The organism is Candidatus Hydrogenedentota bacterium (assembly GCA_019637335.1).
Taxonomy (GTDB): Bacteria; Hydrogenedentota; Hydrogenedentia; order Hydrogenedentales; family JAEUWI01; genus JAEUWI01.
Genome location: JAHBVV010000028.1, coordinates 1 through 96,979 on the forward strand (window position 1 = coordinate 1; position 96,979 = coordinate 96,979).

General features: G+C 64.8%; 75 protein-coding genes and 3 tRNA genes. 46 read left to right on the forward strand and 32 right to left on the reverse strand.

Annotation, left to right across the window (positions count from 1 at the left end):
* Window positions 1–269: 269 nt before the first annotated feature.
* The 16 genes from KF886_22010 to KF886_22085 all read right to left on the reverse strand — a co-directional run bounded on the left by KF886_22010 (window position 270) and on the right by KF886_22085 (window position 22,157).
* Window positions 270–677: a VOC family protein gene (locus KF886_22010; GenBank protein ID MBX3180034.1), complete on the reverse strand. Its 408-nt coding sequence runs from the start codon at window positions 675–677 to the stop codon at window positions 270–272.
* 358 nt (window positions 678–1,035) lie between these two features.
* Complete coding sequence (locus KF886_22015; GenBank protein ID MBX3180035.1) at window positions 1,036–3,285, reverse strand: hypothetical protein; 2,250 nt, start codon at window positions 3,283–3,285, stop codon at window positions 1,036–1,038.
* 428 nt (window positions 3,286–3,713) lie between these two features.
* Window positions 3,714–5,006, reverse strand: coding sequence for a hypothetical protein (locus KF886_22020; protein MBX3180036.1), 1,293 nt, complete (start codon window positions 5,004–5,006; stop codon window positions 3,714–3,716).
* Between the two features lie 198 nt (window positions 5,007–5,204).
* Window positions 5,205–6,629 carry an arylsulfatase gene (locus KF886_22025; GenBank protein MBX3180037.1) on the reverse strand — a complete coding sequence of 475 codons (1,425 nt, stop codon included), beginning with the start codon at window positions 6,627–6,629 and terminating at the stop codon, window positions 5,205–5,207.
* A gap of 526 nt (window positions 6,630–7,155) precedes the next feature.
* A complete protein-coding gene (locus tag KF886_22030; protein MBX3180038.1) occupies window positions 7,156–7,701 on the reverse strand; it encodes a hypothetical protein in 546 nt (181 codons plus the stop codon).
* Window positions 7,702–7,773: 72 nt separating this feature from the next.
* A complete protein-coding gene (locus KF886_22035; GenBank protein ID MBX3180039.1) occupies window positions 7,774–8,619 on the reverse strand; it encodes a hypothetical protein in 846 nt (281 codons plus the stop codon).
* 63 nt (window positions 8,620–8,682) lie between these two features.
* On the reverse strand, window positions 8,683–9,969 hold the full coding sequence (locus KF886_22040) for a Gfo/Idh/MocA family oxidoreductase (GenBank protein MBX3180040.1): 1,287 nt from the start codon (window positions 9,967–9,969) through the stop codon (window positions 8,683–8,685).
* Between the two features lie 416 nt (window positions 9,970–10,385).
* A complete protein-coding gene (locus KF886_22045) occupies window positions 10,386–12,056 on the reverse strand; it encodes a sulfite exporter TauE/SafE family protein (GenBank protein ID MBX3180041.1) in 1,671 nt (556 codons plus the stop codon).
* Window positions 12,057–12,129: 73 nt separating this feature from the next.
* Window positions 12,130–13,182 carry an exo-alpha-sialidase gene (locus tag KF886_22050; GenBank protein ID MBX3180042.1) on the reverse strand — a complete coding sequence of 351 codons (1,053 nt, stop codon included), beginning with the start codon at window positions 13,180–13,182 and terminating at the stop codon, window positions 12,130–12,132.
* Window positions 13,183–13,917: 735 nt separating this feature from the next.
* Window positions 13,918–14,823 carry a homocysteine S-methyltransferase family protein gene (locus KF886_22055; GenBank protein ID MBX3180043.1) on the reverse strand — a complete coding sequence of 302 codons (906 nt, stop codon included), beginning with the start codon at window positions 14,821–14,823 and terminating at the stop codon, window positions 13,918–13,920.
* Window positions 14,824–14,857: 34 nt separating this feature from the next.
* Window positions 14,858–15,613, reverse strand: a complete 756-nt coding sequence (kdsB, locus tag KF886_22060; protein MBX3180044.1) for a 3-deoxy-manno-octulosonate cytidylyltransferase — start codon at window positions 15,611–15,613, stop codon at window positions 14,858–14,860.
* A gap of 53 nt (window positions 15,614–15,666) precedes the next feature.
* Window positions 15,667–16,872, reverse strand: coding sequence for a hypothetical protein (locus tag KF886_22065; GenBank protein ID MBX3180045.1), 1,206 nt, complete (start codon window positions 16,870–16,872; stop codon window positions 15,667–15,669).
* A gap of 322 nt (window positions 16,873–17,194) precedes the next feature.
* Window positions 17,195–17,560 (reverse strand): hypothetical protein, encoded by a 366-nt coding sequence (locus KF886_22070; protein MBX3180046.1) that lies wholly within the window; start codon window positions 17,558–17,560, stop codon window positions 17,195–17,197.
* Window positions 17,557–19,809: an FdhF/YdeP family oxidoreductase gene (locus KF886_22075; protein ID MBX3180047.1), complete on the reverse strand. Its 2,253-nt coding sequence runs from the start codon at window positions 19,807–19,809 to the stop codon at window positions 17,557–17,559. The genes KF886_22070 and KF886_22075 overlap by 4 nt, the downstream gene beginning before the upstream one ends.
* 627 nt (window positions 19,810–20,436) lie before the next feature.
* A complete protein-coding gene (locus tag KF886_22080) occupies window positions 20,437–21,036 on the reverse strand; it encodes a hypothetical protein (GenBank protein ID MBX3180048.1) in 600 nt (199 codons plus the stop codon).
* 89 nt (window positions 21,037–21,125) lie between these two features.
* Window positions 21,126–22,157, reverse strand: a complete 1,032-nt coding sequence (locus KF886_22085) for a hypothetical protein (GenBank protein MBX3180049.1) — start codon at window positions 22,155–22,157, stop codon at window positions 21,126–21,128.
* 438 nt (window positions 22,158–22,595) lie between these two features.
* On the opposite strand from KF886_22085, the gene KF886_22090 reads away from it, so the two are divergent.
* The 3 genes from KF886_22090 to KF886_22100 all read left to right on the forward strand — a co-directional run bounded on the left by KF886_22090 (window position 22,596) and on the right by KF886_22100 (window position 26,902).
* Window positions 22,596–23,477 (forward strand): sulfate adenylyltransferase subunit 2, encoded by an 882-nt coding sequence (locus KF886_22090; protein MBX3180050.1) that lies wholly within the window; start codon window positions 22,596–22,598, stop codon window positions 23,475–23,477.
* A 107-nt stretch (window positions 23,478–23,584) separates the two neighbouring features.
* Window positions 23,585–25,393, forward strand: coding sequence for an adenylyl-sulfate kinase (locus KF886_22095; GenBank protein MBX3180051.1), 1,809 nt, complete (start codon window positions 23,585–23,587; stop codon window positions 25,391–25,393).
* A 186-nt stretch (window positions 25,394–25,579) separates the two neighbouring features.
* Entirely contained in the window at window positions 25,580–26,902 is a 1,323-nt protein-coding gene (locus KF886_22100) for a Gfo/Idh/MocA family oxidoreductase (protein MBX3180052.1), read from the forward strand.
* A gap of 22 nt (window positions 26,903–26,924) precedes the next feature.
* Here KF886_22100 and KF886_22105 read toward each other — a convergent pair whose 3' ends face one another.
* Window positions 26,925–27,518, reverse strand: coding sequence for a DedA family protein (locus KF886_22105; GenBank protein ID MBX3180053.1), 594 nt, complete (start codon window positions 27,516–27,518; stop codon window positions 26,925–26,927).
* A gap of 35 nt (window positions 27,519–27,553) precedes the next feature.
* Window positions 27,554–28,309: a 5'/3'-nucleotidase SurE gene (gene surE, locus KF886_22110; GenBank protein ID MBX3180054.1), complete on the reverse strand. Its 756-nt coding sequence runs from the start codon at window positions 28,307–28,309 to the stop codon at window positions 27,554–27,556.
* A 351-nt stretch (window positions 28,310–28,660) separates the two neighbouring features.
* Here surE and KF886_22115 point away from each other — a divergent pair, with 351 nt between their 5' ends.
* The 14 genes from KF886_22115 to KF886_22180 all read left to right on the forward strand — a co-directional run bounded on the left by KF886_22115 (window position 28,661) and on the right by KF886_22180 (window position 44,449).
* Entirely contained in the window at window positions 28,661–29,032 is a 372-nt protein-coding gene (locus KF886_22115; GenBank protein ID MBX3180055.1) for a response regulator, read from the forward strand.
* A gap of 386 nt (window positions 29,033–29,418) precedes the next feature.
* Window positions 29,419–30,639 (forward strand): hypothetical protein, encoded by a 1,221-nt coding sequence (locus KF886_22120; protein ID MBX3180056.1) that lies wholly within the window; start codon window positions 29,419–29,421, stop codon window positions 30,637–30,639.
* Window positions 30,640–30,730: 91 nt separating this feature from the next.
* Entirely contained in the window at window positions 30,731–31,462 is a 732-nt protein-coding gene (locus tag KF886_22125; protein MBX3180057.1) for an ABC transporter ATP-binding protein, read from the forward strand.
* Entirely contained in the window at window positions 31,456–33,834 is a 2,379-nt protein-coding gene (locus KF886_22130; protein MBX3180058.1) for an FtsX-like permease family protein, read from the forward strand. Before KF886_22125 ends, KF886_22130 begins: the two co-directional genes overlap by 7 nt.
* Before the next feature lie 3 nt (window positions 33,835–33,837).
* Window positions 33,838–35,154 carry an efflux RND transporter periplasmic adaptor subunit gene (locus KF886_22135; protein ID MBX3180059.1) on the forward strand — a complete coding sequence of 439 codons (1,317 nt, stop codon included), beginning with the start codon at window positions 33,838–33,840 and terminating at the stop codon, window positions 35,152–35,154.
* Window positions 35,155–35,254: 100 nt separating this feature from the next.
* Window positions 35,255–35,734: a hypothetical protein gene (locus KF886_22140; protein ID MBX3180060.1), complete on the forward strand. Its 480-nt coding sequence runs from the start codon at window positions 35,255–35,257 to the stop codon at window positions 35,732–35,734.
* A gap of 685 nt (window positions 35,735–36,419) precedes the next feature.
* A complete protein-coding gene (locus tag KF886_22145; GenBank protein ID MBX3180061.1) occupies window positions 36,420–36,650 on the forward strand; it encodes a DUF433 domain-containing protein in 231 nt (76 codons plus the stop codon).
* A 226-nt stretch (window positions 36,651–36,876) separates the two neighbouring features.
* The gene (locus KF886_22150; GenBank protein ID MBX3180062.1) at window positions 36,877–37,539 is read left to right on the forward strand and encodes a hypothetical protein; all 663 of its coding nucleotides are present in this window, start codon (window positions 36,877–36,879) and stop codon (window positions 37,537–37,539) included.
* 259 nt (window positions 37,540–37,798) lie between these two features.
* Complete coding sequence (locus tag KF886_22155) at window positions 37,799–37,990, forward strand: type II toxin-antitoxin system HicB family antitoxin (protein MBX3180063.1); 192 nt, start codon at window positions 37,799–37,801, stop codon at window positions 37,988–37,990.
* Between the two features lie 569 nt (window positions 37,991–38,559).
* On the forward strand, window positions 38,560–39,924 hold the full coding sequence (locus tag KF886_22160; GenBank protein ID MBX3180064.1) for an exodeoxyribonuclease VII large subunit: 1,365 nt from the start codon (window positions 38,560–38,562) through the stop codon (window positions 39,922–39,924).
* Window positions 39,905–40,300: an exodeoxyribonuclease VII small subunit gene (locus tag KF886_22165; GenBank protein ID MBX3180065.1), complete on the forward strand. Its 396-nt coding sequence runs from the start codon at window positions 39,905–39,907 to the stop codon at window positions 40,298–40,300. Before KF886_22160 ends, KF886_22165 begins: the two co-directional genes overlap by 20 nt.
* Window positions 40,300–41,163 carry a polyprenyl synthetase family protein gene (locus KF886_22170; protein ID MBX3180066.1) on the forward strand — a complete coding sequence of 288 codons (864 nt, stop codon included), beginning with the start codon at window positions 40,300–40,302 and terminating at the stop codon, window positions 41,161–41,163. Before KF886_22165 ends, KF886_22170 begins: the two co-directional genes overlap by 1 nt.
* A gap of 52 nt (window positions 41,164–41,215) precedes the next feature.
* Window positions 41,216–44,116: a hypothetical protein gene (locus tag KF886_22175; GenBank protein ID MBX3180067.1), complete on the forward strand. Its 2,901-nt coding sequence runs from the start codon at window positions 41,216–41,218 to the stop codon at window positions 44,114–44,116.
* Between the two features lie 12 nt (window positions 44,117–44,128).
* Complete coding sequence (locus KF886_22180) at window positions 44,129–44,449, forward strand: hypothetical protein (GenBank protein MBX3180068.1); 321 nt, start codon at window positions 44,129–44,131, stop codon at window positions 44,447–44,449.
* A 12-nt stretch (window positions 44,450–44,461) separates the two neighbouring features.
* Here the strand turns inward: KF886_22180 and KF886_22185 are convergent, their stop codons facing one another.
* Entirely contained in the window at window positions 44,462–45,049 is a 588-nt protein-coding gene (locus KF886_22185) for a four helix bundle suffix domain-containing protein (protein ID MBX3180069.1), read from the reverse strand.
* 99 nt (window positions 45,050–45,148) lie between these two features.
* Between KF886_22185 and KF886_22190 the strand changes: the two genes are divergently transcribed.
* Window positions 45,149–45,346, forward strand: coding sequence for a hypothetical protein (locus KF886_22190; GenBank protein MBX3180070.1), 198 nt, complete (start codon window positions 45,149–45,151; stop codon window positions 45,344–45,346).
* 39 nt (window positions 45,347–45,385) lie between these two features.
* On the opposite strand, the gene KF886_22195 is transcribed toward KF886_22190, so the two are convergent.
* Both KF886_22195 and KF886_22200 read right to left on the reverse strand, forming a co-directional pair.
* Entirely contained in the window at window positions 45,386–46,804 is a 1,419-nt protein-coding gene (locus KF886_22195; protein ID MBX3180071.1) for a hypothetical protein, read from the reverse strand.
* Window positions 46,805–46,807: 3 nt separating this feature from the next.
* Entirely contained in the window at window positions 46,808–48,163 is a 1,356-nt protein-coding gene (locus tag KF886_22200) for a neutral/alkaline non-lysosomal ceramidase N-terminal domain-containing protein (GenBank protein MBX3180072.1), read from the reverse strand.
* A 349-nt stretch (window positions 48,164–48,512) separates the two neighbouring features.
* On the opposite strand from KF886_22200, the gene KF886_22205 reads away from it, so the two are divergent.
* Window positions 48,513–49,364 (forward strand): sterol desaturase family protein, encoded by an 852-nt coding sequence (locus KF886_22205; protein ID MBX3180073.1) that lies wholly within the window; start codon window positions 48,513–48,515, stop codon window positions 49,362–49,364.
* 165 nt (window positions 49,365–49,529) lie between these two features.
* Complete coding sequence (locus tag KF886_22210) at window positions 49,530–51,974, forward strand: hypothetical protein (protein ID MBX3180074.1); 2,445 nt, start codon at window positions 49,530–49,532, stop codon at window positions 51,972–51,974.
* 239 nt (window positions 51,975–52,213) lie between these two features.
* Here the strand turns inward: KF886_22210 and KF886_22215 are convergent, their stop codons facing one another.
* Both KF886_22215 and KF886_22220 read right to left on the reverse strand, forming a co-directional pair.
* Window positions 52,214–52,576, reverse strand: coding sequence for a type II toxin-antitoxin system PemK/MazF family toxin (locus tag KF886_22215; GenBank protein ID MBX3180075.1), 363 nt, complete (start codon window positions 52,574–52,576; stop codon window positions 52,214–52,216).
* Complete coding sequence (locus KF886_22220; protein MBX3180076.1) at window positions 52,566–52,796, reverse strand: AbrB/MazE/SpoVT family DNA-binding domain-containing protein; 231 nt, start codon at window positions 52,794–52,796, stop codon at window positions 52,566–52,568. The genes KF886_22215 and KF886_22220 overlap by 11 nt, the downstream gene beginning before the upstream one ends.
* A 466-nt stretch (window positions 52,797–53,262) precedes the next feature.
* Between KF886_22220 and KF886_22225 the strand changes: the two genes are divergently transcribed.
* On the forward strand, window positions 53,263–53,841 hold the full coding sequence (locus KF886_22225) for a transposase (protein MBX3180077.1): 579 nt from the start codon (window positions 53,263–53,265) through the stop codon (window positions 53,839–53,841).
* 992 nt (window positions 53,842–54,833) lie between these two features.
* On the opposite strand, the gene KF886_22230 is transcribed toward KF886_22225, so the two are convergent.
* Complete coding sequence (locus KF886_22230) at window positions 54,834–56,126, reverse strand: nucleoside permease (GenBank protein MBX3180078.1); 1,293 nt, start codon at window positions 56,124–56,126, stop codon at window positions 54,834–54,836.
* A gap of 433 nt (window positions 56,127–56,559) precedes the next feature.
* On the opposite strand from KF886_22230, the gene KF886_22235 reads away from it, so the two are divergent.
* The 3 genes from KF886_22235 (at window position 56,560) to KF886_22245 (ending at window position 60,952) form a co-directional block, all read left to right on the forward strand.
* Window positions 56,560–59,226 carry a hypothetical protein gene (locus KF886_22235; protein ID MBX3180079.1) on the forward strand — a complete coding sequence of 889 codons (2,667 nt, stop codon included), beginning with the start codon at window positions 56,560–56,562 and terminating at the stop codon, window positions 59,224–59,226.
* Between the two features lie 61 nt (window positions 59,227–59,287).
* Window positions 59,288–60,214 carry a hypothetical protein gene (locus tag KF886_22240; GenBank protein MBX3180080.1) on the forward strand — a complete coding sequence of 309 codons (927 nt, stop codon included), beginning with the start codon at window positions 59,288–59,290 and terminating at the stop codon, window positions 60,212–60,214.
* A gap of 159 nt (window positions 60,215–60,373) precedes the next feature.
* The gene (locus KF886_22245) at window positions 60,374–60,952 is read left to right on the forward strand and encodes a thioredoxin family protein (GenBank protein ID MBX3180081.1); all 579 of its coding nucleotides are present in this window, start codon (window positions 60,374–60,376) and stop codon (window positions 60,950–60,952) included.
* A 17-nt stretch (window positions 60,953–60,969) separates the two neighbouring features.
* Here the strand turns inward: KF886_22245 and KF886_22250 are convergent, their stop codons facing one another.
* Entirely contained in the window at window positions 60,970–62,373 is a 1,404-nt protein-coding gene (locus KF886_22250) for a PQQ-binding-like beta-propeller repeat protein (protein MBX3180082.1), read from the reverse strand.
* A gap of 707 nt (window positions 62,374–63,080) precedes the next feature.
* On the opposite strand from KF886_22250, the gene KF886_22255 reads away from it, so the two are divergent.
* From KF886_22255 to KF886_22270, 4 genes are all read left to right on the forward strand, one after another.
* Window positions 63,081–64,319 carry a Gfo/Idh/MocA family oxidoreductase gene (locus KF886_22255; GenBank protein MBX3180083.1) on the forward strand — a complete coding sequence of 413 codons (1,239 nt, stop codon included), beginning with the start codon at window positions 63,081–63,083 and terminating at the stop codon, window positions 64,317–64,319.
* 310 nt (window positions 64,320–64,629) lie between these two features.
* A complete protein-coding gene (locus KF886_22260) occupies window positions 64,630–66,087 on the forward strand; it encodes a hypothetical protein (protein ID MBX3180084.1) in 1,458 nt (485 codons plus the stop codon).
* A 117-nt stretch (window positions 66,088–66,204) separates the two neighbouring features.
* The gene (locus KF886_22265; GenBank protein ID MBX3180085.1) at window positions 66,205–67,725 is read left to right on the forward strand and encodes a DUF2271 domain-containing protein; all 1,521 of its coding nucleotides are present in this window, start codon (window positions 66,205–66,207) and stop codon (window positions 67,723–67,725) included.
* On the forward strand, window positions 67,670–68,392 hold the full coding sequence (locus tag KF886_22270) for a PepSY-associated TM helix domain-containing protein (protein MBX3180086.1): 723 nt from the start codon (window positions 67,670–67,672) through the stop codon (window positions 68,390–68,392). The genes KF886_22265 and KF886_22270 overlap by 56 nt, the downstream gene beginning before the upstream one ends.
* A 1,598-nt stretch (window positions 68,393–69,990) precedes the next feature.
* On the opposite strand, the gene KF886_22275 is transcribed toward KF886_22270, so the two are convergent.
* The gene (locus tag KF886_22275) at window positions 69,991–70,650 is read right to left on the reverse strand and encodes a hypothetical protein (GenBank protein ID MBX3180087.1); all 660 of its coding nucleotides are present in this window, start codon (window positions 70,648–70,650) and stop codon (window positions 69,991–69,993) included.
* A gap of 179 nt (window positions 70,651–70,829) precedes the next feature.
* Between KF886_22275 and KF886_22280 the strand changes: the two genes are divergently transcribed.
* The gene (locus KF886_22280) at window positions 70,830–71,822 is read left to right on the forward strand and encodes a DUF1559 domain-containing protein (protein ID MBX3180088.1); all 993 of its coding nucleotides are present in this window, start codon (window positions 70,830–70,832) and stop codon (window positions 71,820–71,822) included.
* Between the two features lie 178 nt (window positions 71,823–72,000).
* On the opposite strand, the gene KF886_22285 is transcribed toward KF886_22280, so the two are convergent.
* From KF886_22285 to KF886_22310, 6 genes are all read right to left on the reverse strand, one after another.
* Entirely contained in the window at window positions 72,001–72,648 is a 648-nt protein-coding gene (locus KF886_22285) for a hypothetical protein (protein ID MBX3180089.1), read from the reverse strand.
* Between the two features lie 59 nt (window positions 72,649–72,707).
* Window positions 72,708–74,474, reverse strand: a complete 1,767-nt coding sequence (locus KF886_22290; protein MBX3180090.1) for a hypothetical protein — start codon at window positions 74,472–74,474, stop codon at window positions 72,708–72,710.
* Window positions 74,471–76,678: a hypothetical protein gene (locus tag KF886_22295; protein MBX3180091.1), complete on the reverse strand. Its 2,208-nt coding sequence runs from the start codon at window positions 76,676–76,678 to the stop codon at window positions 74,471–74,473. The genes KF886_22290 and KF886_22295 overlap by 4 nt, the downstream gene beginning before the upstream one ends.
* A gap of 133 nt (window positions 76,679–76,811) precedes the next feature.
* Window positions 76,812–77,543, reverse strand: coding sequence for an intradiol ring-cleavage dioxygenase (locus tag KF886_22300; protein ID MBX3180092.1), 732 nt, complete (start codon window positions 77,541–77,543; stop codon window positions 76,812–76,814).
* A gap of 150 nt (window positions 77,544–77,693) precedes the next feature.
* Window positions 77,694–78,668 (reverse strand): thiamine-phosphate kinase, encoded by a 975-nt coding sequence (thiL, locus tag KF886_22305; GenBank protein ID MBX3180093.1) that lies wholly within the window; start codon window positions 78,666–78,668, stop codon window positions 77,694–77,696.
* A complete protein-coding gene (locus KF886_22310; GenBank protein ID MBX3180094.1) occupies window positions 78,665–79,549 on the reverse strand; it encodes an NAD(P)H-hydrate dehydratase in 885 nt (294 codons plus the stop codon). The genes thiL and KF886_22310 overlap by 4 nt, the downstream gene beginning before the upstream one ends.
* A gap of 138 nt (window positions 79,550–79,687) precedes the next feature.
* On the opposite strand from KF886_22310, the gene dtd reads away from it, so the two are divergent.
* The 17 genes from dtd (at window position 79,688) to KF886_22395 (ending at window position 96,671) form a co-directional block, all read left to right on the forward strand.
* Window positions 79,688–80,137 carry a D-tyrosyl-tRNA(Tyr) deacylase gene (gene dtd, locus KF886_22315; GenBank protein ID MBX3180095.1) on the forward strand — a complete coding sequence of 150 codons (450 nt, stop codon included), beginning with the start codon at window positions 79,688–79,690 and terminating at the stop codon, window positions 80,135–80,137.
* Complete coding sequence (locus KF886_22320) at window positions 80,137–81,096, forward strand: methionyl-tRNA formyltransferase (protein MBX3180096.1); 960 nt, start codon at window positions 80,137–80,139, stop codon at window positions 81,094–81,096. Before dtd ends, KF886_22320 begins: the two co-directional genes overlap by 1 nt.
* Before the next feature lie 742 nt (window positions 81,097–81,838).
* Window positions 81,839–82,192, forward strand: coding sequence for a hypothetical protein (locus tag KF886_22325; GenBank protein MBX3180097.1), 354 nt, complete (start codon window positions 81,839–81,841; stop codon window positions 82,190–82,192).
* 25 nt (window positions 82,193–82,217) lie between these two features.
* Window positions 82,218–82,487 (forward strand): transposase, encoded by a 270-nt coding sequence (locus KF886_22330; protein MBX3180098.1) that lies wholly within the window; start codon window positions 82,218–82,220, stop codon window positions 82,485–82,487.
* A 746-nt stretch (window positions 82,488–83,233) separates the two neighbouring features.
* Entirely contained in the window at window positions 83,234–84,280 is a 1,047-nt protein-coding gene (locus KF886_22335) for a glycosyltransferase (protein ID MBX3180099.1), read from the forward strand.
* A gap of 36 nt (window positions 84,281–84,316) precedes the next feature.
* Window positions 84,317–84,922, forward strand: coding sequence for a GNAT family N-acetyltransferase (locus tag KF886_22340; GenBank protein ID MBX3180100.1), 606 nt, complete (start codon window positions 84,317–84,319; stop codon window positions 84,920–84,922).
* A gap of 76 nt (window positions 84,923–84,998) precedes the next feature.
* Window positions 84,999–85,074: transfer RNA gene (locus KF886_22345), tRNA-Gly, on the forward strand.
* 14 nt (window positions 85,075–85,088) lie between these two features.
* A tRNA-Lys gene (locus KF886_22350) sits at window positions 85,089–85,164 on the forward strand.
* A gap of 107 nt (window positions 85,165–85,271) precedes the next feature.
* Window positions 85,272–85,356, forward strand: a tRNA-Leu gene (locus KF886_22355).
* Between the two features lie 29 nt (window positions 85,357–85,385).
* On the forward strand, window positions 85,386–86,801 hold the full coding sequence (gene tig, locus KF886_22360) for a trigger factor (protein ID MBX3180101.1): 1,416 nt from the start codon (window positions 85,386–85,388) through the stop codon (window positions 86,799–86,801).
* On the forward strand, window positions 86,794–87,432 hold the full coding sequence (locus tag KF886_22365; GenBank protein MBX3180102.1) for an ATP-dependent Clp protease proteolytic subunit: 639 nt from the start codon (window positions 86,794–86,796) through the stop codon (window positions 87,430–87,432). The genes tig and KF886_22365 overlap by 8 nt, the downstream gene beginning before the upstream one ends.
* A 296-nt stretch (window positions 87,433–87,728) precedes the next feature.
* A complete protein-coding gene (clpX, locus tag KF886_22370) occupies window positions 87,729–89,012 on the forward strand; it encodes an ATP-dependent Clp protease ATP-binding subunit ClpX (GenBank protein MBX3180103.1) in 1,284 nt (427 codons plus the stop codon).
* 245 nt (window positions 89,013–89,257) lie between these two features.
* On the forward strand, window positions 89,258–91,597 hold the full coding sequence (gene lon / locus KF886_22375) for an endopeptidase La (protein MBX3180104.1): 2,340 nt from the start codon (window positions 89,258–89,260) through the stop codon (window positions 91,595–91,597).
* 3 nt (window positions 91,598–91,600) lie between these two features.
* Window positions 91,601–92,182, forward strand: coding sequence for a ribosome biogenesis GTP-binding protein YihA/YsxC (gene yihA, locus KF886_22380; GenBank protein ID MBX3180105.1), 582 nt, complete (start codon window positions 91,601–91,603; stop codon window positions 92,180–92,182).
* A 407-nt stretch (window positions 92,183–92,589) separates the two neighbouring features.
* On the forward strand, window positions 92,590–92,928 hold the full coding sequence (locus tag KF886_22385) for a hypothetical protein (GenBank protein MBX3180106.1): 339 nt from the start codon (window positions 92,590–92,592) through the stop codon (window positions 92,926–92,928).
* A 744-nt stretch (window positions 92,929–93,672) separates the two neighbouring features.
* Window positions 93,673–96,087, forward strand: coding sequence for an ATP-dependent Clp protease ATP-binding subunit (locus tag KF886_22390; protein MBX3180107.1), 2,415 nt, complete (start codon window positions 93,673–93,675; stop codon window positions 96,085–96,087).
* Window positions 96,084–96,671 (forward strand): hypothetical protein, encoded by a 588-nt coding sequence (locus KF886_22395; GenBank protein ID MBX3180108.1) that lies wholly within the window; start codon window positions 96,084–96,086, stop codon window positions 96,669–96,671. Before KF886_22390 ends, KF886_22395 begins: the two co-directional genes overlap by 4 nt.
* Window positions 96,672–96,979: the final 308 nt, after the last annotated feature.

Below are 96,979 nucleotides of genomic sequence, written 5' to 3' on the forward strand. Positions count from 1 at the left end.
TGGGATGGGGCGTTGCAGTTTTTTCGGGCTTTAGGCTTTAGGCTTTAGGCTGGAGGGTTCAGGGCACGGTCAAGCTACCGCGCGGCTGGGGCCGCGCCGCTTGGCCGTGGCACACCTGGAGGGGGGCGGGGGTACAGTTGACAGTTGACAGTTGACAGTTGACAGTTGACAGCAGGGACGGCAGGGACGGCAGGGACGGCAGGGACGGCAGGGACGGCAGGGGCCGTGGCTTGAGGGGGCGGTGCTTTGCCGGGCTTCGGAGGCGCGGGTCAGTTTTGCTTATTCAGCCACTGGACGTACTCGATGATGTTGCCGTCGGGGTCGCTGAAGTAGAGCCAGCGGACGGTGTCGGGGATGAGGAGGGGGCCGTCGATGAGGGGCACGTTGCTGGACGCCAGGTCGGCGAGGGCGGTGTCGAGGTCGTCCACGCCGAGGGCCACGTGGGGGCAGTAGGGCTTTTCCACGGGGCGCGGCGTGTACGGGAGGGGCTGGCCGCTGGCGTCGATGCGGGCGAGCAGTTCGAGGTTGCCGCCTTCGAGTTCGAGGTAGGCGAACACTTCGCCGTGATCGCGGTCCTCCTTCTTGAAGAGGAAGGGCAGATCGAGGACGTCGCGGTAAAATGCGATCGCGCGGTCGATATCGCTGACCTGGAGCGCGACATGGTCGAGGCGGGGCATATTTCTTCTCCTTGGCGACACCTCAGGCGTCTGAGGTGCTCACCCTCGGTATTGGCTTTGGATCTTCGGACACCGTCATCCTCGCGAACGCGGGGATCCAGCGACGCGAACGCACAAACCTCCGAACTCCACTGGATTCCCGCTTTCGCGGGAATGACGCTGTAGGGCGTTAGCACAAAATTGTAGGAAATGCGCTCACCTTTCACGTTAAACCGACAGCCCCATTCGCGGGAATGACGAATGCTCGCAGCGCATAAGGGTATCACGGCCCTACGAATGCATTGCGTCAAACGGCCGAAGTGTTCCTCTCCTTCTTGTTTCTCTGATCGCGAGGCGCCGCCTTACCTGGCGCGGCCCGCTAAACCCCGGGGAGCCACTCTTCGAGGAGATAGCGGCAGTTGATCACCTTCTCCACGAGATCGGCGGGGATGTAGAAGTAGTGGTTCGAGGCCTCGAAGCCGAGGCGGGAATCGATGGATTGAAGGGCGTGCATCTGTTCCGCGCTTTCGATTTCGGCGCGAAGCAGGCGCTCAAGCTCCTGTTTCAATGCGGCTTTCGCATCACCCTCGGCGGTTGACAGGGCGTCCCGCGCCACGATGAAGGCGGCCTGATCCGCCACGCTCTGGAAATGCAGGGCGCAGGCGCGGGTAATCCGGAGTTCCTGTTCGAGGTTCGCCCGCTGCGCCGGGTTCAGCGCGCCCGCGTTCTCGTCCGCCAGCGCATCCGCGGCGGCGTTGAAGCCCGCGGCCATTTTGGCGAACTGCTGGATGAAAACCTCGCGCGGGAATTGCACGCGCCAGGTGTCGAGGGCGTCGTAGGGGAAGCAGACCATGGTGGAGCGGTAACCGGTGGGGTTGCCCCAGAGCAGGTTCGACGGGCCGACCTGCTGCGGTCCGTTGTACATCGTGCCAATGTGGTAGGGGAATTCGGAGTAGGCCAGGCTGACCTCGTTCCAGAAGCGCACGGCGGCTGGTGCGAAGTCCGCGCCGAAGCGATCCTCCGCCACCTCGCGCAGCGCCTCGTTCACCGTGATATTCGGATTCGAGCCGATCGCGGAGAAGACTTCCAGGTTCGGCGAGGGGTGCCCGCCGAGCGTCCAGCCGAGCATAATGCCTTCGACACCGGCCTCGCGCAGGCGCCGCGCATGCTCGGCGGCATTGGCGACCGCCGGGACATACGGCACGGCGGCGATTTCCCAGGTGATGTTCGCCTGCACCTTGGCGACGGTTTTCATGCCGCGATCCCGGGCGACTTTCCAGTGCGCGGTGGCGCGCGGGCCGGGTCCGACGGCGGAGAGGGAGTATTCGCCGACGCTCGTCTCCACGTCGCCGCGCACGACCGGGAGGTCCCACTCGCTGACGCTCATGAGCGCGACTTCCTTCGGGAGCCGCCCGATCAGCTCCGGGGCCCAGGCATTGTTCCAGCCCCAGTCCCACACGAGGAATTCCTTGCCGCCGCCGCCCTGCTCGATGCCTTCCCAGATCAGGGTGTTGACTTCGGCGATGACTTCCGGCGCGGTGCGGTCCTTACAACGCGGGCACTGCGGTCCGAGCCCGTGCGACCAGCAGCTGGTCAGGTTTTCGGAGGCGGAGATGGTGAAGAATCCGCCCAGATTCGGGACGGATTGGCTCACGAGGGCCACGGAATCGCGCAGCCAGTTGCGCACTTCGGGCAGCGAGGTGCACATCGACGAAACTTCGCCATGCGAGACGCCCTTCAGATCCGGGTGATCCTCAAAGAAGACGTGGGGCAGGCTTCGCGGCTCGTTCAGGTAGAGGTAGATGTCCACGCCGGCCTCCTTCACCCGATTCACGAGATCGTTGAGGTAGGCGAGGCGATCTTCGTAGCCCTCGCTCTTCGATGCGTCCCAGGGGAAGGGGGCGAGCTGGTAGAGCAGGGCGGGGATCCAGATTCCGCTCACGCCGGAGGCCTTGACCCGCTCCAGGTAGGCCGGGGGGAAGGGGTCGATATCGCTGTGTTCCAGCGGATCGCCGTAGAGCCCGAAGTAGGGCGCGCAGAAGCGCGGGTTGAAGATCTGATCAGCGGGTTCGGCGGCGCCGCCTTCAAACGGCGCGCTGAGGTGATCCACGAAGGCGAAAAGCGGCTCCTTTGGCGCCACGCCGTTCGGGAAATGCTCCTTGACCCACGAAGCGATGCGTCCGGCGGCGGCCCGGGCCTCTTCGGAAGGCGGGGCATAGGCGATCGGCGTGGAATTCGGCTTCAGGCTGCCGAACTTGATGAAGAGGAAGTCGTCCTCGCGCAGGACGAAATCGAGCTTCTCCGCGTCCCAGTCAAGCAGCTGGAGAAGTTGCTCATAGGGGAGAAGATGCCAGTTTCGCCGGATTACCGTGATGTAGGAGCGGGCTTCCTGTTCCGTGCCGATGGCGGGCGGGCCCTCGAGGCCGAGGCTGTGGCCGATGGCCGCGATCTGCTCGGGGGTGGCCTGGACCGCCGACGCGAGGCGATCAGCGGGAACCAGCGACCAGTTGCGCCATACGTAGGCGTGGAGCGCATCCGGGAAGTGGGGGAGGGCCAGGGGCTCGGGGGCGGAGCCCACGGGCAGGTTTACGCCGAGCAGGGCGATAAAAGCAAAAAGCTGGACGGACATCAACGGGACCTTTCGAGGAGGGTTGCCGACAATTGGTATTTGAGTAACAAATTAGCCGTCTGAAGTAGCGAGCATGTATAGTCCCAGGCACTCCGGCAATTTGAGAGGAAGCACAGTAAAAGGATCGCGGGCATTCCTGCCTGCGGCAACGCCCGCTTCGGCATTCGACGGGCATGGCTGGCCTGGAAAAGATTCCCCGCGTCCCCAAAACCGGAATGCAATGGGGAGCGGGGCCATTTCACAAGCGCAATGATCACATGAGGTCTTGCGCTCCTCCTGCCGCGGACATGAATGTCCGCGATCCTTCGATTCACGCTCTCTTGACCGAGACATGCTTTCACACCGGACATACCTCATTCCGCTAAAGTGTTACGTATGGGATAGCGTAGCCGCCGGCGGGCGAAAGTTCAACCCGCCGGGCGCCCGGATCAGCCCTCGCCGGCTGGCGTCGGCGCGTTCAGGGCTTGCACGTCCCGCAGGACGACATTGCGCACGTAGTCTTTCCCGGACTGGTAGGTGATCGGTTCCCCCTCGGCCTCGTACTTGACCACATTCGAGATGACGGACTCCGAGAGGGAGCCCCCGATCAGGATGGTGTGCTGCGCGCGGCTGATGACGTTGTTGATCATGATCCGGTACGTGTCGCCCAGCGGCGTCACACCGCCCCAGACGGGGTTGGCGTCGCCGATCTTGATGCCGGCCTTCGCGGGTTGTCCGGTGGAGGTGTCGATCAGGCCGTCGATGAGGACGTCGTGGATCTTGAGGCCACCGGCGTTGAGCAGGCGGACGATGTGGTGGCCGCCCGAGGTATGCCCGCGCACGTTGCGGATGAATACGTTCCGGATGTCGTCGAGCCCGTCGCCCCGGTTTTTGGCGGCGGTGACCATCATGCTCTCCGTGCTCCCGGCCACGGGGTCCTTTCCGAGGATGTTCGTCAGCGCGATGAGGTCGTCCCCGCTGTGGCCGGTGATGTTTTCGATGGTGATGTCGTGGCAGCCCTGGCGCAGGTCGATGCCATCCTGATTCAGGATGGTCTTGCGCTCGCCATCGATCAGCTTGAATTCCGCCGCCGAAAAATCCAGATCGCGCAGTGAACCGTAGGCGCAACGCTCCAGCGAGATCGCCCAGCCATGCGGATCCTTCATGTGGAGGTTCTGGATGCTGAAGTTTTCCACGTGGGCGAGCAGGATGCCGATATTACGCCAGTCGCCGGTCGGGCTTTCGCCTGCTTTGCCGGCGTCCGTGCCGAAGGTGCGTTCGCCCAGGGTCTTCGCGCTGTCACCCGTTGCGCGGGGCCGGTCCGCGCCTTCCAGCACGACGCGGCCGACACCCCGGATGTGGATGTTCTCCAGCGGCTTGATTTCCGTGATGCCGAGGCCGCAGTTCGCGCTGCGGATGAAGTTGTCGCGCGCCTGATCCGACAGCTTCAGGTGGCAGTTTTCGAGATCGAGAATCGTGCCGCTTTGGACGAGGATGGCGGTGTCCAGCAGCCACACGTCCCGCGCGCCGTCCGCCGCCAGGTTCCGCCGCGGAACCACGACGCGCGCACCGGTCTGCGCCGCCACCGCAATGGCCTTGTTAATGCGCTCGCTGTCGGATCCGGTGAAGTCGTTTGGCGTGACAGGCGCCGCGCCCGCGAGGGGCGCGAGCAGGCAGAGCAATGCGGCGGCGGTTGAGATCAGGTTTCGTCGGATGGCCGGGCGAATGGACGGGAAGGTCAAGGTGACGTTCCTTTCTGTTGGGTTTGCGGAGTGGGGAGGCCGGTTCGCGGGAAAGCGACGCCAGCCATCCATGGTTTGGTCGAGTGAAATTCAGTCGTATCGTCTTCGAAAGAAGACGGGGTCACAACGGTAGCGCGGACCAATGGGAGCGCAGGCGGCCCGCCTGCATCGCGCCGGAGGTGCTTCTGATCGGGTTGGCTATTCCGCCGGGCCTGCTTTCACACGGGCGAGTTCCGCGCTTAACCGCGCAACGATGTCCGGGTGCTCCAGGTAGAGGTTCGTGGTCTCGGCGGGGTCGTTTGCCAGGTTGTAGAGCTGGCCGGTGGGGCCGCCGGGCACGGGGTCTTCCCTGCGCGGCTGGGAGAACCCGCCCGAGCCGAGCGCGTCGATCAGTTTCCAGTCGCCCGCGCGGTAGAGCATGGCGCCGCTGCCGGCCTGCATCGCCCACGCTTCGCGCACGGGCGTGTCCTCGGGCTGATCGCCCAGCAGGACGGGCAGGAAGTTGACGCTGTCGGAGGCCTCGCCCGCCGGGACTTTGGCGGCGGTGAGCGCGGCGAAGGTCGCGAGCAGGTCGGTGAATCCGATGAGCTGGCCACTCGTGGTTCCGGGGGCGACCTTGCCGGGCCAGCGGACGATGAAGGGCACGCGGTGGCCGGCTTCCCAGGCGTCGCCTTTCATGCCGCGAAAACCGCCGGCGGAATCGTGGCCGAAGCGATCTACGTCCTCGTTGCGCCAGTAGGGGCCATTGTCCGAGGTGAAGATGAGCAGCGTGTCTTCCAGCAGTTCTCGCGATTCCAGCGCGGCGATTACCCGGCCCACCATGGCGTCGACCATCATCATGAAATCGCCGTACATGCCCGCGCCACTTTGGCCCTCGAAGGCTTTCGAGGGGAGCCAGGGCGTGTGGGGCGCGGGGTAGGCGAGGTAGAGGAAGAAGGGCTGATCCGTTTTCGCGCCGTGGATGACCTCGAAGGCCTCCTCCGTGAAGCGCGGGAGGACATCGGCGAGGTCGAGGTGGGGCGCGATGCCCCCGGCGCGCCAGAAGGCGCCCTGCACGGGGGCCCAGCCTTCGCTATGGTTTTCTTCGATGTGGTCCGTGGGCGGTTCCACGGCGCGATCGCCGTAGATGTAGAAATACGGTGAAATGTCCGTGGACGCGCGGATGCCGAAGAAGGTGTCGAAGCCACGATCCACCGGGCCGCCCGGCAGCGGCTTGTCGTAGCCCTGCTCGTGGAAGCCGAGGTGCCACTTGCCGACCATGTGCGTGCGGTAGCCCTGTTCTCGCAGGATGGAGGCGATCGTCGTGCGCCCTTCGGCGATCAGGGCGCGCTCGCGCCAGTCATCCACCCGCACGCGAAACGGGTACTCGCCGGTCAAAAGCCCATAGCGCGACATGTGGCACAGCGGTCCGGCGGCGTGGGCGTCGGTAAAGCGCATGCCCTCGGCGGCGAGCCGGTCGATATGGGGCGTCGGGATTTTCGCGTCCGGGTTGTATGCGCCGGCATCGCCGTAGCCCATGTCGTCCACCATGATGAGGACGATATTCGGATGATCGGCGCGAACGTCGAACGCCGCGGCGGACAGGAGTAGCAGGCTGAGGGCGAAATGCGCGCGAATACCCATGGAGGCTCCTTTCAACGGGGTGGATTACGAGACTCCGGGACAGTATGGCACGATTCTTCGCGCGAGGCCAGTTCAGGCGGGGCAATCGCATTGGTAAAACTTCAGCGGTCTGACGTGCGGAACAGTTTGTGTTCTTGCTAATGGAGCCGGTTGGTATGGAGCGCCGGCGGCCCGCCGGCCTTGCACCGAAGGTGCAAGAACACGTTGCAGGAGTCCACCGACAACACGCGGCTTCTGATGCAACGGTAGCATTTCCAGAACGCTGTCTTGCGCCGGCGGCGCAATCTGCCGGCGGGCCGCCAGCGCTCCATAGTTGAGTCTGCCGGCGGGCCGCCAGCGCTCCATAGTTGAGTCTGCCGGCGGGCCGCCAGCGCTCCATAGTTGAGTCTGCCGGCGGGCCGCCAGCGCTCCATAGTTGTATCTGCCGGCGCTCCAAAACGCTCACTTTCGTTGATTCAAGGTTTCGAATCGACTCAAGTCTATGCCCATATACCGAGATCGAGTTTAAATGCGATTGCCCCGCCGCTCAGGCGAGCAGCGCGATGGCGGCGGCCAGGGCGCGCGGCGCGGCATCCGGGGCGTCCTTTCCGGCATTCACAAAGATCGCCTGCCGCCAGGGGTGAGCGGGCGCGGGGGAAGGATCCCCGGCGAGGATGACGCGGGATGTGCGGAGGCCCGCCGGGACTTCACCGGAAACCGCCGCGCCGCCGCCGATGAGCACGAGGCTTTCGACGCGCCCGGGCCGGCGATTGGCCGCGCGCGCGAGCATATCGATCGGAATACCAAGCCCGGCAAGCAGCACGGGGGAGCTCGGCAGGGCATCGATCGCCCGGACGATGGCTTCGGTCGAATCCGCGCCGGTCAGCGCCAGCGGCGTTGCGGCGTAGCCCCGGTTGGCGAGTTCGGCGATGACCGCCTCCCAGCGTGTTCCGCCCGAGGCGGCGTCGCTGATCAGGACAATGTGCGCGCGGGTCGTTCGGGTGCGCGCTGATTTGCTCGCCGAGGTGGTTGGCGATATCCGTGATCGGGCGGAACCCTCTTCCGGTTCCGCGAGGCGCTGCAGGTGTTCCATGGGGTGCTCCTCCCGGGCCGTTTGCTGCGGGCGGCCCTATAAGGCAGGAGAAGCATGCACACCGATTCGCGGCTAGACTTGAACTTCCAGCATCGCCATGACCGCGGCCTTCGCGTCGTCGGGCAGATCGCCATTATCAAGCGCCTTCCGCCATTTGCGGGCCGCGCGGGCGTCCATGAGCTCGGCGGCGTGAAGCAGCGCGGCCTTCCGTACGCGCGGGGCTTCGTGGCCCGCCGCATCGATGAGGTCGGGGTGTGCGCCCGCGCCCGCCACCGAAGCGAGCAGGGAAAGCAGGTGGACCGTTTCGTTGGCGTCCGCACCCGCTTCCAATCGATTCCGGATGGCGCGTGCGGCGCGTCGGTGTTTGCCGTCGCCCGCGAGCGCGGCGATCACCCGCAGTTGCGTGTCGCCACTGGTCCGCGACAGCTGTGCGGCCAGCGCGCGCCGGGCTTTCGCGGTTCCGATGGCCTCCAGCGCGAGGATGGCGTCCGAGGCGAGTTGTTCGTGCGCGACGAAATCGCGCAGCGCGGAGACCGAGCGGTTCGTGCCGCACTGCTGCAGCTGGCGGATAAGGAACGACTGGATATCGGGATGCTTCGCGCGATCGAGGCCGTTGAGGAGCGCATCTTCCACGACGTCGCGGTCCCGGCCGGCGTCCGGGCGGCTGGCATAGCGGGCGAGCCCGGTGAGGGCGTATCGCGGCGCGTTGTCGTCGGTCGCGCCGAGGGGAACGAGCCGGTCGCACAGCGACGCGATGGTATCCTCGCCGGCGTCGATGAGGGCGTCGAAAAGTCCGTTGGCCTGGGCCGGGCCCGGTGCGGGAAACTGCGCCATGATGGCGTCCACATCCGCCGCGGGCGCGGCGGCGGCCAGGGGCAGCGCCAGCAGCCAGGGCAGGGTTTTCAGTGCAATAGACATGTCGTATATCCTCTTCCGCGTGGTGGCGACGTGCTTCGGGTGATTGGGGGCGATGCCGGGGCGTCAGACGCGCCAGGGGCCGCGCATGGGCGGGTTCAGCAGGCGGTTGGCGCCCTCGTCGTCGATGAAGCGAAGCGCGTCCGGGTCGAACTTGAGGTTTCGGCCGAGCCGGACCGCGATGACGCCGAGGTTGACCAGCGTGCAGGAGCGGTGGCCGTTGGCCTCGTTCAGCGCGAACTTCTGGCGCGTGCGCACGGCTTCGGAGAAGTCGGTGATCTGCGGGGCGGGATCGGGCAGGCTGTCGACCTTCTCCTTCAGGCCCGTGATGTCGGATTCAAACTTCGGGAAGAGCTTTCCCTCCGGGCCCTCGATGTAGGCCGCGCCTTCGTCCTTGCCCTCGCCGTCCAGGATCACCTCGCAGCCGTCGGCGTAACGGTAGGTGATGCGGCGCCACGAGCCCACGGCGTCGTCGTGCTGCTGCGGGGCGTCCACCTCAATTTCGACGGGGCTGGTATCGTCCTTTTCGAGGAAGTACTGCACGGGATCGAGGTAGTGCTGGCCCATGTCGCCGAGGCCGCCGCCGTCGTAGTCCCAATAGCCGCGGAAGGTGCCATGGGTGCGGTGGGCGTTGTAGGGCTTCCACGGGGCGGGTCCGAGCCACATGTCGTAGTCGAGGACGTCCGGAATGGGCTCGGGTGTGAGGTCGGTGCGCCCGCTCCACTGGAACTTCCAGTTGAAGCCGGTGGTGGCGCCGACGGTGACCTTCAGGGGCCACCCGAAGAGCCGGTTTTCCACGGCCTTCTTGATCGGCTTCACCTCCGTGTCCATGCCGTAGAAGCCGCTCTGGAATCGGAACCAGGTGTTCAGCCGGAAGATGCGCTCGTGTTTCTGGACGGCCTCGACCACCTTCTGGCTCTCGTAGACCGTGCGCGCCATCGGCTTTTCGCACCAGATGTCCTTGCCCGCTTCCGCGGCGGCGATGGAGATCAGGGCGTGCCAGTGCGGCGGCGTCGGGATGTGCACAATATCGATGTCGTCGCGGTCGAGCACGTCGCGGAAGTCGGCGTAGCCCTTGACCTCGTCGCCGGTGATGTCGCGGCCGATTTCCATGGCCTTTTCGAGCCGGGCGCGATCGACATCGCATACGGCGAGCAGCCGCGAACCGGGGTAGTTCAGGTGGCCGCGTCCCATGCCGCCCACGCCGAACACGGCCTTGGTGAATTCTTCGCTTGGGGCGACGTGGCCGGGGCCGCCGAGGGCCCTGCGGGGTACGATGGTGAATAGCCCGGCCGCAGCGGCGGATCCGAGGAACTGGCGTCGGGTAAACGCAGGTTTAATGCTTTTTTTCACGGGATTCCCTCTCCATTCCGGCCGCGCGCGTTGGGGCGCGGTGGTGGGTTATGGTAGTGGAGCGCGGCGGCGGAGGGCAAGTTGGGGTGGTCTGCGGTCCCCTGTCCTGCCAATGACTATGGTCGCTCAACTGAAGTCCCGCACCCACAAGCCTTCGCGGCAGAGCCGCGGAGCTTGAGGGTGGCGCCCGTGGCTCATGTTGAAATTTCGGTCTGCGGGTACAGCCACCGGCTGGTTTGGGGCCTTTGCTCCGGCTTTGGGCGGATTGGCCAGCCGGATGCAGGGCGCTGGTTTTTCTGCGGGTACAGCCACCGGCTGGTTTGGGGCCTTTGCTCCGGCTTTGGGCGGATTGGCCAGCCGGATGCAGTCCCCTGGTTGATTTGGGCGCGTGGGCCAGCCGGATGCAGTCCCCTGGTTCAGCTGAAGCGGAGGATGTCGAACTGGAGGAGGGTCCAGACCATGACCCAGCCGCCGAGGAGTGTAATGAGGGCGGCGGAACCGAGGGGTAGCAACTGGAAGAGGGGGTGGGCGGCGATCTGGCGTTGGCGCATGGATTGCGAGGCGCGGACGACGAGGAGTCCGATGATCACGAGGACGAGTGCGAGGCCGAGGCTGAAGGCGAGGATGAGCGCGAGGCCGTAGGCCAGGCGGCCCACCTTCAGGGCGAGGAGGAGGACGATCAGGGCGGCGGGGCAGGGGACCACGCCGCCGGAAACGCCGAGCCACACCACGTTCCAGAAGGAGGGCGCGGCCGCCAGTTCCGGGCCGGGGGCGCCGGATTCCAGTGCGTGGTCATGGCCGTGGTCGAGGCGCCAGGCGGCCCCGGCGCCCTGCGCGCTGGCGAGGAACTGCTGGTAGCGGCGGCGGAACAGGACCAGGCCGATCGCCACGATGATGCCGCCGGAGATGATTCCGGTCCAGAAATTGACCTGATCCTCGCTGAGCCAGCCTTCGAAATAGAGCGTGACGAGCCCGAGCAGGATCACGCTCCAGGTGTGCGTCAGTGTCACCACGATTCCGAGCGCGATCGCGTGCCAGGCGGTGCCCCGCTCGCCGATGAGGTACGCCGCCATGACGGTCTTGCCGTGCCCGGGCGAGAGGGCGTGGCCCATGCCGAGCGCCGCCGCGATGAGGAGGCCGAGGGCGAAGAGCAGGGGCGGAAGATCCCGCGTTCGTACAATGGCCGACATCCGGTTCATAAGCCGGGCCGCGAGTGTGTCCGGCGCCTGGCGCGTTCCGGAGGCCACCGTATTGGCGTCCACGCCATCCGCGACCTGAAGCAGCGGCTTCGCGGCGCCGGGGTCCGCCTCGCGGAAGCCGGAATCGATCAGGGCGGCGGCGATTCCGGCGCCCATGCCAGGTTCGCCCATTTCGGCGGCCAGCCGGGCGGTGGAGGTCCAGGCGAATTCCAGGGCCTCTTCGGGCGTTGCGCCGGGCGCGCCCGCGCCCTGGGCGGGGCGAAGTTGCAGGGTGAATGCCGCGCCGCGATTTCCGTATACCGGCGCCGCGATGGCCTCCTGGGGCACGGGCGCCTGGTTGCCCAATTCGCTTGCGGGGAGATCCGCGGTGGCGTCCTGGTAATTCGGCCCGGCCAGCACGAGGCATTCCCGCGTGCCCTGTTCATCGGGATAGTTGCGTGACGCCAGGGAGAGCTTGATCGCCTCGCCGTCGGGCCATCCGGCTTCCGACTCCAGGGTCAGGAGGATATTGAACACCACCATCCCCGCGTTGCCCTCAAGGAGGATGAGCTTGTAGCGATCGGCGGCGAGGGGCGCGGGTTCGCCGTTGATTTGCAACTCGATTTGTCCCGCCAATTGTGGAATACGCTGCGCGAGGTAGGTATTCACCTCGTCCTGGCTCACTTCGCTGTCGAAATCCCGGTCGAGGAGGTCCAGCTCCGTGAAGGAGGGGATTTCGGCGACGTCCAGCAGGTAGTGCACAGCCGGGCGCGGCCCCGTGGCGTCGAGGATGAAATACTGGTTGATGGAAAAGTCGCCCAGCGGGTGCGCAAAGGCCGCGGGCGCCCCCAACAGGCAGCACGCGGCGATCAGGGCGCCGGGGAAAAGGCGTTTTCGGATGGTTTTCATTAAACAGGCCACGCGGCGGGCTCCAGCTTCGGGTTGCAGGCCGCCCATGGTAGCGCGAAGGCGGCCCGCCGCGCTACTGCCGGTCGGCGGCGATGCGCACCTCGCCCACATACACACCCGCGCCGTGCCCCGCTTCCCTTTCGCCCGTCGCCACATCCACCTGTGAATACCAGCTGATGTAAAAGCGCGGCGCGTCCTCCTCCAGCGATTCCGGAATGGTCAACAGGCCCGGATAGCCGGTGTCGCCGCCACTGGGCAGGACGAGCAACTCGACGAGGTCGTTGTCGCGCAGTTCCCAGAGTTTCGTCACGCTTTTGCCGTCCCGCTGGCCGCGCCCGGCCACGAAGGCGCGGTCTTTCCAGAACGCCATGGCGGGCGAATGCACCATTTCGGAGAGTTCCGCGTCGTTCCAGGTGGCGTGCGCGGCGTCGCTGGTAAAAAGGCGCGCGGGGTTGCTGCCGCCAGTGCGCGATAGCATGGCGAGGGATCCGTCGGGACGCTTCCAGAAGTCGGCCTCGCCGCACATGTGGCTGCGGGTCACGGTGGAGACGAGCTCCCAGTTCAGGCCATCCTCCGAGCGCAGGAGCCGCGTCTCCCGGGCGTCCGGCACGGGGCGCAGCGCGGTGTAGGCGGCGGAGTAGAAGGCGTCGCCCAGGTGGCGGACGCGCCACAGCCACCAGCCCGGTTCATAGAGCCCGGCGACATCGGACCAGGTTTCGCCATCCTCGGTCCAGACCGCGTGGGATCGGACCTTGTTGCGCTGCGGTGGTTTGGCGCCCTCGCCGTGGATGGTGTCCCAGACGCCGAAGTAGACGTAAAGGCGATCGCCCGCCAGCGCGAAATGCGGATCCCGGTCGTCGCCCAGGGTCTTGATCGTTTTCTGGTGGGCCCACGTGCGCATGTCCGGGCTGCGGAGGATGGTCACCGCGCCGTCCATGGAGTTGTGGCTTTGGCCGGTGCGGAAGCAGAGGTAGTAGTGGTCCCGATAGTGGACGAGATCCGTGAAGGCGTGGTGATCCGTTCCGGCGGTGACCTTGCTCCACCACGCGAGCGTGGCGCTGGGGGATTGTGCGTGGAGCGGTTGCGCCAGGAGGGTCATGGCGAGGGTAAGCAGAACGGAGCGCACGTTGGAATTCCTTCTAACGGGGATGGCGGCCGCAGCCCGACCGCGATTCAGGCTGGACAAAGGTACCCTATCGAATCCTTCCGAAGGGGTGCAAGAGCGCGCCGGGTCAGCCGGGGTTACGCCGGTCGAGGAGATTGCCATGAACATCGCGAACGTGGCTCTTGACTATCTTCAGCCCGAAAAGACGGTTTGCCAACTGACTGTCCAGCAACCATCTTGACTACTATTGGCTGGAAGACTCCGCCGGATACTGCCAGGCAGACTCACGCTTGTAGTACCATGACTCTTCTTTGCCCGGAAGGCTCACGTATAGGCGGGAGCACTTCGGGCAGAGCAGAACAGAGCCTGTCAACCGTGCGGAATCCGCTATCAGCGCAAGTCGCGTCTCTCCATCGTCGTTGCAATTCACAACGCGCATTTCTCTCCGGAGAAACTCTTGGTACTCAGGGTTAGCTACTACTAGGTAGGAATCATAGTTCGCTTCGAAGTTCGGTGGCTTGGATACAAACGAAAACCCGCAGGGACAGTACATTTCTAAACCTCCAATTGGTTTGTTGTATCACCGTGGACGCTATTGCTCGGCGAACCCGTGGCAATCCAATCCGCGCCTTCGGCGCGATGCAGGCGAGCCGCCTGCGCTCCCAATGGTCAACTCGCTTGTTGCCAAGGCCGCGCCTGGGGTCGGGAAGGGCTACCCTATCGAATCCTTCCGAAGGGGTGCAAGAGCGCGCCGGGTCAGCCGGGGTTACGCCGGTCGAGGAGGTCCCGGATCAGGGCGATGGCAGCGGGGCCTGTGCCGCAGCAGCCGCCGAAGACGCCGTGGCCGAGGGCGTCCAGGAGGGCCTCGATGTTCGCCGCTTCGAAGGGGTGGGGATAGCGGAGCGCGCCGTCGTGTTGTACGGGCTGCCCGGCGTTGGGCTTGAGCCAGATCGGGCCGGATCCGATGCATCCGCGCATGGTTTCGACCAGGTTCAGCAGCGACGGCGTTGCGGGCGCGCAATTGGCCCCCACCACGGCGGCGCCCGCGTTTATGGCCGCGCCCAGCGCGGTCTCCACGGAATCGCCGCACCAGGTTTCGTATGTGCGTCCGTCCACGGCGCGGAAGGCGAAAGAGCAGACGATTTCTAGCTTGCAGGCGGCGCGCGCGGCTTCCAGGGCGATGGCGGCGTCCCGCGCGCTCGTCATGCTCTCGACGAGGATGAAATCCGCGCCGGCCTCCGCCAGGAGGGCCGCCTGCTCGCGGTACGAAGTAAACAGCGTTGCCTCGGTCACGGACGTATTTCGCGGGTCGCGGGCCGGCCCGATCGATCCGGCAATCAGCGGGGGCGGGCCGTCGGGATTGCCCAGCGCGGCGCCCTCGCGCGCCAGCGCCACACCCCGCATGTTGATTGACTCGCACAGCGTCTCGAGACCGGATGTCGCAAGGCGGGCCCGGCTGGCGCCGAAGGTGTTGGTGGTGAGGATGTCCGCCGAGCGCGCGTAGGCGGCGGCGAGTCGTGCGACTCGACCGGGGTGTTGTACGTTCCAGAGGTCCGCGCACTCGCGCGCGGTATCGAGGCCCTGCGCGATGAAGTTGCTTCCCCAGGCGCCGTCGGCCAGTACGATCCGGGCGCCGCGGAGCCGGTCGAGCAACGCGCTCATGGCCGCCGGGTATTCCGCGCGCTCGGGGGGCGCTTCAGCATGTGATGCCGCGCTTGTTGAGCATTTCTTCGAGGCGATCCAGGTCGTCGGAGGTATCCACGCTGAAACCGCTGAGGAGGGAGTCCTTGCATTGCGTGAGCACGACGCGGATGCGGTAGCCGTGTTCGAGGACGCGGAGCTGCTCCAGTTTCTCGACCTGTTCGAGCGGCGTGGGGGGGAGCTGCGAGAAGAATTCGAGGAATTCGCGGCGGTAGAAGAACATGCCGATGTGTTCGTAGACGCTGTGGGCCTTGTAGCCGCGCGGGAAGGGGATGAGCGATCGCGAGAAGTACATGGCCTCGCTCTTGAGGTTGATGATGACCTTGACCACGTCGGGGTTGTGCAGGTCGGTGGGGCTGGAGACGGCCCGCATCATGGTGGCCATGGGCAGATCGGGATCGGCCAGCAACGGATCCACGCCTTCCTGGATCATGCACGGGTTCATGAACGGGTAATCGCCCTGGATATTGACCACGATGTCGGCATCGATGGATTTGATTGCCTCGGCGAGGCGATCCGTGCCGCTCACGTGGTACGGCGACGTCATGATGACGGATCCGCCGATCCGCTCGACCACCTCGGCGATGCGCTGGTCGTCGGTGGCGACGTAGAGCGCGTCGAGCACATCCGACTTCCGGCACGCCTCGTACACGCGCTGGACCATGGGCTTGCCCAGGATGTCTTCCAGCGCTTTTCCCGGCAGCCGCGTGGAGGCGTACCGGGATGGAATAATACCCACAACTCGTGTCATATCTTCGTCCTCGCCGCTTGCGCGGTTGCCGCGTTGTATTCCGGGGGATATCCCTACGAAGGGTTCTCCCGCTGCCACGAATCGGGAATCGTCGCAACGCAAACGTTTTCGTCACCCAACAGGTGAGACGTGAATATGACCGACTTGCCCGCCCGATCAAACCCCACGTGGGGGTGGGTTCCCGTACCGTAGGTGCGGTGGCCCAGGGTGAGCATTCTTGGACGCGTCGTTTTACCTTCAAAGAGTATAATATCACCATGCCAGTTGTCCGCAACAACCCAGCGACCATCGTCGCTGCCGTCGGCATGCCACCAGTTGTAGCGGGAAAGCTCTTCGGGGGTCGCCCCGGCCCACCAGGCGCCCGCGCCGATAATGCGAACGACGCCGGTTCTGGTGTCGAAAAGCTTCACGTGGGAGTCTTCGGTGGGCGGCGGATTGGTCCCGCCGCAGAAAATGATCTGGTCCTCCACCCACCAGGACTCGTGGGTTACGAGTTCGTCCGCCCACTCCGGATACACGGCTTTCGGGTGGCCGATCCGCGTGTCGACGACCATCAGGCGCGGTTTCCGGCCGGCGTAACTCAGGACGTGGGGGTCGGTGTGGCTCCACTGCACGTGCTGGACGACCGCGGGGGACTCGGGCGCGCGGCAGAGTTCCCGGACCGTCCCCGACGCGATGTCGATGGTGAGAATCGCGGGTACCGGCCCGACCTCGCCGTCCTGCACGCCCACGGCGAGCGTTGTGCCGGCGCAGTTCTCCCCCAGCGCGGTGAAGCGTTCGGCCTTCGGGAGGGCGGCGATGTGGCGCTCGCGGGCCCGCACGATTGACGGCGTCGCGGCGGGGTCCTCGGAGACCGTCACCTCGAAATCCAGCCGGATGATGGACGCGTCGCGCAGGGCGTAGAGGCCGTTTCCGGTCAGCGCGGCGGTGGCGCCGCCGAGACCCCCGACGGTGTCGCGGAAGGTGAAGAGTTCGCCCGTCGCGGTGAGGTAGCCCATGAGCCCGCCATTCTCGCGGCCGGAATAGAACAAGATTATCGAGCCATCCGCTGTCCACGCGTATTCGTGGAAGTACAGGTTGGTGTCGCTCCCGGGATCGGTGGTGAGGAAGGTCAGCGTCGCGCCGGTTTTGGGGTCTTCGATGACTTTGTGTTCGGCGGGGAACATCGTCAGCGTGTGTACGGGCGGATCGGCGTTTGCGGTGAGGGTGAAGAGCGCGAGTAACACGAAATGCGGAAGGAGTTGAACTGCGGGTGGCATGGGTACTTCCTTTACGCCGCCGGAAAAAGGTCGGAGGGACACGCGTCAGTTTGCGCGGATGCGCGGCGTGATTGCAAGGCGGGGAGCGATTCTTGCGGGTACAGCCACCGGCTGGTTTGTGGCCTGGGTTCCAGTGTCGGGCACACTTGCCAGCCGGAAGCGGAGCGCTGGCGTTTTTTTGCGGGTACAGCCACCGGCTGGTTTGTGGCCTGGGTTCCAGTGTCGGGCACACTTGCCAGCCGGATGCAGTCCCCTGGCGCACACTTGCCAGCCGGATGCAGTCCCCTGGCGCGCTGGCCGGAGGCAGACCTTCGCGGTTGCGCTACGCTTCGGAGCGGGGGCGTTTGGCGGGCTTGTCGAGTTCGACGTGGGCGTGGAAGCGTTGGATGCCGCCGTCGGACGTGTGGCTCTCGCGCTGGTAGCGGTAGCCGGGGCCGTCGGGGTCGCACAGATCGCCGAGGGCCTCTCGCGGCAGGATGAGCATGATATAGCCCGGCTCGATCAGGCAGCCTTCCGCGCCGCCTTCGCCGTCCACCACGATGGCGTAGATGAACTCGCCCTCGATATGGCCTCCGTCGGGGCTGAAGAGTTGGGTGGCCGCCTCCACGCGGCCGCGGTCGCGAAGGCGGTCGAGTTCTTCGGGGGTAATGCGGAAGCGGATAGCGTTATTTTCGATGCGCAGCTTCATTCGCGCGGGGCCTCTTCGGCGAGCGGGATAACGCGCACGCGGGCGTTGTAATCGGGGACGCCGGCTTCCCGCGCGGTGCGTGTGCGGTCGAGGAGCGTGTTTCCTTCGGGCCAGTGGACTTGCAGGTTGCGCGGTTGCACGGGGGCCGGGAACACGCGCCCCTCGAACGCGCCGAAGGCGTTCTCCAGGCGGACCCGATCGCCCCGGGCCAGGCCGAGCGCCGCCGCGTCGCGCGGATTCATCAGCACGGCCTCTCGTTCGGCGCCCGTGATGTAGTCCCTGTTCGCGTGGAGCATGCTGTTGAACTGCTTGCCGCGGCGGGTGGTCAGGGCGAACTCGCCTTCGGGGATTGCGGTCTCCTCCGGCGCGATCGCGAAGAAATGCGCTTTCCCGTCCGGCGTGTCGAACTTCCAGTCCGCGCACAGGTGGGGCCCGCCGTACTGGAACTGGTCCCCCTTCTTCCTGAGGTGCTGGATCCCGCCGTAAAACGGGACGATTTGCGCGATTTCGGCGCGCACCGACGCGGTATCGGGGAAAGAGAGGGCCGCGCCGTGCTCGGGGCGTACGCGCCGCGCCAGATCGGGGAAGACCTCCCATTCCGGGCGCGCCTCGCCGATACGCCGCCCGGGGATCTCCGGGCTGAAGATAATGCGCCGCTCGGTGCTGGTCTCCGTGACGCCGCCGGGTGTCTCGTAACGCGTGGCGGCGGGGAGGAGAATGGTTTCCTCGGCGGCGTCGAGCAGCATCTGCGGCGAGAGGACGATATCCATGTGCACGCGCATGGGGATCTTCTGTAGCGCCTGTTCCACGAAGGGCGGGTCCGGGAGCACTTCGAGGAAGTTCCCGCCCGCCGAAAACAGGACATCGAGATCGCCGCGATCGGCCGCCTCGATCATCTGCACGGCGCTGAGGCCGGGGGCGCCGGGGACCGGAAAGCCCCACTGCGCGGCCAGGGCGGCGGCGTTTTCCGCGTTGACAGGGAGCCCGCCGGGCAGGGCGGTGGCGTACGCGCCCATTTCGGCGCCGCCCTGCACGCCGGAATGGCCGCGAATCGGCATGAGTCCGCAGCCTTCGCGCCCGACGAAGCCCTTTGTCAGGGCCAGGTTGACGATGGCGCGCACGTTGTCGACGCCCTGCACGTGTTGCGTGATGCCCATGCTCCAGACGAAGACCGCGCGTTTCGCCTCGTTTATCATGATGGCGAAGGCCAGCATTTCTTCGCGGGTTGTGCCGCTGAGGGCTTCGAGGTCGTCCCAGGATTGGGCTTCGAGCCCGGTCCGCAGATCCGCGACGCCGTCGGTGTGGGAGGCGATGAACTCCAGGTCCACCCATTCGTTCTGGAACAGATGTTTCAGCACGCCGTTGATAAACGCCACATCCGAGCCGGCATTGACCAGGAAGAATCGGTCGGCGATCCGGGTGCCGAAGAGCGCGCTTTCGGGTACGGAGGGTATCCAGTAGCGCGCCATGCCCGGTTCTTCGTAGTTGTTCACGACGGCCACTTTGGCGCCGTTTTTCTTGGCGTAATGGATGTATTTCGTGGCCACGGGCTGGTTGTTGGCCATGTTCGACCCGAAGAACACGATCAGGTCGCTTTTCATCCAGTCCGCGTAGGAGCACGTCGTGGCGCCCGCGCCGATGGTCGACTTGAGGGCCGCCGTGCTCGGGCTGTGGCAGATGCGCGCGGCGTTGTCGATATTCGCCGAGCCCATCGCCCGCACGGATTTCTGGGCGGTGTAGTAGGTTTCATTGGGGATGCCGCGGCTGGTCAGGTAGGCGCCGAAGCGGTCCGGACTGGACTGGCGGATGCGCGCCGCGACGCGATCGAGGGCCTCGTCCCAGGTGATGCGGCGGAAGCCTGCTTCGCCCCGCGCGCGAATCATGGGGTAGGGGAGGCGCCCCAGGTCGCGGAGATCGGCGCTCTTCATGCCCTGTAGCGACGTGATATCCGCGAGGCGGCCCGTGTCCAGCGCGGGCATGGTGTTCAGGCGGAGGAGGCGCAGCCGGATATTGCAGAGATGCACGCCGTCCAGGGTCCAGTCGTGCAGCCCGCTCGTGCCGAGGGCGCACCCGTCGCACACGCCATCCCGCAGGATGCGCCAGGCGTAGGCGGCCTCGTCCTTGTTTTCCCAGGCGGCGCGGAAGACCTCGTGGAAGTTGTTCGGCCCCTGCTGGCCGAGGCCAAAGGGGACCAGGCTCGCCCAGTTTGCGGGCGTCCAGCGCTTGTTCTGGCGGAATGGATTCGACATGGGAAAGAGTGTAGCACAGTGTTCGGGCTGTGGCGCACGGCCGGAATTTAGCCGAGCGAAGTACAGTGCCCAAACCAGAGCGACTTGCTGAATATAGGCTACGTGCAACTATGGAGCGCCGGCGGCCCGCCGGCAGATTGCGCCGCCGGCGCAAGAGAGCGTTCTGGAAATGCTGCCGTTGCAGTAGTAGTCGCGTGTCTCGGGGGGACTTCGGCAACGTGTTCTTGCACCTTCGGCGCCATGCCGGCGAGCCGCCGGCGCTCCATACATTGTTCTTGCACCTTCGGCGCCATGCCGGCGGGCCGCCGGCGCTCCATACATTAGTCTTGCACCTTCGGCGCCATGCCGGCGAGCCGCCGGCGCTCCATACATTAGTCTTGCACCTTCGGCGCCATGCCGGCGAGCCGCGGGCGCTCCATATATAAGTCGATTACCTGGGCCGTTGGTCCTGGCTGTTATGGGGTGCGCCTTTCGGCGCGTTGGACAGCCGGGACGGCTATCCTACATTGACCGCGGATAGGCCAAAGGTTCTTTGTGGTGGAAATCTCTGCGCCCCTGTGGGCACCCTAAAAGAAGCGCCCCGGGCGCCGTGTGTGGCGTCCGGGGCGCGCAGGCGTGGTGTTTTGCTTACTGGAAGTTCAACTGGGTGTAAACCAGGACGTGCGCAATGACGGTGAAGCGGGTGTCCTCGGTCGGGGCGGCGTCGCTGGCCAGGCGCAGCGTGGGCACGCCGCATTCGTCCTGGTTGAGGTCGTTGAGCAGGTCGAGGGGCGTTTCCGCGACGAGCTCGAAGCCTTCACCGAGGCCGTTGGCGTCCGAGACGGCGCCCAGGTCGATCGGATCGCTGCTCGGTCCGATGACGGTCAAGTCGGCGGCGGCCATGGTGTAGGCGCTGAAATCGCCTTCGGTGGCGATGAACTCCAGCGATTCGAGTTCGACCGAAGGGATGTCCACCAGCGCGGCGATATCGGCACCGCCGAAGGTGGTAAGCAGTTCATCGAGGCGCTCCTCGCTGAAGAGGTCGCAGAACAGTGTGAGCGCGACATCGACATTGCCGCCGTCCTGCTCCGCGGCAATGATCTCGGCGTCGGTCACGATGGTGATGGCCACGGGAATGGGGGGCAGCGCCAGTCCGGTGCATCCGGAGAGTCCGGAGAAGCAAAGGGCGGCGAGTCCCAGGCTAAGGCCCAGTGCGCGCGCGGCGCGCGGAATTGCGGAATACGGCATGAGATTGGGTTCCTTGGGGTTGTTGATGGCTGGCCACAGTTACCCTACTGTACCCGAGAATTCGGCCCGCATTACAGATCGGAATCGGCTCAACCCGCCTTGAAGGTTGACAGCACCTTCCACATGGTCTTATCCCAGCGGAAGCGGGCCGCGATCTGCTGCCCGGTGTGGATGCGTTTGTTTCGGGCGTGCCCGCCCTCGGCCAGGATGCGCTTCATGGATTGGAAATAGGCGTCGAGGCTTTCGCCGTTGAAGTAGATCGGCGCGTCGCCGGCGTTTTCCATGACGCCGCGCGAACCCGCCGCCAGGACGGGCGCGCCCGCCGCGAGCCCTTCGAGCACGCGCAGGCCGCTGCCGTCGTCCGGGCCGGCGTAGAGTACGAAGTCGGCTTCCCGGTAGAGGCCGCCGAGGTGGTTGTCCGGGCATTGTTCGATGCGGACGACGCGCGGTCCCCACTGCGCGGGTTCCTCGGGCAGGGCGGGGCCGACCACCACGTGCGTCTGGGGGAATTCCTTGATGCGGGCGTCGAGCGCGGCGCGGATCTTATCGAGGAGCGGCGCGGTGAGGGGATCGTAGAGGAAGACGATATAGGGCTTTTCCACAAACGGGGTCGCGGGTTCGGACAGGGCGGTGGAGACGCCCGGCGTGGCCACGACAATCTTTTCCATGGAGGCCTCGAAGACCTCCAGGCATCGCCGCCGCACGTGTTCGGACGGCGCGATGATGTGGCGGGCCTGGGCGCAGGCCTTCTTGATGGTCTTGATGCCCGGCGCGGCGGGATTCCGGTCCCAGGGGAATAGATCGAGCGCGAGGAGCACCTGCGGGACGGCCTGGCCGGTGTAGGGGGTCTGGATCGCGGAAAGCAGGAGGTCGATCTTGTGTTCGGCGATCGCCGCGTCGAGGTTTGCGCCGCCGCGCCGCCAGAGGCCGCCGGGTTTGCATTCGAGCGGGATGGCGGGGAGCTCGGGGAGCCCGGGGGCGCGCCCTTCTTCGTGGAGGCACGAGAACTGGATCGCTTGCTTTTCCTTGCGGATGCACGCGAGCACCCGCGCCAGGTACCGATGGGCGTGGTGCGGGAAGGGGTGCGGGTCAAGCGGGAGCGTGTTTATTCCAATGTGCATAATCGGGGGTACAGCCGTTCATGACGCGTAGCGTCACCCGTTAAGGATGAAATACTGCTCCTGACTGTTGGCGATCTTCTGGAGTCTCGCACGCTCAAGCCTTCGCGGCGGAGCCGCGGAGCTTGAACGTGGCACCCATGGCTCCCTTTGAAATATCGGAGCAGGTACTCCAGGGGCCGCCGGGCGGCGCGGAAGACGCCCTGCCGGCGGGCGCCACGCGCGGTATACTACACCATCCCGCGCGCGAATTCACTGTAAGGCGCGGGTGGTTCTGGAACCGCCCGGGGGCCGCATGGTAAGATGGGGGGCCAAGTGGGCCGGGCCGCTCCCGTCGCGGCCCTCGCGCGCATCCCGGTACGTCACCCCGATCCCCACCGTGTGCGGGGTGTGCCGGTGGCGCGCGCCGGCCCGCCAATCGCCCCGAGGAATGGATTGTCCATGAACCAGCTCGACCAGCTTGAATCCAAGAGCGTTCACATTTTGCGCGAGGCCTACCGCGAGTTCAAGAGCCTGTGCATGCTGTGGTCCATCGGCAAGGACAGCACGGTTATGCTCTGGCTTGCGCGTAAGGCCTTTTTCGGTCACTGCCCGCTGCCCCTGGTGCACATTGACACCTCCTATAAGATCCCCGAGATGATCGCGTACCGCGACCGGCTTGCGCTGGAGTGGAATCTGAACATGATCGTGGGGCAGAACAAGGAGGCCCTCGCGGCGGGAATGACCTTTCCCGAGGGCAAGATCACCCGCCTGGAATGCTGCAAGGCCCTCAAGAGCGAGGCGCTCAAGCACACGCTTTCGGGCGACTGGCCCCGGATGCGCCTGAACCACAGTACGGGCCAGTACGAGGTGGACACGAACACGGAGCCCTTCACCGGGGTGATCGTGGGCGTGCGATCCGACGAGGAGGGGAGCCGTTCGAAGGAGCGCTATTTCTCCCCGCGCGATCGCCAGAACGACTGGGACGTGGACGACCAGCCGCCCGAACTCTGGAACCAGTACAAGACGGACTTTGCCCCGGGCACGCACGTGCGTATTCACCCGCTGCTCGACTGGACCGAACTGAACCTCTGGGAGTACATCGAGCGGGAGAAGATCCCGGTGGTGGATCTGTACTTTGACCGGGGCGAGGGCACCCGCTACCGCTCCCTGGGCTGCGGGCCGTGCACCGCGTGCGTCCAGTCGACGGCGAGGAACGTGCCGGAAGTGGTCGAGGAGATCCGTAGCGGCAAGTTTGCGAATATCGCGGAGCGATCCGGCCGCGCGCAGGACAAGGATGACGGCGGCGGTCTGGAAACGCTGCGCCGTGAAGGCTATATGTAGGCCGCCCGCGGCCTGGCCGCGTGGCATGGCGGCAGAAGTTTCCATCATCGAAGCCCGAAGGAGTGGCGCAGAACTCCCGCGATATCACCAGCGGTACAGGTAGACGGATGAGCACGATTACGAAGGTCGAAAAAGAGCACATGGACGTGGTGATCGTGGGCCATGTGGACCACGGCAAGAGCACGGTGATCGGCCGGCTGATGGCCGACACGGGATCCCTGCCCGAGGGCAAGCTGGAGCAGGTCAAGGCCATGTGCGCGCGCAACGCGCGCCCCTTTGAATACGCCTTCCTGCTCGACGCGCTGAAGAACGAGCAGGCCCAGGGCATTACGATCGACACCGCGCGGTGCTTCTTCAAGACCGCCAGGCGCCACTACATCATCAATGACGCGCCCGGTCACATCGAGTTCCTGAAGAACATGGTGACGGGGGCCGCGCGCGCCGAGGCCGCGCTGCTGGTCATCGACGCCCACGAAGGGGTCCAGGAAAACAGCAAGCGCCACGGTTACATGGTTTCGATGCTGGGCCTCAAGCAACTCGCCGTGCTGGTGAACAAGATGGACCTGGTGGACTACAGCGAGGCGCGCTTTGAGTCCATCAAGGCCGAATACCTCGCCTTCCTGGAGCAGCTCGGCGTGCATCCGGCGGCCTTTATTCCGGTCAGCGCGCGCGAGGGCGTCAATATCGCCGCCAGCTCGGAAAAAGAGATGCCGTGGTACGACGGGAAGACCGTCCTGGAGCAGGTGGACGCGTTCAATAAGATCCGGGGCGACGAAACCCGGCCCTTCCGGATGCCCGTGCAGGACATTTACAAGTTCACCGCCGCCGGGGATGATCGCAGGATCGTGGCGGGCACGGTGCTCACCGGGATAGTCCGCGCGGGGGACCCGGTCCGCTTTCTGCCCTCGGGCAAGGAGTCGACGGTGAAGACGGTCGAAGCCTTCAACGCGACCGAACGCACGGAGGCCGTTGCGGGCTATGCGACGGGACTGACCCTCACGACGCAGATCTACATCAAGCCCGGCGAGCTCATGGTGCGGGCCGACGAGCCACAGCCGCGGGTCAGCCGGCGCTTTCGCGTCAACATGTTCTGGATGGGCCGCCCGCCCATGGTGAAGGGCAAGCCTTACAAGCTCAAGGTGGGATCCGCCGCGGTTTCGGCCGAACTCGCCGAGATAATCCAGGTGCTGGACGCCTCGGAGCTGACTTCGGTCCAGAACAAGCAACAGGTCGAGCGCCACGATGTCGCCGAGTGCATTCTGGAAACGGTGCGCCCGATTGCCTTCGACTTGCGCAACGAGATCGAGGCGACGGGCCGCGTGGTGATCGTGGACGATTTCGAGATCGCGGGGGCCGGGGTGATTCTGGAGGCGCTTGACGAGTCGGGATCCGTTATGGCGGAGCACATCCGCGCCCGCGAATTCTCCTGGGAACGCGGGCCCGTCACACAGGAGGAGCGGTCCGCCCGGTTTCACAATGTGGGCAAGCTGATCATCCTGCACGGCGTCTACGGGTGCGGCAAGCGCCGCGTGGCGAAGCAACTCGAGCGGCGCCTCTTTGACCGCGGCCACAAGACGTACTATTTCGGTATATCCAACTACTTCGAGGAACTCGACCACGACGTGCGCACGCGCGATCGGGGCCGCGAGGAGCACCTTGAGCGCCTGGGCGATCTTGCGCGCGTGATCACCGACGAAGGCACGCTGCTTATCACCACCGTGACGGACGCCGACGACTACGATCTTGAACGGCTCAAGCTGATGACTTCGCCCAACGAGATCTTTGTCGTCAACCTGGGCGAAAACCCCTTCGACAACTACCCGATCGACGTCGCGTTGCCCTACCGGCCGGATATGGACGAGGCGCTGGACACTATCATCGGGAAGCTGCGGGACAACGGCGTCCTGCACAAGTAGGCGGCGCGCGGGGCTGGCGGGGCGCCGGCTCGTTTGGCGATTGGATGCGGGCCAGCTTTACGGCGCCGGGGGGTTCGGGCGCGGCCCTTTCTTGGTGTACACTGTGGGGTGGGGACCACGGGTTCCATCAGGCCGCGCGTCCCGTTTCGCCTTCGAACGCCGTATCGCCGGGAAGGAGTCCGCACCATGCGTCGCCGCCAATTCCTCTCCACATGCCTGGGCGCCAGTCTGACCTCGGCCTTCTCCATCAACGCCGCGGGGGCCAACGAGCGCGTCGTCGCCGCGGTCATGGGCATCCGCGACCGGGGGATGGACCTGGCGCTCGAAATTGCGGTCCGCCCGGACGCGGAAGTGCGGTATCTCATCGATCCCGACACGCGCCTCTTTGAGAAACGCGCCGATGCCATTGAAAAGCGGAGCGGGGTGCGCCCGCGCTGCATCACCGATTTCCGTCAGGCGCTGGACGACCCGGAAGTGGACGCGCTGGTCATCGCCACGCCGGATCACTGGCACGCCCTGGCCACGATCCTGGCGTGCCAGGCGGGCAAGGACGTTTATGTCGAGAAGCCCACCTCCCACAGCATCTGGGAAAGCCGCAAGATGGTGGAGGCGGCTCGGAAGTATGGCCGGATGGTCCAGGTAGGGCTACAGAACCGCAGCGCGGAGTATTGCGAAATCGCGCGGGAGCGCTTGCAGTCGGCGGACTTCGGGGATATACACTTTGTGCGCATCGTCAATTCCAAGCTCCGCGAAACCATTGGCCGCAAGCCCGATGGGACCGCCCCTGACGGCGTGGATTATGATTTGTGGCTGGGCCCAACGCCGGCGCGCGCGTTCAACGAGAACCACTTCCACTACAACTGGCACTGGTTCTGGAGGTACTCCGGCGGGGACGTCATCAACGATGGCGTTCACCAGATGGACCTTGCGCGCTGGCTGACGGGGCAGACGTTGCCGAAGGCGGTTACCTCCGCCGGGGCGCGGCACGTCTTCGACGATGATCGGGAGACGCCGGACACGCAGACCATCACCTGGGAGTTCGAGGGGATGCTGATGACCCTGGAGCAGACTCTCTGGACGCCGTATATGAAGAAGCACGCGTTCGAACTGCGCGAGAAAGACGACCTGCCCAACTGGCCCTTCGCGGGGACGCGGATCGAGATCTACGGCACGCGCCAGTTCATGTTTTTCGGGCGCATGGGCGGCGGATTCCAACTATTCGACGGCGATGGCAACACGGTGGCGATCCAGCCGGGCCGGTTTGCGCCCGCGAACACGAAACACGTGGCCAACTTCATCGACAGTATCCGATCACGCGCGATTCCGAATGGCGACATCGAAGCGGGGCACTATTCCACGCTGCTCGGCCACTATGGCAACATCGCGTTCCGCACGGGACGCCGGTTACACATCGATCCCGCCACCGAAGGGTTTATCGACGATCCGGACGCCAATTCGTACGTGCGGCGCACATACCGGGAACCGTGGGTTATCCCCGAGGTGGTTTAATCCGAATCAGGCGACCGCGCGTTCAGTGGGCGTATTTGAGAAGGGCGAAGCCGCCGATGAGCAGCACGGTAAACGCGACCACGAGCAGGTTGAACCAGCGGTCAATGAAGCCGCGAATCGGCTCGCCAAAGAAGTACAGCAACCCGGCGACGAGATAGAAGCGGGCGGCGCGCCCCACGAGTGACGCAATCATGAACATGGGGAAGTTGATCAGGAAGACGCCGGCGGCAATCGTAATAACCTTGTAGGGGATCGGCGTGAAGGCGGCGACGAATACGACCCAGAAGTTGTACTGGTCGTAGAGCGCGCCCACCTGGTTGAATTTGATTTCCGTGAAGCCGGGGACGTAGTTGTAGAAGAGCTGGTCGACGGCCGCCCAGGCGCCCCACCCGATGGAGTAGCCGATGGCTCCGCCAATTACGGAGCCGGCGGTGCAGATCGCGGCGAAGCGCAGCGCTCGCTCGCGCTTGCCGACGCAGAGCGGGAGCAGGAGCACATCCGGGGGAATGGGGAAGAAGCTGGCTTCCGCGACGGCCAATAGGAAAAGCGCGGGCGCGCCATAAGGCGTGTTGGCCCAGCTCAAGACCCAGTCATACAGATTTCGGACCCATTTCATCGGCGTTTCCTTGTTCCCCGAGGGCGTCCCCGACGCTACAGCGCTATCGGCGGTTCGTAAAAGTGGTGAAGCACCGCGTGGTGCGTGATGTCGCGCTGCAACGGCGTAATGCTGACCTTGCCCTGCTCGATGGCCTCGAAGTCGGTGCCCGACTCGCGGACATGCGAGGGCTCGTCGCCCCCGATCCAGTAGTAGACGCCTCCGCGCGGATCGTGGCGCTCCACGATCTCGTCGTGGTAGTCCCGGCGGCCCATTCGCGTGATGGCGACCCCCTTCAATTCGTCGTAGGGCGTATCCGGCACGTTGACGCTCAGCGCGGTGTCCGCCGGGAGGCCGTGCGCCAGGACATAACGGGCAACCAGGGCGCCCACCCGCGCGGCGGTGGCCATATGGGCGGGGCGATAGCTCACATCGGAGACCGCGATGGCGGGGATGCCCAGCAGCATGCCCTCAAAGGCGCCGGCAACGGTTCCAGAATAGGTCACATCGTCGCCCAGGTTGGCGCCCGGGTTCACCCCGGAGACCACCAGGTCGGGACGGCGTCCCAGGAGGTGGCGCACGGCAAGCATGACGCAGTCGGTCGGGGTGCCGTCGACCATATGCCATCCTGGCTCCAAGGCCGTGACGCGCAGGGGTTTATGGAGGGAGACGCTGTGGCCCACGGCGCTCTGCTGGCTCTCGGGCGCATACACGGCGACGGTTCCGAGTGGGGCGAGGGCCTCGGCCAACAGGCGAAGCCCCGGCGCGCGAACGCCGTCATCATTGGTTACGAGGATTAGGGGAGGGTTCATGGAGATCCTGCGTCGTGGGGATTGGCCGCCGCCAGGCGCTGCAATGCGGGCACGTTATAGCACAGCCCGACCGCGCCAGCCAAGCTGCCCGAGGGGCGGTGAACTGGACAAAATGCAAAAGCGATAAAATCTGTGTGCGGCGGGCGGGAATTTCGGGTACAATAGGGCAACGGGTTAGCTATGTACCTGCTTGGGATGGGGCGTCTCGGGTCTAGTGATCGGATTCCGGGACTTCTTCGATTGGTATGAACCGGGTCCTGCGCTCGGGGGCCACCGGGACAGGCTACGCAAGAGGTTGCGGAGCTTGAACCGGGGCCGCCGCGCCGTTGCCCGATGTGCGAGGATCGCCCAATGGGAAAAGCGTCCATTCTCGTTGTGGATGACGAAGCTGGAATCCGCAGCGCGCTGGTGCAGTGGTTTGCGCTGCTCGGCTATGAGGTCGAGTCCGCGGCCGATGGCGTGGAGGCGGTGGAATTGTGTGGGGTCCGCCGTTTTGATGTAATCACGATGGATCTCGAAATGCCGCGTATGGGGGGGATCGAAGCGATTCGCGCGATCCGCGCCCACCACGGCGCCACGCCCATCCTCGTGGTGACCGGCATGCCGCGCCGGATACACGAGGCGCTGGCCGCCGGCGCGACCAAGATCCTCATGAAGCCGTTGCACCTCAGGGAGTTGGAGAACGAGGTGCGTCTGGCGCTGGCGGGCGGCGAGACCGCGTAGCCGCATCAGAAGTCCGAGCGCCAGGAAATGGTGGGGCGAGGGGGGCCTTCGTAGAATGCTCTGGACAAATGGGGGTGTAACTGCTAAAATCGGACATAATACAGGAGCGGCGTAAGGATTTATCACTTTTCCCGGGCCGCGTGTGCGTCGTGGCGACGGCCAGGAAGCCTTGGACACCGCATGTCGGAACGTCCGGTTGTGCTGGTCGCAGCCATGGTACGGGAAAGTGCGCCAGACAGGAACATCGTGCGTTCCGTCCGCGCCGAAGTCGCCCCTGGCTGGGTCCCGGCGCCTCCGGGCTCGGCGCGATGGAAGGAGAGCCGCCGCCCGCATCCCGCTGGCGCGGCTCATGCAGGAGAAAGGCCTACAACGTATGGGGTGCGGCGATGGCACAAACTAAGACGACCTCCCGGAAAAAGGCCCCGGCGAAGCCCAAGGCCGCGACAGCAAAGCGTCCGCCCGCCGCCAAGTCGGCGTCAGAACGGCCCAAACCCAAACCCAAACCAAAGGCCAAGCCCGCGCCGGCGAAGCCGGCCACGCCCGCGGCGCCGAAGCCTGCGGCCTCGAAGCCCACAGCGTCCAAGCCCGCAGCCTCGAAGCCCGCGCCGGCCAAGCCGGGCGCGGCCAGTCCACAGGGCGTCAAGGTCCTTCCCAAGGCGTTTCTTCTGGGGCTGTGCGAGGCCATCCGGACGGTGGTGGCTCCGATGGTCCACCAGGTGAAGGGGCGGGAGGTGGTGGATCAGGCCACGAGCGGGGACGCGACGTTCGAGATTGACAAGGTGGCCGAGCGCGCGCTGCTGGCGTATCTCAAGGCCGAGCGCGCGCCCGTGGCGTATTATTCCGAGGATTCGGGGTATTCCACGTTTACCAACGATACGCCGCAGCACCTGCTGATCGTGGATCCGATCGACGGCACGCGGGCGGCCAAGAATGGGTTTGAGGGGTGCGTGGTGGCGGTGGCGAGCACGCGGGTTATAGAGCGCCCGACGATGGCGAATGTGGACACCGCGTGTGTGATGGAGATTGTGGGCGATCGCACGTTTTACGCGGAGCGCGGCAAGGGCGCGCGGATTTACGCCGACGGCAAGCTGAAAAAGATAAGGCTGTCCGAGAATGTCGATCTGGAGACGGTTTCGTGGTCGATGACGGTGCCGGCGCGCCCGGCGGGCCTGATCTTTACGGCGGCGGCGCCCCTGATCGATCTGACGAGTCTAAAGGGAGGCTTTTTTGCATGCAACAGCACGTCGTTCAGCCTGACGCGCCTGCTTACCAACCAGCTTGACGCGTGCGCGGACTTTGCGGGGCGGTATCTGCGCGAGATACCGGACCTGGTGAAGGATCAGTTCATCAACGCGGGCCGGGGCAACGTGCTGGGCATAGCGCCGTACGACATGGCGGCGTCCCTGCTCATCGCGAAGGAAGCGGGTTGCATCGTGACGGACGCCTACGGCGAGTCCTTTGACGACGTGCTCTTGCTCGACAGCTCCGAACATAATCACCAGTCGCTTATCGCGGCCGCCAACCCGACGCTGCACGAGAAGCTCATGATTTTTTTCGACACGCGGATCAAGCAGCACGTGGCGGCGATGCAGCGCGCCCGGGGCTGATCGCGCGAATAACCCGGCCTCGCGGGGGTATACTCCTGGAAACGCGCCCTTACGCCGAAGCGGCCCGCGCGCACACGGAGTCCCCAGCACGATGAGCGAAACCGCAACCGCGAGCCCCGCCGCCGGCCTTTTTTCCCTGCGCGACGTGCGCAAGGAATATCACATGGGCGAGGTGGTGGTGCAGGCCTTGCGCGGCGCGACACTGGACATCGCCCAGGGGGAATTCCTGGTAATCCTCGGGCCGAGCGGATCCGGCAAGAGCACCCTGTTGAACATCATCGGCGGGCTTGACGCGCCCACCTCGGGGGCTGTGTTGTTTCGCGGGGCGGATCTGGCCCGCTACAACGAATCCCAGCGCACGCAGTACCGCCGCCGCCACATTGGGTTCGTGTTCCAGTTCTACAACCTCATGCCCAACCTGACCGCGGAAGAGAATGTGGAGCTGGCGACGGAAATCTCGGCCGATCCGATGCCCGCTGCCGAGGCGCTGGACCTGGTCCGGCTCGGCGATCGGCGCACCCATTTCCCCTCGCAGCTCTCCGGCGGCGAGCAGCAGCGCGTGGCGATCGCGCGTGCGGTGGCGAAGCGCCCGGAGATCCTGCTGTGCGACGAGCCGACTGGCGCGCTCGATATCGCCACGGGCCAGGTGGTGCTGAACGCGCTGAACGAGATCAACCGCCGCATCGGGACGACGCTTATCGTTATCACGCACAACGCGGCGATCGCGGGACTTTCCGACCGCGTGATCCAGATGCGGGACGGGCACGTGCACAGCATCGAGGTCAACCCGCGCCGGATGGGCGTCGAGGAGCTCGCGTGGTAATAGGGGCCTTCCACAAGAAGCTGCTCCGCACGATGGTGCAGCAATGGGCGCAATCGCTCGGCGTGATCATGGTGGTCCTGTGCGGGATCGCGGCGTACATCTGCGTGTACTCGGCGTACCTGAATCTCAGCCTGACGCGGGACACGTACTACGCGCAGAACCGCTTCGCCGATTTCGAGATTCTCGTTGACCGCGCCCCCGAAACCGCCGTGTTCAAGGTGGCGTCGATCCCCGGCGTGCGCCAGGCGCGCAAGCGCATTGTGAAAGAGGTGAACGTGGATGTGGCGGGGGTGGATGAGCCCCGCATCGGGCGGCTGATCTCCATGCCGGATCGCGAAGGGCCGGTGATCAACGATGTCGTCGTGCTTGCGGGCCGCTACTTTTCGCCCGGCGCGCAGACCGAGACTATTTTGAGCCAGGATTTCGCCGACGCCAACGGACTGGAGATTGGCGACCGCGTGGCTATATCCGTGGAGAACAAGCGCTATTCGCTTCGCATCATCGGTATTGGCGCCTCCCCGGAATACGTCTATATGATCCGCAATGTGCAGGCGCTGGTGCCGAGTCCCGAGCGTTTCGGCGTGCTCTGGGTGCCGGAGGATTTCGCGGAGACCGCGCTCGACCTGAAGTCCGCGTGCAACAACATCGTCGGGCTCGTGGACGATCCGGAGCAGCTCGACGCCATTCTGGACGAGGCGGAGAAGATCCTGGATCCGTACGGGGTATTCGCGAAGGTGAAGCGGGAGGACCAGCTTTCGAACCGTTTCATTTCCGACGAGATCAAGGGGCTCTCCGTTTCGGCGAAGATCATCCCCACGCTGTTTCTGGGCATCGCCGCGCTGATCCTGCTTATCCTGCTCAACCGCATGGTCCGCACGGAGCGCACGCAGATCGGCCTTATGAAGGCGTTTGGCTATTCCGACTGGGCCGTTGGCTTCCACTATATCGAGTACGGGATCATTCTCGCGGTTATCGGCTGTATTGGCGGATTCGCGCTCGGCCAGTGGATGGCCGGGGGCATGATTGCGCTCTATGTCCAGTTCTACCAGTTCCCGATACTGGAATCGCGCGTCTACCTGGATGTGCTGGCGTGGTCCATGGGGATTACAATCTTCTTCGCGACGCTTGGGGCGCTCGCGGCGGCGGTTCAGGCGGCGCGCATTCACCCGGCGGAGTCCATGCGCGCCGAAGCGCCCCGCGCGGTGAACCAGGTCTGGCTGGAGTATTTTCCGTTTCTCTGGCGGCGGATCTCGTTCACCTGGAAGATGATCCTCCGCAACATTTCTCGCAACCGTTTTCGTTCCGGCGTGAACCTCTTCGGAACCGCCATTTCGCTGAGCCTGCTGCTCATGGGGTTCTTCATGATCGACGCGGTGGAATTCGGGATGGACTTCCAGTTCCTCGACGCGCAGCGCGAGGACGTGAAGATCAGCTTCCAGCGCGAGCAGGGCAAGGACGTCTTCTACGAGGTGAGCCGCTTCCCCCATGTCCGGCGCGCGGAGCCGCTGCTGGAGTACCCGTTTGAAATGCGTTCGGCCTGGCGCAAGAAGGACGCGGTCATCACCGGAATTCCGCGGGGCGCGGAGATGCAGAAGGTCATGAATTTCGAGCGGCGGGAGTACGACCTGGGCGATAGCGGGGTGGTGCTGGCGGAAAACCTGGCGGAGCAGCTCGGCGTCCAGCGCGGGGACACGCTGGAGATCGAGCCGCTGCTCGGGCGCATCGACCGCACCTACACCGTGACGGTGCGGGATATCGCCCAGCAGTTCCTGGGCACGGCGGCCTACATGGAGCACGGCGCGCTCAGCCGGATGCTCGACGAACCCTTCGCCATCAACAGCGCGCTGCTGCGGATCGAGGAGGGCAGCCGCGACAGCTTGAACCGGGCGCTCAAGGAGATCGGCGGTATCGGCGCCGTCACCTTCAACCAGGACGCCTACGACGCGATCAAGAACACCATCGGGCAGAGCATGTACATCACCAACACGATCCTGCTCAGCTTTGCCGGCGTGATCGCCTTTTCGATCATCTACAACATCACCGCCGTTTCGCTTTCCGAGCGCCAGCGCGAACTGGCCTCCCTGCGCGTGCTCGGCTTTACGGTGGCGGATGTCGGCCGTATCATGTATTTCGAGAACATCGTGCTGGGCCTTATCGGCATCGTGGCGGGCATTCCCCTGGGCATGGGTATCTGCGCGCTGCTGGTCACGGCCTACAGCAACGACATGTTTCACCTGCCTTTTCATATTGACCGGAGCACCTATGTGACCTCGGTCCTGCTGACCTTTGCCTTCGTGCTGCTGGCGAATCTCGCCGCGCGGCGGAAGATTGGGCGGCTGGACCTGGTGGAAGTGCTCAAGGAGCGGGAGTAGTTCATGAAACGCATCGCCTGGATCGCCGCCGCCGCCGCCGTGCTGCTGCTGATCGTCCTCTCCATGCGGCCGCAGCCGGTTCCCGCCGACATCGGTACGCCCGAAACGCGGACTGTGCGGGAGTTCATCGCCGAGGAGGCCAAGACCCGGCTGCGCGACGAGTACCTGATCGACATGCCGGTCACCGGGACGCTCAAGCGCATCGCGCTGGAGGTGGGCGACGTCGTCGAGGCCGGGGCCGCCATCGCGGAGATGGACGCGTTCGACCTGGAGCAGCGCGTTCGCGGCCTGGAGTACCTGATCCGCCAGGCGGAGGCGCAGATCGCGGGGGTGGACAGCGGCAAGCCCAAGAGCGAGGACATTGACACCGCCGCGATGCGCGCGCAGGAGATGCGGGACGCGCTTCGGATAGCGGAGAAGGAACGCGAGATCGCCGGTATTAACTTCGAGGAGGCCGAGCGGGATTTCAACCGCATCCAGCGGCTCCACGCCCAGGGGGTGGCCAGCCAGAGCATGCTCGATGACGCCGATCGCGCATTCAAAGCGGCCCGCGAACAGCGCGAGGCGGCGCGGCTCGCCGTCGCGTCGGCGCGGAAGAACGTGGAGATTTCCGACCTCGCCTCCAGCCGGGTCACGGCCTCCATCGACGACAACGAATACCTCCGCGAGGTGTACCGCGCCGAAATCAAGCGCCTCGAAGCCGATCTCGCCATCGCGCGGAGCGACCTCGAAAAAGCCGTCATCCGCGCGCCCGTCACCGGCCCGGTCCTCGAAAAGTTCATCGAGAACACGCGGTTTCTCGCCGCCGGCACGCCGATCATGACCATCGGCGACCTGTCCACCATGGAGATCGAGAGCGACGTCCTCTCCGAGGAGGTGGTCGCCGTTGAACCGGGGGACAGCGTCGAGATTGTCGGGAAAGCGCTCGGCGACGCGACCATCACCGGCAAGGTCGATCGCATCTATCCGTCCGCCTTCCAGAAGATCTCGTCGCTCGGCATCGAGCAGCAGCGCGTCAAAACGATCATCGCGTTCGACAACAGCGAACTGAACCTCCGTGCGGGCACCCGCCTCGATGTCCGAATCATTATCGATCAGGCCGAAAACACGCTTGCCGTGCCCGAGCGCGCCCTCTTCCGCCGCGACGGCGTCTGGCACGTCTTCGCCGTCGAAGGCGGCAGGGCCCAGCTTCGCACGGTGTCCGTCGGGCTGAAAAACGACACCTGGGCGCAGATCACGGGCGGGCTCGCGGCGGATGAGGAGATCGTGCTGGAGCCGAGAAACGACCTGGAGCCCGGGAGCCGGGTGGTGGCGCGGTGAGGGGAGCGGGGACTCCGATTGGTGACCTGAACTGCAATTGATCGGCCAGGATGTTGGTAAATTTGAGTATTCGAGGGCTGAAGGTATGACAGGATTATTGATGACGATAGTTGTCGGTGCTGTTGGGGTTGTAGTCGCTTGGCTTCTCAATAAGTTCTTGAGCCAATTGTGGGCTGCGAGAGAACGCAGTTCGGCCGTGCTCTTGAGACCATATATCTCGGCTGACGAGGCACAGTTGAGATCAGGAAAATTCGATATTGTAGATGGAGTGGTGAAGTCGGACCCAGTATTGACCGTTACCGCATCTATCGTCCAGGGAGATAAGAAGGTGACGATCGGATACGGCTATGCAGAGCTCCCAAACAAGCAGCAAATGGGTCTCGCAATTTGTCGAGGCACGGTTAAGACTATGGAGCCAGGTGGGCCGAAGAGTGTTTGGCAGGCTCATATGTCCTATGCGGAGATCTCGCAAATCGAACAGATAGTCTTTGTCGCAGATGGAAACCCGGAAGAAAAATGGAGCGTATCCGAAAAGGACATTGAGTCGGTAAGAAAACAGGCACGCAGTCAGTTGAGATAGGGAGTTGACGAATAAACCTGAGATGCCGGGGATGCATAGTCTTGCGATTCGGAAGCAGCCAGGAGACTACTCCACCGGAGCGCCAAACTATGGAGCGCCGGCGGCCCGCCGGCCAGACCCAGCCACAAGACCCCGCCCCCGAACAACAGCCTTGAAAGCGAAATACCACCCCAATGGAGCGCCGACATCCCTGCTGGCTCCGGCGACCACGTCGCCGAACCCGCCACTTACTGGCGGCATCCCAAAGCTCATCGCTGCACAGCACCAACAAAAAGAATTAAACCACGAATGAACACCAATAGGCACGAATAAGACCAGCACCCGAAAACGGGCTCGCGCGCATGAGCCACGTAGTGGCGGCATACCGCGGCCCAGGCGTGAGTGGAGCGAACCCAGCGTCAGCCACTTCCAACTCGGGGCGAGCGCCACATGAACCACCATCAATGTAAAAAAAAGGCGCGTGTTGGAACGTTGGCATTTCGCCTGCGGCGAATCCCTGACCTTGCCGGCACAGATGCCGGCGCTCCAAAACGCTCACTATCGTTGATTCAAGGTTCCAAATCGACTCAAGTTTACGCCCATATACCGAGATCGAGTTTAAATGCGATTGCCCTGTTCCAGCGACGTTTGATCCGCCGCTCGCGTTGAAGTAGTCTGTAGGCGCACGTATCGCGCCGGAGCAATCATGATGGATAGAATAGAAATATCCCCGCTGGTCTGCCACGGGAAGCCCGTCATCAAAGGAACCCGTGTGTTGGTCAGCACGGTGCTAAGCGCGCTTGCCGCTGGAGACACCGTGGGGACGATACTTGAAGATTATCCGAATTTGACCCCGGACGACATCCAGGCGGCCTTGGCGTTCGGCTCCGATCTTTCCCGTTTCGAAGAGCATCCCTACGATGTCGCGGCGTCGTGAAATTCCTGCTTGACGAGAACTTCCCGCGCGCGGCGATTGATTTGTTGAATCGTCCTGGTCACGTTGCGCTGGATATCCTCGGCTTGATTCGGGTGATTAAGGTGGGCAGCGGCATAAACCATGGGAGGAGACCTCGTGAGGGCCTTGGGTGGAGCAATCACCATCAGCGCTCAATTCCCGAACCATGCGCCCGTGACGCTATCGGGCCTCGGACAGGAGACATCAGATGCGTAGAGTTTTTTTCACCGTTGGCATGTTATTCGCCATTTCGTTTGCCGCCCACGCCGAAGACGCCCCCAGCCGTTGGGAGCCCGCCATAGCGGCGTTTGAGGCGGAGGACCGGGCCCAGCCGCCCGCGCCCGGCGGCGTCCTGTTTCTCGGCAGCTCCAGTATCCGCATGTGGGATCTGGAGAAGTGGTTTCCCGATCAGCATGTGCTGAACCGGGGCTTTGGCGGGTCGGAGATTTCGGATTCGATTCACTTTTTCGACCGCGCTGTGTTGCCTTACAAGCCTTCGGCGATTGTATTCTACGCGGGCGACAATGACATCGCGCGGGGGAAGGACGCGGGTCAGGTCGCCGCGGATTTTAAGGCCTTTGCGGAGAAGGTCTGGGCGGCCTTTCCGGAGGCGCGGATCCTGTTCATCGGTATCAAGCCGAGCACCGCGCGTTGGGCGCTGTACCCGGAGATGAAGAAGGCGAACGAGGCCATCCGGGCCTTTGCCGGGGAGGAGCCGCGGTTGACCTTTGTGGATATCGAGGGCGCGATGCTGGACGAGGACGGTGCGCCGCTGGAGTCGCTGTTGAAGGACGACGGGTTGCACATGACGGAGGCGGGGTATCGGATTTGGACGGATTTGGTGAAGGCGGGGCTGGAGGGTGAAGGGTGAAGGGTGAAGGGTGAAGGGTGAAGGGTGAAGGGTGAAGGGTGAAGAGTGAAGGGTGAAGAGTGAAGGGTGAAGAGTGAAGAGTGAAGAGTGAAGAGTGAAGGGGTCGTGTGGGCGTTGTTCCGCTGAGTGGAACGGAATGCATTCCCACGGAGGAGCGTGGGAACGAGTTCCAAAGCGAGCAAGGCTGGGAGCACGGCCACCCTCCCGTGCTCTCCGGGGCCTGTCATTTTTACGCGAACGCGGGTATAATGGCGTTACTATGGATAACCTGAGATTCATATATTGGGAAGACGAAGGGATGCTCATCGGGTATTTGGAAGAGTATCCCGACTACATGACCCAGGGCGTTTCGCTCGACGAGCTTAAAGATAATCTGCGGGATATCTTCGGCGAATTGACCGGTGGACACATTCCGTCGGTTAGACGGGCGGCCGTACTCGAGGTTTCGTGAAACGCCACGAACTCATCAAGCAGCTCGAGCTTTCCGGCTGCGTCTTGCTTCGCCATGGGGGCAAACATGACTGGTATCACAACCCCGTTACCCGAGTCTCCCAGCCAATTCCACGCCATCGTTAAATCAACGAGAGTCTCGCCAAGAGCATAATTAAGAAGCTATCTTGATGATTGGTAACCGCTCCACTTTCGGGGATGGAACTATTGAAGAAAGATGGCCTCCACATGGTTGACGAGGGCTACCGAATCTGGACCGTACTGGTAAAACCCGCGCTCAAAAAAGAGTGGGCCACCGGGCGTGCCGGCATTGAGCCTTCGAGCCGCTGCTTCAGGCGATCGGCGTGTGTGGCGCCAAATCAGCATGGTGGAGTGCGCGTGAATCGATCAGGCGACGCCGTTGTCGTGGCGTTGGCGGTCTGGAGTACGGGCACACGAACAGGCGTAGCCTGATCGCGTGGCACGTTCTCGGGGGGCGCACGCAGGCTTGCGCATCGCGATTGCGTGGCGCGGCCCCACTGCTGGCTCTTGTTCGCACTTTTCGGCTGTAATTGGCTACAATGCCGCCCCATGACGAACGGTAGCGACCAGATCCTTTCCATCAGCCAGTTGACACGGCGCATCAAGTCCCTGCTGGAAGGTGAGTTGGGGGCGGTGTGGATTTCGGGAGAGATTTCGAACTGGAAGCTGGCGGCGTCGGGGCACGCGTACTTCACGCTGAAGGATGAAAACAGCCAGATCGACGCGGTGATGTTCAAGGGGAAGCTCTCGCGGCTGCGTTTTGATCCGGAGAATGGGCTGGAGGTCCTGGCGCACGGGCAGATCTCGGTGTACGAGCGCCGGGGCAATTACCAGATTATCCTGAGCGACATGCAGCCGAAGGGCGTGGGCGCGCTCCAACTGGCCTTTGAGAAGCTCAAGAAGAAACTGGCGGCGGAGGGCCTCTTCGATGACCTGCACAAGCAGCCCCTGCCCATGCTCCCGCGCCGCATCGGCATCGTCACCTCGCCGACGGGCGCGGCTATCCGCGATATTCTGAATGTGCTCAACCGCCGTTTCGGCAGTGTCCATGTGATTCTCTACCCCGCGCGCGTGCAGGGTCCGGAGGCGGCCCCCGAGATTGTCGCGGGCATCCGCGCGCTGGATGCGTGGGGCGTCGACGTGATGATCGTCGGGCGCGGCGGCGGCTCGCTTGAGGATCTGTGGCCGTTTAACGAGGAAATTGTGGTGCGCGCGGTCTACGAGGCGCGCACGCCGATTATTTCCGCCGTGGGCCACGAGATCGACGTCGCGCTGACCGATTTCGCGGCGGATCTGCGCGCGCCCACGCCCTCGGCGGCGGCGGAGCTCGTGGTGAAGGAGCAGGCGGCCCTGGGCGACCAGGTGTTGCGGCTGAAAAAGCGGCTTGGCCAGGGCCTGGAACGCCAGCTTGCGGACGCGCGGCACCGCCTGGCGCTCGCGCGGAACAGCTACGCCCTCCAGCGCCCCGAAGAGATCATCCGGCAGCGGCGCCAGGAGACCGATGAACTGCGCATGCGCCTGGACGAGGCCCTGCGGCGGCAGATCCGCGATCAGCGGGTCCGCGCGGAACGTGCGGCGCGGGCGCTGGCCCTGCTTTCCCCGCGGAACCAGCTCGATCGCGCGGGCGAGCGCCTGAAACAGCTCCGGCGCCGCCTCCACGCGGCCGGCCGGGCCATTCCCGACGCCGGGCGTCACCGGCTGCGCCCGCTCCTCGCGCAGCTCGACGCCCTGAGCCCGCTGGCTATCCTGTCGCGCGGCTATGCGCTCGGGTGGAAGCTCCCGGAAAAGGAACTGATTCGCGATGCGGATACATTGAAGGAAAAGGACGAGATCTACGTCCGTTTTGGCCGCGGGGCGGTCACGGCGGCGGTAACCCATATTGAGGAACCGGTACATGGCCAAGGCCAGGGATGAAGCCACGTTTGAGAAGGATCTGGAAGCGCTGGAAGGCATTGTCGCCGCGCTGGAGGAGGGGGGGCTGTCGCTCGACGACGCCCTGAAGCAGTTTGAGAGCGGCATCACGCTTGCGCGCCGCTGCGAGAAGGCCCTGAGCAACGCGGAAAAGAAGATCGAAGTGCTCCTGAAGAACGCGGAGGGCGAACTGGAAGCGCAGCCCTTCGACGAGAGCGATCCGCCGGAGCCGCCCCGCGCGGCGCCCGAGAAGTCCGCCGCAAAAACCGCCCCCGCCAAGGCGTCCCCCGCGCCAGCCCGTGCCAGCGCGCCGGAGCCCGCGTATCACGACGAGCCGGAGCCCGAGCCCGAACCCGACGACGAGGATCTTCTTTTTTGATCGATGTCGCCGCCTACCTGAAGACCCGGGCCCAGCGCACCGAAACGGCCCTGGCGTCGTATGTCGCCGCGTGGGATGGCGCTCCCGCGACCCTGCTGGAGGCGGTGCGCTACAGCCTTTTCGCCGGGGGCAAGCGGCTGCGCCCCGCGCTCGCCCTGGGCGCGGCGGAGATTGTGTCCGGCGAGGATACGCCCGCGCTCCCGGTGGCCTGCGCGCTGGAAATGATCCATACCTACTCGCTGATTCACGACGATCTGCCGGCGATGGACAACGACGACCTGCGCCGCGGCCGCCCGACCTGCCACAAGGCCTTTGGCGAGGCGGCGGCGATCCTGGCGGGCGACGCGCTGCTGACCATGGCCTTCGATGCCCTGGCGGACACGGGTTCCGCCGCGATCGTGCGCGAAGTGGCCCGGGCGGCCGGCGCGGGCGGCATGGTGGGCGGACAGCAGGCGGATCTGGAGGGGGAGGGGAAGGCGCTGGGACTTGAAGCCCTCCAGCAGATTCACCGCGCGAAGACCGGCGCGCTGATCCGCGTATCCGCGCGGGCGGGGGCGATGGCGGCGGGCGCGGGCGAGGCGGCCATTGCGGCGCTGACGGCCTATGGAGAGAACCTGGGGCTGGCCTTCCAGATTACCGACGATATCCTGGACGTCACCGGCATTGAGGCCGATCTTGGCAAGCCCGTGGGTAGCGACGCTTCGCGGGAGAAATCGACCTACCCGGCGCTGCTCGGGCTCGACGAATCGCGCCGGCTCGCGGAAGTGGCCGTGAACGCCGCGATCGGGGCGCTACATCCCTTTGGCGCGGAGGCGGATGGATTTCGGGCGATCGCGCGGCATATCTTGAATCGCACAACCTGAAGCGCCCGGCAGGTCTCTCCCCGGGCGCGGGGCAACGACGGAGGAACCGGATATGTGGGCTTGGACTTCGGCGGTCGCCATGGCGGCCCTTTCGCTGGCGGCGGGCCCGCGCGAGATGCGCGAGCTGGAGAAGGGCAGCTTCTTTCTGCGCGCGGACACGCCAGTCATTCTGGCCGACGAACTGTACCCGGAGCGGGCGAGGCTGCTTGCGCCGCTGTCCCGCGCGGCCGGCGGGGAACTCCAGGTTATGCGCGCCTCCGAGGTGAGCCGTACGCCCGACGGGATATACATCGGCACGGCGGCGCATCCGGGGGGGCTCGACAAGCGGCGCCTGCGCAAACACCTGTACGGCGTGGCGGAGCTCGGGGAGGAGGGGTACCGCCTGGAGGTGGTGAAAAACGGCGTGATGCTGGCGGGCGGCGGGGAGCGCGGCGTGTGGCACGGCCTGCACACGCTCGCGGAGCTTCTCGCAACGCGCGGGGCCGACCTGCCCTACCTGATCATTCGCGACTGGCCGGTCCAGGGCGTGCGCGGGGTTTACCTTAGCGCGATGCCCGCCGAGGCGCACCTCCGGGACTATGCCGCGCTCCGGTGCACGCACCTTTTCTTCGATAGCCCCGACTTCCACGACCTGACCGGCGTGCGGGCGGAGGCCTGGCGCCGGGTGTTCGAGGCGGCGCGCGAAAACTACCTCGAACCCGTGCCGGTTTTCTCGACCCTCCACGGGATGGAGGCCTTTCTCCGGGCAAATCCCCGTTTGATCGAGGGGCGGGGCGTCGAGGAGGCGATCACGCTTCGCGGGGTGGAGTGGGCGGCGCTGCGTTACCCCAATATCATTGCCGAATCGCCCGAGGAGCTTGATGTATCGATCAGCGGCGTGCCGTGCGTTTACGGCAAGGACTACTGGATCGAGGCGCAGCCTATCGTCGCGCCGTTCCTTTCGAGCCGTCCGGCCTGGCGAATTCGCCGCGAGCTGGAAGGGGCCATTCCGAGCGGGGCCGAGGTTACCGTACGCTACAGCTTCGCCACCGAGGACTCCGGCACGCTGTGTTTCGCGGCCCCGGAGGCCCGGGAATGGCTTGCGGTCGCGCTGGAAAGGGTCGTCACCGTGTTGCGCCCGCGCGCCATCCACCTGGACCACGGCCGGATTGGCCGCCTCAACGCCGATCCGCGGTCGCGGGCGCTGGGTCTGGAGGACGCCGCGTATTTCGCGTGGACCCTCGAAGAGATCGAAAAGGCGGCCCGCGCGGCGGACCCGGACATCGCGCTGATGATGTGGAGCGATTTGCTGACGCCGCATCAGGGCGCGGGCCAGTACGGTTTCGAGGGGCTTGCGGAGCGGATTCCCGCTTCCATCGCCCGCCTGGGCCGCGCGCGCGCGGCGACGCCCGGCGAAGCCGTTGATCGGTTCGAGCAATTACAGCCCGTGGCGACATCGCCCGCGATAACGCTTTTTGACGGGCCCGCCGCGTCCGCCGGGGCGTTCCAGCAAGCGCTTGTGGAAGCGGAGGCGGCCGCGGGGGGCGGATTCATCGCGCCCGCGCACGATCCGGAAGCGGCGGCGCCCCTGCTCGATATGGCTTGGGGCGGGCTGGGCAACGCCTCGATCTGGACGCGGCGCCTGAACCGCTATTTCGACGCCTCGCTGGCCGAACCCGACTTCGCGGCGATACGGGGCGTGCTGACGCGCTATCTGAACCGCGCCACCCTGCGCGGGGACGACCCCCGGGCGTTGAACCGGCAATTTGAAGATTACTGCGGCAGGCACCTCGACGTGCTCTATACCGATGAGGCGGGCTATCGGCGGGTGCGATCCATGTTCGCCCTGATGACCGAGTATCTTGCGCTGGAGGACCGCTTCACCGCCTCCGGCGAGGAGGGCCACTTGCGCCGGCTCCGGGGCATTGTTACTGGCTGGCAGGCGCTCGACCCGGACGCCGCCGGCGAGCGCTACACGCGGATCCTCGAAACCATGGACGCGCAGCAGCTGTTTGTGCCCGCGACAATCCTGTTTCAGGAAGACCTGTATTACTACCGCGAGGATCGCCCGCCCTACCCGCAGTTTGAGATTCCCGTGCGTCCCGAGTTTCGGGATGCGCAATCCGAGGCCGAGGCCACGATCCGCCTGTTGCCCGGTCAGGCGGCGGTGCGGCGGATTGGTTTTGAAAGCGTCCGCGTCGACGCGATGGCGCTGGAGGCGCGGCGGGCCGGGGGCGGTTTTGATGCGATGCAGACCTGGGCGGGTGTTGGCATCGCCGGCGTGCGCGCGCCGCTGATTGTCGCCGGGGGCGCGGGCGCCCCCGAATTGCGCCTGACGGCGCGGAGCGAGGGCCCGCCCGCCGTGCTGCGGGGGCTGCGCTTTCTTGGCGTGAAGGAGCCCGCCGTGCTGGAGGGCCGCTTCGCCGTACAGCCGCCCCCGATGCGCGCAGAGTTCACGGCGTCGGCCTGGGCGCCGGTCCCGGTGGCGGGGGGCTTCCTCCGGCGCGACGCCGAGGGCTTCGCGGCCGCGCCCACGCGCATCCGGGCGCTGATCGATCGGAGCGGGCTCTACATTGGCATCGAGGCGAGCGATCCGCGGCCGGATGCCATCGTGGCGGACTTCACGCAGCGCGACGCGCCGCTGTGGGAGCAGGAGAGCGTCGAGGTGTGGCTGCACCCCGAAGGCCGCCGCCCGATCCGGCTGGCCGTCAGCCCGCAGGGCGTGCAGTTCGATAGCGAGGCGGACGACGCCGGGTGGGATGGCGCGTGGGACGCGGTGACCCAGCGCACGGAGACGGGGTGGAATGCGCTCGTGCGCGTGCCGGCGGCGTGGCTGGGGCGGGTGTCGCGCGGGAGCCGGATCCCGTTTAATGTGGTGCGGAACCGGTATGGCGTGGAGCGGGAGGAAAGCGCCTGGGCGCATGCGTATGGCGCGGCGCCGGATGTGCAGTGGGGGGAGCTGCGGTTTCCGTAGGGGGTGGACAGAGTGGACAGAGTGGACAGAGTGGACAGAGTGGACAGAGTGGACAGAGTGGACCCGCCTTCGGCGGGCAGGCCCGTGGACGGAGTGGACGGAGTGGACAGAGTGGACAGAGTGGACAGAGTGGACGGAGTGGACGGAGTGGACGGAGTGGACGGAGTGGACAGAGTGGACAGAGTGGACGGAGTGGACGGGGTGGACGGGGTGGACCCGCCTTCGGCGGGCAGGCCCGTGGACGGGGTGGATTCGCCGCGGCAAATGGACGGCGTGGGGCTGTCTACCGCGCGCGCATTGGCGCGGGGCGCTGGTACCCATTCCCGGGTTTGACCGCGCCGTGGACTACGGTCCGCCCTGGGCTCGCCTGCGTTCCGTGCGCACGCGGTACATCCGCTCGGTGATGCCGCCTTCATTCTCGAAGGCTCTGGCCTGGGAAGCCAGCTGTCGGTCCAGCAAGCTACAGGCGACGTTAATCAGCACAAGCGCGGCGTTGGCCGCAATCTCAGGATAGTTGGATCCACTGGTTTCGCGATCATGTGTTTCGCGCACCCACGCGGCGACATCGTCCGCGCTTGAGCAGCGACACGCCACGAGCGCCGCCCTGCGCGGATCGGCGTTCTCCCATCGCGCCAACTTTCGGTGACGGAGGAAATCCTCATAATCCTTGCGGAGTTCTTCCAGGCTCGCCCGAGCGATTCCAGTGAGCTTCATCTCGATTTTCCGGGAGGTCGCGGAGGCCTGGCTGCCTTCGACGATATTCTGGACCCCGCTTCGCGCCGCCTGGACCATCTGGTCGTGGGTGCGGCTGCGAATCGCGATATAGCGATCGCAGAATCGTACGGTTACGTCGTAGACGAGCCTGGAGATCTGGTACGTCTTGAGCCGTTTGTATCCACCGTGTTTTGGGAGGATGGATTCCGCATCGGGCATGTCGCGCCTCCTTTTGGTGATTGAGGTATGCTGAATTTAGTTTCAGTATACCAGCAAGGTCGGATGGAGGCAAGGTTTTTTTTGGACGGAGTGGACAGAGTGGACAGAGTGGACAGAGTGGACAGAGTGGACAGAGTGGACAGAGTGGACGGAGTGGACAGAGTGGACGGGGTGGACGGGGTGGACGGGGTGGACGGGGTGGACGGGGTGGACGGGGTGGACGGGGTGGAAAGCGCCTGGGCGCATGCGTATGGCGCGGCGCCGGACGTGCCGTGGGGGGAACTGCGGTTTCCATAGGGGGGTGGGGCGCGTGTGGCGCCCCACCCAGGCCCGAATCTACTGCTTCAGCTCCGCGAGGAGCTCCAGCACGGTCTGCTGGATGACGTTGGCGGCTTTTACTTCCAGGCGGCTCGATTTGGCGCGCCAGGTTTCGTAACCGCCGAGGGCGTGCTGGGCTTCGGTGGGCAGGTAGCCGTTGTAGCCGTTCGCCAGCTCGATCGTGAAGCTCTTGCCAAAGGGGGTTTGCTCCTTGATCGCCAGCCCGATCTCCACGAACACCTCACAGGGGATTGCCGCGATGCCGAGATCGCCGATCTGGAGCGCCTGGAGGATGAGGTCGTCCGTGTCGGGGTAGTTCGCCAGGTCGATGGTGCAATTCGCGTAGATTTCGCGCAGGCCCCGGAGTTCGCGGCCTTCCGCCGCCGCGAGCAGCGCTTTTGCTTCCTCGACTTCCGCGCCGGTCGGCTTGCGGATGCCGATGGTGACTTCGCGCTGGACAGCCGCGAGCGGGACCCAGTCCTGAAACGCGATTTCGCCGTACTGGCGGTAGACTTCCGCCGCGACCTTGTTCCCGACATACTCCATCTGCTCGCCCGGGCCCTTGCTGTCCGCGGGCTTGGTGAAGTCGATGTTATTGATATCGCCGCTCGTGCCATTCGACATGATGCCCACGAACTCCGACAGGGCGCCGCCGGCTTTCAGCAGGTCGTGGATGCGGTTCGCGAAGACCGCGAAATAATCCGCCGAGACGCCGGGGACGCCGCCGACATAGTGCAGCGAGTAGTTGGCGAGCAGCGCGAGCGGGCGGCCCTCCAGCGTTTCCACGGCCAGGATGGCGACTTCCGGATCGATCGGGCCGGCCGGTTTGATCAGGTCCTCGCTGGCGCGCGACGGGTTCATCTTTACTTTATCGCTGGTGTTGCCGAAGGGGTTTTCCGGCATGGCGCCCTCCTTCAGGTGCCAGCGGCGATTGAACACCTCGTCCGGCACGGAGCCCGAGCCCCAGCCAATGCGGGCGGGAACGCGATTCTGCCACGCGCGGGTAATCCCGTCCGCGATGCGCTTCGTCACGAGGTCCGTGTAAGCCGGATCGGCATCGGACTGGAAGATGTGGGCGCAGGTGCCGGCGCTGTGCGTGTGCGTCGCGGCGACGAGCATGTGCTCCACCGGGATCTGCGTAGCCGCGGATGCGCGCTCCTTCGCCGCGTCGACATAGGGGCGCTCGATCATGCAGACGTCCACCAGCGCGATGGCGAGCAGGTTCTCGCCGTCGTCCAGCACGAGCGAGCGCACGTAGGTCTCGTCGTGGACGCTCGCCGCCAGGCGATCGGCCATGCCGCCGGCGAGCGACGTGCCGTACCAGGGCGTAATGTCCGCCAGGGACGCGCCCGCCTTGAAGACGCGCGCCTCCTCCTGCGCGAACGCCGCGCCCGCCATTCCGAGGGAGAGGCCCAGGGCAATCAGTATTCGTTTCATCGATTATTCCGCCTTTGCCAGTTCGTGGATGGTGTTCATGATGTCGTCTTCGATTTCCGGCGCCCAGGGTCCGTGCACGGCGTAGTAGAGCATGGCGCCCTCGCCCTCGTAGCCGCCCTCGCGCAGCACGCGGAGCGACGGGATGTAGGCCGGGCAGTCGTTGGTGTAGGCCATGACGAACTGCTTCTCGCGCGGGTAGTGGTGCTTGATGAGCAGGCTGTAGTCCACGGTCACCTCGCCACTCAGCGCGGTGAGCTGCACGGCGTCGCCAAACTGCCAGAGCTGAATGGCGTACGGCAGCGACTCCGGGAGCTTGCCCTCTTCCCGATAGATCTGTTTGAGCTTGTGCGCGCGCCGCACGACATAGACATTATCGCTTTCGAGCTGCTTGTCGATTTCCGCTTCCGGCGGCGCTTCGGTCAGCTTGAGGGGGATAACCTTGTACCGCGTCCGGAGCGGGCCGGTGACGGGCGTCATCGCGCCGTTCACAACGGTGGCGACGGCATTGCCCAGTTCCGCGCCGTATTGCTCGCACAATTCAAGCGTACGGCGCGGGATGGGGTTCTGGTCTCCGCCGCAACCCGCCGCGAAGAGGGCCGTTGCGCCCGGGAAGGCTTTTTCAATGTGGATTTGCGCGAAGCCCGCGTAGTCCCCGTTGAATTCCTGAACGCTCAGGGTCGTGTTGTGGCAGGCGTAGCCGAACAGGATCCCGCGAATGGCGCCGTCCGCGCCGCGCGCCACGAGCACCGGCACATCGTGGTCGACCGGGCCGATGGGATTCAGGTCGTTGGTGACGCCGCCGATCGTGTACTTCCGGCGGTTCTTCGCGAACCCGGCCTCGCCCACGCCCCACGAAAGCGAACCGGGCGCGAGATCCTTAAGGGATGCGTCGATCACCTGGTAGAGCAGGTCGCTCAGGTGCTCGGTATACGCGATGGCGCGCTCCTGCTCCTCGCCTTGGAGGCCGTAGGTGACGTGGAGGCCGTTGTTCCGCACGACCGGGCCGCAGTGCGTGTGGGACGCGTTGTAGAGCAGGTTGCCGCGCGGGATGCCGTGCGCCTCCTCAATTCGCTTTGAGACGGCGTCCGTGATGTCGAGGGAGAACCCGATGATATCCGCCGTGACGATGACGGCGCGGTTTCCCGCCTCATCCTCCACCGCCAGCGCCTTCGCCCACAGATCATGGAGCTTTCCCGTTCCGGGCTCCGTCCGCGCGGCGTAGCCCGCCATCCATACCGGGCTCTCCGGTGTAATAACCACCCGTCCAATACCAATTTTCATGGCGTGTGCCGTTCCCCAGGGCGCCAGCAGCGCGCCCGCCAGTGCAATCAGGGCGAGGCCCCCGATTCGTCGATTCACGTACGATTCCTCCGTGGTTCGAGGCGGAACGCGCGGCGCGCGCCCGGTCCTCGGTAAACAAACCATGATGGTACAACAAGCGGCTTGGAAAGTCACCTTGGAGGCTTTAGGCTTTAGACTGGAGGCTTTAGGCTGGAGGGGATCAGGGACAACAGGGACAACAGGGACGGCAGGGACGGCAGGGACAACAGGGACGGCAGGGACGGCAGGGACGGCGGGGACGGCGGGGACGGCGGGGTGGGTGCGTCTGTTGGGGGATACGGGGGCGCGCGGTGCTACAATGGGCGTACGTTTGCCTTTTGTCAGACAGAATGTCTGAGCCCCTGTGTTTTTTCGGAAGGAATGGCGCATGTCGTGGGAAGTTCTGGTGCGTGCGGGCAGTTTTGCGGGGCTTTTGCTCCTGTTTGCCGCCTGGGAATGGATTACGCCGCGCCGCGGCCGGACGGCGCGCCGCGCGGTTCGCTGGGCGAGCAATCTCGGACTCATCGCCCTCGGCAGCATCGCGGTTCCGCTCGCCCTACCCGTAGCGAGCATGGCGATGGCCTACCTCGCGGCCGAGCGGGGGTGGGGGCTGTTCAACAATATCGGCTGGCCCTACGCAATCGCCTTCATTGCCAGCGTGCTTATCCTCGATTTCCTGATCTACCTCCAGCATGTGATGTTTCACGCGGTGCCTATCCTGTGGCGGCTTCACCGGGTCCACCACAGCGACGTCGACCTCGACGCCACCTCCGGCGTGCGCTTCCACGTCATCGAGATTCTACTTTCCATGGTGATCAAGCTTGCCGCCATCGTCACGCTCGGCCCGCCAGTGCTTGCGGTGCTCGCCTTTGAGGTTATTCTCAACGGAACCGCGCTCTTTAACCACGCCAACATCCGGCTTCCCGAACGTGTTGACGCCGTGCTTCGGTGGTTCATCGTTACGCCCGACATGCACAGGGTGCATCATTCCATCATTCGCGAAGAGACCGACAGCAACTACGGCTTCAACCTCTCCATTTGGGACCGGATCTGCGGCACCTACCGCGCGCAGCCGGTAAAGGGCCACGAAGGCATGACCATCGGCATCAACGCCTTTCGCGACGAGCGGGACCAGCGGCTGGACCGCCTCCTACTTCAGCCCTTTCGTTATGCGCCGTCTCAACCGCACACGGGCCTCCCGAAAGACCCGGCGCCAGATCGGTCGGACAGACTGGACTGATCAATGCGACGTTTTCGGCGCGGCCTTGACTGCACTGTCGCAATCTGCTTAAATCAAAGAATTCATGATTGCCTGGATGTTCTTGGGCAATGCGGAGCGCGGGATTCTTGGGCTGCCGGCCCGCCTCGGTTTATACACGCTGTACCAGCCCAGGGAGAGCGCCCTATGTGGCCCCGTTGTATCCTGTCTGTAATCATCACCCTGGCGGCGGCCACCGCGCCCGCGTTGGATCTGACGGGGGCCACGATCGTCCCCTCGTCGCCGGATGGCGTCATTATGAAGGCGGCGGTCATGCTGCAGGAGGAGCTGGCGGAGCGTAGCGGCGTGACCCTCGCGATTGCGGAATCCGCACCGGCAACGGGTCCGGTTATTCACCTGGGCACGGTGGAGTCCGTCGCCGGCGTGAAGGTACCGGAGGCGGCCGAGGCGTACGGCATCGCCGTATCGGGCAATACGGTCAAGCTGGTGGGCCGCGACGAACGGGGGGCGCTGTTTGCCGCCGGGCGGCTGATCCGTCTCGCGGACTACGCCCCCGGCGCGCTGTCGGTCGTTCTGAGGAGGCCGATCGCCACGGCGCCGGATGTCGCGGTTCGGGCGCACCAGATGGGCTATCGCAACACGGCCAATACCTACGACGCGTGGACGGTGGAGATGTACGAGCAGTACATCCGCGACCTGATCATGTTCGGTTGCAACGGCATCGAGCTCATAACCACGCTCGATCCCGAAGCGAAGGACGGCGAAGTGATGGCGGAGCCGATGCGTTCGATGAACGTCAAGCTTTCCGCGCTGTTTGCCTCCTACGGCATCGACGTCTGGCTCTGGTCGCCCGTGATGGCGGATCCGGACGAGGACGTGACCACGCCGGAGGGCATGAAGATTGCCCTCGATAAGCGCCGCGAATTTCTCCAGGCCTATCCGGCCATCGACCACATTTTCGTGCCGGGCGGCGACGACGGCAGCACGCCGGCGGAGTACCTGATGCCGTTCCTGGAAGGTCTGGCGCCGATACTGGAGGAGACGCATCCCGGCGCGAAGATCTGGGTGTCCAACCAGACCTTCACCCTGGAGGAAAACGACTACTTCTTCAATTACCTGGCGACGGAGAATCCGGAACACCTGGCGGGGCTGGTGTACGGGCCGTGGGTGAAGATGGGCTGGGAAGAAATGCGCGAGCGCACGCCGGCGCGCTTTCCCATCCGCCGTTACCCGGACATCAACCATACGGTGCGCTGCCAGTATCCAATCCCGGATTGGGACCCCATTTTCGCGCACACGCTCGGCCGCGAGCCGATGATGCCCATGCCCGACATGCAGCGGCACATCTACCTGCGCTACCTGGACGTCAGCGATGGGTTCGGCACGTACTCCGACGGCATCCACGATGACCTGAATAAACACGTGTGGAATGTGCTGGGCTGGGATCCGAAGGCCGATATGGACGCCGCGCTGGAGGAATACGGCAAGGTGTGGTTTGGCCCGGCGCTCGCGCGAGACGTGGCAAAGGGGCTCCGCATGCTTGAGGCGAACTGGAAGGGCCGCGTTCTGGAGAACAAGGGCATTCCGAAGACGCTCGCGCACTGGGAGGACATTGCGAAGCGCGTTCCGGATTTCGATACGAACTGGCGCGCGCAGATGTACCTGTTCCGCGCGCGTTTTGACGCGAACGTACAGGCCGAGGCGCGTGCGCAGCAGGGCTACGAGGAGCAGGCCTACGCGGCCCTGAAGAAGGCCAAACGCATTGGCGCGCCGGCGGCCATCGAGGAGGCCCGCCGGGCCCTGGCGCAGGCGGACACCCCGGCGAATCCCGAATTGCGCAGAAGCATTGAAGACCTGGGGCCGGTGCTTCTCAGGAGCATCGGATACCAGCTGAGCGTGGAGCCGCCGTATCTGGCGCGCAATTCCGAGCGCGGGGCGCTGCTGGACTGGCTCGATCAGCCCGTGAACGAGCGTCCCTGGCTGGAACAGCGCTTCCAGGCGATTCTCACCCTGGACGGCGAAGCCGATCGCCTGGCGCGGCTGGACGAGATCATCCACTGGGAGGATCCGGGTCCCGGCGGTTTCTACGACAACCTGGGCGCGCTGGGCGAATACAAGCATGTGGTCTACCAGCGCACGTGGGAAGAGGATCCCTCCGGGAACCACACCGCGCGCGTGGCGTTCCCCAAGTACCAGGCCGACCAGAAGACCATCCGCGAATCCGGCAGCCAGGCGGAAGCGGAGAACATGGTCTTCAAGGAGGAAGTTGCGCGGCTTGACGGCGCCTTCCAGGGGCGGCAGGAATTGCGCACGTCGTGGCAGAGCCAGATCACGACGCTCTACGGCACGCCGCTGAAGATGCGCTACGAAGGGCTTGATCGCAATGCCCAGTACCGCCTCAAAGTCACCTACGCCGGGCGTTTCCGCCCGTCCATGACGCTGACGCTCAACGATGAATTCGGCATCCACGGCCCCGTGCCGCAGCCGGATCCCATCTGGCCGGTCAGCTACTATCTGCCCCGGGCCGCGACCAAGTCCGGGACCCTGGACGTGGAATGGAACCTGGTGGACGGCCGCGGCTGCATCGTCGCGGAGGTGTGGCTCATTAAGGTGAGCGACGGGGAATCATAGGGCCCGAGAGACTCGGGTCGCATTGGGATGCGGCGGCGCTGGAAACCCCGGCGTCGCCGCAGTTTGTTTTGGGTGGGGGGCGCATGCTGTGGCGCGTTGGCGGTCCCGCCCTTCTCGACGGCATTGCTCGGCGGGACGATCACGCGAGCCTAACGCGCCGGCCCTTTCAGCCACCGTGCGGCGCACAGACTAACCACATCCATCGCGGTGTGCGTTTCTTATTCTTTTCGGCGGGGGGGCTACGTCGTGGAGGGCGGATCCAGGGCAGAGGCCAACAAGCGGTGCAAGTTACTTCGCACGGCTGCGGTGTCCTCCGGAGCGAGCGCGCCCAGGACGCCGAGGACGAGGCGGTGGTCCAGGGTAAACAGTTTGAAGCGAACAACGGAAGGCGCGGGCAGCCCCGCCGATTTCAGATCTGTAATCGCGCAATCCAGCGGCCAGGGCGCGTGACTTTGAGATGTAATCATCGCCATGACCGCGTGTCCGATGGGCGCATTGAATTCGATATCATCGGACAGAATCAAGGCGGGTCGGCGCATGCTGGACGCCCGATCCGTAAAGGGAAAGGGTACGCGGACAATCTGGAAGGGCTCAAAGCTCACGGTAGGCCAGCTCGTCTTCATCGGAAGCCCATTCATTCAGGGTGTCCGAAAGGGCGCGCAGGTAATAATCGTCGGCGGGGAGAATACGGCGAACCTCGGCACGGCCGTCGCCAGTGATTTCCCACTCAAGAAGATCGCCTGGTTGAACCGCAAGAGCCGTGCGGATTTCCAGGGGAATCGCCGTTTCACCCTTTGCGGAGATTCTGCCGATACAGCTCATCACAACGTCCCTCATGCCCTTCGACGCGGGTTGTGGCTTTTCCCTACTGTACGGTATGCAAGAAGAATTTCGCAAGCGCAGTATCCGAGAATTCATAACGATCTTTAACGATTCGGGTCCTGGCGCCATCGGTGTGCGCCATGGGCGATTGTCCGTAAGCGAGAAGAATGTCCTGCGGAACGAGTAACCCCAATCACCCCAATCCCCAACAACACACAAAATAATCTAAACCACCCCGATGGAGCGCCGGCATTCCGCCTCCGGCGGATCGCCGTCCCTGCAGGCAGAGATGCCGGCGCTCCAGCACACTCACTATCCTTGAACCAAGGGTCCAAACCGACCCACGTCTACACCCCATTGCCGTGATCGGGTTTCAATGCGATTGCCCTGTGCCGGGATTCCGCTCAAGAAGCGAATTGCCCTATACTGGTTACAACGAGATCGAGAGGACAAAAAGGGGCACAACATGGACGACGGCTGGTATTCCCGGGGCTATCTCCCGCATTTCGATGATCCGGAGCGTATCCAGTTCATCACCTTTCGGCTGCACGACTCCATGCCGCGCGAGGTGCTCGAACTTTATCGAGCGCAGTTGGAACAGGGGCTCATCACCGAGCAACAGCGGCTCAAGAAGATGGAGGACTACCTCGACAAGGGCTACGGCGCGTGTTGGTTGAAACAGCCGCGTATCGGCCGGCTGGTTGAGAATGCGCTGTTGCATGGAGACGGCGATCGCTACCTTCTCATCAGTTGGTGCGTCATGCCCAACCACGTCCACGCACTTATCGAGCCATTGGATGGGCGAAAGCTACGGGGCATTCTGCACACCTGGAAGTCGTACACCGCGCAGATAGCGAATTCGTGGCTGGGGCGCAAGGGCGCGTTCTGGCAGCGCGAATTTCGTGATCGCTATATTCGGAACTTCAAGCACTTTGAAGGGGTCAAGGCGTATATCGAGCAGAACCCGGTGGACGCGGGGCTGGTTGAACAGGCCATCGATTGGCCTTTCAGTAGTGCGCGATTGCGGGAGGGGCGGGAGGATTGATGGCGGCGTTGGCCGGCGGGGTCGGCGGGGTCGGCGGTCCGCCGGGGTCGGGACGCCAGCGCTCCATCGGGGTGGTTTTCCGTTCTGGACGGTGTTGTTCGGGGGTGCGCTCCCTTGGGTTGGTTGGCCGGCGGGGTCGGCGATCCGCCGGAGGCGGGACGCCAGCGCTCCATCGGGGTGGTTCTCCGTTCTTGACGGTGTTGTTCGGGGGTGCGCTCCCTTGGGTTGGATGGCCGGCGGGGACGCCAGCGCTCCATCGGGGTGGTTTTCCGTTCTTGACGGTGTTGTTCGGGGGTGCGCTCCCTTGGGTTGGTTGGCCGGCGGGGCCGCCAGCGCTCCGCCGGAGGCGGAATGCCAGCGCTCCATCGGGGGTGGTTTTCCGTTCTTGACGGTGTTGTTCGGGGGTGCGCTCCCTTGGGTTGGTTGGCCGGCGGGGTCGGCGATCCGCCGGAGGCGGGACGCCAGCGCTCCATCGGGGTGGTTTATTCCTTCTCGACGGTGTTGTTCGGGGGTGCGCTCCCTTGGGTTGGATGGCCGGCGGGGTCGGCGATCCGCCGGAGGCGGGACGCCAGCGCTCCATCGGGGTGGTTTTCCGTTCTGGACGGTGTTGTTCGGGGGTGCGCTCCCTTGGGTCGGTTGGCCGGCGGGTACGCCAGCGCTCCATCGGGGTGGTTTTCCGTTCTCGACGGTGTTGTTCGGGGGTGCGCTCCCTTGGTTTGTTCGGCCGGCAGGGTCGGCGATCCGCCGGAGGCGGGACGCCAGCGCTCCATCGGGGTGGTTTTCCGTTCTGGACGGTGTTGTTCGGGGGTGCGCTCCCTTGGGTTGGTTGGCCGGCGGGGACGCCAGCGCTCCATCGGGGTGGTTTTCGTTGCGTTTCGCGCTTGTTCGGATTCGCTGTGTAATCCGCAATGTCTGAGAAAAGAATCAGGGCAGCCTCCCTGCCCGGGAGGCTGCCCTGCGTGTAGTCCTTACGATTCGCTCGGCTCCGACGGTCAGTCGGTCGGGCCCGGTACGGGTTCGACGATTTCTTCGGCCTCGACGGCCTTGCCGTTCCCCGGGTCCTTGAACAGCAGGGCGAATCCGATGACGATAACCAGCGCCATGACCGCGGGCATAAGCCAGATTTTCTCCCAGTTGTATACCGCCACCTCGACCACCGCGCCGTCCACGGTCTCCTCGACCATCTCGGTCAGCCCGCCCACCCATCGGCCGGCGATCTCGTTGCCGATGACCATGCCGACGCCGTAGGTGATGAGGGCGATGAAGCCCTGCGCGTTGGAACGCATGGCCACGGGGGCCTCCCGGTCCACGTAAAGTTGGCCCGTGACGAAGAAGAAGTCGTAGCAGATGCCGTGCAGCAGGATGCCGCCGTAGAACATGAAGACCAGGTTGTCGTTGTTGCCGTAGGCAAAGAGGAAATAGCGGACGACCCACGCGAGCATGCCGAAAAGCAACATCTTCTTGACGCCGAGCCGCGCGAAGAAGAAGGGCATGACCACCATGAAGGCCGCCTCGGAAATCTGGCCGAAGGTCATCTTCATTGCGACGCCGGTCATACCGCTGTCGTTCAAGAAAAGGTTGGCGAACGTGTAGTAAAAGGCCAAGGGCACGCAGATGAGAAGCGAACTGACGGCGAATATGGCGAAGGACCGGTCCTTCATCAGGGTAAGCGCGTCCAGCCCCAGCAGGTCCACAATGGTCGCCTTCTGGCCCTTGCCCTTCGGGGGCGTGTCGGGCAGCATGAAGGAGTAGATGCCCATCAGGAGGGACGCGACCGCCGCCATCTTAAAGGGCGTCGTCGTGGCTTCGATATTTTCGAAACCCAGCCATCCGAGCACCGTTATCGTGAACCCCGCGATGATCCAGCCCGCCGTGCCGAAAACCCGTATCCAGGGAAATTCCGTGTCGGGGTTTTCCATCTGGTTGAAGGAGATAGAGTTTACCAGGGCCAGCGTGGGCATGTAGCACATGGCGTAGGCCAGCACGACGAAGAAGAACATGCCTGGCGTGGTAATTGTGGTGGCCCAGAACATGAGCCCCGCGCCGAGAAGGTGGAGGATGCCCATTACCTTCTGCGCGGAAAAGAATCGATCCGCGACCATGCCCACAAAAAGGGGCGAAAGGATGGCCGCGTAGCCCGTGGTGCTGTACGCCCGTCCGATATCGGCCCCCGCAAAGCCCAGCCCCGCGCCCAGGTAGTTGCCCATGGTCACGAACCAGGCCCCCCATACAAAAAACTGCACAAACATCATTACCGATAGCTGGACGCGGATGGTCATATTCATTGGTGGGGTTCCTTCTTCCGGGCAGCGGCGAGGCTGCGGTATCTGGGTCGGGCCGACGTGGCGTGTGTGCGGTCCGGTCCGGCCGAGGAGATAGCTAATCCGAAGCCCCCCGCCGGCACATCCCGATGGCCCGGCACACACCACGCATTGCGTAGGCTAAGCCTAAGGAATCGCCGGAGCGGGTGTCAACCCGGTGGACTGAATCCAATAGCGCGTTGATGCGAAGTGTTCCGACTTGGAGCTCAGCGCCGCAACCGCCCGAACACATGAATTGTTAGAATCCTTGACTTGGATAGCCGGAAGTCCGATCCAATTCGAGAAAAACCCGGTATGTCGAGCCCCGGCGCGTCATTTTCATGCGTTGAGTGAATACCCGCACGGCGGGCGCGTCCATTAGGATAGAGTTTAGGACTGCGGTGAAAGGACCCGAACCATGAACACGACGAGCAGAATACACCAGACCGTGATGGCCTTTGTTTTGGCGACGCTGCTCCCGCTGGGCGCTGGCGCGGAAGCGATTCTGCATGGCCGCGTGAGTTTTGACGCGGGCGGCACGCTGGTCAAGGGCGCGGAAGAGAGCGACTGGACGAGCGCGAGCGTGAACACGCTGATCCTTCCGAAGGATACCCTTTGGGCCGATCAGGGCGGCACGGCGGAGATCGAGTTTTCCGGCGGGACGTTCCTGCGGCTTGCGGATGGCAGCAAGGCGGAGGTTGTATCGCTGCCGCCCAGCGGCGTGATCCGCGGGTGGGTGGGGTCGTTCTACGTCCACCGCCTGAAGCGCAGCCAGGGCGAGTTTGTCTTTGAGACGCCCGCGGCGAGCATCCAGGTGGAGAAGGATTCGATGGTCCGCATCGATATTCTGGGCGAAGGTATGACGACGGTATCGACGCGGTGGGGCCAGGCGACGATTCGCACGGACGCGGGCGGGGCGGTGCAGGCGTACCAGGGCAAGCGCGTCTATGTGGAGGCGGGGCTCCTGCCTTCCGAGCCGGTTCCTTTTGATCGTTCCGCGGAGGACGCATTTGATCGCTGGAACCGCGAGCGGACGGAGTATCTCGTGGAAGGCCCGGAACAGACCAGGCCGGTGGAAGTTACCCCGACCACGCTGGGTGTCCGCGATCTTGATCGCTACGGCGAGTGGGTGTACATCGACAACCGCCCGTTCTGGCGCCCGACGGTCATCGTGGACTACACGCCCTACCGTTACGGCTATTGGAATCACGTCGGCCGCATCGGAAACGTCTGGGTAGGCAGCTATCCCTTCAGCTACGTGACGTCGCACTACGGCTACTGGGACTATGTCCCGCGCTACGGCTGGGTGTGGAGCTATGATCGCGTGTGGAGCCCGGCGTGGGCGGCGACGGTGCGCTATGGCGACTATTTCGTCTGGGCGCCGGTTAACCGCTACTACCGGCCCGTGTACCCGACGACGTCGGCCTACTTCACGATCGGCGGCGTATCCTTCGGTTACTTCGGGACCTCCTGCGTCCGGGTGAGCGAGGTCTACCTCGGCCCGAGCTACGTGCACTTCGCCAGCTACGATCCGTTCCGGCGCTACTACAGCAGCGGGAACGTGACGGTTAACATCTGGAATATCAACTATGGCAGCCGCCGCCCCCACGTGCGCGTGCCCTACAACAACTCGGTGACCACCGTGCGCGACTACACGCCGCGGCGTAGCATCCGCGGCGCGGGCACGCTCTACGCGTCCGGCACGACGGCTTCGCAGCGCGTCCAGCGCCTGGAATCCGAAGTTGGCCGCGGCTCCTTCACGCGCACTGCGCGTACGGGCGGCCAGAACGCCCGCACCGATATCGCGCGCATCGACGCCGGAAGCCGCACGCGCAATGTGCGGCTGACGCAGGAAGCGCCCGATTACACGCGCGCCAGCCGGAGCAATCCGGTGACGGCCGGGACGAGCCGCGTTCGCGCCACGTCCGATGAGGCGGTGGCGGCCCGCGATCGCCAGGGCGGCACGCGCAGTGGCGCGCCGGTCACGCGCGCGGCGGACACGATCCGCGGCGCCGGCGGCGACAACACGACAGATGGGCGCACCTCGGTGCGCGGCGCGACGCCGACCGAGCGCACGCGCGGCGATGCGACTTCCGCTTCCCGGACCGGCGCCACCCGGCGCACGGACATCGACCCGGGCTTTGATGACAACCCGCTGCGCGGCCAGTCCCGCCCGGTAGCGCGCACGCGGACGGCGGTTCCCACCGAGGATTCCGCAGGGACCGCCACGCGCAGCGCGGAGACCGCCCGCACGCGGACGCCTGGCCGAACGGATTCGGCTCCCACGGCGACGCGGAGCGCGGCGCCTTCGACGCGCACGGAAGCGCCCCGGGTGAACGTGGCGCCGGATCGGGTAGCGCCTTCCGCGGGCCGAACGGCGGTCCCGGAGGCTTCGGCCCCGAGCCGCAGCGCGCGCCCGACGGTGACGGAGCGCCCGTCGTCCAGCACAGCGCGTACGGCAGTCCCGGAGGCTTCGGCCCCGAGCCGCAGCGCGCGCCCGACGGTGACGGAGCGCCCGTCGACCACAGCGCGTACGGCTGCCCCGGAGGCTTCGGCCCCGAGCCGCAGCGCGCGCCCGACGGTGACGGAGCGCCCGCCAACCGCCACCCGCACGGCTCCGTCCAGCCAGGCTCCCACAACGGGCCTGCGGGCTCCGGAACCCTCGCGCGGACAGACGCTCCACTCCGGCCCGCTTACGCGCAGCCGCAGCGGCGAGGTATCACAGCCTCGGATCATTGAGCGCAGCGCGCCGCCGACTTCCAGGAGCTATACGGCGCCGAGCCAGAACTCGGACAGCAGCCGGAGCTACACGGCGCCGAGCCAGAACTCGAACAGCGGTCGGAGCTATACGGCGCCGAGCCGGAGCTCGGACAGCGGCCGGAGCTACACGGCGCCGAGCCGGAGCTCGGACAGCGGCCGGAGCTACACGGCGCCGAGCCAGAACTCGAACAGCAGCCGGAGCTACACGGCTCCCAGCCGCGGATCATCCAGCAGCAGCGGGGCCTCCATTTCGCGCCCCTCCAGCAGCCGCAGCGACGCGGGCGGCCGGTCCATAAGTTCCGGCCGCACGGCGGGTGGACGTTAGGGCCTGGATGCCCAGAAGATTCGAACGGATTCGGATAGAACCCCCGAAAGGAGTTAAGGTCATGAGCAGCAAGACGACCATTAAACGCGCCGGATACCTCGCGGCCACGGGCCTTCTCCCCGCCCTCCTCCTGGCGGGCTGCCCCGCGGGCGGCGGGCCAATAATCGACGACCCCAAGCTGGAGTATAACGCGGGATTCGTTGTGGGCTTCGCCGAGGACGGCGAGTACTGGCAGGGCTTCGACGACAGTTACGATACGCGGGACGGCGGTGAAATCTACTACACCGGCGACTTGATCCCGCAGCTGGACGAAGTCACCTTTGAGGCCGGGTACTACGACGGCGTGTGGTACGCCTATAACGACGGCTACTTTGTGGCCTATGACTACGCCTTCACCATCGGCTTCAGCGAGGGCTACGACGTCGCGTTCGGGCCCAATTGGAGGGCATTTCTCCTGGCGGACGCGCACGTTGAGTGGCTTGACGGCGGCTTCAGCGACGGCTACAACGACGGCTTCTCCGAGGGCCGTATTCTCGGCGCCAGCGACTGGCTGGACGGCCTGCCCTTCGACTGGCTCGACGCCCTGCTCTGGTACCAGGGGACGGATGAGTTCGGCAACCTGAACGACATCTATTTCGAAGATCTGGACCTCGGCACCGGTGTCTACGGGCCCGTGTACCTCTACGAATACGGTACGAACCCCTTCGACCTGATCAAGGGCCTGAAGACGGCCCGCCAGGCGCGTCCGGGCCGTACGGACCTGCCCGCGATCCGCGCGAAAGCCGGCGCCAAGCAGGAGGGCGGCCTGCCCGAATTGAGCTACCGCCCGCTGACGCAGGACGTCCAGAGCAACCTCAAAGTCCGCCCGGACATCTCGCCGCGCAGCGACAAGGCGCTAACGCTGGAGTCGTCCTGGCTCGATCGCGTGAACGCCTACAACGCGGCCTATGCCAAGAAATCGTATCGTGAGCGGACGCCCGTGAAGTAATCAAGCTTCCTTCCCGTGCCCTGCACGGAATCCGCTGAGCCCCGCGGCAACCCACATTGCCGCGGGGCTTTTTCGTCGCGTAGAATGGCGATGAAGCGCGGCGCGGCCTCATTCAGGCGGGTTATAACGCCGCGAAGCCCCGGAGATCCCCATCAGTCCATGGTCAAGACCGCATCCACCATGCTGCCGCTCGGCACGAAGGCCCCCGAGTTCACCCTGCCCGACGCCACCGGCCGCGTCATGCACTCTTCCGATTTCAACGAGGAGCGCGGGCTTCTCGTGATGTTCATTTGCAATCACTGCCCCTACGTGAAGCTGCTGCGCGGGGCGATCGCCGAATTGGGCCGGGAATACCAGCAGAAATGCGTCAGCGTGGTGGCGATTATGCCCAACGACGCCGAAAACTACCCCGATGATCGCCCGGAGAAGATGGTCGACGAGATCATGGCGTGGGGCTACACGTTTCCCTACCTCTACGACGAGACGCAGGCTGTCGCCCAGGCCTACCGCGCGGCCTGCACGCCCGATTTCTTTCTCTTCGACGCGGACCGGCGGCTTTACTACCGCGGCCAGTTCGACGACGCCCGCCCGGGGAATGGTGTTGAAGTGACGGGCCGGGACCTGCGCCATGCCCTGGAGCGGCTGCTCGCGGGCGAGCCCGCGCCGGAGGACCAGAAGCCCAGCCTCGGCTGCAACATCAAGTGGAAGCCCGGAAACGCGCCGGATTACTTCGGGTAGTTGGCCGTCATGCGCGCTTACTCCGCCGGCTTGCGAATGGCGAAGAGTGTGTTGCCGGTGCGGGCGAGGAAGGTGCGATTGACGGCCGCCGCCGCGTATACCGTCACCTTCGGCGTGTAATCGGGCGAGCGGGGGTCCTCCTCGGCCGGTTCGGCGTTGGCCCCGTCGCCCTCGGGGGCGGGCCAGAGCCGGTTGCGGGCGAGCACCTCGAAGGCGTCTCCCGCGGCGATCACCGTCACGTCGCCATACTTTCCGAACAGGTAGATGCGGTCGCCCGCCGCGATGGGGGTCGCCCAGCAGGGGTGCGCGCGCTCCGTATAATGCACCGCGCCGGTCTCCAGATCGCGGCACTGCACGTCGCCCCGCGCCGTCACGAAATAAACATTGCCCTGATGGATCAGCGGGCTGGCGTAGTCCGCCTGCGCCCCGTCGCCCTCCCATACAATTTCAATCGGCGCGCCGGGCGCTTCCGGCAGGCGCACCGCGCAGTTGGAGCGCTCGGGCGTCCGTTCGGCTTGCGACGGGCGGCGGCTGTTCGCGCCGACCACCACCATCTCGCCCGAAACGGCGGGGGAGGGGATGGAAATGCCCGACAGGGCGTCCAGCGTCTGGATCAGCGCGCCGCTTTGCGCGTCGTACTGCGACAGGGACGTGTCGCTGCTGATCAGGATGGTCTCGCGCCCGCCCATTTCCGCGACAACCGGGCTGGTCCACGCGGTGCTCCCATTCCGCGCGGCCTGCCAGCGCTCGGCGCCGTCCGCCTTGTCGAACGCGATGAGCAAGGAGGGGGCCGCCTGCTCGATAAGCACATACACGGCGTCGGCCGTGTGCGCCAGCGAACTGCCCAGACCGTGGCGCATGTGCGTGACGCCATAGTCCGCGACGAGGTTGCGGCGCCACAGGATCTCGCCCGTGTGGGACAGCGCAATCAGGTCGCCCGACTCGAAGAAGGCATACACGCCGCGCGCGTCCACCACTGGTGAGGGCGCGCCCTTGCTCACGGCGTTCGACATCTCGATACGCTGGGCGGCGTCGAATGTCTGCTGCCAGACGGCTTCACCGGTTGCGAGGTTGAACGCCGTAATGATGCAGGTTTCCTTCTCGGCGCCCTCCACGGAGGTGACGAACGCGCGATCGTTCCAGATTACGGGCGAGGACTGCCCGTAGCCCCGGATGGCGGCCGTCCAGGCGATGTTTTCCTCGGGCGACCAGTGCAGCGGCAGGTCCCGCGCCGGGGTGTGGCTCGCGCCGTCCCCGCGAAAGGCGGGCCAGGTGTCTTCCGTGCCGGGCAGCAGCGCGGCGAGCACACAAGAAACGGCAATAAGGGAGGCGTTCATGCGGTGGGCATCCTTCTGGTTGTACGGGTACGGTGAAAGCGCATTGGGGAGCCGGTCGTTCTTCGATTGGGCGGTGTTTAGCATATAGGTCTTAATGTTTATTATACTGAGCGAATGGGAGGTATGCAAATTGGCGCCCGACCGCCCGAGTGGCGCAAAGGGGGTTGGGGCATCTTGCCCAACCTCCTTTGGCGCTGCTCGATTGGGGTGGTGTTGGCGGGGGACGGTTGGTGGCGCTCCGGGCACACGAAGGCGCTGGGGCGCCATCGCGTGGCACGTGTCGGGATTGCGCCTTTTTTTGGGCCAATGTCGCGTGTGCGGTGGCGTAGGGCTTCTGTTGGGTCAGGCAAGATGCCCAATCCGCCTGCGGCGGACTTTCAGCCAACGCCGGCTTCCGCTGCTTTACTGGGGTGGTCCAGGTTTCGCTGGCGGGAATGCCCAAATCTGGTTTGGGCCGCTCGATTGGGGTGGTGTTGGCGGGGGACGGTTGGTGGTGCTCCGGGCACACGAAGGCGCCGGGGCGCCATCGCGTGGCACGTGTCGGGATTGCGCCTTTTTTTCGGCCAATGTCGCGGGTGCGGTGGCGTAGGGCATCTGCTGTGTCGGGCAAGATGCCCAACCTCCTTCGGGTGCGCCATGCTTCGGAGGGCAGGCGAATGTTCCAGTCCCCGCGCCAGGCGATCCTCCCAGGCGCGGTTCAGGTGATCCACCCCCTCCCCGTGGCGTAGACTGGCGCCGGAGGGGGCTTGTGCCGCCGCGGCCGCGCCGCGGGCGAGAAAGGGGAACATGCCATGCTACACCCACGCCGCCACTCCCAGAACAGGCGCCAATTCCTCAAGACCACCGCCGGCGCCGCCACCGCGGGTCTGATTTCCGCCGGCACCCGAGCCGAAACCGGAAACGAGCCCCTGCGCCTGGGCATCATCGGGTGCGGCCAGCGGGGCGTCTGGCTCGGCCACCTCTTCCAGGAGCACACTGCCACCCGGGTCGTCGCCCTCGCGGACTACTTCCAGGACCGGCTCGACGAGGGCGCGGAGCGTCTCGAAGTCCCGGCGGACCAGTGTTTCCATGGCCTGGAGGGGTATAGAAAACTGCTTGATTGCGAACTGGACGCCGCCGCCATCATCAGCCCCCCGTGTTTTCATCCGGAGCAGACGGTGGCCGCGCTGGAGGCCGGCAAGCATGTCTACCTCGCCAAGCCCATCGCCGCCGACGTGGCCGGGTGCCGCGACATCGCGCGTGCGGCGGCGGCGGTGAAGGGGAAGCTGAGCATCCTCGTCGATTTTCAGACCCGCAACAATCCGTCCTACCGGCAGGCCGCGGCCCACGTGCGGGATGGCGCCATCGGCGTCCCCGTCTGCGGCCAGGCCTACTACCACACCAGCCGCCTGAACCCCAAAGGCGCGCCGGAGGGCGCTGCCGGACGCCTGCGTAACTGGGTCTTCGACAAAGCGCTTTCCGGCGACATCATTGTCGAACAGAACATCCACGTCATTGACGTCGCCAACTGGATGATGGGCGCCCGCCCCGTGGCGGCCACCGGCGCCGGGGGACGGCGCGTGCGCACGGATATCGGCGATTGCTGGGACCATTTCATCGTCACGTACCGCTACCCCGACGGTGGCTTGATCGATTTCAGCTCCAGCCAGTTCGCGACCGGTTACAACGACCTCTGCACCCGCATCTACGGCAGCGAGGGCACGCTCGACACGCACTACGGCGGCAGCGTGGAGCTCGAAAGCCGCTCCACGCGCTGGATCGGCGAAAAAACGAGCCAGATCTACCTCGAAGGCGCGGTCAACAACATCCTGGACTTTCACAAAAGCATCGCCGAGAACCAGCCGCTCTACATCCTCGATGACGCCATCGACAGCACACTCACCAGCATCCTCGGCCGCATCGCCGCCTACGAAGGTCGCACCATCACCTGGGACGAAATGATAGAGGCCAACGAGCGCCTCCCGCTCCACCTCGACCTGCCCGAAGATGGCCCGTGGCGGCCCGCGTTTCCGGACCGGGCCAACGCATAATTCCGCGCGTTTCCCCGGTCCAAAGACCCGTGCACACGCCCTGATCCGGGGCATTTACGCCCTGGATGCGGCGTCATTCGTCTCGGTGTTTTCCTTTTTTTGAGCTTCCGGCACGCGCATTCGGTTCAGTCAGATGCGAGCGTTTTAAAACATAGGTTTAGTAATATAAACAAAAGATTTGAAATAACAACATAATTTATGTACTCTAATCGTCAGACGGCGCCATCGCCGTCCCAGCACCCCCGAATGCGACGTCCAACCGCGCGGGGCCTGGACTCCACATCGGCAGCAATTACGGAGGAAGACGGTCATGAGGAAGCATTGGATTTGGGCGGCGGCATGTGGCGCGGCGGCGCTGGCCACGCACGCGACGGCGAACGAGCCCGCCGATAAAGCCGCCTATATCGCCCCTGCGGTCATGCGGGCGGCGGGGGTGGATCTGAGCGGCGGCGGATTCGCCGGCGCGGATTTCGGCGCCTGGCTGGAGCGACCGGCCGGGGAGTTGGCCTTCCTGAATGGCGAATGGCAGGACCTCCTCGCCGAGTTGCACCGGCTGGGCGACGTCAGCACGCTTACCGGCAACGGCGTGGCCATGCATCTCGCCACGGGCCAGTACGACCCGATCCGGGGCGATGGCCCCCACGCGCTGGTGTTGAACGAGGGCCTCGATCTGCGGCTGTTTCCCGGCCGCTGGGAATTCGGGGTCGCGATTCGGCCCGGCGGCGCGGATCCCGCCGGATTCGCGTTCTTCGACGCCAGCGGCGCCCTGGTCCACCGCGTGCTGCTGACGCCGTCGAGCAACCTGGACGAGTTCGACGATATAGTGTCGCAGTTCCAGGGCGAAAAGCCGGCCTTTTCTCCTTCGAAGGAAGAGTCCTCGCCGCCGGCCCCGCCCGCGCCCGAAACCGGCGCCGCCCTCCTGGAGGATTGGCGCGCGCTGACCGACACCCACGATTTCTCCCGCATGCTCAACAAGCACCAGGTCTCCCGGACCGATGCGTTGCGGCTGGCCGAAGGCGAATTCACGGCCCGGCTTGACCTGGCTGGATATTCCTCACTATTCGGGACGCTGCTGGAGGACGAAATCTCCGTCGTTCTCTTCGTGCTGAATGACGGCTGCGTGCAGATCAGCACGGGGGCCCTGCGCGAAGTGGACCGTTCGGGGGAACTGCTACACCTCGTCGAGAAGGACAGCCGCACCCTGATCGCGCTGTCCGGGGTCAACGAAGCGTGGCGCGTCAGCAAGCCCACGGACCACGGCGTGATGCACTCGCTCGAACTGTATGGCCCCGAGGGCGAACCGGTGGTCTACATATTTGGCGCGCGGGCGGAAGACAGCGACACGAACATCAACAAGTGGAACGATTCCCTGTTTGCGCTCCCGGTCCCGGGGGGCGATTCGGGCGGCGGCCTGGCCGGGACCCCGGCGGCGGGCGAAGCCGCGTCGTCGGAACCGGAAAGCGCGGCCGAGCCGATCGCCGCACTGGACAGCGGGGGGGCGATCGACACCTTCAACCTGCCGCGCCGCGTGCGCTCGCAGATCAATTACATCGTAAAGCGCATGCTTGCATTCGACAAGAACGGCGACGGCAAGCTCTCGCAGGATGAACTTCCGGGCCGGATGGAGGGCCTGGTGGCGCGCGGCAGCCGCGATGGCGATGCATTCCTCGACGAAGAGGAGCTGACCCGGATGGCCTACGATCAGGTCATGAAGCGGGACGCAAAATCCGAGGCGGAAGCCGCCGTGGCGCGTAAGGAAAAGCAGTAGAACTTCGGCATCGCGCGCGCCGCCCCGCCGCCCCACGCCGCGGGGGGGAGGCCGCGCGATGCCGGCCAGAGTTCTCGGGTGGTATGCCCCCGCAAGGTATTGATGGAGGATCGGAACGTGTTTCATCTGGGAATCGCGCGGAGCGCGTTGCTCGCCCTGGCGATCGCGTCGCACGCGGCGCACGCCGGCGTGTATACCTATCACCACGAAAATGTGCTCGGCACGTATCTGGAGCTTTCAGTCAAGGCAGACAGCGATGCCGCGGCCGTCGAGGCGGAAGCGCGGGTGCTCGCCGAGATCGATCGCCTGGCCGGCATCCTGAGCCGCCACGACGGCGAAAGCGAATTTCGCCGGTGGCAGGCGCGCGGCGGATTCGCCACCGCCGTTTCAACCGATCTGCTGGCGGTGTTGCGGGCCTGCGACGATTGGCGCGCGCGCACGGGCGGCGCCTTCGATCCGGCCGCGGGCGCCCTGACCAACCTCTGGGACGCCGCGGCGCGCGTTGCGCGCACACCGTCGCGGGAAGAAATCGCCGACGCCCGCGACCAGATGGCGGCGGGCCGCTGGCGGCTCGATCCCGTTTCGGGTAGGGCGGCGCCGGGCCTGGAAGGGGCCGCCACGCTCGACGGGCTCGCGAAGGGCTACATCATCGACCGCGCCTGCGAGGCCGCGCTGGCGGGCGGCGCGGCCAGCGGTGTCCTGGTGAATATCGGCGGTGATCTCCGCGCGGCCGGCACGCTTCAGACCGAGGCGGCCATCGCAAATCCCTTCGACACCGGCGAAGGCGCCCCCCCGATCGGGCGGGCGGCGCTCCTGGACGGCGCCATGGCCACCAGCGGCGGCTACCATCGCTTCATGGAAATCGCGGGGCGGCGCTACTCGCATATCGTCGACCCGCGGACCGGCATGCCCGCCGAACGCGTGGCCAGCGCCACCGTCATCGCGCCCAGCGCCGCGGACGCCGACGCCCTCGCCACCGCGCTGAACGTACTCTCGCCCGAGGAGGGGACCGCGCTCGTGGAGCGCGTGGACGGCGCCGCCAGCCTGGTTATTGGCATGGACGGATCCGTCACGCGGAGCGCCGGCTGGCGCGGGCCCGCTCCGGACCGCGTCCGCCTGGCCGCGAACGGCCCCGCGGCGGCGCCCGCGGTGGATACCTGGGGCGCCCGGTTCTCGCTGAACGTGGATTTCGAACTGGCGAACCCCGAGACCGATGGCCGCTACCGACGCCCCTACGTGGGTATCTGGGTGTGCGATCACGAGGGCTTCCCCGTCCGCACCCTGCTGCTCTGGCGGCAGAAAGGCGGGCTCCGCTGGCTCTCCAGCCTGCGCGAGTGGTGCCGGGACGACCAGATCCGGGCCTTTGTCGATGAGACGGACCTGATCGAAACCGTCTCCCGGTCAACGCGACCGCCGGGGAAATACAACGTCTCCTGGGACGGCCTCGACGACGCCGGCAAGCCCGTGCCCTTCGGAACCTACACCCTGTACATCGAGGCCTCGCGCGAGCACGGCACCCACCAGGTAATGCGGGCGGAAATCGAACTGGGACCGGAAGCATTTACGAAGGAATTGGATGGCAATGTTGAAATCAACGGCGCACGCATCGACTACGGCCCCCGCGGCGCCGGCAAGTAACGGGGGCGCGGCGATCCCCGCGTCCCGGAATGGCACGAAGAGGGAAGCCCGGCCCGCGCGCGGGCGCCTCGCCAAAGCGATCCGCTGGCTTCATACCTACGTGTCCATGTTCGGCCTGCTTTCCGTGCTCTTCTTCAGCATTACCGGCATCACGCTCAACCACCCCGACTGGTTTTTCGACGGCGCGCAGTCGCTCCGTTACGAGGAAGGCCAGGTGGACCGCGCGTGGCTGGGCGGGCCGGAGGGCGACGACGCCGAGGCGGATCCGAGCGGCGTGGCGCGCCTGGAGATCGTGGAGCACCTGCGCGCCGCCCACGGAATCCGCGGCGCGCTGGCGGAATTCACCGCCGATGAATTCGAATGTACCGTCGCCTTCAAGGGGCCGGGATACAGCGCCGACGCCTACATCGATCGGGAGACGGGGGCGTACACCCTCACCGAAAGCTACGCGGGATTCGTGGCCGTCATGAACGACCTCCACAAGGGCCGCGACTCGGGCGCGGGCTGGAAATGGCTCATCGATATCTCCGCGGCGGTGCTCGCGCTCGCCTCCGCAACGGGTCTCCTGCTGATGATCTTCATCAAGAAGCGCCGCCGCTCCGGCCTCATCACCGCCGGCGTCGGCGGAGCCCTCCTGCTGCTCGTGTATTTCGTTTTTGTGCCGTAGAAATCGGCTGGGCCTGTCCTCGGCAAAGTGGGCCCCCACCGCAACACCACCTCCCTGGACCGAAGAATCCCGACGAATACAAAGGTGCGCGGACGGCTTGGGGCGGTTGAATGAGGGCGGACTCTTAACTTTTAACCACGAATGGACACCAATGCACACGAATGCGCCGGGGGTAGCGGCTGGCCGCGATCAGGAGTTGTGACCACGGATTAGGCAGCGCAGCCTCTGGCCGCAACCAAAGAAATGAGGCTCATCCGGTTTGAAGGTACATAGGCAACGATCGCGGCAAATATGAGTAGATTGCTCGATGCTCATTTCCGGGCGGCGCCGCTAAGAGCGGATACGAGATTCCTTGAACCTTGTCAGTAGTGCAGACCCGATATTCGGCAGTAGAACTGGATGCCAACGCACTCTTTCGGCCCGAAGGGCCAATGCAGTTTTCAGCCCTGGGCAACGCCCAGGGATTGAGCGGTGGGTTTCCTATGCGCCCTGAAAGGGCAGCGCAGTTGAACTTCAGAAGCGCTGGACCGGCTCACCACTGCGCTGCCCTTTCAGGGCGGGGATGCCGGTGCCCCCGTGTTCCCCGGGCGTTGCCCGGGGCTGGGAGCTGCACTGGCCCTTCGGGCCGACGGACCAGTCGATACGATTTCACCAACAGAGGCTCCAACCGGCATACATTGGCGGTTCCGGATAATTCGGGCACGGAGAAACGCCTATGAATAATCCCGTACGCTCAAACCGGATGAACCAGAAATGATCACCACGAAGGGCACAGCGCAGCCTCTGGCCGCAACCAAAGAAATGATCACCACGACGGGCACGAAGGTCACGAAGAAAAAAAAGAGAATAGCTTCAACCGCAGAGAACGCAGAGAGCGCATAGGGTGATTTCTTGTACGCAGATGGATTGGGTGGATGATCGAGAGCGCATTCTTAACCACGAATGGACACCGATGCACACGAATGCGCCGGGAGCGGCGGCCGGCCGCGATCAGGAGTTGTGACCACGGATGACACGGATGACACGGATAGAAAATGAACTCGGTCGTTGGGGTGTGCAGGCGGCTGCGTGCTGTTGCCAAGGTGGCCTGATCGGATTGTTCAGCATCGGGATTGTAGCGGGGTTGAGAGGGTGGCGGGCTGCTTCCTCTCGTTTGGTTCGGGTGTCGCTTCAATCCGTGTCATCGGTGTAATCCGTGGGCAAGAAAAGAATTTCGACCATGAAACGTGCGGAACGGCCCGGGAATTCTCCCTGGAGCTTTCGCTTCGCAAATGCTTTTACAGCAAACGGTTATATGGATCTTGAACGAAAGAACTTGCAGAAAAAACAAGAAAGTGACGGAGAGTAGTAGAGTAGTACAAAGATTCATTTCAACCGCGAATGAACGCGGATGAACGCGAATGAAGAAGTGATTGATTCGCCTTGGAATTCCGAGTGCCGCCACCGTTGAGTGCGACGAGGGTGACTACTTCAGACAGCTACTGAATTACCAAACGGCAAATATTCCGTGCGCGCCAACGTGGCCTCGGCGTTCCGCCTGAAACAACGAGGGCGGCGGGCCAATCGGCCCGCCGCCCTCACCTCGCTTTCGGGATCGCTCAGTCCGCGATATACGGGAAGGTCAACGTGCTGTAGCTGCGCACTTCCGTGTAGGCCTTGCCGTCATGGGCGCCCGAACGGCTCTCCACGACCCGCGCGCGGAGGCCGACCCAGCCGCCGGGTTCGATTGGAAAACTGGCCTGGCCCGCTGCGTTCGTTGTCGTGGTGGCCTGCTCATCGGCCCCGGGCAGGTTCACCACCAGCTCCGCACCCGACGCCGGTTTCCCGCCGTGAAGCACCGTGACGGTGAGGGAACCATCCTTCACGTCCGCCAGCACCTCCAGCGCCAACCCCGACGCCGCGCCCGCTTCCGCCGCGTTCCGGGCCGCCTTGGCGTAATACACCAGCAGGAACTCGCCGCCGCGTTCGATGACGCCGTAGTCCAGCGATCCGAGGAGCGCGGTTGTTTCGGGAGAAACGGAGGCCACGCGGGCGTCCTCGCCGCCCGCAAAGGCCACCTCCGCGCCGGAGTCCGTCTTCACGACCATGGGCGCGCTCCGTTCCTGGAGGTCGGGCGTGGTGGGCTCCAGCGGTTCCTCGGCAAAGCGCATGTGCGCGACATCGGGGGCGTTGGGCGGCAGTTCGAGGAAGATGAAGTGGGCTTGCGCCGATAGTGCGAGCAGGAATCCGAGGGTTGCGGCGGTCGTCATCAGTCTCATTTCAGCATACTCCATGGTTGTTGTTTGTAGAAATCTGATGTTTATAATACCAGCCAGAAAATAAATATTGCAAATCGTATGTTATATAAGCTAAACTAACGAAAGGAATGAGGAAGTCGTGCTCTGTTGCATTTGTTTCTTGTTCCCGTCATGCAACAAACCCAAGAAGGAGACATGGCATGAGGAGAAGAGGATTCACCCTGATCGAGCTGCTGGTGGTCATCGCCATCATCGGCATCCTGGCGGCTATCCTGCTTCCGGCTTTGGCCCGGACCCGGGAGGCGGCGCGCCGCGCAAGCTGCCAGAACAATCTCAAACAGATGGGGCTGGTGTTCAAGATGTACGCCAGCGAATCGAAAGGCGGCAGCTGGCCCGGCGTGACCTGCAATCACTTCCCCGTCTATAACTGCGACACCATGGAGCCGTGGCTGGACGCGGCGGGCGACCCGGTGTATGGCGGGCGTCTATACCTCTGGACGCCGCGCGTTGACAAGCTCTATCCGGAGTATTTGACCGACCAGGCGATCCTCTTGTGCCCTTCGAACGTCCGGGTGGATGCCGACATGCTCAAGAATCCGACGACCGGCGCCTGGGAGGGGCATGTGGGGTGCTCGACCACCAACGACCCGTGGACGTCGCTGCTGCCGGGGCGCGGGGCAGGGCTGACGGACTACAATTACTGGTACACGGGCTATGTACTGGATCGGACCAACGTGGACGATGCCCACGTGGCGTATTCGGCGACCAACCCCGTTCAGGTGCCCGCGCAGCTGAAGGGGGCCTACTTCGGCAACATCTACCGCACGCACGGTGTGCTTAATCCCGCGGATCGCGAAACCGACCAGCCGATGGACTTCACGGCGCACCCGGCGCTGGGGCAATTCCTGGGCCATGGGAACGCCGGCGGCAACACGCTGCTCAACCTGCGCGAGGGCGTCGAGCGGTTTATGATTACGGACATCAACAATCCCGGCGCGAGCAACCTGGCCCAGAGTTCCGTCTTCGTGTACATGGACGTGGCCAGCACCCGGGTCGACGAATTCAACCACATTCCCGGCGGTTCCAACGTGCTGTACATGGACGGCCACGTCGAATTCCAGCGCTACCCGGGCGAGGCGCCGGTCAGCGAGGGTTCGGCGTACATGATGTCCACCAAATACGACCGTTTCTAAGAAATCAGCAGCGAGGCGACATCGCGGGCGGGCGTTCCGGGAGGAGCGCCCGCCTTCTTTTCAGGCGGCCATGATCCTGGCGGCGATCGGCGCGCACTTCCCGATGGCGCGGGAGGGGCCCGGAAACGTGTTCGCCTGGACATCACCCGCGCCGGCGGTTGCGGGGCCGGAAGCCTGGTCAGAGTTCGTACAGGGTCCGGATCGAACTGTATTTTTCCAGCTCCATGAAGAGCGCAAAGCGCTTCCGGCGGAATAATGTGTCGTTTCTCACCTTATTCAGCTTCGCGAGCTGGCTGAGCAATAAGGTTTTCTCCCCGCGCCCAAAGGTCACGCTGGCTCCCGAGAAGAAACGCAGTTCGCCCACCGTCACAACGCGGCCGAACACGATGCCGTCGGGCGATGCCGTCCGGGAGAGCCCCCGGTCCACGATCTCAATATCCGGGCCTTCGTCGAGGAGGTCCTGGACCAGGATGGTGCTTTCCGGGCGGTTGACGCGCCTGATTTCATACAGGGATACCCGCCCGTCCACGGTGGCCCGCACCACCTCCCGCTCCAGGGGGAGGAACTCGTTTTCCGACTCGAGGACCGACTCGGCCCATACGCTGCCGTTGGCGCGCGGCTCGTAGAGCAGAAATTCGTAGAGACGGTCCGTAGCCTCTTCGTCTGGAAACGCTATGGTGTCGTCAATAACCTTGTATTTCAGTGCGCGCGCGCCGGCGAAAATCATCGCGCGGCCCTTTGCCCCATCTAGCAGTGCTTTCAGGAGCGCGGTGTTTGCCTTTCGCTGCGCCTCTCTCAGTTCATCGTAACGTTGCAGGTCCGCCAACGGCGCACACTCCTTCTCAGTCCATCCGGCGCGCGGCGCGCACGGTCTCCGGCAGCCGGCTACCGGCCCCAGAACTGTTCCAGCGGGTTGTGCAGCGCCACGCTCGCGTTCACGATGTCCTCGTAGCGATCCGGATCCTCGTGGAGGTAAAAGGGCATCAGCGCCATTTTTTCCACGTAAGTCGACCCGGGCCGCACGGTGATGCTGGGACCGCGCTGGTAGTCGCTGAACGGATAGACGAGACCCCGCGTGAAGTACGTGAGGGGCACGCCCCAGAAATGGTGGTAGTACAGGTAGTAGGCCGGGCGGTGCATGTTCGCTTCGCCGGAATGCGGGTTGAAGGACACAAGGTCCACGCTGATCGCGCCCGCGCCGTAGCCCTTCGCCTCGTTGGTCAGCGCGAGCCAGGGGACGTCCGGGTCCACGCGCGTCGCCCATTCGTCCTGCCAGTTCGGCCCGTGCAGCGTGCGCATGCGCTTGATGGTCCCGTTCTTTTCCTGCCACACAAAATGATCGATGAGGTGGGAATCCAACACGATCTCGCCGTTGCGGATGGCGTTCGCGTGAAAGGGGTCGCGCACCTCCATCGACGTCGTGACCTTTACGTAGGGCAGGCCGGCATAAAACGAATAGGTGACCGAGGCCCAGATCTGGGGCGTGTAGCCGGGCATCCGGCCGCTGTTCGTAATGCGGAACAGCAACGGCCCGCGCGTTGTCACCACGGTGCGCTCCGGCGGGTCCCAGGAGAAGGTGTGGCCCCAGAGGCCGTTGTCGCCGAAGGAATCCGGATTCCAGTGTAGTGCGGCGCTCAGGCTGTTCGTCAATTCGGGAACGGGGTTATCCGCGCGGCCCTTGAGGGTGAACGACGCTATCTGGCCGGACTTATCGTCGAGGTCGGCGATAAAATGCGCGTTTTCCACCCGCGCCCCGAGCGCCTCGCCCGTCACCTTCAGATCGTGCTCGCCCGCGGGCGGCGGCGGCGCGTCCGGGTTGTCGTAGAAGACGAGCAACAGTCCCTGGCCATTTGCGGGCACACTCGCCAGGGCGACGGCCTCGATAAACTGGCTCGGGTGCTGCAGGTAGTTCTCGTTGCTCGTGCCCGGCGGCGTTCCCGGGAAGCGGCCGTGGTTGAAGGTCTGAAATGGCGCCGGGCTGAACGCGTTGTCTTCGGCGCTCCATTGATGGACGCGCAGCTCCCGCGATAGATCGCCGCCATGCTCGGCCCGGGCCGTAATCGAGAACTCGACCGGTTCCTGGACGCGATCCAGGCCCGCTCTTTCGTGCAGCACGACCGACTGGTAGCGCCGCCACCCGTCCGGCCCGCCGCCCTGCATCGGGGCCTTCGCCTTGTATTGTTTTTCCACGGTGACGGGTTTGTCGTCCGCGCCAACCGCATCGATGGTCACGTCGATGGTGACGTCGGCGCCGTTATGCCACAGGCTCCGCGCCACGAGCACGACATTGTCCGCCCGCGCGCTTTCGCGCGTCAGCCAGCCGCTCTGCACGTGCGCAAAGCCATCCTTGAAGGCGTAGAACGACTCGCAGTCGACCCCATTGACCACGACCTTCTTGAAGGTCGCGGATTTCCCTTCGGTCCAGTCGCCCATGGGAACGACGATCTCGAAGTAGGGATGGGCCACCGCCGGCGCCACGAAGGTGACTTCCGATACCTGCTTCGGGTCGTAGGGCGTGTCGTAGAGCACCTGGCCATCGCCGACGTCCCGCCCGACCTCAACGTCAACCGCCACCTGGGTATGCCCTGGGAATGCCAGGAAGGCCAGCGCGGCGCATGAGAGCAGGATTGCCACCCGGCGCGCGCGCATCATTCGTGGCCTTCTTTCTGGACCTGCTCCTGGCTGCCGATCTGGCCCGGCACGCCCTCGTCGAACGGCATCGTCAGGATTGGCATGATCCAGCCGCGGGGGGCGCGCTTGTTCGTGGTCATCCACTCGCTCACGCGCAGGGGCGATCGGAGCTGCCGGTTCAGGCGCTCGATTTCCGCGAAGGGATTATCGCCTTCGGCGAAGCGGAAGGGCACCCACGCGTTGAGCTCGTAATACATGCTCCCCTCGCGCACTTTCATCAGGCGGGTCATGTTGTTGCCGGTGAAGGGGTACACCATCGGGCGCGACCAGTAGATCCACGGGCCATTCTGGACGTAGTAGAAGGGTTGCGAGACGCTGGCGGGATCCCCGAAGCGGTTCGTGTTTTCGTATTCCAGCGCGATGTTCGCGAAGCCCACGCCCTGTTCCCGGTTCACGAAGGCCATCCAGGGGGTGTCCGCCGGGATGTCCAGCGCTCGGACGGGATGTTCCTTCGAACCCTCAATGAGCATGTTCCGCACGACCCCGAGTTCATCCAGCCAGACAAATTCATTCAGCACCGCGTGGTTGAACACCATCTCGCCATTGCGGAGCGCCGAAACAAACACTTCTTCGTGCACCTCCATAAGCGAGGACTGGAGGATATAGGGCTGCCCGGTGTAGAAGGTGTAGGCGACATGCGCGGAGACGTTGTCCATGAAGGGCAGCATGGCGTGGCGCCGCGTGCGGTGCATCAGCGGGCCGGTGTCCTGCCTGAATTCCGGGCTCTCCCAGTCGCTCGCGTGCACCCAGGGCGTCGGGGGCGTGTAGATGCCCGGATTCCAGTGCACCGCGCCGTTTGTCTCCAGCTTGTGCTCCAGCAGCACCGGATCGCCGCCGTCGAGGATGGTCACGGTCTCGACCGCGCCGCTGTTGGCCGAGGTCAGCAGGCTGTAGCGCCCGTTGGTGATGGTCTGGCTCTGGCCGTCATGCTGCTCGACCTGGAGGTCGCTCTCGACGACGTTGGTATGTTCCGCCTCGTTGCCGAACACCACCTGGTAGATTTTCTTCTCGTACTGCTGGACATCCGCGAGAAACATGAACTCCACGGTCGTGGTCGGGTCGTAACGGCGGATCGGCTCGCCCGTCGCGGCGTCGATCTCGCCGGAGTTCAGCATCTCCTCGTCGCGCCATTCCGCCACGTCGATGATCTGGTGCGGCGCGACCACATAGCCATCTTCCCCCGCCTTCGGATGCGTGGGGTCGTAGGTAACGACCCGGATCTGGCTGTTTTCGGGGCCGAACTCGTCGGCGTAGGGCCCGATTGTCGCGTGGACCGGCTCGCCGTCGCGCCGGATGCCGGCGGTCTCGTGCACGATCAGGGAAATCACATAGGGCCAGGCCGAGCTCCAGTGCCCCCCCTTCGAAGGGGCCGTGCCGGACTGTTCGTACACGACCTCCGCGCCGTCGGCGCCGGTCACGGTGACCTTGATGGTGTGTGTCGAGCCGTTTGTCCACACACAGGGGGCCATAATGCGGAAATTGCGCGAGCCGTCTATCTCGCCCTTGTAAGTCTCGCCCTCGAGGCCCGGGCTTGCGGCGGCCGAGGCCGGATCCTGCGCACCCTCGTTGAAGAAGCGCGCGTCCCGGCTCCATTCGCCGTCCACCTCCACCCGCGTCACGGTCCCCGGCCCGATCGCTTCCTTGGCCAGCGTCAGCGTCACGTGGTGGTAGGGAAAATCGCCGCTCGGCATCCCGAACCCAAGCCCGCTGGCCGCCGCGCGCTCCGCCGGCGCCGCGCCCGCCGCGGAGAGCCTGAGCACCGCTCCGGCTTCCGTCGCCAGCGCCACCTCGACGGTATACTCGGCGCCCGTCTCCCAGCCTTCATAGACCGAGACGCTGATATCCTCGCTGCCGTGCACTTCGCGGTGGCCGTTGAAGATCCCGGCGTTCTTGACCAGGAACGCCTCGCGCGACTTCCCGTTCACCTTTACCTCGGTCACCACGCCGGGGGCCAGCGCTTCGCGGGGATAGCTGGCCGTCAGGTCGACGGTGTGCCGGGTGTCTTCGCGGACGGCGCTGAATTCGACCGACGCGGGCGCGCCGGGCACGCCGGTTTCGGCAAAGCCCGCGGGCCGTGGATGCCGCAACGTCTCCGCGGCGGCGAAACCCGCGCCCACCAGAATCAAGAGAGCCAGCAGGCAGGCAATCGAACGGGATGTCTTCATGGCGCATTCCTTCCTGTTCCAAAGGTAGCGATCGGGCCATAGCACGATCCGAGAGGGACTCCATGCTGCCACCAGGCGGGGCCGGTATTCAATATCGAGGCTTGCGCACTATACGCAGAACGTAACGGGCGTCTCACCCCGCCTCGATCTTGTCCGTTTTCACCGCAATATCGAAGGTCGCGCGGTAGATCCCGTCCTTCTCCACCACGTCGAGCATCAATTGATCGCCGCCGCGCCGGAAAATGCCGTCGTCCTCGTTCTTGCGCTCGTGCGGCCCGTGCGCGAGGTACGGCGGCTGTGCGTAGACCTTCGCGCTGAGCCGGTCGTCGAAGAAGAACTGCGACGTGAACTCGAGCGCGCGCCCGTCCGCCTGCGGGGACTGGATTTTGAAGTGAATGTGCACCGCGCGGCCGGGGTACCAGCCGGGGTAGATGGTCGTGAAGCGGGCCACCCCATTGGCGTCGGTAAACTGGTAGCCCCGAAGGAAGCGCTTGTCCCGCGTGTCCTGGCGGGAGTCCGATGCGCCGGAATACACGCCGAGGGCGTCGCAGTGCCAGATATCCACCATGGCGCCCGGAAAGGGAACGCACTCCCCGCCCGCCAGTTGCAGCACGTTTAATTGCAGGACCAGTTCCGCGCCCGGCGTGCGGATGTCCGTGCCGGGCTCCGTCCGGATGTCGGATCGTTCCAGACGATCATCCACGAAAAATGGCCCCTCGGTCATGGCCGGCAGGGCGATACAGGGCCGCGATTCGGCGCGCGCCGCCCCGCCCGCGCCGAAGAGCATTGCGCCGGCGCCGGCCATCGCCGCGAGGGCCTGCTTGCGCGACAGCAGTATTCCGCGAAACTCGTCATCGTGAATCATCGAGAGACCTCCGATCACCCGCTATGGGGAACGCTTCCCGCCATCCTATCACGCGGGCCGGAAAAGCGCCAGCGCCGGCGGCCCGCCACGATGCCGGCCTGTTTGTGTGGCGCTGGGGGGGAGCACACGAAGGTGGCGCAAACGGCGGTATCACCCGAAATGCTCGAATCCGGCGCGTTCGGGAATTTCCCCGTTTATCCGGACGCCCTGGAAGTCTCGGACGCATCTTCCGATGGGGGTGAGGGGGAGTCCGAAGGCCACTTCGAAGGCGCCGCAGACTGCCGTGGCTTCCTCTGGGGCCAGCGCCACGAGGAGCTCGTATTCTTCACCGCTTCGCAGGCGTTCTTCCGGGGAAATGCGGTCCTGATCGCCCCAGAAGGTGTCGAGCGAAGGGTCCGCGGGCAACTCGTCGGCATCCAGATCGATGCCCACGCCGCTCGCGGTTGCGATGTGTTGCGCGTCGGGCAGGATGCCGTCGGAGATGTCGATCATGGCGTGGACTTCGTCGCGGGCCTGGAGCCATTGGCCTTCCGCCAGGCGGGGGAGGGGTTTGAGGTAGGCCTGGATGTACTCGGGGGCGTCGATGCCGTGCAGGAGGGCGTACAACCCGGCGCCACGCCGTCCCGGCACGCCGGTGACGGCGATCAGGTCGCCGGACTCGGCGCCCTGGCGGAATACCGCGCGCCCCGGGACGTCGCCGATGACGGTAATGTCTGCGACAATCCCCGAAGCCGATGCGGTGGTGTCGCCGCCGATAATGGCGGCGTCGCACTGTTCCACGGCGTCGGCGACGCCGGCGTAGAAGGCCTTGACGAACTCCAGGGGGGCGTCCGGTGGGAGGGCCAGGGTCACGAGCACATGGCGGGCGCGCCCGCCCATCGCCGCGATATCGCTGATCGCGGAAGCGGCGGCCTTCCAGCCGAGATCGTGCGGCGCGCCCCAGTTGCGGTGAAAGTGGACGCCTTCCAGCGAGGCGTCGCAGGTGAGCAGCAGCTGGGCGCCGCCCGCTTCGATCACGGCGCAGTCGTCGCCGATGCCCTGGATGATACCTTCGCCCGGGCGCAGGCCGCCCGTCAACGCGCGAATCAGGCCGAACTCGCCGAGGTCGCCGGGGCGCTTGCTCATCCGCCCGCCACCAGCACGCCGAAGGCCTGCGGGATTCCGGCCACCACGTCCCGCGCAAGCAGCGCGCGTCCCGTGAACTGTTCCGCGGCGCAGTCGCCCGCGTAGCCGTGGAGCCAGACGCCGAGGCGGGCGGCGTCCCACGCGCCCATGCCCTGGGCGAGCAGGCCGCCGAGCAGTCCGGCGAGCACATCGCCCGTGCCGCCGGTCGCCATGCCGCTGTTGCCGCTGGTGTTCAGCGCGACGGAGCCATCCGGATGCGCCACGACAGTGTGATGGCCCTTGAGCGCGACTACGCAACCATGCGCCGCCGCAAAATCCAGGGCCGCCGCGTTGCGATCCGCCTGCACCGTCCCCACGTCGGTTCCCAGGAGGCGGGCCATTTCGCCGGGGTGCGGCGTAATGATGGCGCTGAGCGGGGCCCGGCTTTTCAGGGGGCTCGTATCACCGGCCAGGTTGTTGAGGGCGTCGGCGTCGAGCACGAGCGGCGGCTTGCAGCGGGCCACAAACTCATGCGTAAAGGACCGGGTTTCCGGGTGGGTGGAGATACCCGGCCCGAGCACGCAGGCCTCCTTGTCCTCGGCGAAGGCGAGCGCTGGTTCCACGGCGGCGGCGCTGATGGTGTGCTGCGGCGTGTCCGGCAGCAGGCGGCTCATGGCCTCGATCAGTGATGTCGCCGCGATGTCGCCCAGTGAATGCGGGACGCCCGCGGTCACCAGCCCGCACCCGGAGCGCCCGGCCGCTTCGCAGCACAGGCGCATGGCGCCCGTGAAGCCGCGCGAGCCCGAGATCACGAAGACGTGGCCGAAGGAGCCCTTGTGCCCGTCGGCGGGGCGGGGGGGAAGCAGGTGGGCGGAAAGCGTGCGGGTAATGGTCTGGATCATGGTGCTATCTCCAGCCGCCATCGTATCCAGCGGACCGGGGGCGATCAAGTTCCGGGGGGCGGACGAGGCCCGATTGCGCCATTGCATCCTCCCCGCGCGCCCGGCTAGACTCCCCGCATAGCGAGAGGAGGATTGTCTTTGCGAGCGGTAGTACAACGCGTGCGCCACGCTTCCGTGACGGCCAACGGAATGGTGACCGGCTCCATCGGCCCGGGCTTGCTGGTGTTGCTCGGCGTGGATGTAAATGACAGCGAAAAGGACGCGGACTATATGGCCGAGAAGATCCCCGGCCTGCGGATCTTCAACGACGCTGAGGGCAAGTTCAATCTCTCTCTGGAGGATGTGGGCGGCGCAGTGCTGCTGGTGTCGCAGTTCACGTTGCACGGGGATTGCCGCAAGGGGCGGCGGCCCTCGTTTGTGGCGGCGGCCCGCCCGGAGCTGGCGATCCCACTCTACGAGCGGGTGGCCCAACTGCTGCGGGAACGCGGTGTGGAGGTTGCGATGGGCGTGTTTGGCGCGCACATGGACGTGGAACTGCTCAACGACGGCCCCGTGACGCTCCTGCTCGACTCGGGAAAGGCCTTCTGATGCGCATCGCCATCGCCGGGAGCGGGACCTTGAGCGTGAAAATGTTGCGGCCCCTGCTTGCGTCGCGCCACACGGTGGTGGCGGCGATACTCGACGGGCGCGAAACGCGGGGGTACCGGCGCTGGATCGGGCCCCGGCTGGCGCGGTGGTTTCGCGGCAGCTTCAGCCTGAGCGGCCAGGCGCGGAAGTACGGCATCCCCATTTTCTATATCGACCGTATGGACGAGGCCGAGCTGGCGCCGCTGCGCGCGCTGGATATCGACGTTATTCTGGTGGGCGGCTTCAGCATCATATTGAAGCCCCCGATTATCGAAGTGCCGCGGATCGGGTGCGTGAACACGCACTCGTCGCTGCTCCCGCGCCACCGGGGGCCCAATCCATTCTCCGCCGCGATCCTCGCGGGCGACACGGTATCCGGGGTGACGTTTCACTGGATGGACGCGGGCGTGGACACCGGGAATATCATCGAGCAGCACGAAATCCCGCTGGACGGCGAGACGACGATGCTCGGGCTGTACAAGGATGCCTGCGAGCTGGCGGGGGAGCGCGTCGTGGCGCTGATGGACCGCATCGAGGCGGGCGAGGCCCCGTCCACGCCGCAGGATCCGGCGGCGGCCAGCTACGAGAAGCGCTGTGCGGTGGCGGATTCGTGGATTGACTGGACTCAGAGCGCGGTAGCGATCGACCGGAAGGTTCGGGGCATGTCGCCACAGCCATACGTCCGGTTTCAGTGGAGGGATCACCTGGTGCTCGTTCACCGGGTAACCTTCAATCCCAATCCCGTGGATGCGGCTCCGGGGACGGTGCTGGCGAACCGGCCCTATTTGCGGATCGCCACCGGCGCGGGCAGCGTGACGCTGAATGTGGCGTTCCGCCAGAAGCCAATCCCGTGGGTGTGGCCGGGATTCGGCAAGCGGCCCGATGTGGGGGAGGCGCTGGCGTCCGGGCCGCCGGCATGATCGCCCGCGGGCCAGGGCAATCGCATTCAAACTTTGGCTCATCCGGTTTGAGCGTACGGGATTATTCATAGGCGTTTCTCCGTGCCCGAACTATCCGGGACCGCGAATGTATGCCGGTTGGGGCCTCCGTTGGAGTAATCGTATCGACTGCTCTTTCGGCCCGAAGGGCCAGTGCAGCTCCCAGCCCCGGGCAACGCCCGGGGAATACGGGGGCACCACCTTCCCCGCCCTGAAAGGGCAGCGCAGTGAGCCAGTCCAGCGTTTCCGAAGTTCAACTGCGCTGCCCTTTCAGGGCGTATGAGAAACCCACCGCTCAATCCCTGGGCGTTGCCCCATAAGCGCTAACTTGTTTGCAATCCGCCGCAGGCCGCGTGCTATACTTCCCATCAGGAAGCGAGGACGGCCAATGATGGACGAAGATTGGAAGGTATTGACAACATTGTTTCCGGCGAATTGGCAAGAGCTTGCGGCGACCAGCGGTGCGCTCAAGGGTTTGCGCAAGGATGTCGGCGGGAGAATCTTCTCTGCACCCTGTTGATCTCACCTTGGATGCGGCTGTCACTCGCGAGACGGTGGTGTGCGCGAGGCAGTCCGGGCTTGGGGACATGTCGGATGTGGCGCTGTTCAAGCGCCTGAAGAAGTGCAAGGGCTGGCTGCACGCACTGTGTGTTTCGCTGCTGGCCGAACGCGTCACGACGCCCGGGCAAGCCGCGCAGTTCCTCGTCCGGCTGACGCAACCCACGTGGCGGAGCTCGGGAAAACGCGCATATGGCGCGTTCACTATAGCATCCAGGCCCCTTCGATGTGCTGCGACTACTTCCAGATAACCCCCATAAAGGGCGAGGGGACGGGCGAAACCTTTCAGCGCTTTCCCGTCAATGCCGGCGACCTTATTCTGGCCGACCGCGGCTACTCGCTGGCGAGCGGAATCGAGTACGTGAATTCGAGCGGCGCTTTTGTTACGGTGCGGTTCAACCCCAACAATGTACCGGCAACAGACCGCGCGGGCAACAAATTCGACTTGCTGGCTCACCTGAAACGCTTCAAGCAGCGGGCGAAGTGCGGAGTTGGCCTGTGCTTATCCCGTGTGAAGTGACGCCGTCTCCGGACGGATATGCGTGGTGAGGAAGAGCGAAGAAGCCATCCGCCAGGCCCACCGCAAGCTCAGACGGCGCGAGAGCAAAAACGGGCAGAAACTCAGGGCCCAGACGCTCGTGTACGCCGAGTACATCATCGTCTTCACCACATTTCCCGAAGAAAAGTTCCCGCCCAGCGTCGTGATGGAGTGGTATCGAATCCGCTGGCAAATCGAGCTTGTTTTTAAGCGCTTCAAGCAGATCGCCAAACTGGGGCATCTGCCCAAGCACGACGATGAAAGCGCGAGGCAATAGCTCTACGGCGTTGTTCATCGCATTGATCACTGAAAAACTTGTAAGCCATGCGGCGTCTATTTCTTCGGGGCTACGAAATCGTCACGCAACCGCCCCAGGAGTCGGTGGCGTGAATTCTCATACGCGTTTCATCGGGTCAGGTGCGCGCTCGAGCCTACTCTGTCGCTTCGCGATACAATCGAGCGTTGGGGCGAGATCGCACACGCCCTGACCGAGCGGCCGCGCAAGCGGCGTGCCCAGACCGAACAATATTTTCCATAAAACAAGTTAGCGCTTATGGGGCGTTGCCCAGGGCTGAAAACTGCGTTGGCCCTTCGGGCCGAAAACTGCGTTGTCCCTTCGGGCCGAAGGCGTGCGTTGGCATCCGGTTCTGCTGCCGAATACACGGTCTGCACTACAGAGAAGGCCCAAGGAATCCCGTATCCGGTCTTGGCGTCGCCCCCCGAAAATGTGAACCGAGCAATCGACTCCTATTTGACTTCATCGTTGCCGATGTACCTTCAAACCGGATGAGCCAACAACCTGAATTGTCAAACGGAGCGCGTGTCGGAGCGCTGGCGTTTCGCCTGCGGCGAATCCCTAACCTTGCCGGCAGAGATGCCGGCGCTCCAACGCGCTCACGTTCATTGATTCAAGGCGCCAAATCAACTCACGCTTACCACCAAACGCTTAAATGCGATTGCCCTGCCGCGGGCCCGTTGCGGGCGGCGTGCCGCGCCCGGCATAATCGCCGCAGGAGCCGCCGGATGATCACGATCATTATTCCTGTCCACAACCAGATCGAATACACGCGGCAGTGTATTGCGACGGTGCGGGCCAACACCCGCGCGCCCTACCGCCTGATCGTGGTCGACAACGGGTCGACGGAGCCGGTGGCCGGGGTGGCCGAGACGGCGGGCGCGACGGTGGTGCGATCCGAGACGAACCGGGGCTTCGCGGGCGGGGTGAATCTCGGGCTCGCGCACGCCGAGGGGCATGTGCTGCTGCTGAACAACGACACGCTCGTGCCGCCGGGCTGGCTGGAGGGTCTGGAGGCCGCGCTTCTCAGCGCGCCGGACATCGGCATGGCCGGCCCCATGAGCAACTACGTCTCGGGGAGCCAGCTTATTCCCGATCTGAACTTCGGGCATATCGACGAGATCGAGGCCTATGCCGCGCAGCGGCGCCGCGACTACCCGAACGCGATCCGGGACGTGGCGCGGCTGGTGGGGTTCTGCCTGCTGATCCGCGACACCGCGCTGGCGGCGGCCGGCCCGCTGGACGAGGCCTACGGCGTTGGCAACTTCGAGGATGACGACTACTGCGTGCGCGTGCTGCGGGCGGGCTTCCGGCTGGTGGTGGATGAAGGGGGCTTTGTATTCCACTATGGCAACCGGACATTTCAATCGCTCGGGCTGGTGGACTCCGCGTGGGACCGGCTGATCGAAACGAACGCCGCCCTGTTTGGCGCGAAATTCGACCTGCGCCCGGAGGACCGGCTCGACGAGTACCGGCAGGCGCTCCAGATCAACCGCGAAGGGGGCGAGGCGCTGAGGGGCGGCGATCTGGCGGCGGCGCTCCGGCACTACCGCGACGCCATCCGCCTGGCGCCGCGGCTGGCGCGGAACCACAACGATCTCGCGGTGGCGCTCTGGCAGGCGGGCGCGCGCGGGCAGGCGCTGGAGCGCATCAAGGTGGCGCTGCAACTGGAGCCGGATTACGCCGAGGCCCGCGAAAACCTGCTGGACATGGGCCGGGCGCTGGATCGGGACGCGGAAGTGCGCGCGTGGCTCGTGGCGCTGGATGCCAGGTAGACGCGGAACGAAACGCGAAGCAGCATGGAGCCGAACATGAGCATCAGCATACGCCCGTACCGCCCGGAGGACGAGGCCGAATGGCTGCGCGTCCACGCCGTCATTATGACCCTCTCGCACGCGTGGAATTACTGCATTCAGGAGCGCCCGCTCTACGAGGGATATGCTTCGACCTGTCTGGTGGCGACCTTCGATGAGCGGATTATCGGGCTTACGGACGTCCAGTACGAGAACGAGCCGGGGGAGCTGTGTTTCGAGAAAGACTCCCGGGGCGGGTATGTGCTGGAATTCGGCCGATTGCCCGAGTTTGGCGGCCAGGGGCTTGGCGAGCGTTTGATCGAAGCGGCGGTGGAGGATGCGCGCCGCCAGGGCTTCCGCCGCCTCGAATACTGGACGCAGGACCGGCGCGCCCAGCGCTACTACCGGCGGCTGGGGATGAAGGAAATCAGCCGCCACTACCGGTTCCGCTTCAAGCCGCCGCAGGAGGTGGCGGAGCGCCTGATGGAGGATTGTGTTGGCGTGGAGTACCTGTATGGGGCCTGCCTGCCGGAGGAGTGGCCGCTGGTCCAGGAGAAATACGAGATATTGCGGAAGCACCCGCTGGAGCCGCACCTCTGCGTGGGTTTTGGCCTGCGCTTCTGAGGCGCGGGGGAAAATTTTTCGGGACAAAAGTTGACATCGGAAAATTCGTCTGCTACTATATGCGCCACCTTGCCGAGCGGGAGTAGCTCAGTTGGTAGAGTGCAACCTTGCCAAGGTTGATGTCGCGGGTTCGAATCCCGTCTCCCGCTCCATTTTTATTTTTTCCGGGCCGTTAGCTCAGTTGGTAGAGCAGGTGACTCTTAATCACAAGGTCGGGGGTTCGATCCCCTCACGGCCCACCATTTTTGCGTTCCACGCCAAATCCTTCTAAATCAGCAGGCGAAAATCGGTATGGTTTTGCCCGCTTTTTTTTTGGTACTATCAAGGGCCCTCCCCAACCGGGACGGACGGGCGAGTGGCGGAATTGGCAGACGCGCCAGATTTAGGTTCTGGTACCTCACGGTGTGCGGGTTCAAGTCCCGCCTCGCCCACCAAAATCACGGCAAACGGTAGATAGAAAACAATGAGCGAAAAAGACGTGCAAGAATCGGCGGTTGCGACAAAGGAACCGGACTCCAACGAATTCGAGTTCGCCGAAGACCCCACCTTCGACCTGGATTACAAGGGCGATTGTGCGTATGAGGTGAAGGTGAGCATTCCCGCGGCCAATACGCTCAAGCAGGCCGGCGAGATGTTCGAGGAGCTTCAGGAAGAGGCGGAGCTGCCGGGTTTCCGGCGCGGCAAGGCCCCCCGCAAGCTGGTCGAGCGGAAGTTTGGCAAGGCGGTGCGCGGCGAGGCGGTTGAGAAGCTGGTGAGCGCGGCGTTCCGGAAGCTGGTCAAGACCGAAGACCTGCGGCCGATCGACTTCCCCGATATCGAGGGGCTGGAGAGCGTGCACGAGCAGCCGGTCGACGCGCCGCTCGATTTCACGCTGAAGTTTGAAGTGGCCCCGCGCGTTACGCTGGGCGACTACAAGGGGATCACGGTCGAGCGCCCCGTGCTGAAGATTGACAGCAAGTCCGTGGACGAGGCGCTTGAGACGTACCGCGAGCGCCAGGCGGCCTACGAGACGGTGGAGAAGGGGAAGGCGCAGGACGGCGACCAGGTCATCATCAGCTTCGCGGGCCGGATCAACGGCGAGCTTTTCGACGGCGGATCGGCGGAGAACTACCCGTATGTTCTGGGTTCCGGCCGCTTTTTCAAGGAATTCGAAGAGGCGCTTCAGGGGGCGGCCAGCGGCAGCGAAGTAACCTGCGACGTGCCGTTCCCCGAGGATTACTCCAGCGTGGACCTGGCCGGCAAGACGGCGCAGTTCACGATTACCATTAACGAAATCAAGCGCAAGACGCTTCCCGAGGTGAACGAAGACCTCGCCAAGGCGGCCGGTTTTGATTCGCTGGCCGCGATGCGGGAGCGGGTTGAATCCGAGCTTCAAGCCGGCGCGGACGCCCAGAGCCGGGAGATTGCGGAGCGGCGGGCGATCCAGGCCATCGTCGAAAAGAGCACCTTCGAGTTGCCCCAGTCGCTGGTGAAGTCGACGGCGGCCGAGTACTACAAGCAGGAACTGCGGCGGCTTATATCGCTGCGCGTTCCCCCGGCGGAGCTGGACAAGCGCGAGCCGGAAATCCGCCAGGAAGCCGAAGCGCACGCGATCCGCGAGATCAAGGGCTACGTGGTCATCGGTGAAATCGGGCGTGCCGAGAATATCACGGTGGGCGAGGCCGACTTCGAAGCGGAGGCCAACGCGATCGTGGAGCGGACGGGGATGGATATCGAAATCGCGCAGCGCTTCCTGAGCCAGGACGAAAAGCGCAGCGATTACGAGGATCGCATCTACCGGAAGAAGGCGCTGGCCGCCGTGATGGACAACGCCAAGATCAAGGACAAGAAAGTTACCCGCGAGGAACTGGAGAAGTTCGAGGAAGAGGCCGATGCCTGATCCCCTGCACGTTCACGCACAGGTTGCCGCGCTGGGCGGTCTGAACCCCGTCAGCCCCCAGAATGTGACGATCTACCAGCAGACCAGCCGCGGCGAGCGCGCGTACGACATTTACTCGCGCCTGCTTGAAGATCGCATTATCTTCCTGGGCATGCCGATCGACGACTACGTGGCGAATTACGTGATCGCGCAGTTGCTCTTCCTCGAATCCGAGGATCCGGACAAGGACGTGAGCATCTACGTGAATTCGCCGGGCGGCAGCGTTACCGCGGGTCTGGCGATTTACGACACGATGCAGTTCATCAAGCCGGACATCAGCACGATTTGCCTGGGCCAGGCCGCCAGCATGGCGGCGGTGTTGATGGCGGCGGGCACGAAGGGAAAGCGTTTCGCGCTGCCCTATTCCCGCTTCCTGCTGCACCAGCTCATGGGCGGCGTGCAGGGGCAGGCGTCCGATATCGACATTCAGGCCCGGGAAATCATCCGGATCGGCGAGATGATCGATGAGATTCTGGTGAAGCACACGGGCCAGCCGCCGGAGCGAATTCATCAGGACAGCGATCGTGATTTCTTCATGGGCGCTGAAGAGGCCCGGGAATACGGGTTGATTGACGAAATTTTGTCACGGTAGTCCGCGGCCCGGCTCGAAAATTTGATTTTGTCTTATTATCCCCCCGACGGCCCGAGGTCGAGCGGGGGGTTTGTATTGGGCGGCGATGGCGGAAACCCGCGCCGTTACAGGGGGATTACAGGGTAGAGGCTTGGATCCGTCGCCTTACGGGACTTGACCTCGGCGGCGGGTAATTGGCACAATAGATCTGACTCGATGTCGGCGATGGCATGGCCATTGGAATAAATAGTTGACAGATGTCGGGAAAAATGATAATTTGAGACCGCCCGTGAACGGTTTTATCGCAGGAGAGTCGAATGGCCCCACAGCGTACACGAAGTGATGTCCCCACCTGCTCCTTCTGTGGCAAGCGCCACGATGAAGTGAACAAGCTGATTGCCGGGCCCGACGTGAACATTTGCGACGAGTGTGTCAATCTGTGCGGTGAAATTGTGGCGGAGGAGAAGGCGCGGAAGGGCACGTCGCGGACGATGAAGGTGCCGGCGCCGAAGGAAATCAAGGCGTTCCTGGACCAGTACGTGATTGGCCAGGAGCACGCCAAGCGGGTGCTTTCGGTCGCGGTGCACAACCACTACAAGCGCATTGCGTCGGGCGGCGAGATCGACGGGGTGGAAATCCAGAAGTCGAACGTGCTGCTGATCGGTCCCTCGGGGTGCGGTAAGACGCTGCTGGCGGAGTCCCTGGCGCGTCTTCTGGACGTGCCGTTTGCGGTGGTGGACGCGACGACGCTGACGGAGGCGGGGTATGTGGGCGACGACGTCGAGAACGTGATCCTGAAGCTGCTCCAGAATGCGGATTTTGACGCTTCGCGGGCCGAGACGGGGATTGTGTACATCGACGAGATCGACAAGGTGGCGCGGAAGAGCGACAGCCCGTCGATCACGCGCGACGTGTCGGGCGAGGGCGTGCAGCAGGCGCTGCTGAAGCTGCTCGAGGGCACGGTGGCGAATGTGCCCCCGCAGGGCGGGCGGAAGCATCCGCAGCAGGAGTGCATCCAGGTGCACACGCGCAACATCCTGTTTGTTTGCGGCGGCGCGTTCAACGGCCTGGACACGATTATCCAGAAGCGCATCGGGCAGAAGGTCATCGGCTTCAACGCGGACGTGAAGTCGAAGAAGGAAATGAAGCTGGGCGAATTGCTCTCCGAGGTGAAGCCGGAAGACCTGATCAAGTACGGCATGATCCCGGAGTTCAGCGGGCGGCTGCCGATTACGGCGTCGTTGAACGAGTTGAGCCAGAACGACCTGGTGCGTATCCTCGTGGAGCCGAACAACGCGCTGGTGCGCCAGTACCAGAAGCTGTTTGAGCTGGAGAACGTGACGCTGCGCTTCCCGGACGAGACGATCGAGACGATCGCGGCGTCGGCCATCAAGCGCGACACGGGCGCGCGCGGGCTGCGCAGCATTCTCGAAGAGGCGATGCTCGGCGTCATGTTCGAGATACCGTCGCGCCAGGATGTCCGCGAGTGCGTCATCACGCCGGGGGTCATCACGAAGGCCGAGGAACCGCTGCTGGTGTACAAGCACGAGAAGTCCTCGGTCAAGGGCGAAGGCAGCGACACGAATTCCGCGTCGGCCTAGCCTCTCCGGACGTTCGCGCCGGCCCGTCGCTTGCGCCTGTGGCGCGCCCGCCCGCTGCCGCGATCCCTGTCCAGCGTGGCCGGTTGGGGCGCCGATAGGGTATACTGCGGCCCGCCCGGATGGGATGGCGTCGCGCGCGGGCTCTTACGCGTCGCGCGCCCCCGCGGCGCTTGAATCACCTCCACCCAATGAAGCGGGAGCACCGTTTAATGCCACCGAAGAAAAAAGCCGCGACCGAAGGCGCCATGCGCCTTCCGTTGCTTCCGCTGAAGGATATGGTTATCTTCCCGCGCATGGTCGTGCCGCTTCTGGTGGGCCGCGCGGCGTCGCTGGCGGCGGTGGAGGGGAGCCTGGCGGGGAACCAGCCGCTGTTTCTCTGCACGCAGAAGGACCCGAACGAGGAAAACCCGGGGGAGGACGGGCTTTACCGGGTGGGTGTGGCGGCGTCGATCCTCCAGTCGCTCCGGATGCCGGACGGGACGATGAAGGTGGTGGTGGAGGGGCTGGGCCGGGGCCAGGTGGAGCAGTTTTTGTTTGAGGCCGAATCCGGGACGGAAGCCGAAGTGACCAGCCTGGAGTCGTCCACCGAGCGCAGTGATCGTATCAGCGCGCTGGCGCGGGCGGCGATCGGCCAGTTTGAGGACTACGTCCAGCTTTCGCAGCGGATCGCGCCGGAAGTGTTCATGTCGATTCAGGGCATGGAGGACTGCGAGCTGGTGGCGGATTCGATCTGCGCGTACCTGCCGGTGCGCGTGGAAGAGCGCCAGGCGCTGTTGGAGCTGGTGGACACGGCGGCGCGGCTGGAGAAGATCACCTCCATTCTCATGCGGGAGAATGAACTCATCCGCATGGAACACAGCGTGCGGGATCGTATGCGCGAGCAGATGGAGCGCGGCCAGCGGGAGCACTACCTGCACGAGCAGCTCAAGCTGATCCACCAGGAGCTGGGCAACCGCGAGGAGGGCTTCGACGAGTTCACCGAGATGCGGACGATGATCGCGGAGGCGAAAATGCCGGCCGAGGTGCGGGCGAAGGCGGATCGCGAGTTTGCGCGCTACGAGCGCATGCCGATGCTGAGCCCGGAGGGCGCGGTAATCCGCAATTACCTGGAATGGCTCTGCGACATGCCGTGGTCGAAGCGGACGCGCGATTTTCTGAATCTTGCGCGCGCCCAGAAGGTGCTCGACGAGGATCACTACGGCCTGGAGAAGGTGAAGGACCGGATTCTGGAGTATCTGGCCGTGCGGAAGTTGAGCAATTCCGCGCGAGGGCCGATCCTGTGTCTCGTGGGCCCGCCCGGCGTCGGCAAAACGTCGCTGGGCGAGTCAATCGCGCGTGCGATGAAGCGGAAGTTCATCCGGGCGTCGCTCGGGGGCATCCGGGACGAGGCGGAGATCCGGGGCCACCGGCGGACCTATATTGGGGCGCTTCCCGGCCGGATCATTCAGAACATCAAGAAAGCGGGCGTGAAGAACCCGCTGTTTCTGCTGGACGAGATCGACAAGCTGAGCAACGATTTTCGGGGCGATCCCTCGTCGGCGCTGCTGGAGGTGCTGGATCCGGCGCAGAACAAGGATTTCAGCGACCACTACCTGGAGGTGAGCTTCGACCTTTCCGAGGTCTTCTTCATCGCGACGGCGAACAACGAATACGACATTCCGCACGCGCTGCATGATCGCATGGAGATCGTCCATCTCTCCGGGTACACCCTGCGCGAGAAAGAGCAGATCGCGCGTCTGTTTCTGCTGCCCCGCATGATGGCTGATTGCGGCCTGACGGCGAAACAGGCCGTGCTGGAGGACAGCGCGATCACGGAGATCATCCAGCGCTACACCCGCGAGGCGGGCGTCCGCGAGCTGGAGCGCCAGATTGCCCGCGTGCTGCGCAAGGTGGCGCGGCGCGTAGTGGAGAAGGCGCACAAGGGCGTGATGGCGCTGGACGCGGCGGCGGTTGTCGAGTTGCTCGGCCCGCCGGTATACAGCGCGATGCGCGAGGTGGAGGAGCCGCAACCGGGCATCGCCATCGGCATGGCGTGGACGCAGGTGGGCGGCGACATTCTGTTTATAGAGACGAGCCTCACCGAGGGCAAGGGGAAGCTCACCCTGACGGGGCAGCTTGGCAACGTGATGAAGGAGTCGGCGGAGGCGGCGTACACCTACATTCGGGCGCACGCGAAAGAGCTGGAGGTTCCGGCGGACTTCTACAAGAAGCGGGATCTCCACGTGCATGTGGCCGAGGGCGCGGTGCCCAAGGACGGCCCTTCCGCCGGCACGGCGCTGATCGTGTCCATGGTTTCGGCCCTGCGCGGCGTGGCGCCGACCGCGGCGCTTTCGATGACCGGCGAAATCACGCTGCTGGGCCGGGTGCTGCCCGTGGGCGGGATTAAGGAGAAGGTCCTGGCGGCGCACCGGGCGGGGGTGAAGACGGTGCTGCTGCCGCGCGAAAACGAGAAGGACCTGCCCGACGTGCCCGCGGAGGTGCGGGACGCGCTGGACATCCGCTTTGTGGACCAGGTGGGCGAGGTGCTGGCGGTGGCCTTTCCGCCGGCGCGCCGCCGGTCTTCGCGCCGTGCCGGGGGATCGTGACCCGTGCGCGTGAACTCGGTACAGTTTGTTGTGAGCGCCCTCGATCCCCGGCAGTATCCGCGGGACCGGCGCCCCGAAATCGCGTTTGTGGGCCGTTCGAATGTGGGGAAGTCGTCGCTGCTGAATACGCTGCTGGGGCGCAAGGGGCTCGCGAAGACCAGCTCCACCCCCGGCAAGACGCAGACGCTGAACTTCTTCGACGTGAACGAGCGCTTCTATTTCGTTGATCTGCCGGGCTACGGCTTCGCCAAGGCGCCGAAGAGCATGAAGGACGCGTGGAACCAGGTGCTGGCGGAGTACCTGCGCACACGCGACACCCTGCGCCTGGTGGTATCGCTTGTGGATGCGCGCCACAAGCCGAGCGCGCTCGATGTGGAGATGCTGCACCTCCTGGAGGAGGCGGAGGTTCCCACGCTCGTGGTGGCGACGAAAATCGACAAGCTCAAGCGCTCCCAGCGCAACCCCGCCTTCAAGTCCATCCGCGAGACGCTTGATTTGCACGACGACATGCTCGTGCTCCCCTTCAGCAGCGAGACGAAGGAGGGGGTGAAGGAGCTCTGGCAGGTCATTGCCGAGCAGCTGTAGGCCGAACGGGGGGGGACGGCGTGTCCGCGCCGGTCAATTTCGGCGGTCGGGGATCGTGGGGGGCAAAGGAACGAAGCCTTTCTCTTCCGTCTTTTCACGATACGCGGTTTTTTCTGGTCTATCGAGCTATCCTCGCGCCCACGCGATTGATCGGGCCGCGGTCCGAGGTTGTTGAAGTCCCGAAATGGGACAAAGCGGGCGGGTCCCGGGGCTGATTTGGACGAGCCGGTAACGTTTGGGGCTTTATTGAATAGTATTTTGCAGTGCAGCGTCTAATCCTCAGGACCGGAATGCAAATAGTGTAAAACGAGATTTTCTCAGTTGTCGCCCTTGATTTCCGGCCCGGAGTATGTTAAAAATTTGTCAGAATCCAGTGCGTTGAGCGACTACACTGGAGGGCAAACAGCGTGTTGTACCAGGTGAGCGATGTGAATGTGACTGAATACAACCTGACTCCCAGGGAGCTGGAGGAAGTAATCCGGCATAAGTATTTCATGTCACAGGCCCGCGGCTATGACGTGGGCCACGATGCGGCGTGCCGTGATTGGCTGGCGCACCATGCGGCGGATTTCCGCCGGCGCGAGCAGGCGCACATGCTGGACATGCAGCGCGAGGAGATTGCGCGGCACAAGTGGATCGAGTCGGAGAAGGCGAATCGCGATTTGGGCCGCGAGGCGGCGCTGGACTGGGTGCTGAAGTACGCGGCGCAGTGGCGCGCGTGGTACAACGCGACGTATTCTTCCTGATTGGTCCCGCAATAGAAGTTGACTTTCGAACACCCCGCCTTGCGCGGGGTGTTTTGCTTTGTGGATGCGATCGTCGTAGCCGTCTGAAGCCGCGAGCAGGGATGCCTCCAGGCGCCCGGGTAATTCGCGAGGAAGCGCGGCAAGAGGATCGCGGACATTCCCGTCTGCGGCAGAGGAAGCCAGAATCTGCGCGGAAGAGCGCTGCCCAACCAGTACCACCGCGAAAGGAACGTGGCATAGCCTTTCATGACCCTTCATGTCACCCATTAGGGTTGAAACACTGCTTCTGACGTTTGGCGCTCTTATGGAGTCTCGCACGCTCAAGCCTTCGCGGCGGAGCTGCGGAGCTTGAACGTGGCACCCGTGGCTCCCTTTGAAAATTCAATGCAGTAGGGCCCGGATTTCTCGATGGAGCGCCGCGAATTGGTCTGGTGCGGCGCTTCCTCTGCCGCAGACACGCATGTCTGCGATCCTGTCGCGCCTTGCGGCGCGGTGCGGTCGGCCTGCGGTCGGCATTACGTGCGCGATTCCGCTCCGGGACGGCTGATGTGTTACCGCCGATGTTGAACGGCGGGCTCGGGATCGGAATAATGCAGGCTTGAGTCCGGGCTGAAACCGGGTGGCGCCGCGCCGCGAATGAGACGGGCGGTTTGGCCTCGCCACCTTCCCTTCTGTGGGGCCGCGCGGGCTTCGGGACTGGCTCCGCCACGTGGCGGGCGCCGGGGTGCTCACGGGAGATGCAGGGTGCAACTGAATGTTTCACCGGAAATCGGGGAGGCGCTTGATCGCGCCGCCGCGATCAGCGCGAACCAGGGCAGCTATTTTGTCGGGGTAAACCATTTACTCGCGGCGCTGCTGGATCAGGCGGACAAGCTCCCGGAGGGGGTCCGTACGCGGAGTTTGGGCGACTTGTTTTCGGTGCAGCGGGAGGTGCACCGCCAGCCGTGGAGCGGCACGGCGAGCACGCCGAACGGCGAGACGTTCTACACGCCCCGGTGCATCCAGATCATCTCCCAGGCGTCGCGACTGGCCGCGCGCATCGGCCACGGGCCGCCAGCGGCGGGGCACCTGTTGCTTGCGTTATTGAAGGACGACCTCTCCGCGCCCGCGCGCGCCTTGAAGAGCCTCGGGCTGGATCGCGACACGCTTATCAAGCAGCTTCAGGCGGAATTGGGCTTCGTATCGCCGCAGGCGCACCAGAAGGTGACGCCGCTGCCGGAGTACTCGGAGGTACGGCTGCAAAACATCCCCGGAGCGCGCGCGCCGGAGCCCGCGCCCGCGCGGGAGGCCCAGGGGTCTCCGGCGGCCGCGCCGGCGCCGCGTGAGGAGGTTGTTCCGCTGCCGGGCCAACAGCCGGGGCCGCTCACGCGCGACTTGATGGAAGCGGCGCGGCGGGGCGACCTGCAAGACGCCACCGGGCGGGACGACGAGATCCTGGAGATCCTTCAGATCCTGACCCGCAAGACGAAGAACAACGCGATTCTGGTCGGCGACGCGGGCGTGGGTAAGACGCAGATTGTCGAGGGTCTCGCGCTGCGCCTGGCGCGGGATGGACGCCAGACCGACCTGCCGCCGTTTCGTATTGTGGAGCTGAACGTGGCTTCGCTGATGGCGGGCACACAGTATCGGGGCGCCTTCGAGGAGAAGGTGCTGGCGCTGATCGAGCAGGCGAAGCGATCCGAGCACCTGGTTGTTTTCATTGATGAGGTGCACCTGATTTTCGGCGCGGGCGCCACGCAGGGCGACAGCCTGGATCTGGCGAACCTGCTGAAACCGGCGCTCGCCCGGGGAGAATTCCGGTGTATTGGCGCGACGACGCTCCAGGAATACCGGAAATTCGTCCAGCGGGACCCGGCGATCGAGCGTCGCTTCCAGATGGTGCGCGTGGAGGAGCTTTCGCCCGAGGCGACGTACGAGGTGCTGAAGCGGGTCCGCCCCACGCTGGAAAAACACCACCGGGTGCATATCCACCGCCGTACGCTTCGGGCGGCGATCGACTTGAGTGTCCGCTACCTGCCGCAGCGTAGCCTGCCGGACAAGGCGATCGACGTGCTGGATCAGGCGTGCGCGCGGCACCGGCTCCGATCACTCATGATGCGCAAGAAGGACCAGCCCGATCCGGAGAACCCGGACACGAGCGGGGAGCGCAGCGTGACGCCACACTCGGTGCGGAAGGTCATCAGCCAGATCACGGCGATCCCGCTGGAGCAGCTGACGGCGGAGGAGCGGAAATACTTGAATAATCTGGACCAGACGATTAAGCGCCAGCTGATCGGGCAGGATGAGGCGGTGAACCGGGCGGTGGCGGCGGTCAAGAAATCCCGGGCGGGTCTGGGCGATCCCAACCGGCCCGACTCGATCATGCTGTTCCTGGGGCCGACGGGCGTGGGCAAGACGGAACTGGCGAAACAGCTGGCGCGCAACCTCTTCGGATCCTCCAGCCACCTGATCGTGTTCGACATGTCGCAGTACTCCGAAGAGCATTCCGTCGCGCGGCTGATCGGCGCGCCGCCGGGGTATGTGGGCCACGACGAGGAAGGGCTGCTGACGGGGGCGGTGCAGCGTTCGCCGTTTTCGATCCTGCTGTTTGACGAAATAGAGAAGGCGCACCCCCGCATTTTCGACCTGTTTTTGCCGATGTTCGACGAGGGGCGCCTGCGTGATTCGCGCGGGCGGGAGGTGAGCTTCCGCAATTGCATCATTATCCTGACGTCGAACATCGGCGCGGACCTGCTGTGCGAGCCCGGCGCGGTGGCGCGGCACGAGGATCTGGTCGATGCACTGCGGCAGGCGTTCCGGCCGGAGTTCGTGAACCGGATCGACCAGATCGTGCCCTTCTACCCGCTGCTGGCGGAGGATCTGCGCAGCATTCTGCGGCTGGAGATCAACGCGGTGCGGAAGCGGCTTGAGGAACGCCGTATCGGCATCCGGATGTACCAGAGGGCCTACGAGTACCTGGCGGAGCAGGGCTACAGCCGGGAGTTTGGCGCGCGCGAGTTGCGCCGCGCGGTGGACCGCCTGGTGACCACGCCGATCAGCGAGAAGATCATCGCCGGGGAGTTTGAGGAAGGGGACATGATCGACGTGATGATGGAAGACGGCCAGCTGGCCTACCGCCGCGGCAAACCGGCAAGCAGCGTGCCCGGGCTCGCGCCATGAACAAGCCCGATCGCCTCGAAATCATCAACGGCCCGGAAGACGGCACGGAGTTTCCCATCAGCCGGACGCCCGCGATCCTCGGCAGCGACCCGGATTGCGCCGTATCCATTCGCCTGGACGACATGATTCACCTGCACCACGCGCGCCTGACGTCGGTGGGCGACGGCTACCGAGTCCGCAAGATCCGGGGGGGCGTGCTCAGCGTAAACGGCAAGCCGGTGGGCCTGGTGCGGTCGCGCATCGTCCGGGAGGGGGGCGTGGTGCGCGCGGGGCGCACCGAGTTGTATCTGCACTGCGCGCCGGACGGGCTGGCGCGCCGGAGCCGCGGCCTCCCCGTGGAGAACGATCTGGCGTGGCTGCTGCGCCTGTCCGCCCGAAAAGGCTGGGAGGCGCTATCCTGGCTCGGACGTCGCCCGCGGCGACGGCGCGCGCGGTTCCGGCGGATGCTGATCCTGATGGCGATTGCGTTGCTGATCGCGTGGTGGTTCCGCCCGAGTCTCCTGGCGGAGATCCGGTACTACCTGTACCAGCTTTGGGCGCTCTTCCTGGATCAGCTTGAGGCGCTTATCCGCAGCTTCATTTAAGGGTGCTGTTCTGATATTACCGCGCCCAGACACTGGGGAAGTAAGTGGAAACCCGCTATGATACGGGCTTTCAGCCCTGGCCGAAACCGTCGTCATTCTTCCCGGGCCTGCGGCCCAGGCTGGTATGATCGGGCGCCTTCGGCGCTGAAGTAACGATATTCGTAACACTTTAGCCGTCTGAAGTAGTCGCCCTCGTCGCACCCAACGGTGGCGGCTCTCGGTGATCGAGCACCGTCATCCCCACGAAAGGGGCTGTCGATTTAACGTGTGCGGTGAGCGCATTTCCTACAATTTTGTGCTAACGCCCC

Excerpts from the sequence above, each read along its gene's own strand:
- KF886_22035 (MBX3180039.1), bottom strand. The coding sequence starts at position 8,619 with ATGTCTATTGCACTGAAAACCCTGCCCTGGCTGCTGGCGCTGCCCCTG.
- KF886_22160 (MBX3180064.1), top strand. The coding sequence starts at position 38,560 with ATGACGAACGGTAGCGACCAGATCCTTTCCATCAGCCAGTTGACACGG.
- clpX (MBX3180103.1), top strand. The coding sequence starts at position 87,729 with ATGGCCCCACAGCGTACACGAAGTGATGTCCCCACCTGCTCCTTCTGT.
- KF886_22080 (MBX3180048.1), bottom strand. The coding sequence starts at position 21,036 with ATGCCGTATTCCGCAATTCCGCGCGCCGCGCGCGCACTGGGCCTTAGC.
- KF886_22310 (MBX3180094.1), bottom strand. The coding sequence starts at position 79,549 with ATGATCCAGACCATTACCCGCACGCTTTCCGCCCACCTGCTTCCCCCC.
- KF886_22220 (MBX3180076.1), bottom strand. The coding sequence starts at position 52,796 with ATGAGCTGTATCGGCAGAATCTCCGCAAAGGGTGAAACGGCGATTCCC.
- KF886_22395 (MBX3180108.1), top strand. The coding sequence starts at position 96,084 with ATGAACAAGCCCGATCGCCTCGAAATCATCAACGGCCCGGAAGACGGC.
- KF886_22205 (MBX3180073.1), top strand. The coding sequence starts at position 48,513 with ATGTCGTGGGAAGTTCTGGTGCGTGCGGGCAGTTTTGCGGGGCTTTTG.
- KF886_22135 (MBX3180059.1), top strand. The coding sequence starts at position 33,838 with ATGAAACGCATCGCCTGGATCGCCGCCGCCGCCGCCGTGCTGCTGCTG.
- KF886_22120 (MBX3180056.1), top strand. The coding sequence starts at position 29,419 with ATGGCACAAACTAAGACGACCTCCCGGAAAAAGGCCCCGGCGAAGCCC.
- thiL (MBX3180093.1), bottom strand. The coding sequence starts at position 78,668 with ATGAGCAAGCGCCCCGGCGACCTCGGCGAGTTCGGCCTGATTCGCGCG.
- KF886_22300 (MBX3180092.1), bottom strand. The coding sequence starts at position 77,543 with ATGATTCACGATGACGAGTTTCGCGGAATACTGCTGTCGCGCAAGCAG.
- KF886_22340 (MBX3180100.1), top strand. The coding sequence starts at position 84,317 with ATGAGCATCAGCATACGCCCGTACCGCCCGGAGGACGAGGCCGAATGG.
- KF886_22075 (MBX3180047.1), bottom strand. The coding sequence starts at position 19,809 with ATGTCGAATCCATTCCGCCAGAACAAGCGCTGGACGCCCGCAAACTGG.
- KF886_22210 (MBX3180074.1), top strand. The coding sequence starts at position 49,530 with ATGTGGCCCCGTTGTATCCTGTCTGTAATCATCACCCTGGCGGCGGCC.
- KF886_22105 (MBX3180053.1), bottom strand. The coding sequence starts at position 27,518 with ATGAAATGGGTCCGAAATCTGTATGACTGGGTCTTGAGCTGGGCCAAC.
- KF886_22175 (MBX3180067.1), top strand. The coding sequence starts at position 41,216 with ATGTGGGCTTGGACTTCGGCGGTCGCCATGGCGGCCCTTTCGCTGGCG.
- KF886_22010 (MBX3180034.1), bottom strand. The coding sequence starts at position 677 with ATGCCCCGCCTCGACCATGTCGCGCTCCAGGTCAGCGATATCGACCGC.
- KF886_22100 (MBX3180052.1), top strand. The coding sequence starts at position 25,580 with ATGCGTCGCCGCCAATTCCTCTCCACATGCCTGGGCGCCAGTCTGACC.
- KF886_22240 (MBX3180080.1), top strand. The coding sequence starts at position 59,288 with ATGAGCAGCAAGACGACCATTAAACGCGCCGGATACCTCGCGGCCACG.
- KF886_22365 (MBX3180102.1), top strand. The coding sequence starts at position 86,794 with ATGCCTGATCCCCTGCACGTTCACGCACAGGTTGCCGCGCTGGGCGGT.
- KF886_22225 (MBX3180077.1), top strand. The coding sequence starts at position 53,263 with ATGGACGACGGCTGGTATTCCCGGGGCTATCTCCCGCATTTCGATGAT.
- KF886_22090 (MBX3180050.1), top strand. The coding sequence starts at position 22,596 with ATGAACCAGCTCGACCAGCTTGAATCCAAGAGCGTTCACATTTTGCGC.
- KF886_22275 (MBX3180087.1), bottom strand. The coding sequence starts at position 70,650 with ATGAGACTGATGACGACCGCCGCAACCCTCGGATTCCTGCTCGCACTA.
- KF886_22115 (MBX3180055.1), top strand. The coding sequence starts at position 28,661 with ATGGGAAAAGCGTCCATTCTCGTTGTGGATGACGAAGCTGGAATCCGC.
- KF886_22260 (MBX3180084.1), top strand. The coding sequence starts at position 64,630 with ATGAGGAAGCATTGGATTTGGGCGGCGGCATGTGGCGCGGCGGCGCTG.
- KF886_22280 (MBX3180088.1), top strand. The coding sequence starts at position 70,830 with ATGAGGAGAAGAGGATTCACCCTGATCGAGCTGCTGGTGGTCATCGCC.
- KF886_22150 (MBX3180062.1), top strand. The coding sequence starts at position 36,877 with ATGCGTAGAGTTTTTTTCACCGTTGGCATGTTATTCGCCATTTCGTTT.
- KF886_22230 (MBX3180078.1), bottom strand. The coding sequence starts at position 56,126 with ATGAATATGACCATCCGCGTCCAGCTATCGGTAATGATGTTTGTGCAG.
- kdsB (MBX3180044.1), bottom strand. The coding sequence starts at position 15,613 with ATGACACGAGTTGTGGGTATTATTCCATCCCGGTACGCCTCCACGCGG.
- KF886_22145 (MBX3180061.1), top strand. The coding sequence starts at position 36,420 with ATGATGGATAGAATAGAAATATCCCCGCTGGTCTGCCACGGGAAGCCC.
- KF886_22255 (MBX3180083.1), top strand. The coding sequence starts at position 63,081 with ATGCTACACCCACGCCGCCACTCCCAGAACAGGCGCCAATTCCTCAAG.
- KF886_22085 (MBX3180049.1), bottom strand. The coding sequence starts at position 22,157 with ATGCACATTGGAATAAACACGCTCCCGCTTGACCCGCACCCCTTCCCG.
- KF886_22195 (MBX3180071.1), bottom strand. The coding sequence starts at position 46,804 with ATGAAACGAATACTGATTGCCCTGGGCCTCTCCCTCGGAATGGCGGGC.
- KF886_22295 (MBX3180091.1), bottom strand. The coding sequence starts at position 76,678 with ATGAAGACATCCCGTTCGATTGCCTGCCTGCTGGCTCTCTTGATTCTG.
- KF886_22290 (MBX3180090.1), bottom strand. The coding sequence starts at position 74,474 with ATGATGCGCGCGCGCCGGGTGGCAATCCTGCTCTCATGCGCCGCGCTG.
- KF886_22185 (MBX3180069.1), bottom strand. The coding sequence starts at position 45,049 with ATGCCCGATGCGGAATCCATCCTCCCAAAACACGGTGGATACAAACGG.
- KF886_22065 (MBX3180045.1), bottom strand. The coding sequence starts at position 16,872 with ATGCCACCCGCAGTTCAACTCCTTCCGCATTTCGTGTTACTCGCGCTC.
- KF886_22235 (MBX3180079.1), top strand. The coding sequence starts at position 56,560 with ATGAACACGACGAGCAGAATACACCAGACCGTGATGGCCTTTGTTTTG.
- KF886_22030 (MBX3180038.1), bottom strand. The coding sequence starts at position 7,701 with ATGGAACACCTGCAGCGCCTCGCGGAACCGGAAGAGGGTTCCGCCCGA.
- KF886_22025 (MBX3180037.1), bottom strand. The coding sequence starts at position 6,629 with ATGGGTATTCGCGCGCATTTCGCCCTCAGCCTGCTACTCCTGTCCGCC.
- KF886_22045 (MBX3180041.1), bottom strand. The coding sequence starts at position 12,056 with ATGAAAACCATCCGAAAACGCCTTTTCCCCGGCGCCCTGATCGCCGCG.
- KF886_22125 (MBX3180057.1), top strand. The coding sequence starts at position 30,731 with ATGAGCGAAACCGCAACCGCGAGCCCCGCCGCCGGCCTTTTTTCCCTG.
- KF886_22140 (MBX3180060.1), top strand. The coding sequence starts at position 35,255 with ATGACGATAGTTGTCGGTGCTGTTGGGGTTGTAGTCGCTTGGCTTCTC.
- KF886_22165 (MBX3180065.1), top strand. The coding sequence starts at position 39,905 with ATGGCCAAGGCCAGGGATGAAGCCACGTTTGAGAAGGATCTGGAAGCG.
- lon (MBX3180104.1), top strand. The coding sequence starts at position 89,258 with ATGCGCCTTCCGTTGCTTCCGCTGAAGGATATGGTTATCTTCCCGCGC.
- KF886_22070 (MBX3180046.1), bottom strand. The coding sequence starts at position 17,560 with ATGAAGCTGCGCATCGAAAATAACGCTATCCGCTTCCGCATTACCCCC.
- KF886_22335 (MBX3180099.1), top strand. The coding sequence starts at position 83,234 with ATGATCACGATCATTATTCCTGTCCACAACCAGATCGAATACACGCGG.
- KF886_22320 (MBX3180096.1), top strand. The coding sequence starts at position 80,137 with ATGCGCATCGCCATCGCCGGGAGCGGGACCTTGAGCGTGAAAATGTTG.
- KF886_22270 (MBX3180086.1), top strand. The coding sequence starts at position 67,670 with ATGTTGAAATCAACGGCGCACGCATCGACTACGGCCCCCGCGGCGCCG.
- KF886_22155 (MBX3180063.1), top strand. The coding sequence starts at position 37,799 with ATGGATAACCTGAGATTCATATATTGGGAAGACGAAGGGATGCTCATC.
- KF886_22095 (MBX3180051.1), top strand. The coding sequence starts at position 23,585 with ATGAGCACGATTACGAAGGTCGAAAAAGAGCACATGGACGTGGTGATC.
- KF886_22055 (MBX3180043.1), bottom strand. The coding sequence starts at position 14,823 with ATGAGCGCGTTGCTCGACCGGCTCCGCGGCGCCCGGATCGTACTGGCC.
- tig (MBX3180101.1), top strand. The coding sequence starts at position 85,386 with ATGAGCGAAAAAGACGTGCAAGAATCGGCGGTTGCGACAAAGGAACCG.
- KF886_22245 (MBX3180081.1), top strand. The coding sequence starts at position 60,374 with ATGGTCAAGACCGCATCCACCATGCTGCCGCTCGGCACGAAGGCCCCC.
- KF886_22250 (MBX3180082.1), bottom strand. The coding sequence starts at position 62,373 with ATGCTAAACACCGCCCAATCGAAGAACGACCGGCTCCCCAATGCGCTT.
- KF886_22015 (MBX3180035.1), bottom strand. The coding sequence starts at position 3,285 with ATGTCCGTCCAGCTTTTTGCTTTTATCGCCCTGCTCGGCGTAAACCTG.
- surE (MBX3180054.1), bottom strand. The coding sequence starts at position 28,309 with ATGAACCCTCCCCTAATCCTCGTAACCAATGATGACGGCGTTCGCGCG.